Source organism: Aequorivita flava (assembly GCF_038742595.1).
Classification (GTDB): Bacteria; Bacteroidota; Bacteroidia; order Flavobacteriales; family Flavobacteriaceae; genus Aequorivita; species Aequorivita marisscotiae.
On record NZ_JBANCF010000007.1, the window covers coordinates 1 to 115,343 of the forward strand.

A 115,343-nucleotide genomic window follows, 5' to 3' on the forward strand; every position below is an offset into this window, starting at 1 on the left:
TCAATGGCAACCTTGGTCTTAAAAGCAATTGTGAATTTTCGTTTCGTTCGTTTCATATTCATAAGTTTAAAGTTAAAAATTTTCAACTTAACTTATGGTCCGAATTTAAGGGAGTATTACATATCAAAGGGGAATCGATGCGCAAAAAAATGAAAAATAAATATTAAATTTAACCACAAATGAATCGATTTTGAGCACTTACTTTGCTATGCTCACTTTCATCCGCCGCAAGTGGCTCACTTTGTCCGCCCTATCCAATAAAGCAACAAATACGGTATTCATAATTCATAATGAGAATTTTATTTTGTGACTACACTTATCATTTTCTCCAATAATTCTGTTGGTTTTGGCCTTCTATATTTGTCGTCAATTTTGTTATCGAGGTAATGGGCGAAAGAGGCATAGCTCTCACTGATAATATCGTCAACTTGTTGTTGGTTTTTGAAGCGGTGGTTTTTCAAATTTATATTCAAATACTTGGAATGGTATTCCAACAGACAATCTTCAAAAGAAAGTTTACGGGTTTCAAAAAAGTGACTGTTATAAATTAGAGTGTCCATATCTATAATGATAAGACTTCTTACATTTTCTACATTCAAACCCTCTTCATTAAAATTGTGAGTGCATTTTTAAACCATCCATCAATTAGCTTATTCATTCCTGGCGTATTGAACATTCTGTAATGGACAATTAATATTGGATATATATGTGCTTTTTCAGAGGGTGCGTTTTTATCAAATGAAAGTGATTGGGTCAATATCTCTCTTATGGTGTCTTTAAGTTGTAACACTGCTTTTGACTTGCCTTTTTCATTTTCTACAAAGGTAATTTTAAGCTTTTCCAATACTTCATTATAATTGGTAGATTGCTTTATTTCCTTTCCTAAAAGAACATCTTTTGATTCAAACACAAATATTCTTTTGCCATTGCGCACATAATAATCCGGTGCTCCTTCAAATTCTGCATCCAATTCCTTACCGGACTTTTGTATAAATCTATTACCAAATATCTTCTTCAGTGTTTGATTCAATAAATATTGTTCAGAAAATTCCAAATTTTTAATGCCATAAAGGTTTTTTAACTGTTGGTTTTCCGGAAGCGTGGCATTGATGTCCTTAAAACGAAAATACAAGCCTTTGTAAATCATTTCTACAACAAATAATGGATAGATAATTCTATATTTTCCTTCATCTATTTTATAGAGCGGATAACTTCGAGTTTTGGTAAAATCAAAATCGGTTAACCTTTCATCATCCAGTTTTATATGTTTCTCAATAAACAATGAGAGTTCTTCCTGCTTGTCAGCCTCCAGATGTATTTCAGTTTGAGCCTCTCTTTTTGCGGTTAGCACGGGAAAAACAATACCCAATAATTTATGAAGATACTTCTTGAAATTTGGGACATCATAATAATTATAAAATGCCTTGATTAGATGCTCGCTACCTTGAAATGATTCTAAAAACTCAAAGAAACTGTAGGCTTTCAAAAATTGACAGTAAAACACCTTATTTATTTGGTAGTCTGTAATATCGAAACTGTGCAGATTATTTCCTATGAAAAAATTCGTGAGATTGCCATTAATATCATATTCCTTAAAATTTTGTGCTAAATCCTTACCTCGTTCCGTAATTGTTTTTTGATTGAAAACAGTGTAGGCCTTGAAAAAATTGATTTCAATATCTAAAAATTCCTCTCTGCTATATTCCTTATTATCAAATTCGGCTGGATTATCGTAAACGTACTCAAAATAGGTAAGACTACTCATTGGATATAGGACTTCAAAACTTTCTATATCGAAATCATTTTCCCTTGCAAAAATTACCATCCGTTTATAAACACTATCTGCAAATTGAAAATTGGCTTCTGAAAAATATTCTGGCAAAAAGCCTGTAAGACCAGAAAATTTAGAACCGCTATTTTTAATTCCCAATAGAAAAGAACCCATTAACAATCGCATATCCTTGCCTAAATCCTTCAAATAATGGTCTATGGATTTTTGTTCTTCTTCAGGAAAGCAGACCTCGAAAGTTAATGGCATTTTAATTGTTACACCCATATTCTATAAAACATACCTTCATTTCTAACTTTTAATTTAACAATAGATTTTCTACCCACCTTTTCTACCCACTTAAGGAAGTATGTAATTAATTTTCCAATGGCCACCTTTTGCTCCACCCATTCTTTCAATAAGACCAATATCTTTTAGAGCATCAATATTATTATCAATGGCAGTAGGACTTAAGCCTATTATATCTTCAAGTTCTCTTTTAGAAACTTTATTATCTTTATGAATAGCTCTAATAATTCCAACTCTATTATCAGTAAGATTATCTACCCACTTATCTACCCACTTATCAAAATCAAAAGGTCTTCTAAATGTAACAGTAAATATACCTTCAGTATTAAATTCAGGTGGCGTTAAATCTTCTTCTACCATTAAATCCCTCATTCTACTGATACCAGAACCTACTTGTTCTACCATTCTAATTCTTTCAAATAGACCAAATATCAAAGGATTTCTACTTAAACTTCTTTTTCCAAATTCATTTTTAGGAATGCCACTAACAAGTCCGCCAGGATTTGAAACTTCAACTCTATCAGTAAAAACTTCAATGGAAATACGCGCACCTTTATCATAATAATCTCTATGTGCCAGCGCATTGATGATTGCTTCCTTAAACACTGTTTCGGGAATTTCCCAGAGTTCCTTACGTGGCTGTGAACCTACACCCTCAATATCATATCGAACATTAAGCTTTGTTTTAAGCCAAGCCATCGCTTGAAGGAATTGTTGATATAGCGTTCCTGCCATTGTCTTATCATCAACAATGTATCTTTTGTCAATACCATCCAAGGCAATACAACGAATTACTGCTTTTTCAAAAAACGTTTCGGGGTTTTTTGCGAAAAACAAAGCGGCACCATTTTTAAGATAACCTTCTTTTGTAATCAGTTTAAGATTTTGAAAAACCTGCTCATTGGAAATCGTGGAATTTAAACCTGCCAAATCCCTAAACTGAATAATATTGGCATCAGGAATATCTTGTACTATATCAATGGTTTTACAGGGTGCTTCATCGAAATATATTTTATCGGCCTGTTGAAAAAAATCCCTCATTTCCTCAACCGTTGTTAGTTTTTGGGAATTAGGGCCTTGGCGTACATAAATAGCACCCGAAAGTACATAAGGTTTGCTTTCGCCCGAAGGCACTTCAATTAGCACCAACTCTTTACCATCAACCTCTAACGGATAGATTTCACAATGTAATGCAGGTGTTATTTCGTTTATTGAATTTTGAAGTGCAGAGTGCTTTGCATTATTGAAAGTAATTCCTTGAATAACATTATTGTCATCCACACCTAATAAAATAGTGCCTCCTGCTGCATTGGCAAAGGCACAGATTTCTTCTGTGACCTCTTTGACCTTGTTTGGAATATTTCTCTTGAATTCCACATTATAGCCCTCTCCAGATGCAATCAAGGATTTTATTTCAGCGGTGCTTAACATAACTATTGTGATAACTATGGATGATTCACAAAGCTATTGAAATTGTTTTGGTTATTTATTTTTAATTTTCTTTAGTACAGTATTTCAAGGTTAATTTAAATTACCAGATACTCTAATTAAAAAATCAATAGTGTGGCAGCTCGCCGTTATCTTTTATATTAGTAACGTAATTAAATAGGTTTAAATCGATGGTAATCCAATACTCTTTTTCAGCTTCAACTTTTTGTTTAAGACCCTTGATTATTTTTAAGAATAAATTTCTAAAATCTTCTACTACTTGAGCTAAATCGTGTTCATAGAGTTCGTAATAGTCATCTTTAAAAACCTGTTTGCTTTTTAATTTCAACTCTCTTAAAGACAGAATTGGATGCTCAATTAATAAATAATCAGCAATAAAAAAGTAATTTCGATACATCGCTTCAAAAAAGATTAAATCCACAGATTCTATGGGCAAATGATAATCCCTGTAACTATGTTCATCTTGGAAATTGTGATAACGTTCCAAGGTTGATAAGAATGTTTTCATTTCATTTTCAAAGAGATTTCTTGAATCTTGAAAAGCATATCTCAATCTAAAAAGTGATGGTCCCGATTTTTTGTCAAAAAAGTCCATATCTTTTGATATGGAATAATTGAAGGTTTTTTGCTTTGCAAAAGTTAAAAAATTCTTTTTTATGAAATTTTTCACTGAAACGAAATACATTTCCTTTTTTTGGTTGTCCGTCACACATAGAAATACTGGTACTGGAAAGCGATACCAATAATTACTCGTTGATATTTTTATATTGGATATGGTTAGTGTATTATCTAAATTCCAATCTATAGTATCTTTAGATTTGAGTTGTATGGATGCTAAATCCCCTGTCAGTTGATTTTTTTCATTTACCAATTCCACATAACAATCAATCCCATAATCTCTTTCTGTGACGGACAATCCAATTATCTGGAATGTGATTTGCAAATATTTTAAATGACGCAGATTCAGAAATGTGCTGCGGTACTCGTTGTGCTAGTTGCATATTTTCCTATTTATTCTTATTCTTATTCCGTGAAAACTTCGGTTTCCATATTGAAGTGCAAAATCGTAATTATTTTGGAAGCAGTGTACAAAAATAAATCTAAATGCTTATTTATTTAGAATATGTCTTTTTAATATTATTTCTAAATCTTTCTCCGAAAACCAAATCTATGTTTTTATCCTGTGAGAAACCATTAACAAAGAACAGACATCCGCAAATAGCGGACACGATGAATTTATTCATTGTTTAAAATTTTAGGTTTAATCTTAATGTATAGTAGAATCCCTATCATAAAGACAGGTGCGCTTAAACGATTAACCTAAAGATGGTGGGCCTCGGGAGTCGAGGGATGAGAGGTAAGAATTGAATTAATTGTTGGGTGGACGATAAATTGGCGGTTTGCTGTTTTGCTTATCATCAATTACATAAAAGCCTTGAAAATCAGTAGTAGGTTTACGATGTTATAAGAGTGTAACTAGGTTGTTTCTTATTACGACATATAACATTGGTTGAAAGACCTACCATATTTCAACTAATTGGCTTTTGATTGAAGCATTTAACCAACATTTTATATAGGTCAGGATGCTTCTTTTTAAGCAAGTCCGGACGTTCAAAGAAATACTCTGATGCAACGGCAAAGAATTCAGCTTGATTGGTACCTCCATGTTTTCTGATATCGGAATGATTATCATTTATCGATTCCATTTCTCTATGGATTAAGTTAAGCCAAGGTATAGCATATTTATGTTCTAATAATCGCTCTGGCACGCCGTCTGTCTGGTCATCTATTTTATCAATAAGATGAACAAATTCGTGTATGCCAGTATTACTTTTATCGGTTGTGTTTTGAAAACCGTGGTACAATGCTTTTTTAGATAAAATCATTTGCTTCTCAAAACGTCCATTCCCAACTATTCCACCAATATTTCTTGAGTTATCTTTACTACTAAATTGCATATCCTCATTAAAATTATCTGGATACAAAAGGATACCGCTTAAATTGGTGTAATGCCATTCTTTAAAACCAAAAACAGGGATTACTGCGCTTGCCGCAATTAAAATCTTGTCCAATTCTTCCAATTCAAACTGCACACCATCTATATAAACCTCACTTAAAAATTGCATCATTTTTTGCTGAAAAATTAGCTGTGCGTCTTTTGATAGATTTCTATAAAACAGCACATTATCCGTCAATAATTTATGCCAATGTTCTGGAAATGGCTTTACACTATGGCGTTTCGCTTTTCTGTAAAAATGAACAGCAAAGAGAATAACCACAACTGAAATTAAAATATAAGCCATATTAAAAGGAAAGTATTAATCTACAGATTCAGCTTTAAAGCCAACTTTTTGCAAGGTAGCCTTTACATCTTCTTCGGTTACACCATCGCTTTCAATGGTTAGGATTTTATCAGGATTAGCGGTATCCACTTCCCAACTTTCTACACCTTCTTGTTTGTTTAAAAAAGGGGTGACTTTTGATACGCACCCACCACAATTGATATTTGTTTTAAATTTTAAAGTTTTCATAGTATTGAATTTATTTATTATTAAAGTTTTACTCGTTTAAGTCTTAAGCTATTTGCAACTACGGATACACTACTGAATGCCATTGCTGCACCTGCAATCATCGGATCCAACAAAAACCCATTTACAGGATAAAGAACTCCCGCTGCAATTGGAATGCCAATAATGTTGTAAATAAATGCCCAAAATAAATTCTGACGTATGCCCAACACCGTTCTTTTCGATAGTTCCAAAGCTTTGGGAATAGATTGCAAATCTGATGTTATCAAGGTCATTTTTGCTACATCCATTGCGATATCCGAACCTTTGCCCATAGCAATACTCACATTGGCTTGCGCCAGGGCGTGCGAATCGTTTATGCCATCACCAACCATCGCTACTATCTTTCCTTCTGCTTGTAATTTTTCAACAAAAGCAGCTTTGTCCGAAGGCATCACTTCTCCTTGGTAATTTGTTGTTATTCCTACTTGTTTTGCGACAGCAGATGCGGTTTTATTGTTATCTCCAGTAAGCATATAGACCTCAATGCCTCTTTCTTGAAGCGTTGCTATGGCTTTTTTTGAAGTTTCCTTAATCTTGTCAGCAATGGCGAGTATCGCCAGCACTTGCTTTTCATTGCCAAAGAAAATGACGGTTTTCGCTTGCTCTTCGAGACTTTCTGCTGTTTGCATCAAGGAAGCATCGATTTGAATATTCTTTTCAACCATTAGTTTATGGTTTCCAACATAGTATGGTGAACCATTTTCTGTTTGAGCTTTTACCCCCTTTCCTGTGATACTTTCGAAGGAAGCCATTTCAGTTTGTTCAACATTTTCATCTTTTAAGTGGTTGACTACAGCCCCTGCCAAGGGATGTTCTGATTGTGCTTCGATAGCCAAAAGAATTTTTTTGTATTCATTGCTATTTTCAAGTTTATCCTTCCAAAGCATATCAGTTACTAATGGTTTTCCTTCGGTAATAGTACCAGTTTTATCAAGGATAACAGCATTCACTTTATGACCGAGTTCTAAACTTTCGGCATCCTTTATAAGGATATTATTTTCTGCGCCTTTACCAATTCCCACCATAATGGCGGTAGGTGTTGCCAATCCCAAAGCACAAGGACAGGCGATTACCAATACTGCTACAGAGGTCAATAAGGCTTGTGAAAAGGCATTATCGCCTCCTAAAGACATCCAGACAATGAAGGTTACAATGGAAATACCCAATACCACAGGAACGAAAATACCGGCAATCTTATCGACCAGTTTTTGAACGGGTGCCTTACTCCCTTGCGCTTGCTGAACCATTTTAATGATTTGGGACAATAAGGTTTCTCCACCTACTTTTTCGGCAGTAAATTGAAAACTCCCTTTTTGATTTACCGTGCCTGCAAATACCTTTTCATCTTTTATTTTTTCAACAGGAACAGGTTCTCCCGTAATCATACTTTCATCTACATACGAGCTTCCTTTAGATACTTCTCCATCCACAGGAATCTTTTCTCCTGGACGCACTAAAATGGTCTGACCTACTTGAACAGACGAAATAGGAATTTCCTTTTCTTCACCATTCTCAATAATTTTCAACGTTTTAGGCTGTAGTCCCATTAATTTTTTAATGGCTGAAGATGTATTTGACTTTGCCTTTTCTTCCAATAGTTTCCCCAAGGAAATAAAGGTGATAATCACGGTAGCCGCTTCGTAATATACGTGAGGCTCGATGCCACGACTTAACCAAAATTCAGGAAAAAAGGTATTGAATACACTAAAGAGGAAGGCGATTCCGGTACTCAACGCCACCAAGGTATCCATATTTGCTTTACCGTGTTTGGCCTGCTTGAAGGCATTGATGAAAAAACTGCGCCCAAACCAAAAAAGAATTGGAAAGGCCAATACCAATGAAATCCATTTGCCTGGTTCCCATTGCATATAGAACATTCCCAACACAAAAATGGGTAGCGTAAGTATCGCCGACCAGATGGTTCGGTTTTTTATGTCTTGATAATGCTTTTGCTGAAGTTCTTGCTGTACTTCCGAAGGGTCTTCGGCATCAATTATAATATCGTAACCGACCTCACGAAGCGCGTTTTGAAGTTGATTAGGACTCAACTCTTTGTCGTACTCTACAAGAACAGAACTGCTCGCAAAGTTTACGCTAGCATCAAATACGCCATCTGTGTGTTTTAAAACGGATTCAACGCTTGCTGCGCAAGATGCGCAGGTCATACCTATAACTGGGAATGATTCTTTTATTCCCTGTTTAACATTCTTTTTTTCGGTTTCAAATATGTTGATTGTCTCCATAAACCCATTCTTATTTGTACACTGCAAATTTCAGGATTAAAGGACTTTAATGTGTTACATTATATGCTGAATGATTTGTAGAATTTGCTGATTAAAAGAATATCTGAATTTAATATGTTTATTTACTCAAATTTAATATTCTTAAAGCACCTTGAATTACTAAAACAAAGACAATCGTTCCTATAATCAAATCTGGTTTATTGGAATTCAACCAGTAAACTAAAAGTCCAGCAATAATTACACCTGTATTTATAATTACATCATTTGAAGTAAAAATCATACTTGCTTTCATATGTGCCTCATCTTTACTCTTTGACTTTTGCAAAATGTAAAGACAAATTCCGTTTGCTATAAGTGCAAATATCGAAACGATAATCATTGTGGAAAAGTCGGGAAGTTTTTCCGCTCCGAAAAAACGCCTTAAAACTTCCAAAAATCCTATTGTAGCAAGTAGTATTTGAAAATATCCTGCAATTTTAGCTATTCTTTTCTTTTTGATTAATGTGCCACCTATTGCAAATAAGCTAATTCCATAAACGAAACTGTCTGCTAGCATATCTAAACTATCGGCAACAAGTCCCATTGATTCAGAAATCAGTCCTGTTGCCATTTCAATAACAAAGAAAGCAAAGTTTATTCCGAGAACCGTCCAGAGTAATTTCTTTTGGTTTTTATGTTCTTTGAATTCGATTTGGTCTGTTTCTTCTGTTGTGAGTAATTTTCCGCCTAAATTAAGTTGTAAAATTGATTGTTCTATTTCATCAATTTGACCTTTGTGAAAAACGGTCAGTTTTCGGTTAGTAATATCAAAATCGAGATTCGCTATACTCGAAACCCCATCCAATTTCATTCGGATTAGATTTTCTTCCGAAGGGCAATCCATTTGGGTTATTTCAAATATTGATTTTAGCATTTATTTCTTTTATTAAATTTAAATCTCATCCAAGGATTTTCGGTTTTTGCCCATCGATTTCTTAAACTGTGATGGTGTCATCCCAGTAATTTTCTTGAACTGATTGCTTAAATATGCAACGCTACTATAATGTAGTTGAAAAGCTATTTCACTTAAGGTTAGTTCATCGTAAACTATGAGTTCTTTTATACGTTCAATTTTTTGGTTGATGATATATTGCTCAAACGTGATGCTTTCTACTGACGAGAATAGGGAACTTAAATATTTGTAATCCAAATTAAGTTCACCACTTATAATATCTGCCCATTTTAAATCGGTTTCGTCGTTGGAATGATGTATTTTCTCAACAACCAAAGTTTTCATTTGCTCAATAAGTTGACTTTTACGGTCGTCAATCAAACTGAAACCTGAATTTTGAAGGGCTTCGGAAAGCTCTTTTTTGGTGTTTGCATTTAATGTTGACACTAATTTAACTTCTCCCAATTTAATAGAAGCATAGGATATTTCAAGTTGTTTTAAAATATTGGATACTGCCGAGATACATCTTGGGCAGACCATATTTTTAATATAGATAATCTCTCTCATATAATACTTGTCTTTAAAACAAGGTTAACCCAGATTTGTGTAGAGAATAGTAAACAGCAGCTATCGCAGCAATTACAAAAATCAATACTATCACAACAAAAGCTATAATTTTATCTTTTTTTGTGATATTACTTTTAGGTTGATGCTTCTTCCTTTCATTTTTTCGTCTATTTCTTCTGCTTTCACTCATTATCGTTCGCCATTATAAAACCAAGATTATTTTTTGGCCTTATGTAGATTACTTGATTAATCCGTAATTCGTTTTATTTTAAAGTTGCTTTTACCTCTCCACAGGTTAACATAGCCTCTCCATAATATGGATTTCGCACTTCTTCTTCCAAACTTATCCAATAGGCACCTTTATTGTTATTGGCCATTGGGCAAAACTGGATATATACATTTTGGTTGACCCCAAAAAGCTGTACACCACTTATCATATGTGCCGAAAGATGCTTGAAATGCCCTCTTTGTGCTGCTATGTCTGAACTGTTCTCAATAGCATTTGCAGATGATTTTAGTTCCTTTTGAATGGTCATCCAATGGTTATGCGCCTTTTTATCAGATAATAACTTCATATCCACTTTTTTCAAGGACTGGTTGATTTGTTCTCCTGCTTGTTGAGCACCCTTGGTATCATCGTTTACCAATGCATCCTTTAAAAGAATATAATCATCAAAAACCTGTTCTAACTGATTCTGAAATTTGTTTGAAACCCTAATTCTTTCCTTCATTTGAGAATGATTGGTTACATCCATATTTTCTCCAGAACCATCTTCTTGCATTCCCAAATGTCCTTCGTGTCCTGTCATAGTTTTACCTCCTTCTTGATTCATCATTGATTTTTTACCCTGAAGCTGTGCCGCGGCATCTACTGTAAACGTGCCGTTAGTTACCACTTCATCTCCATTTTTTAAACCTTCAAGAACGGTATAACTATCGCCAGTGGCATTGCCCAATAAAACTTCTTTCATCTCAAAAACAGCTTTATTAGGGTCTGTTTTGACATAGACCACAGAACGTTCGCCCGTCCACATAACAGCCGTTGACGGTACAGAAACGGTGTTCTCTGTGCTCGTTCGAGCACCCTCGATTTTTCCTTCCACAAACATTCCCGGCTTAAAGAGGTCTTTTTTATTTTGTAAAACAGCTCTCACAACCACCGTTCTTGTAGCAGAGTTTAATAAGGGGGCAATAAACGAGACCTTGGCGTCAAACACTTCATTTCTATAGGCATTGGTGGTTACTTTAATGGTTTGTCCTTCTTTTAAGGACGCAATTTGGTTTTCGTAAGCATCAAATTCTGCCCATACTGTATTGAGATTGGCAATTTTGTATAAGGGTTGTCCTTGTTTTACATAGTCACCTTCTTCTACCATTTTCTGTGTTACCGTTCCTGATACGGTTGCGTACACAGGAAAGTTTTCTTGTACTTTCCCAGAGTTTTCTATGGCGTTGATTTGCTTTTCTGAAAGTTTCCAAAGTTTGAGCTTGTTTCTAACAGCTTTATATAATTCTGGTTGCGATTCTTTCAAGGATGAAGCGGTAAGCAGTTCTTGTTGTGCCGCAACTAATTCTGGCGAATAAATAGTTGCCAAGCGTTGTCCTGCGCCAACACGTTCTCCTGTTGAATTAACGTATAGTTTTTCAATTCTTCCTCCAAAATATGTGACCTGTACGGCATTTGACTCTTCATTTGCTTTTATCTTTCCAGATAATTTTAGGGAATTATTTCCTATTTGTCCTTGTCCCACAAGTGACGTTTGAATATTGGCTAGAGCCATTGCGTTATCGGTCATTTTGATTTCATTGGCATTGAGGCCATCGGCACCCGATTCAGCTGGAATTAAATCCATTCCACATATTGGGCAGTCGCCAGGTTCTGGTTGCATAATCTGTGGGTGCATAGAACAGGTCCACATTTGATTAGTAGCAATTTCTTCTGAATGTTCGTGATTGTCTTTAGCACTATTTGTTGCCTTATCAGTAGAATCTCCACCGAACAGTAGAAAGCCACCTAGAAGGCCAACAATCAAGGCAATACCTATATAAATGATGTTTTTTTTCATTGTCTTTGTTTTTATTTGTTATTTTCTAATCGTTTAATCATTGCTTTCATTTCTGCAATTTCCTTTTCTTGTGCTTTAATTATATCATCTGCTAATTTCTTCACTTCCGGGTCTTGTATATCCGCTCGCTTACTGGTTAAAATGGCGATAGAGTGATGCGGAATCATAGCTTTCATATAGAGCACATCGCCAATAATTGGGGCCTGTACCCTCACAAGGCCTAACGCGCCACCAAATAGAACAATACTTCCAAGAACAATTGCTATATTTTTCTTTTTGTTTTGGTACATATTACGCATTGTTACAAACATAATAATGGCCATAGCGGCAATACCCAAACAGCTCATATAAAATCGGGTAAGACTAAAATAGACGTGGTCAATTTCATAAGAGTTTAAGTACATTGTAACGTACATTGCTATGAAGGATGCCACGAGCATACCTACAAATTTTGTGTAGTTGTTTTTCTTTGAATTTTGATTTGAATTTTCCATTTTATGTTGGTTTTAGTGTTACTTATTTTCGTTTCTTTTTAACCAATTTTCTAATTGTGGGCGACGATATGTACCAAAGTAAGAACCCACTTAATACTGTAATTAACCCTAACAATGAAAACGCCCGCAGGATTATGGTATTAAAGTTGTCCCTGCCTTGATAGTCCATAGTGTGGTTCATCCACAAAAAATCGAACCAGCGCCAGTTTCTATGACGAACGGTCTGAAATGCACCATTTTCTATGGCGACATAAGCCTTCAAGTTTTGTGGGGTTTTATATGAAATCTCATAGGCTGGTAATGGACGACCACGGTATTCGTGATGTGCATCTACTTTCTCAATTCGTTTTATACCCCTTATTTCCAAATCGGGCAGCATATATCTATTGGCTACCTGTTTTGCTTCAGCTTTAGTAATACCATTTTTTTCATTTCCCGTTTTAGCACTAAATAAATTAGCTTCGTTAATCCAATAGTACGGCTCATTGGCTATTTCCAATAATTTTAGTGTTTGGATTGGTTCTTCACTCGCTAATTGCTCAGTCCCCAATAGGTTGGAAAAAGCAGTTTGCCGTGGCTTTTCTTTTTTGAACTGGTCGCCGTGTATTTCATCAATGTCCGTCCAGCTAAAATACATTCCGCTGATAGTCCACATCAAGAACTGAATGCCGAGGAATATACCCAAGTATCGGTGCGCTTTTCGAATCCATTTTGCTGTCTTTCTGTTGACCATACTTTCTATAATTTAATTCACAAAATATTTGACAATTATTCCACCTACCAACCAGACGTAACAGATATAGGCAACATACTTTAAAATCTTTTCAAGCAATGGGCTTTTAGGTGCCATCCCGCTCATCGTACTTTCAACACCCTTATTTTTAAAGAACCCTAAATAGTTGTTTGTAAAACCCTGTGTTTTCAGATTTTTTTCTTGTTGTCATTAACCATTTTAATTTAAGCTCTTAACTAAATAATTGAAGTGCCAATGCACCACCAACTATTAATATTAGGATTGTATATACTGTATAATTGAGCCATTTTTTAACCACAGATTTACCTATTATTTGTTGGCAACCGTTCTTGCAACATTCTTTCATTGTTATAAATTCTTTTCTTTATTGTTATTTGCAAAACCATATAAATAATACTTGAAGATGAGAGGTAAACTTTAATGAACCAACCAAATTTTTACCCCTCAAAATCAAGCATCTTCACTAAACTTCTTTTCTGCGAAATTTTAATTTGCCCGACCTAGGAAGAGAGACGCTATATTTAGGGATTTAATCTCTCTCCCAGTTCAGGCTGCTATTAACCAAATCAACTTCTCTTTTTCAAAAGTTCATTGTGCCTGACTTGGGAAGGAACTAACACTAATCATCAACATTGTTTTCCTTCCCACGACAGGACTTTACAACTATTCAGGTAACCCTGTCATCTCCTAAGCTACTGTTAACTAATAAACCAGTATATTTAAAAGAGTATTAAAGGCAGGGGATTATTTATTGAATAGTTTTTTGCACTTTTCCACATTTAAGCATTCTGCTACCGTAATATGGGTTTTTTACTTCTTTGCTGGTACTCAACCACGCACTACCTTTATCGTACATTGGGCAAAATTGTTGGTAAAGCGTGTTTTTTGTTCCCGTAATAGCTACCAAATCTGTTATGTCCTTACTTAAGGTCTTAAAATGTTCGCGCTGGTGGTCTATGGCACTTTCAGAAATATGCTCGGCGTGCTCTACGGCATCTTCTATAATATCTTCTAATTCTTCTTGATTTTCTTTTGAATAACTGTCCGTATCAAAAGCTTTAAGAGAAACTACCAATTTAGACCCAGCTTGGGCTGCTTTTTTGGTGTCATCTGCAACCAAAGCATTTTTTAAATTAAAGTAATCACTTAAAATTGTTTCTGTTTTTGCATCATTTTTCATAGTTGTCATTTTACTATGATCCATTTTCATATCTTCGTGATCGTGGTTCATTTTTTTCTTTTCCTGTGCGTTGGTAAAAGAAACTGCTAACAATAGCACTGCTGCTATACTCATTTTTAAATTTTTCATTTTTATTATATTTAATTATAGTTTATAAATTGTCTTTTAATTGTGTCATAAAATTAATTACCTCTTTCGCTTCCTCTTCTGAAAAGGCTGCCTCACTATGTATCAAAGTGTAAGAATCCAAAGGCATTTCGCCATTTTCAATCTGCTTGATAATAGACCTTAACTTACTTGCTTTTCTTCGGCTGGATAATGAATCCCATTCGTTGAAATTAAGTTCAGCTTTTCCTTCTTTAATATGGTCTTCCAAAAACCAAGCAACAGGTTGAATCTTATTATACCAAGGGTATTGCGTATTATTGCTGTGGCAATCATAGCAGGATACCTGTAACTTTTTTTGAATAGTTTCTGGTACATTATTGACCAGCATAAAATCAGTTGACGGTACAGTATCACTTTGATTGCGTGTAGTCGGAATAAATTGAATTCCCACGAACGCTACCAGTAGTACTATTGCTATAATCTTTACAATTTTCATTTAGTTAATTTCACGTTGTACTTTGCCGCATTTTAACATTTGACTACCATAGTATGGATTGCGCACTTCCTCTTTAGTACTTAGCCAAGCTGTACCGCCATCATACATAGGGCAAAACTGCTCGTAAAGCTTCATCTCTGCTCCTGTTATAGCAACCATATCTATAACATCTTTACTTAAAACTTTAAAATGTTCGCGCTGGTGTGCTATATCACTTTCTGAAATGTGTTCTGCGTGTTCAACTGCATCCTCTACAATATCCTTTAATTCCGATTGCTGGGTATCGTTATATTGTGAGGCGTCAAAATTTCCTAAGGATGTTGCTAGGGTTGCCCCAAGTTCTTTGGCTTTGCCATTATCATCTCCCACCAAGGCATTCTTTAAGTTGAAATAGTCATTTAATACCGCTTGTGTATTACTATCTCCACCCATTGCCATTTCCCTCTTTTCGCCGTCGTGATGACCATCACTGTTATCGTGGTTCATTTCTGAATGGTCTCCATCCGTGCTATTTTGTTCTTTGCTGTTGTCTTTACAAGACATTACTGTTAAGGTTATGAATGCTATCGCAACTATACCTAATGTTGATTTTAATTTGCTCATTTTGTTTTAATTTAAGTTTGTGTTTATTAATTATTATTACTGCCTTTTTATAGTGTCTTATAATTTTTCAATGACGTTTTCCAACATTGCAGTTATTTCGCTGGCTACCTCATTCAATTTTTCATTTTTTACAGCTTGCATTGAAGCCATTGGGTTTACGGCCGCAACTTCAATGATACCTGCTTCGATTTCCTGTACTATGACATTGCAGGGCAACATCGTTCCAATTTTATCTTCTGCTTGCAAAGCTTTATGTGCATAGGGCGGATTACAAGCTCCGAGTATCCTATACTTTTTAAAGTCTATATCCAGTTTTTTCTTTAGTGTTTCTGTTACATCAATTTCTGTAAGGATTCCAAAACCTTCTTCCTTTAATCCTTGTGTCACTTTCTCTATGACCTCTTCGAAGGTTCCATTGATTGTTTTATTAAAATAATAGTTCATCTTTTTTTAATTTTTAGTTGTTTAAAATCTTGCTAATAGTCCACCACCCAATCCATATCGGTTATTGTAGTTAGCTTGGATTGAAAAATTGCGCGAAAGAATGTATGCAACCCCTACCAACCATTGTGTTTCGCTTTCAAATGATTTATTATTCTCTAAATCATTGACCCATCCAAAATCTGCTCTGTATTCGTATTCGCCTTCCAAAAAAATTCTTGGAAAAATCAATAACTCTCTGTCCAGACGTATTCTTGGGCGTAATTGGTGGTCTATACTCACATCTACATTAAATCGGTAAGGTGTAAAGTATTTAACCCCAACCAGTCCAACGGTATTGAACTCATCGTACGAATTTGGAATTTCAGTTTCGGTATTTACTCCTACATAAACACGTACCCAATCATTTAGGTATCTATTGTAATTTACTTCTGCTTCAAGGTTTTTGTCGTAATCGAACTCTGCCCTTAATCCAAATTCGTTACGGATATTGCTCGATGTTAATAAGAGTTCATTAAAGTTTGAACCTATACGAGCCAATCCCCACGAATAATAATGGTCTGTCTCATCAATAAGTTTTTGAACTGGATATTCTTCCATCCTTTTGTCTCTTGGCGTATCATAACTGAAAACCCTTGCCATTCCACCCATCATATGATACAATATGTGGCAATGAAAAAACCAGTCGCCATATTCTTCGTTATAAAACTCAATAACAACTTTTTGCATCGGTGGCACGTTTACGGTATGTTTTAGCGGTGAACGTTCTCCATATTCGTTAATTACCCTAAAGTAATGCCCGTGTAAATGCATTGGATGGTGCATCATTGTCAAATTGTTTAAGGTAATTCTTGTAACCTCACCACCATTAATCTTGATTTTATCGGTTTCCGATAGTGGTGCGCCATTCATGCTCCAAACGTAGCGTTGCATATTACCAGTAAGGTTTAGTAAAATATCATTTACCGGTAAATCTGCTTTATATGTGGTGTTTTCTTTTGCCTTTAAAAAATCATAGTTGAAGTATGTCTTTCGCTCCTCATAATCAAAAGAAGTAGAATCCTTCTGCATCATTGGCATATTGTGCATATGACCTTCCATTTTATTTGATGCTCCATTATGGCTCATTGACATCGAGTCTTTTTTCATTCCCATTGTATCATCCATCTTCATATCCATTTGGTCATTCATTTTGCCATCTTTCATCGACATCTTATCGTTCCCCATTTTCATCTCGCCGTCCTTCATATTCATCTTCATTCCGTACTTCTGCATTAAAACTTCGGGTGTATTCTTCTTCTTGTTTCCAACCATTGCAGGTGCTCCCATTTTCATATCCATTTTAGCCATTTGCTTCATCATCGCTACCTTATCAGGTCTATCAATTCTTTTGGCTGGGTAAAGAGTGCCATTACCTAACTGTATAGAGGTATGACCTGAACCATCTTGAGCGGTTGCGGTAATTTCAATAGTTCCTTCTGGAATAGTTACAATTACATCATACGTTTCGGCTATGCCAAAGAGAAATCTGCTTTTGGAAACGGGTTGCACGTCAACACCATCACTGGAAACCAACATTGGGTTACCTCCGCCAAAGTCCATCCAATAATAGGTAGATGCCGATGCGTTAATGAAGCGAAGCCTTACTTTTTCGCCAGCCGTAAATTCTGGATACTCTGCCAGTTTTTTACCGTTGGACAAAAATGCGGGATAATAAATGTCTGCAATATCAGCCCCTTCCATACGGTCTCTCCAAAATTTAAGTTGAGCACCAAAGGCACCTTCTGAAATGACCCTACTTAATGGCACTGCTGTGCCTTTTTTAACTTGATACCACTCGTTACCTCTTTTAAGGTTTCGTAATACATTCATTGGTTTTTCATTGGTCCAATCTGATAATACCACGACTAAATCTTTATCATATTCCAAGGTTTTCTCTTTTGGATGAATGATAATAGACCCATAAACACCTTTTTGTTCTTGTAGCATTGTGTGGGAATGGTACCAATATGTTCCCGATTGGTTGATTGGAATCCTGTATTGGAAAGTTGTTCCTGGCTCAATCGGTGGGGTAGTTAAATATGGAACCCCGTCGTAAAAATTGGGAAGTATCAATCCGTGCCAATGCACTGAAGTTTCTTCATCCATTTTATTGGTTACGTTGATTATAGCAAGGTCTCCTTCATTAAATTCCAAAACAGGCCCAGGGATACCTCCATTGATAGTCATTGCATTAGCAGTAACACCACCAAGCGTCATTTTATTTTCTTCAATGGTAAGGTTATACTCTTTAATAGGTCGTCCTTCTTCTTTTCTATCTTGTCCGTTGGTTCCTACTTGTGCAACACTTTCAAATGAAACGAGAAGTACAAATAGTATTGTTATCTTTCTAATCATAATTCTTTATTTTAGTGTTCAAAAGCCAATTTGGCCTAGTTCAATTTTTTATCTTGTTAAATAATTTATTAAAGCATATTCTGTAAAATACTCTTTAATGGAATCGATTAAATTGATTTGAAACTTTAACTGCAATTCCTGTACATCTAACACATCATTAAAATCTATAGTTCCAGTTTCGTAGTTTTTCATAAGAATTTCCTCGGCATCAATGGCCTGTTTCAAATTATCGGTTTGTACATTGAACTTAATTCTTGTCGCATTTCTATTATAAAGCCCTTGCGCCAAAAGTGTTTCTAACTTATTCAACCTATCCTCTTTTTGAAATTTTATTTCTAGTTGTTTCAACTCATTTTGTCTTGTCACAGACTTATATTTATTATTAAAAATGGGAATAGAAATAGAAAGCATAGGCATAACCATATCTTTAAAAGAGCTAGTTATCATTGGACTATTTTCTTGGTTAATATACTGCACTCCAAACCCTACCATAGGACCACTTTCCTTTTGGTTTAACAGCTCTGACTGCTCAACAGATTCATATAACTTATCATATTTAATAAGTTCCGGGTTTATTTGAAGGTTCTCATTTAAAACCAGAGGGTCAACGTCCGGAATCATCATTTCTTCCACAACATCCACCGACATATTTTCTTCACGATTCAAAAGGTTATTGAACAGCGTCTGTTCTGCCTGAAAACCCTGTTCTAGCACTTCCTTTTGTTGAACTAATTCGTTTTGCCTTATTTGAAGGCGAAGTACATCAACAGCTGATGCTTTACCAACTTCCAATGAAGTTAATGCTAGGCGTTCATAGGTTTGTAAAAGTTCAATGTTCTCATCCAGAATAAGCTGTTTTGCACGTATGGCATAAAGTTTATAATATGACTGGGATACTGACAATGAAAGTTTTCTTTTCGCAATTGCTATATCAACATATTGCGCTTCTGCTATAGATGATGCATAATTTTCCCTTGCTGAAATGGTCCCGAACCACGGTAACATTTGCATTACAGAGGCACTAAATTGCTCCATAGGCATATCCATTTCAGGAGCTATAGCCATAACGCCAAAATTAAATTCAGTATTTGGTAAGCTGTTAACTTCATTTACTTTTTCTTCGGCGATATTGTACCGCAATTCAAAAGCTTGGATTTCTGGATTGTTCTTTTCAGCTTCCTGAATATAGGATGCTAAATCTTGTGCATTTACTTCCGCGAAAGCGAAAAAAACAAGTGCTATTAAAATTATATATCTCATTTTGTAGCTCGTTTTAATTGAAATTCTTCTTTCCAGCTAAATAAAACTGGCACAACAAATAGGGTTATAAGTGCAATTAACATCCCACCAAAAGAAGGAATAGCCATTGGAATCATTATATCACTCCCTCGACCTGTTGATGTTAATACAGGCAACAAAGCAAGAATAGTTGTCGCCGTTGTCATTAAACACGGACGGATACGTTTTTCTCCTGCCTCAACTACGGATGCCCTAATGCTTTTTCTATCTTTAGGTTTGTTTTTGTCAAAGGTTTGCGTAAGGTAGGTAGCCATTACTACGCCATCATCGGTAGCAATACCGAATAGAGCAATAAAACCAACCCATACAGCGACACTTAAATTAATGGTGTGCATTTGAAAGAGGTCTCGTAAATTTTCTCCGAAAAAGCTGAAGTTTAAGAACCAATCTTGGCCGTAGAACCATATCATTAAAAAACCACCCGCAAAGGCGACAGCAATTCCAGTAAAGACCATTAATGACGTTCCAACAGAACGGAACTGGAAATATAGGATTAGAAAAATAATAGCCAAAGCCAGAGGTACTACCACGCTCAATGTTTTTTCTGCTCGTAACTGATTTTCATACGTTCCCGTAAATTGATAATTGATACCCTTTGGAACGGTCAATTCGCCATTGTCAATTTTTTCTTGAATAAGGGCTTGGGCATTTTCCACCACATCTACTTCGGCGAAACCATCTAATTTATCAAAAAGTACATAGCCAACTAAAAAAGTATCCTCACTTTTAATGACCTGCGGCCCTTGTTCGTATCTTATAGTAGCCAACTCACTTAACGGAACCGGACTTCCTTTTTCTACAGGCACATAAATATCTTTTAAATCGTTTGGATTTGCGCGTAATTCCCTTGGGTAGCGTACACGAATACCATAGCGCTCCCTACCTTCTACTGTTTGTGAAAGCACCATACCACCAACAGAAACCTGTATAACTTGCTGTACTTGCTCTATGGTTATGCCATAGCGCGCAAGTCGTTCTCTGTCAATATCTATAAGTAGGTATGGCTTCCCCACAATACGGTCGGCAAAAACTGCTTCATCCTTTACACCCTCTGCTTGTTTTAAGATATCTTCCAATTGTACCCCAAACGCCTCAATTTCTTTTAAATCCTGTCCTTTCACCTTAATTCCCATAGGTGCTCGCATACCAGTCTGTAGCATCACCAAGCGTGTTTCTATGGGTTGTAGCTTTGGTGCTGAAGTAACACCTGGAAGCTTTGTAACCCTTACGATTTCTTTCCAAATATCGTCTGGCGATTCAATTTCAGGTCGCCAATTTCTAAAGTACTCTCCATCGTCATCTGGAATGAGCTGTGAACTTGTCACAGAGAATGGGTCTGTAATTTTTGAGGCTTTATAGTCATCATCTTCTACTTCAATTTCGCTATTAGGGTTGGTTACTAAACTGCCATCCTTTAAAACAAATAAGCCGTCTTCGTTTACCTTAAAGCGTTGTCTTTTGCGATTTTCATTTAAAATATATTCAGATTTATATTGAATAACATTCTCATACATCGATAACGGTGCAGGGTCTAATGCTGATTCTGTACGCCCAGATTTACCGACTACAGTTTCAATTTCTGGAATGCTCGCAACGGCCATATCGAGTTGCTGTAGGACGCGTTTATTTTCCTCCACACCTGCGTGTGGCATTGAAGTGGGCATTAACAGGAATGAACCCTCATTGAGTGAAGGCATAAACTCTTTACCAGTATTACGCATAATCATCACTCCAAAAATTACAATGGCAGTTGGTATCGAAAGAAATAACAGCTTATTGCGCAATGCCCAATTTAAAATTCGAACATAATAATTTCTAAAAAGTGTAAATACACCCAAAAGACCAAAACAGATAAGACCAACGAAGATTAAGTTTATAAGGATACTTCTATCTACTCCCAGTGGTCTCCAATATTCCGCCAATAGGAATATGATAGCAAAAGCCGAAACAAATATATTGATGATGTTGGCGCGTTTTGACGTAATCTTTTCCTTTAGTGAAAGGAAGCCAACAACGCCAAATGCAACTAATATTAATCCAAGCGGATAGCCTAAAATTAAAGATAAAACGCCAAAAACAATCAATGCTCCATTTAGCATATAACTAAAAGAAGTTTTTAAATTTCTCTTTTTAAATAAATAGGCCGCAAATGGTGGAATTAAAAATAGGGCAACAATAAGAGCTGCGGTGAGTGCTGCCGTTTTTGTAAATGCCAATGGCCTAAACAATTTCCCTTCTGCACCAATCATAGTAAATACAGGAATGAAACTAATAATAGTGGTCATTACTGCCGTTAAGATGGCGCCAGAAACTTCGGCAGTCGCATTATAAACTACCGTATTCATAGGTAGCTTTTCTTCATTTTCATCAATATGCCGCAAGACATTTTCCGAAAGGATAACGCCCACATCGACCATAGTTCCAATAGCAATTGCAATACCAGATAAGGCGACAATATTTGCATCTACATTGAACAGTTTCATAGAAATAAAGACCATCAAAACCGCAACAGGCAATAATCCGGAAATCAATACGGAAGCCCTTAAATTGAAGACCATTATGATAATCACAAAAATGGTTATCAATATCTCTAAAGTTAGCGCTTCATCAAGTGTGCCCAAGGTTTCTTGGATTAGTTCTGTTCTGTCATAAAAGGGTACGATGGTTAATTGCGAAGTCCTCCCATCGCTTAATGTTTTTGATGGAAGCCCAGAACTTAACTCGTTTATTTTTTCTTTAACATTGTTGATGACTTCCATAGGATTGGCCCCATAACGAGCCACTACAACACCACCAACAACCTCGGCTCCTTCCTTGTCCAATAAGCCTCTTCTTGTAGCAGGACCGTGTGTTACTTTCGCAATATCCTTTATACGGATGGATGTAAAATCTTTTGAAGTAACTACCGCGTTTTCTAAATCAGATAGTTTCTTAATATAACCCAATCCTCTTATAAGGTATTCAGCTTGGTTGATTTCAAGCGTTTGTGCACCAACATCTTTGTTGCTTTGTTTTACTGCTTTTACAACCTCACTCAAGCCTATGTTGTATTGCCGCATTAATTCGGGATTAACATCCACTTGATATTCCAAAACATATCCGCCGATGGAAGCCACTTCTGAAACGCCACTCGCAGATGACAACGCATATTTCACGTAGAAGTCTTGAATGCTTCTTAATTCTTGTAAATCCCATCCACCTGTAACATTACCATCTTTATCACGTCCCTCAAGGGTGTACCAATATATTTGCCCTAATCCTGTGGCATCGGGACCTAGAGCTGGATTAACGCCTTCTGGTAGAAGTCCGGCTGGTAATGAGTTTAATTTTTCAAGTATTCGGCTTCTGCTCCAATAAAATTCAATATCTTCTTCGAAAATGATATAAATGCTCGAAAACCCGAACATAGATGAACTACGTATTGTTTTAACCCCTGGAATACCAAGAAGCGATGTGGTTAGAGGATAAGTAATTTGATCCTCAATATCTTGAGGGGAACGACCATCCCATTTAGTAAATACAATTTGTTGGTTTTCGCCAATATCTGGTATGGCATCTACGGCAACAGGGTCTCGAGGAAGTGAGCCTGTATTCCATTCAAACGGGGCGTTTACGACTCCCCAAGCAATAAAAAGTGCAAGTAGTAGAACGGCTACTAGCTTGTTCTCGATTAAAAATTTGATGCTTTTATTCAGCATTACAATGATTATTAAACAGTTATACATCGAATAATATCTTGATAAAATCAAAACATTAAACACAAGAAATTGAGCCCAAAATAGTATTGACCATAGGGCTAATTATTCCGATATTTATCGGAAACTGTTTAAAATCAAATTAAATACGTCTCGTGCAGTTTTTGTATATCCCGTATGAGAAAGGGAACCGCATAATCTCTAAATGGTACAATGTGTGAATCAAGAGTCTCAAAGAGATTGATATAAGAATGTACAAAAGAGACAACAAAGACTTGTTGCTCAAAATTTAAGGTGTTAAAAGACATCTTCAGGTCGTCCTGACCTTCAACAACTAATTGCTTATCTGAACAGCAGGAATCATCCTGAACTTCACTTTGACAATCATTTTTGGATAGTTGTTTATCCATTCCGCAAGTTTCAACGTGCCCAAATAAAGAAGAATCCACTAAAGTATCGCCACAGTAATGACTATCAATAGTAAAAGAAACTGTTGACAATAGCACGATAAGTGCCAAACAAACGGATGATATTTTATGAAAAACTTTTTTCATTAATGTTGCAAATTTATAAAAAATTTATCTCAATTTGTTTATTTAACAATTTTTTTTGATTTATCAATGTTTATTTTGCACGAAACCGCTTAAATATTATTTGCAAATAAAATTCTTTTGCAGCTTCCTTTATATGATATAAATCATAGTTCTGTTGAACTTTTAGAATTATATTTGTACTGATTAATTTTGTTGTTTTTTTGTAAAAAACTGATAATAAAATAATTGAACAGTTGAATTTTATTTTCCAAAATCCTTTAATGTTAATCAAAATTTATTAATCTTATAGTGTGAAATCTTTTTTTACTAAAATACTGTCCTTCTTTTTAGCAGTTTTTATACTGTTTTCCACCACATCCTTTACGGTAAATATGCACTTTTGCTGTAATAAAATGGTGGATTTGGCTTTTTTTAGTAAAGCAGAATCTTGTATGGAGACTGCACAGAAAAAAGATAATAATTCCAAGCAATGTACTACAATACAAGAGAAAGACTGTTGCGATAATAAGACCATCTTGAAAGAAGGAGATGACACCTTCAAGAAGGCCAATACAATTTCAGAGATTGAAACTTTAGTTTTCTTAAACAACTTCGTCTATTCTTATATCAACCTTTTTGAAGGTTTAGAGAAAAACACAGTTTCTTTTAAGGCTTATAGGCCACCTTTGCTATCCACAGACCTTGTAATCCTCAACGAGTCCTTTTTAATTTGATTTTCTACTTCGCAGGTTAAAATGAATCTGCATTGCCTCTATAGCCAATATTTCACTTCTGGCTAACATTTGTTGTACCCTATTCTCAACAACGCTACACAATATTAATCCTGTTAGGCTAAACCTATCAGACCATTGAGCTAAACTCAATGACAATACATTATATACTATGAACAAACCAAAAGAATTTTGGATTAAGAATATGGTCTGTAACCGCTGCTTAAAAGTAATTAAACAAGAATTACAAGAACTTGAAGTTACAGTGCTTTCCTTGGAATTAGGAAGGTTGCTGGTAGAAGCACAAAAAAAAACGAACAATGAAATTATCGATACCGTTACAAGTGTACTTCACGCCAATAATTTTGAAATTGTTCAGAATGAAGAAGAAATGCTCACAGAAAGAATCAAGATTATTCTAATAGAACAATTGCAAGAGCTACCGTTACATATTAAGGTAAAAACATCTGAACTATTGGCTTCAAGACTTCATAAAGATTACAAGACATTGAGCAGATTGTTTTCAGCAAATCAACAGACAACCATTGAAAAGTACTTTATCAAATTAAAAATAGAAAAAGTCAAAGAGCTCATTCAGCTTAAACAACATTCCTTTTCAGATATAGGATATTTATTGGACTACAGTAGTGTCAACCACCTGTCTAGACAGTTTAAGGAAGTGGTGGGAATGAGTATGACCGATTACAAAAACACAGGAAATTGGAAACGGAATTTCTATGATGAAATTATATAGATATCAACGAAAGTTATGCAGACAAAAGCTTAAGGCAATGGTTAATTTCATCAAATTAAATTAAACAAAATGAAAAAACTACTTATCACATTAGTATTAATTCCCTTTATAGGAATTGCACAAACCTTTGAAAATTTAGACTACATCTCGCCTTTTAGCAATGGCGTCGCTGCCATTAAAAAAGGGAACGAATGGGGTTTTATTGACCCAGAAGGAAATTTAATCGTTGATTTTCGAAATGATTTGGTGGCAACCAAAACAGACAATGCAAGCTACCCTATATTCAGTAACGGAAAATGCCTGATTGCAAACCAAAAAGATGGCGTGCTCTATTATGGCTATATCGATAAAACTGGAAAAACTGTCATCACTCCACAATTCCTCAATGCCAACAACTTTCAATATGGCAAAGCCTTGGTGTTAAAAGTTGAAAAAGAAACCATTGGCTATAATGACATTTTCAAAAAAGACGTGGTAAACTACCATTATTTTGAGCTTGTTATAGATGAGAATGGTAATACCATTGACCATTTAACGCAATTGGCCATTCACGTCTCGCCAAAAGATAAGAATGATAAAAATCCACCTGCCATCACATCAAAATTGATTTCGGAAAATTTGGTGGCAGTTAAAGGTAATAATAAGAAGTGGCGTATAAAAAAAATCTAATAATATTGAAAATACACATAACATATAAGAAATTCAAAAAGATTATAACCTTTTTAAAATCTGCGAATTAATAGTTGATAATCCATTCCCTCAACTATAAACATTTAGATTGTTGGGAATGGGTTTATAAAAATTAAAATAAATGTTTAACTCAAAAAATAAATTATGAAAACACTACTAATTGTTTTATCGGCAGTTGGGCTTTTAAGCTTAAACAGTTGCAAACAAGAAACAAACACTCAGGCACTAATGGAAAACCCTGAAACTCGCACAGAAGTTTTTAATGCCATTTCCAAAAATCACGACTATATGACCGAATTTATGGAAAGTATGCACGACAACCATCACGCAATGCAAATGATGCAGGGCAACAAAAAAATGATGAGCTCAATGATGCAAGGAGAAGGAATGCAAATGATGATGAAAGACAGTACAATGATGCACTCAATGATGGACGGAATGATGAATGACGGCAAAATGATGGGCACTATGATGAAAATGATGCACGAAAAAGGGATGATGAGCGAAGACTGTATGGAATCCTGCTCAAAGATGATGGGCGAAAAAGGAATGGATATGCAGGGTATGGACAAGATGGACGATATGGATAGTCCAACCAAAGGTGAGCATACCGAGCATCATTAATTTTAACTTTTAAAATAAACAACAATGAAAAATAATCACTGGATATGGATGGTCATCGGTTGTGGATTACCATTACTGTTTATCTTTTTTGCACCATCATTAGGTATAGGAAGCAGTTCGTCTCTATTCATCTTCATCCTCTTTATGTTTGCTTGTCACTTATTTATGCCTCACGGTTCACATCGCCACGGTGGGCACAATCATTCACAGAATAGACAAAGAGAAAACGAACACGGTAAAGATGTTTCAAAAACAGAACCAAAAGATGAACACAAAGGGCATCATCACCATTAAATACTAAATGATGAAACAAAAATTTCAAATAAGCGGAATCAGCTGCGGTGGATGTGTATCAAGAGTAAAAAAGACTTTAGAAGAACATCCCAATATAGAAAAAGCAGAGATCTTTTTGGCACCAAAAGGTGCTGCACTTATCACGATGAATGAAGCACTTTCTGTTGCCGAATTACAAAAGCAACTTGATGGGCTCAATGGTTATACAATTACAGAATTAAATTAACAACAACTTAAAACCAAAAATTATGCATTTTTACGAAGGACATTTTGGAGGTATGCACCTAATATGGTGGATTATATGGATTATTTTATTGGCTTGGATATTCTTTATCCCAGCAGATATCCCTTATCAAAAAACAAAGAAGGACAGCCCACTGGATATTCTTAAAAACCGCTTTGCAAAAGGCGAAATATCCAAGGAAGAATTTGAGGAATCAAAAAAGATATTAAAATCAGACAACTAACTCAAAACTTTAAAATTATGTATCGATTAAACGTAAAAAAACTCGGATTTGCTTTCGGTCTTACGGGGGCACTAATTTACTTAGGCTGTATGATAGTTATGTCAACAGCAGGTCGAGAAGCCACTATCGATTTTTTCAACAGCCTATTGCACGGTTTAGATACCACAAGCATTATCAGGATGGATGTGCCACTATGGGAAGCTGGTTTGGGAATAGTACAGATATTCATTTTAGGATGGCTAATAGGTGCCTGTATTGCGGCTTTTTATAATGCGCAAATAAAAGTCAAAAAATAAGAGAGTAATATAAAATTTATGCAATATGTCTGGTTCATATGGTCTCTTATAATTCTTGCGCTTTGGGCAATAATCTATTTGTCAAAAAAGGGGTATAGAAAAGAAATGCTCAAAATGAGCCTTATCACTATGCCCTTTGGCCTAACAGAACCCTTGTTTGTTCCAGAATATTGGTTTCCACCTTCCCTCTTCCATTTAGCGGAAAGAACAGGCTTTGATATTGAAAGCCTTATCTTCTCTTTTGCCATTGGCGGAATAGGGACGGTATTGTATAATCTGATATTCAAAAAAGGCTATATAGATATGCCTCATACCGAACGGAGCCACCAAAGACATAAGCTACATATTTATATACTTTTTGTTCCAGCCATTGTATTTGTCATATTTAGTCTTTTCACCACGCTTAACCACATCTATTGTGGCATCATTGCAATGTTTTTAGGTGGTTTGGCAACATTGTACTGTCGCCCAGATTTAAAAGGAAAGATATGGGTTGGAGGAATCTTGTTTACCATACTGTACTTCATTTATTTCGGAAGCATCCTTCCGTTCTATCCCCAATATGTGGAGTTGTACTGGAATCTGGACAACCTGACCCATATTCTTGTTTTGGGAATCCCAATTGAAGAGTTACTGTTCGCTTTCACCTTTGGTATGTATTGGTCTGGATTATATGAACACTTGTATTGGAGAAAACTTATAAAATCGAAAGAAATGTCAACCAACTAAAACATTCAAATTATGAAAATATTATTGGCAGTAGACGGTTCAGGCTTTAGCAAAGCTGCCGTAGAAGAGCTCCATAAAATGACATTAACATCACATACTGAAATCTGCATCATAAATGTTTATGAATATCCAGCGACGCTTGGCCCTGAACTAATGGCTACAGGTGGAAACTTGAACAATTACTTTGAAGAATTCATAAGCGGTGCCAAAAAATTGGGCGACAAAATTGTTTCGGAAGCCAGCGATGTCCTAAAGAGTAAAAACGAAGCTCTTACTATAACTACTACCGTTGTGAGTGGATTACCCAAAAGTGCCATCCTGGAAAAAGCAGAGGATTGGAAGGCAGATTTAATCGTAGTTGGCTCTCAAGGTCAAGGTGCGCTTTCGCGCCTCCTTTTAGGTTCTGTTTCCCAATACTTAGCCACGCACGCCAAGTGCTCGGTATTGATTGCAAGAGATAAGAATGAAGGGTAAATTAAATTATAAACTAACAAATGAAGGATAGCCACGCACATAACAACACAATGGATTCTACTTGTATGGTAGCAGATGAAATCTGTCTTCCGGATTCCAAATTCCCACGTATTGTTATCATTGGTGGAGGGTTTGCAGGTTTGGCATTGGTAGAAAAATTGAAACACAAAGAAGTACAAGTTGTATTGTTCGATAAAAACAACTTTCATCAATTTCAACCTTTGCTGTACCAAGTGGCTACAAGTGCGTTGGAACCTGATAGCATAGTATTTCCATTTAGGAAACAATTCAATGGTTACAAAAATGTAGTATTTCGTTTGGTCGAAGTAGAAGAAATTCAGCCCTCATTAAACACATTAATAACCTCTAAAGGAAAAGTTCACTATGACTATCTGGTAATTGCTACAGGTACAACCACCAATTTTTTTGGGATGGATAAAGTAGCAGAAAACAGCTTGGGAATGAAGGATATCCGAGATTCCCTGAACATTCGCCATATGATGTTGCAAAATTTAGAACAGGCTGCCATTACCTGTGATGATGATGAACGGGATGCCCCAACAAATTTTGTAATTGTAGGTGGTGGTCCTGCCGGTGTAGAGATGGCAGGAGCATTGGCTGAATTCTGTAAATACATTCTACCCAAAGATTATCCAGAGTATCCTGCTTCCATTATGAACATTTATTTAATAGAAGCCATTGATGAGTTGTTAAGCACAATGTCTGATAAGGCATCATCGAAAACCCTCAAATATTTAGAGGATTTAAATGTAAAGGTATTATTAAATGAAGCTGTAAGCAATTATGATGGAAAGGAAGTCACTACCATAAGTGGTAAGACCATTTTGGCTAAAAACCTTATCTGGACGGCTGGCGTAAAAGGACAATTCCCAAATGGTATTGATGAAAAACACATAGTCAGGGGCAACCGGATTAAAACCGATGCTAATTTAAAAGTAGAAGGCTACGAAAACATTTTTGCCATAGGCGATATAGCGGCTATAATTACTAAAGATACACCAAAAGGGCATCCACAGGTGGCGCAGGCAGCAATTCAACAAGGAAAATATCTGGGTAATTCTATATTAAACCTCATAAATAATAAACCCACACAACCTTTCGAATATAAAGACAAAGGCTCCTTGGCCACTGTAGGAAAACGCAAGGCAGTTGCCGATTTGGGCAAATTTAAATTTGCAGGCTATTTCGCCTGGTTGCTGTGGTCCGTTGTTCACTTGATGTCCATAAGTGGATTTAGAAATAGATTGATGGTTGGTTTTAATTGGGCGGTTAGCTATTTCACTTATGAAAAGAGCAACCGCTTGATTATTAGAAATTTTAAGCCAAAATCATTAATCGATAATACAGAAGAATAACTAATTAAAACAAAATTTATATGAAAGAAATAGGAGTTATAGGATACGGAGTCATAGGAAAAAGAGTGGCAGATGCCATCAAATTACAAGATGATATGAAGCTTTCGGGCGTTTGCGATATAATCAGCGATTGGCGCATTCAAAATGCCGTAAGAAAGGAGTATGATATTTATGCAGCTACCGAAGAAGCAGCCAATGATATGGACTCAAAAGGAATTTCAGTAAAAGGAAGCTTACAGGAACTTTTAAAGAAATCAGATCTTGTTGTGGACTGTACACCCAAAAAAATTGCCGCTCAGAATGTCGTTATCTACAAGGAGCAAAACATCAAATTTATTCTACACGGTGGCGAAAAACACGAAACCACAGGGCATTCCTTTAGTGCAGAAAATAATTACAAATCGGCTCTAAACTTGAATGCGACAAGAGTAGTTTCTTGTAATACTACGTCTATTTTAAGAACCTTGACCGCTTTAAAAAGAGCCGATTTATTGGATTATGCCAGAGGTACACTTTTAAGAAGAGCTACAGACCCTTGGGAAAGTCATTTAGGTGGTATTATGAATACAATGGTTCCCGAAAAAGATATCCCAAGCCATCAAGGTCCAGATGCTAAAAGTGTTGACCCAGAACTGGATGTCATCACCGCAGCGGTAAAAGTACCCGAAACATTGAGCCATATGCACTACTGGAATGTGAAATTGAAAAAGCAGGCGACAAAGGAAGAAGTGCTAAATGCTTTCAAAACTTCAAGTCGTATTAAATTAATTCAATATGACCAAGGCTTGGTTTCTAACAACACCATTAAAGAAATGTTTCTGGATATGGGAAGACCTTGGGGCGATATGTATGAAGTAGCCCTATGGGAAGATATGCTGAAAGTAGATGGCGACGAACTTTTCTATGCTTATATAGTCGATAATCAAGCTATTGTAATCCCGGAAACAATTGATGCTATTAGGGCATTAACTGGAATTGAAACAGATGGCACAAAATCCATAGCCAAAACAAATGAAAGTTTAGGAATCCATTAAATACTATCAAGATGAAAACAGACAAGAATATAGTAGAACTTTTAGGAGAAAAAGCAGACTTCTATTTAGAACACGTTTGTGAAAAAATAACAAAAGATGAGTTACAAACACCAAGCACAAATAGTATAGACAAGGTGTTTGGCAATAGCAACAGAAATTCACAGGTACTTCGTAGCCTTTCCCAATTATACAATCACGGAAATCTGGCAGGAACTGGTTATTTAAGTATCCTTCCTGTTGACCAAGGTATTGAGCATAGCGCGGCCTTTTCATTCTATAAAAACCCAGATTATTTTGACCCAGAGAACATCATAAAACTTGCTATGGAAGCTGGTTGCAATGGTGTGGCATCCACGTTTGGTGTATTGGGATTGAACGCCCGAAAATATGCCCATAAAATCCCTTTTATCGTCAAGATTAACCATAACGAGCTACTTACCTATCCAAATAAATATGACCAAACATTATTTGGTAAGGTAAAAAATGCCTGGGATATGGGAGCAATTGCCGTAGGAGCTACGATTTATTTTGGTTCAGCAGAAAGCAACAGACAGCTAAAAGAAATAGCTGAAGCTTTTGAAGAAGCACACAATCTGGGAATGGCCACCATCTTATGGTGCTATACACGGAACGAGGCATTTAAAACCAACAGGGAAGATTATCACGCAGCTGCCGATGTAACTGGGCAGGCAAACCATTTGGGTGTTACTATTCAAGCAGACATCATCAAACAAAAATTACCTACCAATAATTTTGGTTTCAAAGAGATAGGATTTGGAAAATATGATGATGAAATGTATAAAACCCTTACCACAGACCACCCTATTGACCTTTGCAGGTTGCAAGTAGCCAATTGCTATATGGGTAAAATAGGGCTGATTAATTCAGGTGGTGGTTCCAAAGGCAAATCAGATTTGTCCGAAGCTGTAACAACTGCCGTTATCAATAAAAGGGCTGGTGGTTCTGGGCTGATAATGGGAAGAAAAGCATTTCAAAAACCCTTTAGCGAAGGCGTGAGAGTATTACAATCCGTTCAGGAAGTGTATCTGGATAATAAAATTAATATAGCATAATCAACAGAATGTTTGACACAGAGATAAAATCATTAAAATCACTTAACCACTACCTCCTTAAACTGGTAGAAAGCCGTCTATGGCTTAAAGTAATCATTGCCTTGTTTTTAGGTGTTGGATTTGGTCTGCTATTGAGCCCACAAAATGGATGGATTTCTAAAGAAACAGCAGATATCGCGGGGAATTGGCTGGCATTGCCTGGTGTCCTGTTTCTGAAACTGGTTCAAATGATTATGATTCCGTTGATTGTGGCTTCCATCATTACTGGAATAGCAAGTAATGATAAGGACAGTCTAAAAAAATTAGGTGGTGGGGTTTTGTTATATTTTCTAGGTACTACGATAGTTTCGGTAAGTTTGGGTGTCATACTATCTCAACTTTTTAGACCTGGTCGCTTTTTACATCAACAGGCTCTAGCTGAACATAATGAAATTACAGATGTTCCAACGGAAAATCCAGAGCTTTCCTTCGGAATTGAAACGATTCCTGATGCCATCTCAAACTTACTTCCCGAAAACCCGTTGGCATCTATGGTAAGTGGTGAAATGTTAAGCATTGTAATTTTCACAATCATTATTGGTGTAGCTGTGCTATCACTTGAAAATGCCTTACTGCGCCCAGTGAAGCTGCTTCTAAGTGCCATTCAGGAAGTCTGTATGACAGTAGTAAAATGGTCAATGCTTCTAGTGCCTATTGCTGTTTTCGGACTTATGGCGCAGCTTACCTCTAGTGTTGGTTTAAGTTCTCTTTCCGGTCTCACCTATTATGTTGGCGTCGTCCTGCTCGGTCTATTACTTTTGGTAATTTTCTATTTAGGGCTAATTGTGCTTCTTGGTAAAGCAAACCCTATGCATTTCCTAAAAAAAATAAGGGACGTTCAATTATTGGCCTTTTCAACCACAAGCTCTGCGGCCGTGATGCCACTTTCCCTTCAAACAGCCGAAGAAGAATTGAAGGTGGACAAGACCATTAGCAATTTTATTATTCCCATAGGTGCAACCGTCAATATGGATGGCACTGCACTCTATCAAACCATAACTACGCTATTCATAGCCCAAGCCTATGGCTTGGAAATGAGTTTGCTCAATATTATTGTGGTCATCGTAACCATCGTTGCTGCTTCAATCGGCACACCTGCCATTCCCGGAGGTGGTGTGGTGATACTCGCTTCTGTTTTGGGAAGTGTCGGTATTCCAGCCGAAGGCATCATCATTATCATTGGTGTAGAAAGATTGTTGGGAATGTTCAGGACTGCTGTAAACGTAACGGGTGACCTTACAGCTTGTATGGTTTTTAATAGGTTGTATGGTATAAAAAATACTGAAATTCTTAAAAAAGAAGCTTTATAACTATGGATAGTACTATAAAACATATAGGTGTATTTACCTCTGGAGGTGATAGTCCAGGGATGAATGCAGCCTTGTACGCCATTACAAAAACGGCTGAAGTAAATGGTATAAACGTAAGCGGCTTTCGAAAAGGATATGAAGGATTGATAGACGGTGACTTGGTTCAATTAAAATCACACGAATTACAAAAACTGACCCAAAAGGGTGGCACTATCCTTAAGACAGCCCGAAGCAAACGTTTTCTCGAACTGGAAGGTCGAAAAAAAGCCCTGCAAACCCTAAATGCAAACAAAATAGACGCTTTAATTGCCATAGGTGGTGATGGTACTTTTAAAGGTCTATTGGCTTTTTCAGAGATATGCGATATCCCATTCGTAGGGATTCCCGGGACTATTGACAACGATATTTCGGGTACGGATTACACCCTTGGTTTCGATTCCGCTGTTAACACAGCCATTGAAAACATTGATAAAATAAGGGATACTGCCGAATCTCACAATCGGGTATTTATCGTGGAAGTAATGGGTAGAGATTCTGGCTATATCGGCATTCATTCAGGATTGATGGTTGGCGCTGATGCCATACTCATCCCAGAGAGCGATACCGACTTTATTAACCTTTTAGATAAAGTGAAAAATTACGATAGCGAGGATGCTTTTCTAATCGTAGTTTCTGAAGGTGACGAAATTGGTGCCGAATTTGTTTCATCAAAAATAAAGGAAGTCAATCCCAATGTCGATTTACGCATAACAAAGCTTGGCCACATACAGCGAGGTGGAAATCCTTCTGCTTTAGATAGAATGTTGGGTATTAGGCTTGGGGTGGAAGCCGTAAAATCACTTTTACAAAGTAAAAAGAATGTAATGGTCGGGGTTTTAAACAATCAATTGCACTTAACCCCTTTTAATGAAGTGGTCAAACAACATCAGGTCAATAAAGAATTGCACGAACTCTTAGAACTATTTGGAACATAAATTATGAAAACAACAATATACAGCACACATAAATTCGATAAGCCTTCCATTGAAAACGCTAATAAAGGAAAACATCAATTGAATTTTCTGGAATTTAGGCTAACAAAGGAAACCGCCTTATTGGCAGAAGGTTCAAAGGCCATAGCACTTTTCTCAAGTGACGATGCCTCTTCGGAAGTTTTGGATATTTTACACAAACTAGGCATAAAATTTATCGCATTACGTTCGGCAGGTTTCAATCACGTCGATTTAGAAAAAGCAGCTGAATTGAATATAAAAGTGGCCCGTGTCCCAGCCTATTCACCTTATGCCATTGCAGAACATACAATGGCTTTGATACTTGCATTAAACCGAAGACTGATTAAAGCCCACAATAGAGTGCGCGAACAAAACTTTTCATTAAACGGTCTCACTGGTTTTGACCTAAATGGGAAAACCGTTGGCGTGATTGGAACAGGAAAAATAGGGTCTGTACTCGTAAAAATACTTCACGGATTCGGCTGCAATATTCTTGCCCAGGATATAGAAGAAAGCAAAGACCTAATTGATAAATATGGCGTAATCTATTCAGATTGTGCGACGCTCTGTAAGCACGCAGATATAATAAGCCTGCACGTGCCATTAAAAGCTTCAACAAAACATTTAATAAATAAAGAGCATATAGCACTAATGAAATCTGGAGTAATGCTCATCAATACAAGTCGTGGTGGGTTGGTGGACACCAAGGCAGTTATCGAAGGATTGAAAACTAAAAAAATAGGGTATTTAGGACTGGATGTTTATGAGGAAGAAGAAGGATTGTTCTTTGAAGACCATTCCGATGACATTTTGCAAGACGATGTGATTGCACGCTTAATGACTTTCAACAATGTACTAATTACAAGCCATCAAGCTTTTTTAACCAAAACCGCATTGACCAATATTGCAGAAACAACCATATATAATCTGGATTGTTTTGAAAAACAAAAACCTTCTGGAAATGAAATTAGCATTAATTAATAGTTAAAAACAAATATTATGAAAAACATACTCGTACCAACAGACTTTTCAAAAAATTGCAATAAAGCAGAAGAACTCGGAATTGAAATGGCAAAGCTTTACAATTCCGAAATCCATTTTTTCCATTTGATGAAAACCCCCGTAGAATGGGTAAAGTTGGATAAACAAAAAGAAAAACAGTACCCAGAAACAGTAAAGCAAATAGGCATCGCAAAAGCCTACCTGAGAGAACTGGAGAAAAAAGCAGAACGACAAGGCCTTGAGTGCAGGACTTTTCTTGAATTTGATGGTGGTCAGGCAAATATCCTTAAACATTCGGGGCATTTTCATCACGATTTTATAGTTACGGGAAGTAGTGGCACCCGAGGCGGTATACGTGAGTTAATGGGAAGCAACGTAGAAAAAATTGTTAGGAAAGCTGATGTACCAGTTGTTGTAGTCAAGGATGAAGAAGTATCCTTTCCTTTTAAGGATATCGTTTTTGTTTCAGATTTTCTTCAAGATGTAAGCGATGCATTTAAGCAGGTTATTTCGATTGCTGAAAAATGCGGCGCACATATCCATTTATTGAGGGTCAATACTCAGACCGATTTTAACAGTATAGAACAAGGGTTGGATCCCATCAAGGAGTTCCTGAAAAAATTCCCCGATTTGGATAACTTCTCAATGAATGTATATAACGAACCAGACGTAGAAACAGGGATAAACAATTATTTACGATATAAAAATGCCGATTTAATCGCAATGTGTACTCACGGACGTACAGGATTTTTAAGCTTATTCTCTAAAAGCATCGCAGAGGGTGTAACCAATCACTCCGAATTACCAGTAATGACTATTAAAATGTAACAATGAATAAATCAGTCTTAATAAAAAAATACTCTGGTGAGTACGAAGCCTTTGATGTAAACAAACTCATCAACTCCCTGCGGCGTTCACGGGCAGATGAGGATATTATTCAAGATATAGCCCGGAAAGTACAAGAGCAGATTGAAGAAGGAATGACAACCAAAAAAATCTATCAATTGGCATTCAAGATGCTAAAGGCCAAATCCAGGGTAAGTGCCTCAAAGTACAAGCTCAAAAAAGCTTTAATGGAACTAGGTCCAACCGGTTTTCCATTTGAAAAATTAGTAGGTAAACTATTGGCACACGAAGGTTTTGATACAGAAGTTGATGTTATTGTCCAAGGTAATTGTGTTCAACACGAAATAGATGTGATAGCGCAAAAAGACAATAATCATTATATGATTGAATGCAAATACCATAGCGATCAAGGACGAGTTTGCAACGTGAAGATTCCATTATACATCAATTCAAGATTTTTAGATGTAGAAAAAAAATGGGAACGCCAAAAAGGTCACGATACTAAACTTCACAAAGGAGGCCTCTATACAAATACACGATTTACAAGTGATGCGGTACAATATGGTAAATGCGTTGGGCTATTATTGACAAGTTGGGATTACCCAATGGATAACGGGTTAAAAGACAGAATAGATAAGTCGGGGCTACATCCGTTAACAGCAATAACAACGCTTACTAAGGCCGAAAAAACGAAATTATTGGATAAAGGTCTTGTGCTCTGCAAAGAGCTTCACGAAAACCCAAAAGTTTTAGAACAAGTAGGAGTGCCAAAGTCAAGGCACAAAAAGATTCTCGAAGATTCAAGAGAACTATGTAGAATTCAATAAAGCACTACATACATTTTTAATTTAAAAATAGATCAAATGAAAACAGATGAACTGAAAGAAAAGGACAGTATAGATTTAGAGCCATTTTACCAAGCATTGGAAGATGACTCTAAACTACTTGAAGAAGCCCTTGAGATATTATTTGAAATGGTTCACTTTGAACCTAAATCAGTAAAGAAATTGGCTCTTTTTATTAAAGAGGATTCTCGTAATCTATATAAAGAAATAGTGGAATTGAGCAAATCAAAACAAGATAAAGGAAATACACCTTCTTGCTGTGGTGGACTCTAAATAAATACTATAAAGATGGATAACAATAAAATAAATATTCACTTTTTAGGTGCAGCAGGTACGGTAACCGGCTCAAAATATTTAGTGGACACAGGAGATAAAAAGATACTCATAGACTGCGGACTTTTTCAAGGGTTAAAAGAATTGCGCCTTAAAAACTGGGAGTATCCACCCGCGGAAGTTTCAGAAATTGATACGGTTCTTCTTACCCACGGCCATTTAGACCACACAGGATATTTACCAAGATTGGTCAAGAAAGGGTTCAATGGACCAATATACGGCACCAATCCTACTTTGGACATTGCAAAAATCATTTTGAATGATAGTGCAAAAATTCAGGAACAAGAAGCAGAACGTGCCAATAAAGAAGGCTATTCCAAACATAATCCTGCTGAACCATTGTACGACCTAAAGGATGTAGAAAAAACTATCCCTCATTTTAAAGGAATTCCGCAATCACAATGGATTCCATTGTTTGATGGCATAAGGGCTCGATTTCAATATAATGGTCACATTCTGGGAGCAACTTACATTGAGTTGGATGTACACAGGAAACGTTTTGTGTTTTCTGGCGATATAGGCAGAACAAACGATTTATTACTGTTTCCGCCATTAAAGCCAAAAAAGGCAGATGTATTATTTATTGAATCCACCTACGGAGGAAGATTTCATCCTGATGAAGTAGAAGCACTTCCACAGATAGAAAAATTGGTCAATGACACCATCAACAGAGGTGGCAGCCTATTTGTTCCAAGTTTTTCAGTAGAACGTGCCCAATTGATGATGCTGATTTTTTGGAAATTATTGAAAGAGAAGAAAATCCCAAAAATACAAATGATAATGGACAGCCCAATGGGAGCAAGTGTATTAGAATTGTTTCATCGCACAAGAGATTGGCACAGGTTGGAAGATAACGAATGTGACGAAATGTGCTCGCACTTTACGGTCGTAAGCAGTTATCGGGAAACAATGGAATTACGAACAGATAATAAACCGAAAATCGTGATTGCAGGAAGCGGAATGCTCACAGGCGGAAGAATGCTAAACTATCTTGAAACCCAAGCACAAAACCCCAACAACACCTTGCTTTTTGTGGGTTATCAAGCTGAAGGTACGCGAGGCAGAAAATTATTGGAAGGCGATAAGGAACTTAAAGTGTATGGAAAATGGGTGCCCTTTGATATGGAAGTTGTAGAAATTGAAGGGCTCTCAGCACACGCTGACCATAGAGAACTTATAGATTGGATGGGCAAAATAAAAAATACGCCAGAGCGGATTTTCATTGTACACGGTGAAAAAGAAAGTGCAGAAGCATTGCAAAAAGGCATCAAGGAAACTTATGGGTGGGATGCAGAAATTCCGCAATTATACACCATCGAAGAAATAGAATAAATCACAACAATCAAAAAAAATATGGACACACACTCAAACATATTAAAATACAAACATCTCGGAATCTATACCCAAAACGAAAATGTCGTGTATATGCGGGAAGACTGTCACGTTTGTATTTCAGAAGGTTTTGAAGCTTTGACCCGCATTAGGATATCCAACGCAAATGCCTCAATCGTTGCAAGCCTCAACGTTATAAATTCAGATATGTTGTTACCCAATGAAATCGGACTTTCAGATGCTGCTGCGAAAAAACTCAATGTTTCCCCAAACGATACATTATATGTTTCCCATTTAGAGCCTATCGAATCGTTGAGCCACGTTAGGGCGAAAATCTATAATCAAAAACTGAATTATACAGCATTTAATGAAATCATAACCGATATCGTTGAAGGCGATTATTCCAACATCCACCTTTCGGCATTTATTACGGCCTGTGCAGGTGACCGGATGGATATTGATGAAATATCCGACCTCACCAAAGCGATGATTGCTTCGGGAAAGCAACTGAACTGGAACAAAGATATCGTGGTGGACAAACATTGTATTGGCGGATTGCCTGGCAATAGAACAACACCATTGGTAGTTGCCATTGTTGCTGCGTATGGGCTTACTATGCCAAAAACATCATCACGGGCAATCACTTCGCCAGCAGGCACAGCAGATACAATGGAAGTACTGACCAATGTTACGCTCTCTTCCGAGGAAATAAAGACCGTTGTAGAAAAGGAAGGCGGATGTTTTGTTTGGGGCGGTACAGCGCAGTTAAGTCCTGCCGATGATGTGCTCATTAAAATTGAAAAAGCCTTGGATATTGATAGCGAAGGTCAGCTCATTGCTTCAGTACTTTCTAAAAAAGCCGCGGCAGGTTCTACGCACGTGGTCATAGATATTCCCGTGGGAGAAACCGCCAAGGTTCGCAGTACCGAAATGGCAGAAAAACTAAAAAATCATATGGAAACCGTTGGAACTGCTGTTGGGTTGAATGTAAAAGTTGTAGTTACGGATGGCACGCAGCCTGTTGGAAGGGGTATCGGTCCAACTTTAGAAGCCATAGATATATTAAAAGTTTTGAAAAATGAGGAAGATGCACCTAAAGACTTAACAGAAAGAGCATTGCTTTTAGCTACTGAACTATTAGAACTTTCTGGAAAAGTAGAAAAAGGAAAGGGACTGGAAACCGCACGTGAAATTCTCAAATCTGGAAAAGCATATGAAAAATTCATAGCCATTTGTAAGGCGCAAGGTCAATTTTCAAAACCAGTTTTAGCACCTTATAAAATTGAAATTAAAGCTGAAAAGTCAGGCGTTTTGCAACGAATTGATAACCGAAAAATCGCAAAACTTGCCAAGCTTTCTGGAGCACCACAATCTAAATCGGCAGGGATTCTTTTGAATGTCCATTTTAATGAAAAAATCGAAATAGACCAATTGTTATATACCATATATGCTGAATCCAAAGGCGAACTTAACTATGCTTTGGAATATAAAAACAACCATAACGACATCATAACTATAATTTAAAAAACTATGAAAACAATATTATTCTGTCTTCCCGGAAATGAAGAACTCACAGAACTAATGGCTATAAAAATGGATGCTGAAGTGGGCAAAGCCATTTTGCGTAAATTCCCTGACGGGGAATCGTACACACGCATATTATCTGATGTTAAAGATAAATGTGTGGTACTGGTATGCACCTTGCACAAACCAGATTCAAAACTGTTGCCACTATATTTTTTAAGCCACACAGCCAAATCATTAGGAGCTATGTGTACCTGTTTGGTAGCACCCTATTTGGCCTATATGCGGCAGGACAAAGTTTTCAACGAAGGCGAAGGAGTGACTTCTGGTTTTTTCGGAAAATTGATTTCTGGTTTTGCCGATAGCATTACCACAGTTGACCCTCACTTGCACAGAATTAGTTCGTTGGGGGAAGTGTATCAAATTCCAAATAAAGTGATTCACGCTGCCGATGCCATTTCAGAATGGATAAAAGAAAACATCGAAAACCCAGTACTTATCGGTCCCGATTCTGAAAGTGAACAATGGGTTTCAGAAGTCGCCAAAAATGCAGGAGCACCATTTATAGTATTACAAAAGGTACGTCACGGTGACCGTGATGTAGAAGTCTCTGTTCCCGATGTGGATAAGTACAAGAATGCCACACCTATTTTAGTAGATGACATTATTTCCACAGCCCGAACAATGATTGAAACCGTACAACATCTTAAAAAGGCAGGAATGAAACCGCCTATTTGTGTAGGCATTCACGCCGTTTTTTCAGGAAATGCCTATCAAGATTTATTGGATTCCGGAGTAGAAAAAATAGTGACTTGTAATACCATCCCACACTCTTCAAATGGAATAGATTTAAGTGATATTATGGCAAAAGAGGTAAAAAAATTAATGCACCATATATGAGAAAGCAAAGTTTCATAGTACTATTTATTTTATTCAGCATCACAATGACTGGACAAACTGAAATGCTTATTGGGCAGATTTCAGGTAGAGTTGTTGTTCGAGAAAATTTTGATGAAGAAGGCTCTTTTCTAAACAAACAAACTTTTGAAGCTGGTGAAACAATAAAGAAAAATGGATACTATGAAATTGAGGTGGTTACGGAATTGTTCGATGAGGACAAAAAATCGACCGATAAATACACCATAACCTATCGCTGTAAGCCTGATGAGGCAAGTGTAATGGTAATGGCTTTTCCGTTTTCCAATCCAAAATCAAAGAAAACAGAAATCAACACCACTTCAAAGAAATTTAAAGAACTATACAATTTGGATAATCTGAAAAATATTGAATTGGAAATGAGTTTTGACTCGGGCTTGTTGAATTTTTTCGGTTCAAAAAGCATCATAAAAATTTACGATCGAAAATTAGAAGCTGGCAAAAACACTATTAAATCAAAAATAAATATTAAGGCCTATGCCTGGGGTATTCGCATCAAGCAATTCAATTATACTGTTATTGAAAAATTAAATGAAAAAGGATTATTGACTTTTCAGAAATTTTCAGAAGCAGATAACAGCTATTTTACAATAAACTATAAATAAAGACAGATGAAAAATTACGATACACTTTCTGAAGCCATAAACGATTTACAGGGAAAAGGCTATACATATGATTTTAACCTAAAACCAGAATGTTTGGAGTGTGCCTCACTAAAAATTGAAATACACCCAGAAGATTTTAATGTTGACGAGATGCATCGTTTTGAGGGTATGAGCAGTACCGACGATAATAGTGTGCTTTATGCTATTTCATCAAAAAATGGGATTAAAGGACTTTTGGTAGATGCCTATGGCGTCTATGCCGAAAACATTTCGGAAGCTATGAGAAAAAAATTACGATAACACTTAAACAAGACAATAATGGAAAATCACGAACACCACAATCACGATGAAATGGACCATTCTAAAATGGACCATTCGAAGATGAAACACAAAAAAGAAGACCATTCTAAAATGAACCACAAAGGTGGGGACCATTCGGGTCACAATCCGGGTCACGGTCAAATGGGCCACGACCATCATAAAATGATGATTGCCGATTTCAGGAAACGGTTTTGGGTAACCTTAATCTTGACCATTCCCATCCTCATCATCTCCCCGATGATCCAAGGGTTTATTGGGTATGAGTTCCTGCTTCCCGGAAACCAATATATATTATTTGGCCTTTCTTCTGTAGTGTATTTCTATGGCGGCTGGCCATTTATTACCGGATTTTGGTCCGAAGTTAAAAAAGGTGCACCAGGGATGATGACCCTTATTTCTATGGCCATTACCGTGGCTTACGTTTATAGTTCGGCAACCGTGTTCGGCTTAGAAGGAGTTGATTTTTTCTGGGAACTGGCTACCCTTATCGCTATTATGTTGGTAGGACATTGGATAGAGATGAAAAGCGTCTTGGGAGCATCAAAGGCCTTACAGCTTTTGGTAAGTATGATGCCCGCAGAAGCCCATAGGGTAAAGGGTGATACCATAGAAGATATTCCGTTGGAAGATTTGTTAAAAGATGATGTCATATTAGTAAAACCAGGTGAAAAGGTGCCTGCTGATGGTATTATAACAGAAGGCACCAGCTACCTGAATGAATCTATGCTTACTGGGGAGTCCAAACCAGTTAAGAAAGAAATAGATGATAAGGTTATTGGAGGTTCGGTAAACGGTAATGGCAGCATAAAGGTAAAGGTTGAGCATACAGGAAAGGACAGTTATCTCAACAAGGTGATCACAATGGTTGAAGAAGCACAAAAGTCCAAATCAAAAATGCAAAACCTCTCGGATAGAGCTGCAAAATGGCTTACCTATATCGCATTAGGTATTGGATTTGGCACATTGGCGGTTTGGCTAATTTTAGGCTTCCCTTTTGTGTATGCTTTGGAGCGTATGGTAACGGTAATGATTATTGCGTGTCCGCACGCTTTAGGTCTTGCCATTCCATTAGTGGTCGCTATTTCTACTGCGGTTTCTGCACAGAATGGATTATTGATTAGAAATAGAACAGCTTTTGAAGAATCCCGAAAAATAACGGCATTATTATTCGACAAGACTGGAACATTGACCAAAGGTGATTTTGGTGTAACAAGGGTTGAGTCGGTCAATCAGAAATATCCACCTAAAGAAATTTTGAGGCTTTCAAGTGCATTGGAACAGAGTTCTGAACACCCTATTGCGGTTGGAATAATTAAAAAAGTAAAAGAAGATGAAGTTATTATTCCGAACCCTGAAAACTTTAACGCAATTACCGGTAAAGGAGTCGAGGCGAACGTAGAAGGGAAAGAAATAAAAGTTGTAAGTCCCGGATATTTAAGGGATGAAAAAATAACTATTCCAGAGGATGCCTATAGCGATGCCGCAGAAACTGTTGTTTTTGTCTTGATTGATGGAAAACTGGCAGGATACATAGCATTGGCGGACGAAATTAGACCGGAATCTGCCGATGCCATCAAAATTTTCAAAAAGAATAATATAAAAGTTTTAATGGCTACCGGTGATAATGAAAGAACTGCCAAAGCTGTTAGCGATAAACTCGGCTTGGATGGATACTACGCCGAAGTTTTGCCACATCAAAAAGTGGAAATAGTAAAAGAATTGGAAAGTAAGGGAGAGTTTGTGGCAATGACAGGAGACGGAGTGAACGATGCACCGGCTCTGGCTCAAGCCAATGTAGGTATTGCAGTAGGTTCTGGCACAGACGTAGCCGCTGAAACCGCGGATATTATTTTGGTAAACAGCAACCCACAAGATATTGCTAACTTGATTTTGTTCGGTAAGGCTACATACAATAAAATGATCCAGAACCTTGTTTGGGCAACGGGATACAACGTTATAGCCATTCCGTTAGCTGCTGGAGTGCTTTATTCTACCGGTTTTGTTTTGGGCCCAGCCGTTGGAGCTGTACTTATGAGTTTAAGTACGATTATAGTGGCTATCAATGCGCAATTATTAAAGCGAAAAATCGGTAAAAAATAAATGGACAAAAAAGAAAAACTCAACAGGATATTTTTAATCCTGTTGAGTTTATTTGTAGTGATGTTGGGCTATGGTATTTTATTGCCAACCCTTCCCTACTATACCGAAAGATTAGCTTTAGGAGATAACCTAGATACTGATTCGATTAACTTTCATATTGGTTTTTTGACCAGTATTTATCCGCTCTTCCAGCTTCTTTTCGTTGTACTCTGGGGCAGGCTATCCGATAAATACGGCCGTAAACCCATTATCATTGTTGGGCTAATCGGCTTTGTAATTATGCAATTACTTACCGGTCTTGCTACATCATTGACGATGCTATATGTTGCTCGCATCTTTGGTGGTATTTTCACGTCATCAGTTATTCCAGTTAGCAACGCATATTTGAGCGACATTACTTCTGAAAAACGAAGAACAAAAATAATGGGTTGGTCGGGTGTTGCCATTAGCTCTGGTGTTATTTTTGGCCCTGTCATTGGTGGCTTTCTGTCTCAAACTGACCTTCATTTAAAATATACGATAGGTCTGCTGCATTTAGACCGATTTTCAGTACCCTTTTTGTTTGCCGCTCTTCTAGGACTTATAGTCTTATTTGTAGTAGCAAAATGGTTAAAAAACACCACTCGCGTACATACGTTCACAACACAAAAAGCGAGCTTGCGATTCACATTTACCAAATATTTTGTCGTATTACTGGGTCTGTCGTTTGTCATCCAATTTGTAGTAACGCTGTTTGAAACTGTCTTTTCAATATATGGGAAAGATGAATTAGGATTTAACAGTAACCAAATAGGTATTGGTTTTATGCTATGTGGTTCAATAATGGCTGTTTTACAACCTTTGTTCGCTACTTACGGAGAGAAGTTTTTATCCACAAAGAAACAAATTGCATTAGGGTTGTTTATATCTGGATTATCCTTAATTGTCTTTCCCTTTTTTAAGAATGAATACTTGGTATATGTGTTAATCGTTGTTTTCGCTGCTGGAGGTGCTATGGTAACGCCAAACTTGTTATCAGCAGTATCATTGACATCTAAAGAAAATACAGGTAGAAATATATCCATACAAAGCTCAACAGGTAGCGTAGGTCAGATTTTAGGTCCTGTTGTAGGTACTTGGCTGATTGCAGATAGTTTTTACTATCCGTTTATTATAGCCGGATTAATAGTTATAATTTCAATTGGATTAGTCCGATTAGTCACTTAAAACTTTTAAAATTGAAATTCCAAATAAAAAAACTCCTTACAGCTTTACTTAAATATAATGAATTATAAATCAGGTGCGTAATTCGGTGCGTAATTAGAAATATATTATTTTAATTGTTTGATTTTCAATAACTTAATTATTTAAAGATAGTTCCTCTTTCTCCGCTTATCAAAACCGTATTCCTTTGATTAATAAAGGTTTACGGTTTTTTCGTTTATAGATTTGTACGATTAATGTACGGTAGATTATTTTTAACCTCAACTTTCAATAAATTTCAATTTAAAGAATAGGGTATAAATTCCGTATCTTTGAAACTGTTTACACGTTGCCTGTGTAACCATTTGAACAAATAAAAGAGGGTTGCCGTACTGGTTGCCCTTTTTTTTGTTTTAATATTTTGAAAAAAGCCACATTTTAATGAAAATCTTTTTATTTACCTTAGTAATTCAAATACAACAGATTTCTATAGTTGTTAATCCTTAAGATTATGAAATATATTTCTTTATTGATGTTAGTTTTATTCTTATTCGCTTGTAATACCCGAGACGAAGGATTGAAAAGTGTGGGCTTTTGGTTGAGCGAAGATGTTAAAAATAAAGGAAATTACATACAAATAATAAAAGCTGGTGAGGGGATGTTTTTAGTTAAATATTATATTGATCAAAGATCTGGCTCTACTTATGGTTCAGATTTTTATACATTTAACAAAGGGTGTTTTTCCGAGGGATTTGATTTTTTTTGTGAAACTGAAGATAATAACCTAATAACTGAACACGGGGAAGTTTTTGTGAAATATGACAAAGAGTATTTTTTTTATGATAATAAAGGATATCCGTTAGAAAGCCTTGTGAAGAAATATGGTGATCTTACGAAAGATAAAATTGATGAATTGGGAATAAAAATTTATGGCAAATGAATTATTGATTTTAAATATTAGTGGCGAAAATACTCCATTGGCTTTTATGACTTCTAAATATTTTATACCCGATTATTAAAAAAAATAATTTATAAGTGTCTGTATGGGAGGGATATACAGATATTTTTAAGTCTTATAAACCTAGAAAACCGCAAATATTAAGGGTATAGGGGATGTTTTAATTGATTTTTTTAAAACTTTATGGTATTATAGGTGAAATAATTACAGGATTGGCGCCATCTACATACTATGAATATTACGTTACACCTTTGTGTGGTACTGGCACACCATTTCCAGCCGGCCCAAAAGGATTTAGCACACTTTGTGGGGGCGCAATAGATGCCTTCCCATTTTTTGAATCGTTTGAAAATACTTCGGGCACAAGAGATTGCTGGAGCAATGAGTATGTAGCTGGAGTTCCAACAGACTGGATGTATGTTGGTACAAATGGCAACAATTCTATAACGCCTAGAACTGGCGAGTTAATGGCTCAATTTAAGATCGAGTCTATGACCGAAAAAACCAAATTGGTTTCACCCGCTATGGATCTAACAGCGTTAACAAATCCTCAGCTTACTTTCTACTTTGCCAATGCAAATTGGATCGGAGATGTAGATGAGCTGCGTATATTTTACAAGACTAGTGCAGGAGGTTCATGGACACAAATTGGTGAAAGCTATACCACAGAACATACTGTTTGGACGCAAGTAATTTTAGACCTTCCAAACCCAAGTAATGATTATTATATTGCTTTTGAAGGTAAGTCTAATTTTGCAAGAGGAATAGATGTAGATGATGTAATGGTTGCAGAAGCTCCTACTTGTATGCAGCCTTTAAATCTTACTGCAACTCATATTACACAAGACTCCGTAGAATTATCTTGGGATGAAGTTGCTGGAGCTAGCAATGGATATGAGTGGTTTATTTTTGAATATAATGCAGATCCAACAACTGCTACAGCAGTGGCTACAGGTACCACACCACAAGGCACTACAACTGCAAACGTTAGCGGTTTAGAGGCTTATACTATCTACGATTTTTATGTAAAATCTGATTGTGATACAGACGGGATGAGCTTCTTAGCTGGACCAACTACATTTAAAACAGCGGTAATACCACCAGTTTGCGGTCAATTCTTTTACGATACGGGCGGAGAAAATGGCGATTATGGTAACAATGAAAATGTAACTACCATTATTTCGCCAAATAATCAAGGAGAAGCGGTTACGGTTACCTTTATATCTTTCGATACTGATTTTGGATGGGACGTGCTTTATGTTCACGACGGACCAGACGCTACTTACCCATTAATTGATAGTGGTAACGATGCAACACCTAATTTCCCTGCTAGAGGATATTATGGACAGACTATTCCTGGACCATTTACTTCTACTCATTCAAGTGGAGCATTAACATTTGTATTTAGAAGTGATTTTGGCGCAACTCGCGCAGGCTGGATGGCAGATATTTCTTGTACGCAACTCAATGTGGCAGATCAAGCTTTTGAAAACTTTATTTATTATCCAAATCCAGTGGAAAACAAATTGGTATTAAATGCTGCCAATCAAATTGAAACTGTAAAAGTTTACAATTTATTAGGTCAAGAAGTTTTAGCTGTATCACCAAATACAAATAATCCTACAATTGAAATGGATAATTTGCAAACTGGAACTTATATTATGAAAGTTACTATAGATGGTAATGAACAAACCTATAAGGTATTAAAGAAGTAAAATAACTTAATTTTTTTTATAGTTTTATTTTTCAAGAACCATTCTCTTAATGAGGGTGGTTCTTTTTTTGGTTTTCGGTTTTAAACACAACTCATAAAAACCTATTTAACCAATTGAAAAACTTGTTTTGCAATCTCCAATTCTTCATTGGTAGGAATCACTAAAATTTTTACTTTGGAGACAGGTGTGTTTATTTCGCGTAAGCTTTTTGATTTTGTTTCGTTTTTTTCATCGTCCAATTCTATACCCAAATAATCCATATTCCTGCATACAAGTTTTCGGATTAAGCTGGAGTTTTCGCCAATTCCCGCAGTAAAAATTATAGCGTCTAAACCGTTTAAAGTGGCTGCATATGCTCCTATATATTTTTGAATACGATACGCATTCATTTGTAATGCAAGTTGGCAGTCTCTATTTCCTTTTTCGGCTTCGGCTTCAATATCCCTTAAGTCGTTGTAGCCGGTAAGTCCCAGCATACCGCTTTTATAGGTGAGTATTTCTTTAACTTCATCTACTGTGTAGTTTAATGTGTTGACCAAATGATAAATGATACCGTGGTCAATATCGCCACTTCTGGTTCCCATAATTAAACCGTTGGAGGGGGTAAAACCCAAACTGTGATCAATGCTTTGCCCATTTAAAATGGCAGTCATACTGCATCCGTTACCCAGATGAATGGAAATAATTTTAGAATTTTCAAGACCTAAATGCGCAATGGCCTTTTCTGAAACATATTGATGGCTCGTGCCGTGAAAACCGTATAATTGAATACTTTGTTCGTCGTAAAGTTGATTGGGGATTGCATACCTTTTGGCCTTTTCGGGAATGGTTTGGTGAAATGCCGTATCAAAAACCGCAACTTGTTTCGCAGACGGAAAAACTTCTTCAGCAACGAGAATTCCTTCAAGATTTCCCGGATTATGAAGTGGTGCCAACGTAGCGTATTCTTTTATCTTCTGTTTAACTTGGGTTGTGATTGCCGTAGTATTTGAAAATGAATTTCCACCGTGAACAACACGATGGCCAACCACTTTAATGTCGTCAGTACTTTTAATCACTCCTTTTTCTGAATGAAGTAATAATTCAACTATTTTATGAAGTCCTTGTTTATGTGTTTTTATACTTTCGGTCTGTTGAAGCGAAGTTGCACTTGTTTTATAATTCAAAACGGCGTCCTGTTGCCCAATGCGCTCCACCAATCCGCTACACACCCATGTTTCCGAAGGCATTTCTATTATTTGAAATTTTATAGACGAGCTTCCAGAATTAATTATTAATACGTTCATAGGATTATATGTTTTTAAATAGCTTGTGCTTGTATTGCAGTAACCACAACGGTATTAAATATATCGTCTGTTGTGCAGCCTCGGCTTAAATCGTTTACAGGTTTGTTTAACCCTTGAATTATCGGACCAATAGCCAAAGCTTTTGTTTCTCTCTGAACCGCTTTGTAAGTATTGTTCCCCGTATTTAGATCGGGGAAGATAAACACATTGGCTTGTCCGGCAACTTCGGAGTTTGGCATTTTAGACCGGCCAACCGTTATATCTACGGCCGCATCGTATTGTATTGGTCCTTCTACTTTTAAATCAGGTCTTTTTTCCCGTACTATTTGCGTTGCCTCTCTCACCCGTTCTACATCGGCTCCTACACCGGAAGTTCCTGATGAATACGACAACATTGCTATTTTCGGTTCAATTCCAAATGCCGTGCTGGTTGCAGCCGACGAAATGGCAATTTCGGCCAATTGGATTGAAGTAGGGTTTGGGTTAATTGCGCAATCTCCATACACCGAAACACGATCTTCCAAAAGCATAAAAAATACAGACGAAACAATTGAAGCCTCTGGCTTGGTTTTTATAAATTGAAGCGCAGGAAGAATAGTGTGCTGCGTAGTGTGCTGAGCTCCGGAAACCATCCCGTCTGCATGACCCTTATATACCATCATGGTTCCAAAATACGACACATCTATCATGAGATCCTTCGCCATTGCAAGATTCACGTTTTTGTGTTTTCGAAGTTCGAACAATGTTTTTGCGTAGGCATCAAAATGAATAGATTCACTTGGATTTACAATGTTAATTTTGTGTAAGTCCAGCGCAAGATCCAAGGCTGTAATTCGCTCTTCAATTTCCTTTTTATCGCCTAGCAATGTAATGGTTACCACGTCCAAATCAATTAATCGTTTGGTGGCACGTAAAATACGTTCGTCTAGCCCTTCTGGTAATACAATGTGCTTTTTTTCGGCCTTTGCCTTTTTCAATAAATTATACTGAAACATTCTAGGTGTAATTCCGTTTGTTTTAAACGTAATTAAGCGTTCTACCAAAGCATCTACTTTTACGTGCTTTTCAAAATCTTTAATAGACGTATTAATTTTTTCGGTGTTTTCGGCATAAATCTGCGATTTTATTCTTCCCAAACTATTGGTAACGGAAAATGTACCTCCTGGAACCGAAATAATAGGAACAACTTCTGAAAGCCCTTCAATTAATTTAATAATTGAATCTTCAGGCACCAGACCCGCGGTAAGTACAATGCCCGAAATAGCAGGATAATTATCCGATATATTTGCTTGCAGAGCGCCCAAAATAATATCGGCACGGTCTCCCGGTGTAATAACAAGCGCATTTTCTTTTAAATGAAGTAAGTAGTTATGCAATTGCATAGCGCCCACGCTGTAATTACCAGCCTGATTATTAATAAAGGATTCTCCAAACAGAACCTTTGCACCCAAAGTATCTACAATTTCCTTCATCGAAGGATTTGCCAAAACTGGGTTTAACGGAATTGCACTTACAATTACTTGCGAAGGAAGATATTTTTCCAATTCGGTAATAACCAATTCTTGATTTTGAGGTTCTACTTTATTGGCGATTACGGCCAAAACCTCTACTCCTTTGTCTTTAAACGAATCGAACGCCATTTGTAGATTGCCGACAAATTCGTCTAAGGTTTTGCCAATACCGCTAGCTAGGATAATCGCGGGCACACCTAAATTTTTGGCTATTAATATATTAATATCGAATTCCTTTATAGTGCCTTCACCCGTAAATCCGGTACCTTCAATTAGTATAAAATCAAACCGTTCTTCGAGGGCTTTGTATTTTTCAATAATTCTACTAATTATTTCGCCGTCTTTATTTTCGTTTGTTTTCTTAATTACCTCGCTTCGTTTAAAGGCGTAGGCATCTTCAAATTTTATATCTAAGTTAAAATAGGTAGAAACTGTGTTTATATGATTGTCAATTTCACCAGATTTAAAGTCATCAATAATAGGTCTGAAATAGCCTACTTTGGCCGCCTTTCCCAATAACGACTGCATTAATCCCAGTGAAATAATAGACTTGCCACTGTCTGGTTCGGTTGTGGCAATATAAATGGCTTTATTCATTTTTTTAATATTTATTCAAAAGTAAGCAACATTATAAACACCGCTATAAAATTTTAGGTTAGATGTTCCAAACGTGCTAAAACTTTATGGCCTCTTCAAAATTTTATGCTTCATTTAATACAGTTAGTTTATCTGAATTGTAACCAAACTTCGTTTTTTTAATCCAATGGTTAATTTATCAATGTATTATTCACTTAAATAAATAACTATGAAAACAAAATTATTACTACTCGCATTAATAGGTGTATTTTCAGTAAATGCACAAAATACATATAACCTTGACTGGGTTATGGGGATTGGAAGTAGCGTAGATTTAACTATAGATCAAGGCGATACCGTAATTTGGACTTGGGGAGATAATGCACCCCATACAGTAGAAAATGAAGTAGGAAATTCTGTTGAAACTTTTAATAGTGGAGTTATTTCGGGAATGGGAGAAACCTATGCCTACACCTTTACCGAGGTAGGCGACAACAGATATTTTTGTGGCATTCACGGTGCAAATAACATGTCGGGAACCATTACAGTTAGAGAGGTTTTGGGAGTCGAAGATAACAATTTAAGCTCAATAAGTATCTACCCAAATCCATCATCTTCAGTAATAAATTTGGAGATTCCACACAACATTCAATCTGGTCAAATAACCGTGTACGATGTATTAGGAAAACAGATTTATTCAGATGAATTTATATCAAATCCTAGGATTTCAATAAACATTGCGTATTGGAGCCAAGGAAATTATTTTTTAAAAGTTGTTTCGGGTGAATACACAATAACCGAAAGGTTCATTAAAAACTAATTCAATAAAGATACGTATTACTGCTAATTTTTTGGATGCTACTTCGGTTGCAATTTTGAAAATGCTCTTTTCCGATTAAAACGAAATTGACCCTCGTTATTTGTCACAGTTATTCATCTTTAAAACAATTGAACATGATATAGCATCCATAGATTTGCAATTATTAAAATCAAAAACTATTATGAAAAAAATTATTTTACTCCTCTTTATTTTTAGTGGTTTAAACATGTCATTTTCGCAAGAACCTATAATTGAAGGAGACATAATGTTGTGCCCAAATTCAAGCGGTACAGCATCAGTGATCAATCAAAGTTATGATAGCTATCAATGGTATTTTAAATACTGGTTTACATCGGAAGAATTTGAGCCCATTCCTGGGGCAACGGATGCTTCATTTACATATGATTGGTTTACCTATGATCAGGCGTTATTAAAAGTTGTGGTTACTTTAGGAACCGAAACCTTAGAGTCTAATGCAATACAAATTGATAGTTACGCTTGGACCCCTTTGATAATAATTCACGAAATGAATGAGTTTGTAAGAATTGATCCAGTTTCCCACCATCTTGTTTTATGCGAAGGAGAAAGCTTTAACAATACAATTGGCAGTCCCTACAACACTAACATACAATGGTATAAAGATTACGCCCCAATTCCAGGTGCAAATGATACGTCTTATTCAATCACTGAGCCTGGAATATACTACGTGGAAGCTGCACCAGATTTCTGTCCTAATGTTATAGATAGCAGCATAGGCACTCCGTTTGTTGTTGAAATTGACACTAATTGTGCCCTTGGCATTACTAACCCCAATAGTTTACACGATGCAGTTCAAATATATCCTAATCCGGTGTCGCATTCCCTACAGTTAAACATTGGTGCTGATGTAGCAATAAACAAATACAGCATTATGGACATAACGGGAAAAGCTTTAATAACAAAGAAAACGAACTTTACAGATACTGCGACTATAGATGTTAGCAGTTTATCTAACGGACTGTATATTTTAGTGTTAGAAAGTGAAAGAGGAAATTCAATTCATAAATTCATTAAAGCGTAGTTTTTACTTGATGGCTAATAGCTTAATACAGAAATGGGAGCCAAGAGCTCCCGTTTTTAAATGAAAGCATTCACTTCTTCTTTTTAATACGTGGAATGTATTATAAACCATCACCTTCCAAATAGCTCGCTCTAATTTTAACAGAACGCTATAATTAGCGATAATAATTTGGTCATATTTAGTTTATTTCATCGGTAACCTCTCCGCAATTCAGCATTGAAGCCCCAAAATACGGGTTGAGGATTTCTTCGTTCGTACTCAGCCAAAACGCGCCTATATCGTTATTCGCCATCGGACAGTATTCCACATAGACTTTTTGGTTAATGCCAAAAGTTTTTACCGCATTTATTAAATGTGCCGATAGATGCACAAAATGTTCTCGTTGCACTTTAATGTCTAAAGTTTTTGAGATTGCGCTCGCAGAATTCTTAAGTTCCTTTTCCAAATGCATCCATTGGCTGTGGGCAGGCTCCTCTTTCAGCAGTTTCATATTAACATTATTGATGCTTTTAAGTAGCGCACCGGCAGCGATTTTGGGTGTTTCTGCGTTGTCATTAACCAAGGCTTTTTCTATAATCATATAATCGTCAAACACTGCTTTCAGTTGGGTTTGAAATTTTGCTGGCACTTCCAGCCTTTCAACCTGCGTCAGGTGATTTGTTGCATCCACCTCTACACTGTTATCAGTATTCATCATGCTTTTTTTACCTTGCAATTGGGCTGCTGCATCTACTGTAAAAGTGCCATTGGCAACCACTTCTTCGCCATTAGTAAGTCCATCAACAATGGTATAAGTTTCGCCGTTCTTTGCGCCCAAAGTTACCTCGCGCATTTCAAAAACAGGTTTGTTAGGATTGGTTTTTACATATACCAAGGATCGGCTTCCCGTCCAAAGTACAGCAGATGCTGGCACAATTATCTGCGACGCACTATCATTTTGTTTTGAAATATTCACTTTAGAAGTTACAAACATCCCAGGTTTTAAAATACCATCTTTATTGTTTAAAGTTGCCCGTACTGAAACCGTCCTGGATTGTGTATTTAAAGTTGGATCTATAAACGAAATGGTTGCTTCAAAATCTTTATTGGGATAGGCATTGGTGGTTACAGTTATTTTTTGGCCTTCCTTTAATTGTGAAATTTGATTTTCATAAGCATCGAACATAGCCCAAACTGTTCCCAAATTGCTAACTTTTACAATAGGTTGCCCTTGCTTAACGTAGTCGCCTTCTTCCGCCATTTTTTCAGAAACCGTTCCCGAAACAGTAGCGTAAATGGGGAAGTTTTCACGCACTTTACCTGAACTTTCAATTTGATTGATTTGATTTTCTGAAAGTTTCCACAATTTTAATTTATTACGAACTGCTTTATATAATCCGGGCTGAGATTCTTTCATAGAAGCAGCCGTTAAAAGTTCCTGTTGCGCTGCAACAAGTGCCGGTGCATAAATGATGGCCAACAATTGTCCTTTACGAACTTCTTCTCCAGTAAAATTGACATTTAGCTTTTCTATTCTTCCTTCAAAATAACTGGCTTGTACGGCATTTGCTTCTTCGTTCGGCATAATTTTACCCGAAAGCGACATTGTATTTCCCTCTGTTTCCGAAGTATTTCCTACAATAACAGTTTGAATATTTGCCAAAGCCATGGCATTTTCAGACATCTTAATTTCGTTTAATGCCAGGCCTTCCGCGCCGGACTCTGCGGGGATTAAGTCCATCCCGCAAATAGGACAATCTCCCGGTTCGGATTGCATAATTTGGGGATGCATTGAGCAAGTCCACATTTTATTAGCAGCAACCTCATCAGAATGCTCATGAATGTCTGTGGCATTATTAGCCGCTGTACCTGCTGGATCGCCACCGAAAAGAAGAAAACCAGCCAAGAGGCCAACTATAACGGCTATCCCAATGTATATGATATTTTTATTCATCTGTTTATATTTTACTTATTATTTTCTAATCGTTTAATCATTGCCTTCATTTCCGCAATTTCCTTTTCTTGTGCTTTTATAATATCATCTGCCAACTTTTGAACTTTGGGATCTTTTATCTCTGCTCTTTTACTGGTTAAAATAGCGATGGAATGATGCGGAATCATGGCCTTCATCCATAATACATCGCCAACAATAGGGCTTTGTGCTCTTACCAAGCCAAGGGCGCTGACGAATAGAATTAAACTCCCCAATAGAATTGCAATATTTTTTTTCTTGTTTTGATACATTTTTCGCATAAAGAACCACATTATCACTGCCATTGCCGCAATGCCCAAACACGACATATAAAACCTTGTAAGACTAAAGTAAACGTGGTCTATTTCGTACGTATTTAAATACATTGTGATGTACATTGCTATAAATGAAGCGGCAAGCATCAAAATAAACTTTGTGTAATTATTGTTTTTTGAGTTTTGGTTTGAATTTTTCATAGTATTAAAATTTATGGTTTAATTAATTCTTGTCTGTAAAATAATTTATTATGCTAGTTTGTTTAAAGTAAGCGGCAATAGCTTCAATCCGACTTATTTGAAATTTTAACTGCAATTCCTGCACGTCCAAAACTTCATTAAAATTGATTGTTCCTGTTTCATAATTCTTCAATAAAATTTCATTCGCGTGCTGCGCCTGTTTTATATTTTTATCCTGCGTCTCTAAACTTATACGCGCCGCATTTCTACTTTTAATTGCTGTTTGTAACTGCGTCATTAATAAATTTTCAGATGCTTGTTTTTGAATTTCAAGCTCTTCATATTTCAATTTGTTTTGCCGCGCAACGGATTTAAATTTTTTTTTGAAAATTGGGATTGAAATTGTTGCCATTGGCATTAGCATATTAGGCGCTTCATTTAAAAGCATATACTGCACCCCTATTCCAAAATCTGGCGCGCTTTCTTTTTTATTTAGAATATCGGCTTGTGAAACCACCTCATTCAATTCGTTATATTTTGTTATTTCGGGGTGTAGCTTAAGTTGGCTGAAATCTATTTCAGTTTCTTTCTCTGGAATTGTCAAGCTATCGCGGATTGCAATATCAGTGATTTCCTCGCGATTCATTATCTTATTAATAGCGGTGAGTGCTGCCGAATAGTCCTGCTGAAGCCTTAATTTTTGTTCAATTAAATCGTTCTGCCGCATCTGCAGTCTCAATACCGAAACTGCTGATGCCTGCCCAACTTCAACCGAGGTTAGTGCCAAGCGTTCATATACTTGCAAAAGCTGAATGTTGGAGTCTAAAACTTGCTGCTTTTTAGCTATTTCGTATAAACGGTAATAAGATTGCGACACAGCCATTGCGATTTTCCTTTTGGCTATTTCTATTTCCACAAAATCTGCATTGGCCATTGCTGTGGCATATTTACTGCGCGCAGAAATAGTTCCAAACCAAGGAAGCATTTGCATCATCGAAAATTCACCCTGTTGCATCATCGGCATTTCGGCTTTACTAAGCGTATATCCTCCTGAAAACTGGGTGTCTGGCAACGAGTTGGACTCTGACACCTTTTCCGTAGCAATAGCGTGTTGCTTTATCACAGCTTGAATGTTGGGATTGTTTTTTATAGCTTCGTCAATAAAGGTTTCCAACTGTTGGCCTTGTCCAGTCCAACTCAAAAATATTAATGAAAAAAGAAATATCCTTACCATCCAAAATTTCGGTTTTCTCGAAAGAAATGTTGTTTTAAAAGTTGAATTCATTTCTAGCTTGCTTTAAGGGTTTTTAATTTATTTTTCAATTTAGCCTCTTTTCTCCAACTAAATAAAATTGGCACTACAAAAAGAGTGATCAACGCAATTAACATCCCTCCAAAACTGGGAATGGCCATTGGTATCATAATATCGCTTCCTCTACCTGTGGATGTTAAAATTGGTAGCAAAGCCAAAATTGTGGTAGCGGTAGTCATCAAGGCGGGACGTATTCTTTTCTTTCCTGCTTCTACTACAGAAGTGCGAATTTCCTTCAAATTCTCTGGGTCGTTCTTGTCAAAGGTTTGAGTGAGATACGTGGCCATTACCACGCCATCGTCCGTGGCAATTCCGAAGAGCGCAATAAACCCTACCCAAACTGCAACACTTAGATTAATGGTGTGCATCTGAAACATTTCCCGTAAGTTTTCTCCAAAAAAGTTGAAGTTTAAAAACCAATCCTGTCCGTAAAACCAAATCATCAAAAAGCCTCCTGCAAAGGCTACCGTAATTCCTGAAAATACTATCAAGGAAGTTGCTACAGAACGAAATTGGAAATATAAAATCAAGAAGATTATCCCCAATGCCAAAGGCACAATTACAGAAAGTGTTTTCTCAGCCCGTAATTGGTTTTCATAAGTACCCGTAAAGTGATAATTTATTCCTTTAGGAACAGTGAGTTCTCCATTGGCAATCTTTTCTTTTATTAAGGCTTGGGCGTTTTCAACCACATTTACTTCTGCGTATCCGTCCAGTTTATCGAACAAAACGTGGCCCAATAAAAAAGTATCCTCGCTATTTATCATCAGCGGCCCCTGTTCATAGCGCACGTTTACAAGTTCGTCCAAGGGTACTGGATTACCTTTTTCTACTGGTACGTAAATATTCTTTAAATCATCGGGATCAGCGCGTAGATCGCGTGGGTATCGCACCCGAACTCCGTAGCGTTCCCGACCTTCTACGGTTTGGGTCAAAGGCATTCCTCCCACCGCTACTTGCAAGATTTGCTGTACATCTTCGATAGAAACGCCATAACGGGCAAGACGATCTCTTTTTATGTCAATTAAAAGATAAGGTTTCCCTACAATGCGGTCTGCAAAAACGGCTTCTACTTTCACCCCTTCAGCATGTTTTATAATCTCTTCCAACTCTAATCCAAAAGCTTCAATCTTCCGAAGATCTTGCCCTTTCACCTTTATTCCCATAGGCGCACGCATTCCTGTTTGCAGCATCACCAACCTTGTTTCAATGGGTTGTAACTTTGGTGCTGAGGTTACGCCGGGGATTCTGGTTACGCGTACTATTTCATTCCAGATATCATCGGGAGATTTTATTTCGGGCCTCCAGTTTCTATAAAATTCGCCATCGTCATCTTCTATCAAATCTCTTTCTGTGACATCGAGCGCAGTCGAGATGTCAATTCCTGCTTTTCGAGCGTTCTCGACTCCGCTCGTACTGACATTTTTATTTGGATTTTCAACAAGTGTCCCATCTTTAAGCTCGTAAAATCCATCTTCATTCACTTTAAACCTTTGTCGCTTTCCGTCTTCATTCAGAGCGTATTCTGGTTTATATTGAATGATGTTTTCAAACATGGACAATGGTGCTGGATCAAGAGCCGACTCTGTTCGGCCAGCTTTCCCCACAACAGTTTCAATTTCTGGAATGCCTGCCACAGCCATATCCATCTGCTGTAAAACGCGTTTATTTTCCTCTACGCCCGAGTGGGGCATAGAAGTAGGCATCAATAAAAAAGAACCTTCGTTTAAGGAAGGCATAAACTCCTTGCCTGTGTTTTGCCAAATCATTACCCCGAAGACGACAATTAACGTGGGGACGGAGAGAAATAGAATCTTGTTCCGAAGTGCCCAGCCAAGAATCCGAGTGTAATAATATTGGAACAACCAGAATATGGCTAACAATCCCGAACATATCAGTCCCACAAACATCAGGTTCCAAAATATACTTTTATCTACCCCAAGTGGACGCCAGAATTCTGCCAATAAAAAGACAACGGCTAAAGCTGAAATAAATATGTTTATAATATTAGCACGTTTATCTGATAGGGTAAGTTTATTCGATATCTTGGAAGCAAACTTTTCATCTTTTAATAGCCCGGTGATGCCAAAGGCAATCAGGATTAGCCCTAGCCAGTAACCAAAAACGATAGCAGTGATCCCCAAAATAACTAACAATCCACTAATTAGATTGGCAGTTGCTTTTCTTAAACTTCTTCTTCGGAACAAATAAGCAGCGAACGGCGGGATAAGAAAAAGTGCCACCATTAAGGAAGCGACGATCGCCATTGTTTTGGTAAATGCCAAGGGCCTAAATAATTTTCCCTCCGCGCCAATCATAGTAAAAACGGGGATAAAGCTTATTATAGTTGTTAATACAGCGGTAATAATGGCGCCGGAAACCTCAGCGCTTGCTTCATAAACAACTGTATTTATTGGCTGTTTTACACCGGTTTCGCCATAACGCACTTCTTCTTCATCTAAATGCCTTATTATATTTTCGGTAAGGATAATCCCGATATCCACCATGGTCCCAATTGCAATTGCTATTCCGGATAATGCCACAATGTTGGCGTCCACATTAAAGAACTTCATCGCAATAAAAACCATTAAAACTGCCACTGGCAAGAGACCCGAAATAAGTATTGAAGCTCTTAAATTAAAAACCATCACGATAATCACGAAAATCGTGATGAGTATTTCCAAGCTTAAAGCTTCATCAAGCGTGTCTAAGGTTTCCTGAATAAGTATCGATCGGTTGTAAAATGGAACTACAGTAAGTTGCGATATTGTACCATCCGAAAGTTCTTTGGAAGGCAGGCCGGCTTTAAGTTCTTCTATTTTTTCTTTTACATTGTTGATAACTTCCATTGGGTTGGCGCCGTATCTAGCCGTAACAACTCCACCTACAACCTCTGCGCCTTCTTTGTCCAAAATCCCTCTGCGGGGCGCAGGTCCCAAACTTACATTTGCAATATCTTTGATTCGTATTGAAGTATAATTTTCTGAGGTAACAACGGCGTCTTCAATATCGGCGATGGACTTTATATATCCCAGACCTCGCACCAAGTATTCCACTTGATTTATCTCCATTGTTTGGGCGCCAATGTCTTTATTGCTTTCTTTAACCGCCTTTACGATTTCCGCTAGGCTGATATTGTATTGGCGCATCAACTCTGGTTTCACATCAATTTGATATTCCTGTACATACCCTCCAATTGACGCTACTTCAGAAACCCCACTTGCCGAGGAAAGTGCATATTTTACGTAGTAATCCTGTATACTCCGCAATTCGTGCAAATCCCAACCTCCGGTTACATTGCCCTCTTTATCGCGGCCTTCCAACGTGTACCAGTAAACCTGTCCCAATCCTGTAGCATCAGGACCTAAAGATGGATTAACGCCATTGGGAAGCAAGCCGGCAGGTAGAGAATTTAGCTTTTCTAATATGCGGCTACGGCTCCAATAGAATTCTACTTCTTCTTCAAAAATGATATAGATGCTCGAAAAGCCGAACATTGAAGAGCTACGAATGGTTTTCACACCAGGGATACCCAATAATGATGTGGTAAGTGGATAACTTATTTGATCTTCTATATCCTGTGGGGAACGGCCTTCCCATTGGGTAAAAACAATTTGTTGGTTTTCCCCAATATCGGGGATAGCATCTACGGCGACAGGATTGGTGGGTAATAATCCGGTATCCCAGTTAAAAGGTGCATTAACCACACCCATACCGATGAAAAGTGCGAGCAACAAGACTGCTACCAGTTTGTTCTCTATGAGAAATTTTATGCCTTTATTTAGCATGTGAATTGATTGTTAAACAGTTAAACATTGAATAAAATCCTGATTGAATCAGAAATTTAGATACAATAAGTTGAGCCGAGAATGGGGGTGACCAAACGGCTAATCTTTTCCGATAGTTATCGGAAACTGTTTAAAATCAAATTAAATAAGTTTCGTGTAGCTTTTGTATATCCCGTATGAGAAAGGGAGGTGCGTAATCTCTAAAAGGAACGATGTTAGTATCAAGTTCTTCAAAAAGATTTACATAAGAGTAAAAGAAAGTAGCAACAAAATCTTGCTGCTCAAAAGATAAGGAGTTGAATGATAATTTTAGTTCGTCCTGCCCTTCAATAACAACTTGTTTATCTGAACAGCAAGAATAATCCGGCACTGTATTTTCGCAACTATTTTCAGATTGCGATTTTTCCATTCCGCAAGTTTTCACATTGTGAACAACTGAAAAATCAACTAAAGCTTCTCCACAAAAATGCATATCTACCGTAAACGACATAGTAGTAAATAGTACTAAAGTCGCCAAAGCAATAGAAATTGATTTATGGAAAAATGACTTCATATCTTTGCAAAGATAGTGAAAATCGGTTATTCTTTCCCTTTAGTCGTACCAATTATTTGTTAATATGTGAATTAGGAATATTTAAAAATCATTCATAAATACTTCAGTATCAAATTAACTTTTAAAAAACAGTAAAGCGTTTTAACAAGTTCGTTTTCTTGTAAATATATTGTATCGCCCTCTACAATATCCTTGGCGGTTTTTAAAAAATTTCATTATAAAATTTATAATTTCGTTTTAAGAGTCAGCATATTTAGATATATTTCTGAATCTATTCAAAAATTGTAACCCGTTTATTACAAACCCTACGACATTATGAGCAATTACCACATCAAGAATTTAGAAGAATACTTTCAAGTTTATCGAAAATCAGTGCGCGATCCTGAGAATTTCTGGGAAGAAATTGCCGAAGAAAACTTTTTGTGGCGCAAACGGTGGGATAAAGTGTTAGAATACGACCTTTCCAAACCTGAAGTTTCGTGGTATAAAGGAGCAAAGCTGAACATTACCGAAAACTGTATTGACAGGCATATTTATAGTCGCGGCGACAAAACTGCTATAATTTTTGAACCGAATGACCCTTCGGAAAAAGCTGAACATATAACGTATAAACAACTGCACGAGCGCGTTTGTAAATTCGCGAATGTTTTGTTGGATCAAGGGGTGCAAAAAGGCGATCGAGTTTGTATCTATCTGCCAATGATTCCTGAATTGGCCGTTTCATTATTGGCCTGCGCGCGTATTGGCGCCATACATTCGGTTGTATTTGCGGGATTTTCCTCAACAGCACTGCACACCCGTATTAACGATGCAGATTGCAAAATCGTAATAACCAGCGATGGCTCCTATCGCGGTAACAAAACCATAGATTTAAAAGGAATTGTAGATGAAGCATTAGAATCCTGCCCGAATGTAAAAACCGTTTTGGTGGCCAAGCGCATAAACTCTAAAATAACGATGAAACCGAATCGCGATAAATGGCTACAACCTTTATTAGACGATGCCTATCACGATTGTGTTCCCGTAATTATGGATGCCGAAGATCCGTTATTTATACTCTATACTTCTGGCTCTACTGGAAAACCCAAGGGAATGGTGCATACTATTGCAGGTTATATGGTTTTTACGGCTTATACCTTTAAAAACGTCTTTCAATATCGCGAAAACGATGTGTATTGGTGTACCGCAGATATAGGCTGGGTTACCGGCCATAGCTATATTGTTTACGGTCCGTTAGCAAATGGAGCAACAACTGTGCTATTTGAAGGGGTACCTTCGCACCCAGATTTCGGAAGATTTTGGGAGGTTATTCAAAAACACGAAGTAAACCAGTTTTATACGGCTCCCACCGCTATTCGGGCATTGGCAAAAGAGCGCTTAAATTTTTCAGAAAAATACAATCTCTCATCATTAAAAATTTTAGGCAGCGTGGGCGAACCTATTAACGAAGAGGCGTGGCATTGGTACAACGACAATATTGGCAAGAAAAATTGTCCTATAGTAGATACGTGGTGGCAAACAGAAACTGGCGGAATTATGATTTCCCCTATCCCCTACGCCACACCTACCATACCCACATATGCCACACTACCTTTACCCGGAGTTCAACCCGCGCTCATGGATGAAAACGGGGATGAATTAAAAGGAAACTTGGTTAGCGGCCGATTGTGTATTAAATTTCCGTGGCCGGGAATGGCGCGTACTATTTGGGGAAATCACGAACGTTATCGCGAAACCTATTTTTCTGCATATTCCAACAAATATTTTACCGGCGACGGCGCTTTGCGCGACAGCACCGGCTATTACCGCATTACCGGCCGCGTAGATGACGTTATTATAGTTTCCGGACACAATCTCGGTACAGCCCCAATTGAAGACGCTATCAACGAACACCCAGCAGTAGCAGAAAGTGCAATAGTTGGTTTTCCTCATGATGTAAAAGGAAATGCGCTTTACGGCTTTGTTATTTTAAAGGAATTTGGCGAAACCCGTGTGCACGACAACCTGCGCAACGAAATAAACCAGATAATTACGGAACATATTGGTCCAATTGCCAAATTAGACAAAATTCAGTTTACTACCGGTTTACCCAAAACGAGAAGCGGTAAGATAATGCGAAGAATTCTTAGAAAAATTGCCGAAAACGAAACCAGCAATTTAGGTGATATTTCAACACTTTTAAATCCAGAAATAGTTCAGGAAATAATGGATGGGGCTATTAAATAAGCAAAAGAAAAAATTTTAATTGTATTGGCAATTATTATGTTTTTGATGACAATAGTATTAGCTCGACAAGTAAAATTTCCCATCCATTAAAGAGTAGCAATCATTCAATGTGGTGTTTTAAATTAATTCAGAACTTCAATTTATTGTAAAAATTTAGAAAACTTCAGTTTTAGCAGCGATTTGGCACTATTAATTCAGTAGAAATTTTACTTATATTTTATCAATAGCACAGTAATTTGAAATGAGTTAAATTATTTTCTAAAAGTATTAGTTAAAATATTCACAATTTAGTATTTTTATAACCTGATGCTTAAATATTTACAAACTCTAAATCTCCTCACAATGATCTGGACTTATATCTTTCTATTTCTTGCTATCGTGGCAGCTGTTCTTGGTTTTCTCGGATTAGGGTTTGGCCCAATTCAATCTGCAAAAGTTGCATTTTACATTATAACCGTATTTTTGGTTATTTCCTTTGTAATGGAACGCAGAAAAAAAAGCAAAAAATATTACGAGTAAAAGCATACACTGTAACAGGAAGCTTACTAAAAAGCAAGGTTTTACGTAAGTTGGAACAAGGTTGTGTGCTCCAACTCACTATACACCAATTAAATACTTTTGTTACTTAAACGGGCAAATTATTTTATTCGGCTTTTATTATAATTCAAAATTTTCCAACAAATAATTCATAGAATGCTTAATTAACTCATTATGCATAAAAATTAATCGATAAACTATAATATAGCGTGCGTTATTATTGAAAATAGTAATTTGGCCTCCCAAAGCAACCACCAAATGAATTCGATTCAAGTAAACTCACTTCCGTTAAAGGATGTTATTAGAGACATCGCAACAATTTTAGATATTCCATATACCGAAAACTGCGACGAATACTTGCTGGAACTTCCTGCTTCGGTAGGCAAGGGCAGTATTCGCGGCATTAACTTTGAAGGCGGCCTGGGGCTCGTTCAGTACGATTGCTTATTTAAGGAGGATATGGAAATACATTTTATCGTTAACAATATTCACCCACTTAAATTTCTATATACCGTAAGCGGAACCTTAGAGCACCGCTTTGAAAACGAAGAAGATTTACACGAAATAAATCAGTACCAAAACGCCATTGTAGCTAGCAGCAAACACAACGGACACGTGTTATTCTTTAAAGCCAATCAAAGAGTGAAAGTAAACAGTTTAGAGATAGAGAGGGAAAAATTTCAGGCTAAAATGGAATGTGATATAAACAGCCTGGACGAAGATCTATTGCAGCTTTTTAAAGACATAAAGGCTAGCGGATCCTTTTATTATAACGGAAATTACAGTCTTAATATAGCCGGAATCTTAGATGAAATGAGCGAATTTACTTCAGAAAATTTTATGCGAAAACTTTTCTTGGAAGGCATGGCTTATCAAATTTTAACGCATCAGATACTACAGTACCAAGACGATAGAATGGACGAACTTAGCCGACTTTTATTGCGTTCTTCCGAAGTAAAACAAATACATCTGGTAGCAAATTTAATAGAAAACAATATCTCGCAAATACCCACTGTAGAAAATTTAGCCAGAGAGGCGGGGCTCAATATCAACAAATTGCAGGAAGGTTTTAAAAAACTATACGGCGATACGGTTAATAATTACGTACAAAAAAAACGACTTGATACCGCGTACAACCTTTTAACAAAAACAGATTTAACTATTTCAGAAATTGTGAATGCTATTGGTTTAAGCAGTAAGAGTTATTTTTCCAAAATCTTTAAGGAAAAATACGATATATCACCTTCAGAATTTCGAAAAAAATACAGTGGCAAATAAAAAAACCCCGCTGAAAAAATTTCAGTCGGGGTTTTCTTCTTCATAGCAGTTCTTTACATTGCTAAAATAAAATAAGTAACCCATAATCGGTAACGCAAAACCATTAATTATTAACCCAAAAGCCTACTTTTTAAAATTGTTCAAAAAAAATGGAACGAACACTTTTCGGCTTCATGGGGTCGAAAATCGTAAAAACAGCACTAACTATTTTGCCAGTTTCTAATCTCGTCCAAAATTTTTTCTCGAGATTTTCCGGTTTTATTTTCAAGATTCTTTAAAGTATCCGAAAAATTCTCTCCTTTATAATCCGTTTCACTAACTTCCAAATTATAGGTCTTTTCAAAATCTTTGGAAATCTTTTTCCACTTATTTTTTAAATAGTCATCGCCGTTTCCATCATCGTTCTTTTCCTCTTTGGGGTTTTCTACATAGCTATCTTCACTGCTGGTATTATGCTGCTCGGCTTGGGCACCTTTGCCCGTGCTGTGTTTCGGATTTACATTTTTATCACTCATAGTTCAGTTTTTTTAAAATTAAAATGAATTTTTAGTAACTGCTGAAAAAACATATACACTAAATTAGTAAGATAGCCATTATATTTTTTCAACCCGTATTTTTTCACGAAAAACCCCTTTTTCAAAACTCATTGAACAAGGGGTTTAACCGTATCCTCATTTGGACAAAATACTTGTGTTTACCTAACGTCTATTCTTCTTCCTCTTCAGGATTGCGTTGGTCTTGAGGTCTGTTTTGCGACCCTCGTGGTTGATTTTGAGGGTTTCTTTGTTGGTTTTCATTTTGTGTACTCATAGCAAATTTTGTTTAAATTAATAAAACTATTTTTCTTTTTCACTTTTAAAATTACGCTTCCATGAAATTGGTTTCGCTTAAGAAAATCATAAAATAGTTGCTTCAATTAAAATTTTAACTATCCATTATATTAAAACAAAATTTCGTTGGCAATTCGTTAATACACAAACTAAAAAATGGTTCCACTTATTAATGCACCCCAGCAAGTATAACTCAGCGGCGTTTTGTATCTTTGCGCTTTTAAAATTTTAAACCATGTACACCAACGCTTTACAAGCCATTTCGCCCATAGACGGCAGATACGCATCAAAAACTGCAAGTCTTATTCCTTATTTTTCTGAAGAAGCGCTTATTCGGTATCGGGTACAGGTAGAAATTGAATATTTTATTGCGTTGGTAGAGCTGGATTTACCGCAATTAGCCAACTTTGACCGAAGTCTCTTTTCTAAATTGCGCGATCTTTATCTTGAATTTTCGGTGAAAGATGCAATTAAAATAAAGGAAACTGAAAAGGTAACCAATCACGATGTAAAAGCGGTTGAATATTTTATAAAAGAAAAATTTGACGCTTTAAAACTTCAGCAATACAAAGAGTTTATCCATTTTGGACTTACCTCACAGGATATAAATAACACTGCGATTCCCCTGTCTTTAAAAGATGCAATAAACAATGTATATGTGCCGCTTTTAATAGAACTTAAGAATAAATTGAAATCTCTGTCCGAAGATTGGGCACAGGTTTCAATGTTGGCACGAACGCACGGTCAGCCTGCTTCGCCAACTCGTTTAGGAAAAGAAATTGAAGTTTTTGTTGTACGTATTGAAGAACAGTTCAATTTAATGAACGACGTAAAAAGTGCTGCCAAATTTGGTGGTGCCACCGGAAATTTCAATGCTCACAAAGTGGCTTATCCAAACATTGATTGGCGGGCTTTTGGCAATCATTTTGTGCAAAACACCTTAGGGTTGCATCACTCCTTTCCTACCACACAGATTGAACACTACGACCATATGGCTGCGTTATTTGATTGCTTAAAAAGAATAAATACAATTATCATCGATTTAGACCGAGATATATGGACCTATGTATCGATGGACTATTTTAAACAAAAAATTAAATCTGGCGAAGTTGGCTCCAGTGCCATGCCACATAAAGTAAACCCAATAGATTTTGAAAACAGCGAAGGAAACCTAGGAATTGCAAACGCAATTTTTGAGCATCTTTCTGCCAAACTTCCAATTAGCAGATTACAGCGCGACCTTACTGATAGTACGGTGCTCCGAAATATTGGGGTTCCTATAGGGCACACGTTAATTGCCTTTAATTCAACTTTAAAGGGACTGAATAAGCTACTACTGAACGAAACTAAATTTAAAGAAGACCTAGAAAATAATTGGGCGGTTGTAGCCGAAGCCATTCAAACAATTTTGCGCCGGGAGGGATATCCAAATCCTTACGAAGCCTTAAAAGGATTAACGCGCACCAACGAACGCATTAACCAAACTTCTATTGCAAACTTTATTGAAACTTTGGAAATTTCAGAAAATATAAAGCAGGAAATGCGGAATATTACACCCGATAATTATACAGGTATTTAATGTTAATTTTGTAAAACAAACAGTAGCAACATACCATTAAAACTAAGGATATTTAGTAAAAAAAAGACTTCTGCCCAAGATGGGAGAAGCCTTTTCCAACTATTAATCAACTAAATTTAATCCTTAAATATTTTGCCAAAACCTTCTAATTTTGACAAGTCTATATCGCCACGCTCGGCAGATTTCATAAGTTTTAGCATTTGGTCCGGCCGCATATTTTCACCCAAAAGTCTAAAAACCGCAAAACCTCGGCTGTTATCGCTTGCAAATACAATAACCTCATCTATAGCATCTTCGTCACCTGTGTATTTTAATGTAGCGTTCCATTCGCTACTTTTTATACGAGTTAATTCTTTATACTGCTCTTGATCTAAGATTGCTTTTAACTCTTGTTTTTCCATTTCATAATCTACAGTATCGCCTTCTGCAATAGGATATGCTACAACATTCACTTTTTTAATGGTGTTTAAAATATCCTTTTCCTCCTGTGTAAAGTTGCTGTTTTTGCCCTGCAACAAACTGGTGGCAATATCCATTTTAACGAATTTATCATCATCCTGTTTTTCTACCAAATACTTTTGAAGCGATTTATCGCTACAAGCGGTTAATGCAGCTAATCCAAGTGCCAGGGCCATAAAATATCGTGCAAGTACCATAATTATTGTTTTTTGCGTTTTTCTATATTCTTCAGTTCTTCGCTACCGGGAACTTTTAAGTCTTCGGTTAGTTTAGAAATTTGCTTTAAATCTATATTCCCCGTTATACTCATAATTACGGTTGTAGGTTTGCCGTCCACCATACCGTCCATATGCATTAGCAGTTCACTTACAAAGTTTTCGTTTTTACCTTCTTTACTGTAAAACCGTATGTTTCTGCCATCTTCTTTTATGCGCATTAATTCGCCTAAATTTTTAGAGATTGAAATATATTTAGACACAGCTGCATCCATTTTTTGTGAAGTGGCGGGATTGTCGGTAGTAAAAATTTTGATGTTATCAAGATCGTTAACCATTTTTAAGTAAGCCTGCGCTTCCGGATCGGCAGAGTTTAGGTCCATCTTACTCAAAAGTTTAAACATGTTTTTGGTAACCACAACTGAAGTTACATCTTTTTCGTCTTCAAAGGAATCGAAAGCGTTCTGCCCCCACGAAACCATCGGCGCTATTGCAAGTGCTATAAGTATTGTTAGTTTTTTCATCTTTAATTATTGTTTATTAATTATTGTTTTTATCTATTTTATTATTCAAAAATTTTGTCTTTTGAAGTTTCAAACTGTCCAACAAACGTAAGACGTTCGGTGCCTTTGTTTAAATTTTCTGAAAGCAACATCATGGCTTCTTTGCTTTTTTCGAAAGCGGCCAATGCTTCTCTTTCTTCTTGCGTATATTGCGGCTGGCTAAAGTAAAAAGCTCCTACACCAAAGGCCGTTACTACTACAGCGGCCACCGCATACCACCAACTTTGTATATTTTTTTTCTTCGCATTACCCAAACTTATAGCACGGCTGGAGCGTTCTTCCTTTGCCGCCTCAAAGCTCATAAATAGCGGTTGATATTGACGGTGCTCTTCGGCAACCGTTTGGTTGTTAAAGTAGTTTTTTAGAACTTTTTCTTCCGCGAGGCTGGTATTGCCCTCAAAATAAGCGGCCAATAATTTGTTTATTTTACCCAATTCCATAGTTGTAATTTTTAATCATTGCATCCCTAACTGTTTTTCGTGCGCGGGAAAGCGCCACGCGCACTGCGGTTTCGTTACTTTCTAGCATTTGTGCAATTTCAGAAAACTCAAATTGTTCCACATCGCGTAATTGAAGTACGATTCGCTGTTGTTCGGGTAGGGTTTCCATTATTTTAAAAACCATTTGTACCCCATCATTCACTTCAATAGTAGTTTCAACATCATCGGCAGTTTGATAATTGCTGTGCACAATTTTTAAATTTGATGCCTGTTTCGATTTTAATCTGTCCAAACAGTAATTTTTGGTCATTGTAATGGCAAAAGCTTCGGGATTTTTATAATTTTCAATATTTTGTTTGCTTTTCCATAATTTTAAAAACACTTCCTGCACGGCATCTTCCGCTTCATCTTTAGAAACCAAAATCCTTTTTGCTAAGCGGTAAAGCTTATCTTTAAAAGGCATTACTAAGGTTATAAATTCGGTCTTTTCCATTTTGGTCAGTTGTGGTTTGTGTGCCGTCTATTTAAATGACGAATGGGATACTTTTTTGTTACATTCTTTTTTTAAGTGTTTAAAATAAGGCTTAAACTTAAAATATTCTGGCAAGAATTTATTTCAGCTAAAAAATCATATTTTTACCGTTGCAATATAATTCCTAATTTCCCTGTTCTAAAAAGAATACTTTAATATACCTATTTATGAAAAGAAAAATTTTCATTCCTCTTTTAGCCCTTTCTACACTTTTAGTTTCGTGTTTTGAAGATGCAGACGACAATTTTCAACAAGCTTCCACTTTAGAAATTCAAAATTTTATCTATCGCGGTCTAAATTATTTTTACCTCTATAAAGCTGATACGCCCGAATTGGCAAATGATGCTTTTGCAAATGATGACGACCTAAATAGTTTTTTAAACAACTATGAAACCCCCGAGGCCTTGTTTGACTATTTACTGTCGCCCCAAGATAGGTTTAGCACTCTTTTTAGCGATTACACTTTAATTGAAAACGCCCTGAGCGGCATTACCCTTAGCAACGGAATGGAGTTTGGCTTGGTGTACTACCCCGATAACAGTGGAAACGTTTTTGGGTATGTGCGCTATGTGTTGCCAAATACCGATGCCCAGTCTGAAGGGATAAAACGCGGCGACCTTTTTACCACCATAGACGGCCAACAATTAAACGAAAATAATTATAACGATCTACTGGCGCCGGACAGTTATACTATTGGGCTCGCCACGTACGACGGATCAGATTTTACACCAACTGGCGAAACGGCACTTTTAAACAAAATGCAGTACAACGAAAACCCAGTTTACAAATCCCAAATCCTAACCGTAAACGGAACCAAAATTGGGTATTTAATGTATAACGGATTTATAAAAGATTACGATACCGAATTAAACAACGCCTTTGCCCAGTTTAAGGCCGAAGGTATAAACAACCTCGTTTTAGATTTGCGGTATAATGGCGGAGGTTCTGTAGAAACGGCAACTGATCTTGCGAGTATGATTACCGGACAATTTAACGGACAAGTTTTTTATAAAGAATTTTGGAATGAAGATAGGCAGGCAGAGAACGCTGTAGATGGTCTTTTTGACAATACCATTAGCAATGGCAGCGCTATAAACAATTTAAATCTTACGCAGGTATATATACTCACAACCCGAAGATCGGCCTCGGCGAGCGAACTGGTTATCAATGGCTTAAAACCCTATATTGATGCTGTGCAAGTGGGCGATACCACAACGGGCAAGTTTCAGGCCTCGTTTTTACTTTACGATGCCCCAGCCCCACAATTTAACAGAAATGAAGCTAATCTCGGACATACGTATGCTATGCTTCCCTTGGTTTTTAAAACTGCCAACGCGGCAGGAAATACCGACTTTATTAACGGGCTTTTTCCGAACATAACTTTAAAAGAAGATTACTTTAACCTCGGCGTGCTAGGCGATGAAAACGAACCGCTTTTGGCAGCAGCCCTTTCTGAAATTGCCGGAAGACCAATGCCTTTAAATAAAGATGCACAATATTTAAAAGAAATTTCTGACAGTCAAGAAAATTCACCAATTAATGGCAAAATGATAGGTACACAGCACCGCATTTACGGCGAATAAACCCTCGCGGTAATAAAAAGGGCTGTCTAAAAATTATTATTTAGACAGCCTTTTTTTTGCTAATTCGAATGAGTTTTACTCATTAAAATAAATTCCGCCTGGAATTATTCCTGTTTGGAAATCCTGAATTTCCGTGTTTGTTGCAAGATCAAATATTTTTAGCGATCCTTTGCTTACAAAATCTTTTGCATCGGTAGCGTACAGCTTTCCGTTTTTTGCTTCAAGTGCGTAAAAGAAACCATCTATTATATCGCTTCCCGGTAGCACAATAGAAGTACTATTCAGTTTAAATACTTTGCCATCCATCGTATAGTATAGATTGGTTCCATCCATAGTTAAATTTGTAGGATGCTCCGTTGTACTAAAATTGTATGTGTTTACAACTTGCTCCGTAGAAAGATCAATCTGCACTAAAGATCCAGCTGACTCATTTCCCGTGTAGTTAGGATTTCCACTACACAACACAAATAATGAATTTCCCGAAACTACCATTGCATTGGGAACATCGCCCACTGTAATGGTTCCTTCCAATCCATTTCCAGATACAATTGAAATTAAATTGTTTTGGCCGTACCCACCTTGATGCGCAACGTATATTTTATTGTTGCGTGAAACCATTCTTTCAGGTCCAAAAGCCACAGGAATAGTATTAGAAACGGTATTGTTTCTCAAATCTAAAACCGCTATAAAATCGTCTGTATTATCATTTGGATCACCCCAGTTTGATACGTAGCCCTTGGCGCCATCATCAGTCGTAAAATATCGTGGGTTATCAACACCAACGGTAATAGAATCTACACTTTCAAACGAATAGCGATTGGCTATCATTATTTTATTCGAATTATTCACCACAACATATGCGTTTTCATTGTGGAATCCCATAGACTGTACAATGTTCCCTAAGCTTGTGCCATTAACAGTTTTGTAAATATTTTGAGCAACAGTACTATAATCGTCAGAAATGTAAGTAATCGTGCCGCTCCCGCCAGCAAAGGGACCTTCATTTGTAATAAGAATACCGTTTTCATATGCTGCAGGTTCATAAACGGGTTGACTATTGTCATCGCTACTACACGCAATAAAAAACAAAGTTGATAAAGATAAAAGCAGTAATTTTTTCATAATTTTTATTTATATATTAATGGTTAAGAATATTTGAAAGTTACGTGAAGGCATGGGCCGGAAAGCAACATTTTCATAATACGTGTTAAAAATATTTTTTACCCGTGCTCCAATAGAAATAGTAGGATTTTCCTGTAATAAATACGTTATCCCAAGATTGTAAATATTAAAACTATCTAAGCCTTCACTATTGTCTGTAGTTGTAAAAACTTCGCCATTGAAGAGCCCTTGAATATATGCCGATAAATTTTTATAACTATACTCAGCGGTACCGGAAGCTTTGTGAAATGGTACGTAAATAAGCTGTTTTTCCTTTTCTAAATCTTCGGCTTTGGTGTACGAATATTGTGCATTTAAATCTAACGCGTGTAATTTTCCGAATTTTAAAAAATAACTCGCGGTAAACTCCAAACCGTAATTTCTGGTTTTACTAATATTTATGGGCTCCCAAACATTGCCGCTTGCCGGAACCCACTTAATTAAATCTGTAGAAGAAATATAAAAAGCCGCAAGATCCGTCTTCAATTTTCCAAAATTGAATTCTTGTCCCAGCTCGATTTGATATGAAGTTTCGGGTTGCAATTGATTGTTTCCGCCAGCATACCAAAACAAATCGTTAAACGTAGGCACTCTATAATTTTTTGAGCCGTTTACACGAAGCGCATACGTATTTGAAAGTTGCCAATTTGCATCTGCTGAAAATAGCAAAGGGTTTTCAAAATTGTTTAAGAATTCCTTTCTAAAATTTAAGCCATAGCTAAAGTCCCTGCCAATTTTATGATTTAAAAGTAGCACAGCCGCTAAGGTGTTCCGTGTGTTTTGTCCAACATTGTCGCCTTCGGCATCAATGACCGTATATTGAATCTTTGCAAGTAGTCTGAACTTTTTCCGAAGAAAAACTTCCGATTGTAACATACTTATTAGAGTGTTTGCACGCCCCTCGTCAAATAATGGTTTTTCGCTATTTGGGTAATAGCGGTAATGCTCAAAGAGATGCGCAACGCTGGCCTTTGTTGTAAACGCCCCCATATTTTGTTGTAATTGCCATAGATTTCGGGTTGCAACATCTTTGTAACCGTCTTTGCCAATTGTATTTAAACTACCCGAAAAATTTCGATCGTTATACGTGTATTCCGAGTTCCAAGTAGCAACACCATTTTTTAGCTCTTTGGCAGCAGTAACATTTGATGCGAGGCGCAAAAATTGTCCGTGTTGGTTTTTTTGATTCTTCCCTATAAAATCATAATTATTATCGGAGCTTACAAAATCCAGTTTCACATTTAAATAGTTAGTATCCCACGCTTGGGTAGTACCCAAGGTTCCGCCAAATGTTGTAAAGCTACCGTAATGCAATCCAATTTCAGTAGCATTCGTTTTATGGAAGGAATATGAATTATTTAAATGGATACTTCCGCCAACGGCACCACTGCCATATTGTACGCCACCACCGCCACTTCTAATTGATATTTCATTATAATTTGAAGGCGAAATAGTATTAAAATCCGTTTGCCCTGTAAACACCGAATTAATATTTATACCATTCCAGATAACGGCAGTTTGTTGCGCATTTGTACCCCGAAAAGACGGCGATGAAACCATGCCAAAGCCGTTTTCCTTAAAGTAAATTGAAGAATTATAGCGCAGGGTTTCTGTTAATGAAGTAGCATTTTTTTCAACAATGGAATCCGAGAGTTTTTCAAGTTTAAAACCTTTTGAAAAATGAACCAATTTTGCATCGGTTAGCATAACTTCCGGCAGTTGCTGAATGCTGTCCAGTTGTGCCTTGGCAGAAACCGTGCACAGCAAAAAACCTAAAATAATATGAATATAATGTAGTTTCATAACTCAACCTTTATCCCGAAAGTTTGATATCTTTAAATTATGAATCTGGCAGGTCTCCTGGCTCGTCTTTTGTGCTACCTTCCCATTGACCTAAGACCAACAGTGGTTTTTGAAGTTTTACACGCCCAAAATATTTCTTGGACCGACTTACAGTTGCGGGAACAGCTTCGGATTTTAACCGAATTCCCTTTTAAAAGCATTTTTCTTTGTGAAAAAAGTGCTTACCGAAATTCATTGCAAAAATAGACTTTAAATATTAGTACACCCAAACAAAACTACTATTTTTGAGGATGCAAAAAATTGTTCTTCTTTTCGCTACTATCGCACTACTTGCCGGTTGCAATACTAAAAACAACCGTAAAAACATGCAAGACGACCCTGTAAAAAATGTTAGTAAAACAACTGAAATCCAGTATGCCACAAGTTTTGACATCGATATATTTGAAGGGCACAAAATACTAACGCTCAAAAATCCGTGGCCGGGAACAGACAAAACATTTACCTATGCACTGGTTACCGAAAATGGCTCCCTCGCAAATCCAGAAAATTATGATGCGGTTGTAAACGTACCGGTAAAACAAATTGTTGTTACTTCTACCACCCACATTCCTTCTTTGGAAATGTTAAACGAACTTGAAAGCTTGGTAGGTTTTCCAAACCTAAGTTATATCTCCTCCGAAAAAACGCGAGCGCGAATTGCAAAAAAGGAAATAAAGGAACTGGGCAAAAATGAAGATATAAATACAGAAATTTTAATTGAATTAAATCCCGACGCGGTAATTGCTTTTGGCATAGACGGGAATAATTCAACCTTTAAAACTATTGAAAATAGTGGAATTCCGGTGCTTTACAACGCAGATTGGACAGAAACCTCTCCCTTGGGCAAAGCAGAGTGGATTAAATTTTTTGGTGTCCTTTTCAATAAAGAAAAAGAAGCAGATAGTATTTTTAAAAATATTGAAACAGAATATCTATCGGCTAAAAAAATTGCTTCGGAAGCCAAAGAAAAACCAACTGTATTAAGCGGAGCAATGTACAAAGATGTGTGGTATATGCCGCAAGGCGATAGTTGGGGGGCACAGTTTATAGCCGATGCCAATGGCGAATATCTCTGGAAAAATTCTGAAGGCACAGGCAGTCTTTCGTTAAATTTGGAATCTGTTTTGGAAAAGGGCCACGACGCCGATGTTTGGATTGGTCCCGGGCAATTTACAAGTTTGGACCAAATGCAGCATGCCAGCCAAGTTTACACACAGTTTAAAGCATTTAAAACCGCCGAAGTGTATTCCTACAGTATGCGAAAAGGTGAAACCGGCGGTGTTCTTTACTTTGAATTGGCGCCAAACAGACCCGATTTGGTTTTAAAGGATTTAATTAAAATACTGCATCCCACTCTGTTTACGGAGCATAACTTTTACTTTTTCAACAAGCTGAAATAATGCAAATTTCAAAAACATACCGTCTTCAATTTGTAGTGTTATGTGCAGCGCTTATTGCAGCTTTTTTGGTGAATTTAAGTATGGGTTCGGTTTCAATTCCTATGGATGAAATAATTTCAGTATTTATAGGAAACGGATCGTCCAAAGAAACTTGGCGCTATATAGTTTTAGATTATAGGCTGCCAAAAGCCATAACTGCAATGCTTGCAGGCGGAGGATTGGCTGTTTCCGGTTTGCTTATGCAAACATTGTTTCGCAATCCATTGGCCGGACCTTTTGTTCTGGGTCTTAGCAGTGGTGCGAGTTTGGGGGTGGCAATCTTAATTTTGGGAGCGAGTGCCTTCGGTGGTTTTTTAGGCACCTTATTAGTTAGCCAATGGAGTTTAGTTATTGCCTCAGGTTTAGGGAGTTTTTTAGTTCTTCTTGCGGTTTTGGCGGTTACTTTTAAAATAAAAGATACCATGGCTATCTTAATAATTGGTTTAATGTTTGGTAGCGTAACTACAGCGGTGGTTTCGGTATTGTCTTATTTCAGTAATGCAGACCAACTTCAGCAATATATTTTTTGGTCCTTCGGAAGTTTAGGAAATCAATCGTGGCAAGGAGTTGTAATTTTAGCAATCTGTTTCTTGGCTGGATTAACCTTAAGTTTAGTGAGCAGTAAATCTTTAAATGGCTTGCTTCTTGGTGAAAATTACGCAAAGAGCATGGGGCTACATATTAAAAGAACAACCTTTATAATAATTTTAGCGACCAGTATTTTTGCGGGAAGCATTACGGCTTTTGTCGGACCCATAGCATTTGTGGGATTGGCCGTACCGCATTTGGTACGTCAGTTTTACAAAACCTCCAATCATTTGGTATTATTGCCTGCGGTACTGCTCTGCGGAAGCTTGCTACTGTTAATTTGCGATACTGTGGCACAATTGCCCTTTAGTGAATTTACCTTACCCATAAACGCAATAACTTCGCTTATTGGAGCACCCGTAGTAATTTGGTTGTTGGTACGAAAACGAAAACTTTTCTTTTAATGAATTCAGAAGAAAAAAATATCATTTTACAAGTGCAGGATCTTGCAGTTGGGTATTCAAAAAAAGGAAATAATACCATTGTTGCCGAAGCCGTCAACTTTTCAATCGTAAAAGGTGAGTTAGTTGGGTTGGTTGGTGCAAACGGAATTGGCAAATCTACATTACTACGTACTTTAACAGGGATGCAAAACGCTTTAAATGGTTCTATTTTATTGAATGAAAAGCCTCTAGCCGCATATTCACCCTTTCAATTGGCAACGCAACTAAGTGTAGTTTTAACTGAAGCACCCGCCTCCAAAAATCTTTCGGTTTTAGAAATGATTTCGCTCGGAAGACAACCCTATACCAATTGGATCGGTACACTTTCCGAAGACGATAAAAAAGCAGTTAATTTTGCCCTGGACGCTACGGAAACCACTACCCTGGCCCATCGCAAATGTTATGAACTAAGCGACGGACAAATGCAGCGTGTAGCCATTGCAAGGGCACTGGCACAGGATACACCAATAATAATTTTAGACGAGCCAACAACCCATTTAGATATTTATCATCGTGCATACGTGCTTAAATTGTTAAAAAAACTGGCTTCAGAAACACAAAAAACAATTCTTTTTTCAACCCACGAGATAGATTTAGCAATTCAATTAACCAACAAGTTATTGGTAATGACCAGTAAAAATACCTATTTTGACGAACCCTGTAAATTAATTGAAGCGGGTAGATTTAACGCTCTTTTCCCAAAAGAAACCATTCACTTTGATGAAAATACGGGACGATTTGTGATAAAAAGTTAGTGAGTTATTTAAATTCTGAGTTACAGCATTAGGTATAACTTAGTATCTTTATCAAATTATAAAACTCTGGAAACATCCTTTCCAAATATCTTAACATTCTAAAAAATTTCAGTTTGAACGAAACATTTCTATTTCTATTATTGGCTGCCGTTTGTGTGGTAGTCGGCGCATTTTTGGGTAATTATTTTGCACGATTAAAAAGCAAATCAGAGACCAGCAAATTAGAAGAACGTTTAGAAAATGCGAGCCTTCAAGAGGAAAAATTAAATGAGCGTTTCGAGACAATTTTGCGCGAACGCGAAGAAGTGCGAAAAGAAAAAGAATTGCTTAATATGGAGCTAACGCGGCGCAATTCGGAATTTGAAAATTTAGAAACCCGCAACCGCGAACAAAAGGAAGAAGTTCAAAAACTTCAGGAGAAATTTACCAAGGAATTTGAAAATCTTGCCAATAAAATTTTGGATGAAAAATCCAGTAAATTTTCAAAACAGAATAAGGAAAGTTTAGAACTAATTTTAAATCCGCTTCAAGAAAAAATAAAAAGTTTTGAAAAACGGGTTGACGATACCCACAAAGAAAGCATAGACCGCCACGCAATGCTTCGCCAACAAATAATTGGTTTAAAGGAACTGAATGAACAGATGAGCAAAGAGGCCACAAATCTGACAAAAGCGCTAAAAGGCGATAGTAAAATACAAGGAAATTGGGGCGAATTGGTTTTGGAACGTGTATTGGAAAAAAGTGGCTTGGAAAAAGACCGCGAATATTTTGTACAAACAAGTTTTACAAATAGCGAAGGCCGCCGTGTACTGCCCGATGTAGTGCTACACTTACCCGACAATAAAAAAATGATTATAGATTCAAAGGTTTCGCTTGTAGCCTATGAACGTTTTGTAAACGAGGAAGACGAAACCCTACGTCCAGGGTTTTTGAAGGAGCATGTAGCTTCACTTAAAAGACACATTGAACAATTAAGTGCAAAGAACTACCATTCACTTTACGAAATAGAAAGTCCAGATTTTGTACTGCTATTTGTTCCCATAGAGCCAGCTTTTGCAATTGCAATAAACCACGATAACAATATCTACAACTGGGCATTCGAAAAAAATATTGTTATAGTAACCCCTTCTACATTATTGGCTACATTACGCACTGTGGACAGTATGTGGACCAGTGAAAAACAACAACAAAACGCAATTGAAATAGCAACCCAAGCTGGACGCCTGTACGATTCATTTGTAAATTTAACCAACGACCTTTTAAAAGTGGGTTCGCAATTAAACACTGTAAAAGGCAGTTACGACGGTGCAATGAAAAAACTCACTGGCCAAGGAAACTTAATTAAACGCGTGGAAAGACTTAAAAAGCTGGGCGCCAAGGCAAATAAAAATATAGACGATAAATTACTGAACAGAGCGCTAGATTCTAGTAATGACGAGTAATTAATTATATATTTACCGCTTCAAATAAAAAAGAAACCCCAATTACTATGAAGTTAAACCTATTCTTCGCAACGCTATTGCTAGCGACTGTTAGCGCATTTTCACAAACTAATTTTGAACCTGGATATATAATTCAAAGCAATGGGACGCAAGTGGATTGTCTTATTAAAAATGAAGACTGGAAAGGAAGTCCAACTACTTTTGTTTACAAACTATCCGAAAACGGAGAAACTAAAATTGGGAGTGTAGCCACTATAAATGAGTTTGGCTCTAAGCAGTCCTTTAAATATATTAAAGCCACTGTGCAAATAGACCAATCTTCCGATGTGGTAAACAACCTTACTTTCGAGCGAAATCCTGAATATAAAGAGGAAACTGTTTTTTTAAAGACATTGGTGTCAGGAAAAGCGTCGCTTTATTTTACCTTTCACGAAAATGCACCACGTTATTTTTATAGTGTAGGTGATGGAGAAATAGAACAACTTATCTACAAAAGATATTTAGTTACCCGAATTAAAATGGGTACAAATGAATTTTACAAACAACAGTTAGCCAACTCCCTAACCTGTAATTCCGTAACCGAGAATAATTTTGAGAATCTTCAATACAAAATGTCCAATTTGGTTAATATAATTACAAAATACAACGATTGTGAAAATTCAGAATCAATTGTTTACAACAAAAATAAGCAGAAAGCTAAATTTAATTTAAGCGTCCGTCCCGGCGTAGCTTTTTCTTCATTCTCTATGCAACGAAGAGGCGACGAACTATTACATTTTGACAGCGATACGGGTATAAGAGTAGGTTTAGAGGCTGAATATATTCTTCCTTTTAACAATGGTAAATGGTCTATATTTATTGAGCCCACCTACCGTAGCTACAAAACTGAAAAGCAGTATTTATATGTAGATATGATTACGTTTCAGAAATACACCACGATTTCGGTAAATTATACTTCGGTTGAACTCCCGTTAGGAGGGCGCCATTATATGTTTGTAAATAAAGATGCAGCATTTTTTATTGACGCTGCAGTTATTATGGATTTAACAACCTTGGATTCTGAAATTACCTCGACCGATGAAGACAGCTATGATCTTAATGTAAGTGCTGATGCCGCACTTGCCTTTGGACTCGGATTTAGGTATAAAAACAAATACAGCTTGCAAGCTAGATATCACAGCGGTAGGCAGCTGTTAAACTACGATAATATAAATTCTACCTATAAATCGTTTGCCATAGTTGCTGGGTACAATTTTCTATAAAAGCTGAAGATAAATTGATTATTTTTAGAGGATGAAAAAAATTCTCTTTATAATTCTCGGAAGCCTTTTGGCGCTGTATCTTCTTTATTTTGCTTTTGTGTATTATGTGCCCTATAGCGAAGGAACCCGAGCCGGAGAATTAATTAAATTCAGTAATCGCGGCGTAGTAATTAAAACTTGGGAAGGCGAGATAAGTCAAGGCATAAGTGGGGCGCAAATTTTCTCGTTCTCGGTACTCGACAAAAATAAGGAGGTAATTGAAAAACTAAAGGAATACCAAGGCAATTATGTTAAGGTAACCTATATTGAGCGCTTTGCAAGTTTTGCAATTTGGGGCGAGACCAATTATTTTATAACTGATGTTGAACTTGAAAGCTCCCCTCATTTTCGCAAGTAAAGTTTAGATATAAACGGTTATTTTTTTGCGATTTTAATGGTTGTTTGCATATTTTTCGAAATAACTTTCACAAAATACAAGCCGCTATTAAATCTGCTCATATCTACTTGCGTTGTGTTTCCCGATCCTCTTCCTTCAGAAATAAGCGTACCCAAAACATTGTAAACCTGGTAACTATCTATTTTAAAGATTGAAGAAATTGTAAGGTTATTTTTAACCGGATTTGGATAGAAATTTAAATTTTTTACAAATTTATCTTCGGTAGAAAGTTTATTAACAACGGTAACTTTTCCGTGCATTATTGGGTTGGAATCGTTTTGATATTCAGTAACGCCGGTTTTTAAAAAGGTGTAGGCGTAATCGTTGTTTGTATCTTTTAAGGTGCCGCTGTCAAAATCTTCACTTCCTCCGGGAAGGCTAGTTACAGTTTTAGATGAGGCATCTGCCCACGTCCATAAAACAGTGTCGCCCACTTCTATCGTAGGGCTTGCAACAGATTCGTGAATACCTTGGGCCCATGGAATTTCTACCACATTCTGCGCACTGAGAACGTACATTGGTAAAAAACACAAGAACAGGGTAGTTTTTTTCATAAACGAAAGGTATAGTAGGTTAGTAATCTAATTTACGAAAAATATTTAACAAAAAATATGATAATACCCAAATTTCCTGCTATTTGCTGAGATACATCTTTCTTCGGGCGTAAAGATCATAAAAAGCATCATCTTTTAAGCTATCGATAAAAAGAATACTCTCCCCCGTACTTTTCATTTCTGGTCCCAATTGTTTGTTTACATTCGGGAATTTATTGAAACTAAATACAGGCTGTTTAATAGCAAATCCTTCCAGTTTAGGATCAAAGTTGAAATCGGTTACTTTATTATGCCCCAACATTACTTTTGTAGCGTAATTTACATAAGGCTCACCATACGCTTTTGCAATAAATGGAACCGTTCGCGATGCTCGTGGGTTGGCCTCAATAATATAAACAATATCATCCTTTATAGCGAATTGCACGTTTATTAAACCAACTGTTTTTAACGATTTCGCAATTTTTGTGGTGTGATCTTTAATCTGTTGCATCACAAATTCGCCAATATTAAAAGGTGGCAAAGTAGCATTTGAATCGCCGGAGTGAATTCCGCAGGGCTCAATATGCTCCATTATTCCAATAATATATACATTTTCGCCATCACAAATTGCGTCGGCTTCAGCTTCAATGGCTCCATCTAAATAATGATCGAGCAACAATTTGTTATTCGGAATTTTTCTTAAAAGATCTACTACGTGTTCTTCCAATTCCTTTTTATTAATTACAATTTTCATTCCCTGGCCTCCTAAAACGTACGAAGGGCGAATTAAAAGTGGGAAATCTAACTGATCTGCAAGCGCTAGCGCCTGATCTGTAGTTTCAGCAACACCAAATTTTGGATAGGGTATATTATTTTCCTGTAACAAGGTAGAGAAACTGCCGCGATCTTCGGCCAAATCTAAAGATTCGTAGGTGGTACCAATGATATTAATACCGTACCTATCTAACTTTTCGGCAAGTTTTAGAGCTGTTTGCCCTCCCAACTGCACAATAACTCCTTCTGGTTTTTCATGACGAATTATATCGTAGATGTGTTCCCAAAATACAGGCTCGAAGTAAAGTTTATCGGCAACATCAAAATCTGTTGAAACGGTCTCCGGGTTACAGTTTATCATTATGGTTTCGTAACCACATTCGGCCGCGGCCAATACTCCGTGAACGCAGCAATAATCAAACTCTATGCCCTGTCCTATTCTGTTTGGACCCGAACCTAAAACTATTATTTTCTTCTTTTCGGTAACAATACTATCATTTTCGGCGTAAGCACCTTCGCCCTCCAGCTGCATTTCATTTTCAAAAGTGGAATAGTAATACGGGGTTTCCGCCTTAAATTCGGCCGCACAGGTATCTACCAATTTATAAACGCGCTGAATATTTAACTCTTCCCGTTTTTTGTAAACTTGGCTTTCCAAACATTTCAGCATATGTGCAATTTGCCGGTCGCCGTACCCTTTTTGTTTTGCTTCCAACAATAATTCTCTTGGAAGTGTGTCTAACGTATATTTTGAAATTTCCTTTTCCAGCAGATATAACTCTTCGTATTGGCGTAGAAACCACATATCTATTTTTGTGATTTCGTGTATTCTACTTAACGGAATTCCAATCTGAATGGCATCATAAATTACAAAAACCCGATCCCAACTTGCATTTTTTAATTTATCTAAAATTTGTTCGTAGTTAGAATAGCTTTTTCCGTCGGCACCAATTCCATTTCTTTTAATTTCGAGGGATTGCGTTGCTTTGTGAAGCGCTTCTTGAAACGAACGACCAATACCCATAACTTCACCAACAGATTTCATCTGCAAACCTAAAGTTCGGTCAGAACCTTCGAACTTATCAAAATTCCATCGTGGTATTTTTACAATAACATAATCTAAGGTAGGCTCAAATAAAGCAGAAGTTGATTTGGTAATTTGGTTATTCAATTCGTCTAATGTATAACCTATAGCCAGTTTAGTAGCAATTTTAGCAATTGGATAGCCCGTTGCTTTTGAGGCTAGCGCCGAAGAACGGGAAACACGTGGATTGATTTCAATGGCAATAATTTCTTCGTCTTCATCGGGACTTACGGCAAATTGAACGTTACATCCGCCTGCAAAGTCGCCTATACTGCGCATCATTAATATTGCCATATCGCGCATTTTTTGAAACGTGCGATCGTTAAGTGTCATGGCTGGAGCCACAGTAATTGAGTCTCCCGTGTGGATTCCCATCGGGTCCATATTTTCGATAGTACAAATAATAACCACATTGTCGTTATTATCGCGAAGCAGTTCCAGTTCGTACTCCTTCCACCCCATCATTGCTTTGTCTATCATCACTTCGTGAATGGGCGAAATTTCGAGACCGTAAGACAGGAGTTCATCAAAATCTTCTTCTTTATAAACAATAGATGCACCGGCTCCTCCGAGGGTATACGATGCTCTAATAACTAACGGAAAGCCAAACTCCTGCGCTATTTCCTTTCCTTGAAGATAGCTATTAGCAGTAGCTTGCGGTGCCATTTTCACCCCAATTTTCTCCATTAAGCTTCTAAACTTTTCACGGTCTTCGGTAATATTTATAGCGTCAATATCTACCCCAATAAGTTTTACGCCAAAATCTTTCCAGATACCCTTTTCATCGGCTTCTATACACAAGTTAAGCGCTGTTTGTCCACCCATAGTTGGCAGAACGGCGTCTATTTGTGGATGCTCCTTTAATATTTTAACGAGAGATTTAGTAGTTAGCGGCAAAAGATATATATGATCGGCCATGGAGGGGTCGGTCATAATAGTTGCTGGGTTGCTGTTTATTAAAATGGTTTCTATTCCGTCTTCACGCAAAGAGCGCAACGACTGCGAACCGGAATAGTCAAACTCACACGCTTGCCCGATTACAATGGGGCCAGAACCAATAATTAAAACGGATTTTATGGAAGGATTTTTAGGCATTTTTTTACTTTTTCGGTGCCGCAAAATTACGACGCTTTAGGGTATAAAAAAAAGGTGTTGCTTAGTTAAACAACACCTTTTATATATAATTTATCAACATTATTTTTTGTGACGGCCATCATGAGACACAGAAAGCTTTTTTCTGCCTTTTGCTCTACGGGCAGCTAATACTTTTCTACCGTTTACAGAAGCCATACGCTCTCTAAAACCGTGTTTGTTTCTTCTTTTTCTTTTTGATGGCTGAAATGTTCTTTTGCTCATTATAGTATTCTTTAACTTCCGTTATTCTTTGTTCAAAACCCCTCATTAAAAAGTTGGGTTTACAGGCCTAAGTATTTATTTGCGTAGGCGGGTGCAAAAATACAACAAGTTTTCACTTAGACAAACCTTTTTTGAAAAATATCTGCATTTTTTTTCACTTCAAAATAAAGTGGCCGGTGTTTCGTGACAAAGCGCAAATTATTTCGTGCCAAAGCTACAAAATATTCCTAAAAAGCCTTTAGTTTTTATACCTTTGCAGGCTCTTAAAAAGATGACAAATGTATAATAAAAATATAAAACTGGTTTTGGCTGCATTAGTAATAGGCGCAGCTGTTTGGCAATTTACTGAAACAAATATTGGCAACGGAATTATGCTAATACTACTTTCATTAATGTTCGTTTTTCTATATTTTAAAAATGAAATTATTCTTTTGGCATTTCTTCGTTTGCGGAAACAAGATTTTCCGGGTGCAAAAAAATGGTTGGATAAAATTAAAGATCCCAGCACCGCATTAGTGCCAAAACAAGAGGGGTATTATAATTATTTAAATGGCTTAATGATTTCGCAAACCAATATGGTTGAAGCTGAAAAATATTTTAAAAAAGCTGAAAAATTAGGTTTAAACATGGCTGCAGATATGGCGATGACCAAATTAAATCTTGCCGGAATAGCCATGACCAAAAATCGAAAACGAGAGGCAGAATTATTAATGACCGAAGCTAAAAAACTAGACAAACACAATATGCTGGACGATCAAATAAAAATGATGAAGCAGCAAATGAAGAAGATGGGGCAGCCCAGACAACAGTTTGGCAAATCTGGCCGCGGAGGAAGAAGATTTTAAAAAACAAACTACCTTTTAAAGCCACACAATTCGTAAACTTTTTATTAAAATTTCATTAAATATTTATCTATATTCCAAGCAATTAGCGTATCTTCACTGAAAGCTATTGTTTATGGGGAAAACACTACTTTATCTTTTCTTACTACTATTTTTCTCGGCACAATCTCAAATTGAGCAAGGCTCCTATTTTTCTGAAGCCATCGGAAAAAACATAAAAAAATATACGAAAAACTCACAAATAGCCTACGCCGAGCATAATTTTGAATATGCCGAATTTCTGTTTGACTCTCTAATAAATAACGTTATAAACGGCAGCTATCTGGATAATTTTAAGGTGCGAAAACTGTCTGGCAAAAAAATTAACCTTTACAAATTCGATAAGCCTATATTTTTAATGACCTACGCCTCTTGGTGTACTCCCGGCGCCGGTGAAATTCCCGCGCTAAACGAAATTGCTGAAAACCATTACAACCATATAGATTTTATAATCCTATTTTGGGATTCGAAAGAGAATGTCAGGAAAATTGCACGAGCGTATTCCGATAGGATTAATATTATTTACGTAGATGAAAAGGAAAACACCAACGACCACATTGTTGAAGTAATGAAGCACAGTTTAGGGTTTCCTACTTCTTTTTTTATAGATGAAAGCAAACGTATAATAGATGTTCGGCGCGGCGCCCTTCATCCGTATAACGAAAAATATGAAGTTTCATTCGAGTTAAATTACAATTCCTTTTTAAACGGAATTTCACTTCTAAAAAATTTATCCGAAGAAGAAAAAACTCATATTGCATCAAAAGAAAACCCGTAACAACGTAGCGCTTTTACGGGTTTTCTAAACGTTCTGCAATCTATTATTTATAATAGCCCTTTTCTGGTATTTCAATAAAATATTCCTTGCCCGAAGCATTTTTTAAATACGTATCGCGTAGCCAAGGGTTGTGAATTTTTAAAATTTTATAATTAATTCCGTACGGTTTAATCCATTCTGCCCAATCTGTAACCGCCGTATCTACTTTTACCTTAAACGTGGGGATGTTTTGGTAAAGGTCTTTTTCCCTAAAATTAAAACCGTATTTTTTCGGGTTTTCCATTATTTCCTTTAGCGCTAAAATTCTAAAAACATACCTACTGGTTTCAGAATTTAGCAATAAATCGTAATAACTGGTTTCCTTTTGCCGGTTTATCTGTTTGTTCATTCCACCAACACCTGCATTGTACGATGCGGCAGCCATTGTCCAGCTTCCAAATTTATCTTTAGATTTTTTTAAATATTCTGCCGCTACTCGGGTGGCCTTTTCGAGGTTGTATCGTTCATCTACATAATCGTTTATTTCCAGACCGTATTCAAGTCCGGTACCTTTCATAAAATGCCAAATACCCGAAGCACCCACAGGCGAACTGGTATATTCCAATCCACTCTCAGCCACTGCCAAATATTTAAAATCGTCTGGCAAACCATACTGTTTTAGCAAGGGTTCAATTTGTGGAAAGTATTTATTGGCGCGTTTAAAAAGCAGCAAGCCATTAGACTGCCAATAGGTGTTTACCAATAATTCTCTATCCATTCGTTCCCTAATGTCTGGATTATGGAGCGGAACGGGTTCTCCGGCAAAATCCATTTTCTCGGGCAAAGGCAGCGCATAAACATTGTAATCGTTTACTAATTTCTTTTCAAGATTTGCATCTGTGGGAGCATCTTGCACCGCGTGAATACTTAAAGCGCTTACAGTGAGGATTGCTACACCCACTCCTATTTTTGCTATCAATTTCATAAAATCAAAATTTTTAATAAAGATACTTAATATAGCTAATTCTACGGAACAAAGCCACTATTATTCTTCAAAAATCTGCAACAATGTTTTGGAAATTTTTCGTCCCTTATTCAATATCATAATATGTGTTCCGCCTTTTATAACACGGCAATCGCTAATATATTTTATAGGAAACACTACATCGTTTTCCCCGTGAAGGTGCACTATATTATCAATTTTCTCCGTCCTATTCCAAGTTATCATTTTTTCTAACGACCAGTCTAAATATTGTTTGTTGCGCACGTGAAGGTATTCTTGATAAAGCGATAGGCGCTTTTGGGTTTTGGGACCTATTGAAAATTTGGTTAAATCTTCAACACTTAAAACCAAACTGGTAGGAATAAGTTTGTACGCTCTGGTAAATCTGGCTAGTTTCATACGTCGAGGAAGCTCTTCTTTAGATTTTACACTGGAAATAATTATAAGTTTTTTCAACTTTAAAAAACGACTCATTTCCTGAACTACGACCCCACCAAACGACACTCCTATTAATATTGGATTTTCTTCCTTAACACGACGCGCCATTTTTTCGGCATATGCATCTAAGCTTTCTCCTTTTTCTGGAATTAACCACTCTAATATATGGGTTACATAATTTTCAGGAAACTTAATGTTCTTAAAAATTTCACCACCGGCCGCCAAACCTGGAACAAAATAGATATGCGTTTTTTGAGAGTTCATAAGTCTTTTGTGAAGAAAATGGTAAAGCCCAAAGATTATTCGTAAATTTACGGGTACAAAGATAGAATTATATAACCGTTTCTTAACAACTGAACAATTTCAGTGATAATTTACTTTGAAAAAAAGACGAACATCCAACTTTAGCATTTTTATAAAATTATTTTTATTCAGGCCAAGTTATGAAATTAGGTGGCCATACTTCAATGGCATTCCATCTCAAAATTACTTTTCCAATTTAAAATAACTCACAATGATTGAAGATGTAGAAATTACCGATAACGAATTTTTAAGACAATTTGAACTCGAAATTGGCGATAATATGGCGCGCATCGAGTATGCCTTACAAGACCGAAAAATATTCTTAACAAAGTATGATATGCCAGAAGACCTCGAAGAGCAGGGGTTTAGGGAGATTTTTATAAAAGCTGTTTTTGAAGAAGTAAAAAACCGTGGCATTAGTTTAGTTCCTACTAGTCCGGAAATTGCAGGGTTTATGCGAAAGAATCGCAGAAAGTATAAAGATTTGTTGCCAGTAGGTATAAATATTTAGTGAGGATTTTTAAATCCTAAACTTAAAGCATTCTGTGAAAAATATTTCCTTAACACTTTTTCTTGCGATTTTGTTTTCACAAAATATTTATGCGCAATTTTTTGAGAGCAATGATTTATACGGAAATATTGGGATAGCCGGAGGTAATTTTTTAGGATCTGAAGCAGGTGCCAATTTAATATTAAAAGAAGAATATTTTATTCACGTAGGCACTATTTATTTTCAATCTAAAGCTAGCGAAAAACCTCAAAATTATAACGCCGGAAGTGGAATCGTAGGTAGCGGTGATTCCGATATTAAAGATAGGTATAACACTTTAAATATTAGAGGGGGTTATGTTTTGAAAATGAGTTCAAAATTTAGAGCTGTTTTTAACGGAGGGCTAGGATTGCAATTCCGGGATTACGCCACAGATTTTACAGTACATAAGCCAATTGAAGGCAACGGTGGGTTTAACTTTGGTTCTAGCCCATCTCACGATTTTATTCGAAAAAATGATGTATCAGCGGCTCTAATAATCAGTCCCCGAATTGAATATCTTCCTTCACGAAATTATGGTGTATTTGTTTCACCATTATTTATCTTCAATAAAAACGACAATTTCTTCGGAGTTAGTGTAAATGCTATAATTGGAAAACTAAAAAATAAAGAAGATATCTGAAATTTTTAACCAACCATTGCGCTAGATAATTTTGGCGCTTTTTTAAACCGCACCAAACCATCCGTGTCAATTTCGGTTAAGGTAATTTCGGACAAAGTGTTTACCAATGCCGGATTCCACGGGGCTTTTACTTTTACGTAGTTTTCTGTAAAACCGTGAATATACCCCTCTTTATTTTCGCCTTCAAAGAGCACTGTATGCATTGCCCCTAACTGACTTTCATAAAAAGCCCTTCTCTTTTTTACTGAAAGTCCACGTAACATTTTGCTGCGCTTATTTCTAACTTTCATCGGAACCACTCCGTCCATTTCGGCGGCGGGAGTATTGTCTCTTTCAGAATAGGTGAAAACGTGTAAATACGAAATATCCAGTTCATTTAAAAAGTGATAGGTTTCCAAAAAGCGTTCGTCGGTTTCACCCGGAAAACCAACAATTACATCTACACCAATACAAGCATTTGGCATTACTTCGCGAATTTTTGCAACTCTTTCAATATACAGTTCACGCATATAACGACGGCGCATCAATTTTAAAATTTCGTTGCTGCCACTTTGTAGCGGAATGTGAAAATGAGGCACAAATGTTTTCGATTTAGAAACAAAATCGATGGTTTCATTTTTCAGAAGATTGGGCTCTATTGATGAAATTCTAAGCCGCTCAATCCCCTCCACTTTGTCCAAAGCCTTCACAAGTTCAAGAAAAGTGTGTTCGTGTTTTTTATTGCCGAACTCTCCCTTTCCGTAATCGCCAATATTAACCCCGGTTAAAACAATTTCCTTAATTCCCTGTGCCGAAATATCAGCAGCATTTTGCAGTACATTTTCCAAAGTATCGCTTCGAGAAATTCCGCGCGCCAGGGGGATTGTGCAATATGTACATTTATAATCACACCCATCCTGCACTTTTAAAAATGCACGGGTTCTATCGCCAATGGAATAGGAACCTACGTAGAAATCGGCGTCTTCAATTTCACACGAATGAACCTCCCCAAAATCGTTTTTCGAAAGATCATTTAAGTAATCGGTAATCTTGAATTTTTCGGTAGCGCCCAAAACCAAATCAACGCCATCTACATCAGCCAATTCCTGTGGCTTTAATTGTGCGTAACAGCCAACAGCGGCAACAAATGCTTTTGGATTGGCTTTCTGCGCTTGTTTTACGATAGTTTTAAACCGCTTATCGGCATTTTCGGTAACACTGCAAGTATTAATAACATAGATATCAGCCTCTTCAGAAAAATCTACACGTTGAAAGCCTTCACCTTCAAAATTTCTGGCAATAGTAGAGGTTTCACTAAAGTTAAGCTTACAACCGAGTGTATAAAATGCGACTTTTTTTGATGCAATCATTATTGTATTTTTGGCAAACGAGGGCACAAAAATACAAACTAAAATCGGTTCCCGAAAAAACATGCAGCAGGCTTTAAAAAATCTAATCTTTCACATTTCAATATGTTGTATCTCAATACTTTTGCTTTCCTGCAGAAATAACAAAGAAACCGACCGCGACCCCCTCGTTTTCCGCTATAATGAACACGGCAACATTCCTACCTTAGACCCTGCTTTTGCTCGAAATCCGCAAGCCATTTGGCCGGACAACCAACTTTATAACGGCTTGGTGCAATTAGATGATTCTTTAAACATTAAACCAGATATTGCCAAGAGTTGGGAGATAAACGATAGCACGAACACCTATATTTTTAAACTGAGAAACGATGTGTATTTTCATCAAAATATAGCTTTCGCACAGGATGGATTGCATAGTCCCAAACGCTTTACACGCAAAGTGGTGGCACAGGATTTTGTTTACAGTTTTAACCGTTTGACCGATGAAAAAGTTGCCTCTTCGGGAAGTTGGGTGATGAATTATGTTGAAAAATATTGGGCCGAAAACGACACTACTTTTGTAATAAAATTAAAACAACCCTTTCCGGCATTCTTAGGATTGCTCTCCATGCGGTACTGTTCCGTAGTTCCGAAAGAGGCGGTGGAATATTATGGAAATGAATTCCGAAGAAATCCAGTGGGCACAGGTCCGTTTCAATTTAAAATGTGGGAAGAAAACGTGAAGCTCGTTTTCAGAAAAAATCCGCTATATTTTGAGAGAGATGAAAATGGAGAAAAACTCCCCTATTTAGAAGCGGTTTCCATCACTTTTTTACCCGATAAGCAAAGTGAGTTTTTACAATTTGCACAAGGAAAACTCGATTTTATTTCGGGTTTGGACGGTAGTTATAAAGATGAGCTGTTAACCACCCGCGGAACGCTTCAACCAAAATACCACGATTTGGCATATATGATTACGGGACCGTATTTAAATACGGAATACCTCGGATTTTTTCTCGGTACCGAAACGCCAGAAATACAAAGCAAAACATTGCGGCAAGCAATAAATTATGGTTTCGACCGCCAAAAAATGGTAACGTATTTACGCAATGGAATGGGCATTCCTGCCATTCACGGATTTATTCCGAAAGGACTGCCCGGTTATGCTGAAATTGACGGATATACCTATCAGCCCGAAAAAGCTAAACAATTAATTGAAAAATACAAAGCAGAAACCGGAGATTCCAAACCCGAAATTACCATTGGCACCAATAGCCAATATTTAGATTTGTGCGAATATGTACAGCGCGAACTCGAAAAACTCGGGATTGCCGTAACCATAGACGTAATGCCGCCTTCCACGCTCCGGCAGATGAAAAGTAGCGGCGAACTAGATATTTTTCGCGCCAGCTGGATTGCAGATTATCCCGATGCCGAAAACTATCTTTCGTTATTTTACAGTCCTAATTTTGCGCCGAATGGCCCTAATTATATGCACTTTAAAAACCAAACTTTCGACAGTATTTATGAAAAGTCGCTGACGATTTCAAATATTGAAAAACGAAAATTGAACTACACCAAAATGGATTCAATTATTGTTGAAGAAGCGCCCGTTGTTCCGCTGTTTTATGATATGGCCGTACGGTTTGTGAATAAAAAAGTTTCGGGTCTCGGTATAAACCCGCAGAATTTTTTGGTTTTAAAAAAGGTTAGAAAGAAGAAATAAATTAAATAAATATGGGGTTTGGTGGTTCGGCTGCAGCAATGGTACAATCTATTCGCAATAATGCGAAACAACTTGCAAAACGCAATAATTATTTTGAAAAGGATGTAAATTCAAAATATGGAACCTCAACTAAGATTGTTGATTACAAAAAAATGTCGCCTGCCCAGTTTGAAGCTTTCAAGCAAAAATTGAAAGAAAATGAACTAAGGCGCCAAAAGAATTTAGCGATTGTTTTTGGGAGTGTAATGCTTATAATTGTAGGTGTGATAATTTACTTCCTATTTTACCATTAGCCTTTCCGCCATTCGGAAGTTTCCTCAAACACGTGTTCCAAAATTTGAGCGTCCATTTCTGAAAACTCAATATTTCTTCGGCCCATAACAACTTTTGCCACTTCAAAAGCTTTGTCGGTTTTATAGGTTGTAAATCCGCCACTTCCGCCCCAACTAAAGCTTGGGACAAAATTTCTGGGAAACCCGCTTCCGAATATATTGGCGCTCACGCCCACAACCGTTCCGGTATTGAACATGGTATTGATTCCGCATTTGCTGTGATCGCCCATCATCAGTCCACAAAATTGCAAACCAGTTCGAGCAAAACCTTCGGTTTCATAATTCCAAAGGCGTACTTCGGCATAGTTATTTTTTAAGTTGGAATTATTGGTATCTGCCCCCAAATTGCACCATTCGCCCAAAACTGAATTTCCTAAAAAACCATCGTGACCTTTATTTGAATAGCCAAAAATTACGCAATTATTTACTTCGCCCCCAACTTTACTGTGCGGGCCAATGGTGGTGTTGCTATAAATTTTAGCACCCATTTTTAAAGTTGCATGTTCACAAAGTGCAAATGGACCACGAACGGAACACGCTTCCATTATTTCGGAGTCTTTGCCAATATATATAGGGCCGTCCGAGGCATTTAAAGAACACAGCGGTAATTTTGCACCTTCTTCAATAAAAATATTTTCCGGATTGCTCGTCCAAACCGCGTCGGGAATGGGCTGTGATTTACGGCCCTTGGTAAGCATTTCGAAATCGCGTTTTATGGCGTCACCGTTTTTTGAAAAAATATCCCAAGTATTCTCAATTCTTAAAACATCGTTGTGGGCATATTGAATTATATCAAAAGTTTCAAAATCTACTTCCTGCCCTTCCGTGGTGAAAAAAGCGATGGGTTCGTCATCAAAAAATACGGCCTGATTTTCTTCCAATCCTTTGATAATATGAACTAAATTTTCCGAAGGAAGAAAAGACGCATTTATAAAAATGTTTTTCTCGAGTTCCACAAACGGATACTTTTCCGAAAGATAATCTTCGGTAACAGTTGTTGTAGTAAAACCTAAAAGATGTTCCCATTTTTCACGAATGGTTAAAATACCTACCCGAATATCCGCCACGGGACGGGTAAAGGTGAAAGGCAAAAGCTGGTTGCGGACGCTTCCGTCAAAGAGGATGTAATTCATTGGATTAACGATTGCTGATTTTTGATTGCTGATTTCGATTTCGATTTCGATTTCGATTTCGATTTCGATTTCATAATTCAATATTACTCAAAATTCAGCAATCAACAATCGTTAATCAACAATCTAAAATTAAAAAGCCCTCGATTTCTCGAAGGCTTTTAAATATTTTATAAAAGTGAAGACTACTCTTCAGTTTTAGTTTCTGCTTTTGCAGGTTTTTTAAACTTGTTGTATTTGTTTTTAAATTTATCAATACGTCCTGCAGTATCAATAAGTTTTGCTTTTCCGGTATAAAAAGGATGTGAAGTACGTGAAATCTCCATCTTTACCAAAGGATACTCAACACCATCTACCTCGATAGTTTCTTTAGTATCTGCAGTTGATTTTGTAAGGAATACATCTTCATTGCTCATATCCTTAAAAGCAACTAATCTATAATTTTCTGGGTGGATACCTTTTTTCATCTCTCTAATATTATAATTTAAAAATGCGCTCTTCCGACCTTTCGGAATTGAGTTTGCAAATTTAAGTATTAATTGGAAATTAGCAACAAAATAATACACTTTTTTTATTCACCTCAAAATCGCCCGCAAATGTAACGTTTTACTATATTTGTTTACTAACAATCTGAACCAAAAAATCTTTTAAAAAATGGATACCCAACCAATTTCAATTAAAAAATCAGCAGTCAATTACGGAGTAATTTTAGGTGCAATATTAGCGCTTATGACTACCTTAATGTACGTTTTAAACCCAGATCTTTTTACAAAGTGGTACATAGGAATAATTAATTTTATTATAATTATTGCTTTAGGCATTGTTTCTGTTGCAAAAGCCAAGGGGCTCTTACGCGGTATAATGAACTTTAAACAAGGTTTTACAGTTTATTTTATTACCGTGGCACTTGGGCTTTTAATAAGTACTTTGGTCGGAATATTAATTTTTAATGTTATAGATCCAGATATGGCAGCATTTCTTCAAGAAAAAACGCTGGCAATGACTGCCGAAATGTTACAAAAATTTGGAACTCCCCAAGCTGCAATAGACGAACAAATGTCGAAAATGGCAGAACAAAACAATTTTGCCATTGGCGCACAATTAAAAAGTTACATTTTTAGCCTCGCTTTTATGAGCGTTATTGGCCTGTTGGTCGCGCTAATTTTTAAAACAAAAAATCCAAATCCGTTAAACTAATTGATGAATATTTCCATCGTTATCCCGCTTCTCAACGAAGAAGAATCGTTAAATGAACTGCACCGTTGGATTGCATCTGTTATGCAATCCAATGGTTTTTTATACGAACTCATCTTTATAGACGATGGCAGTACAGACGATTCGTGGAAAATTATTGAAAAACTATCTAGCGAAAATCCCGAAGTAAAAGGAATTCGATTTCAGAAAAATTATGGTAAGTCGCAAGCGCTACACGCGGGTTTCGCGATGGCCAAAGGCGAAGTAATAATAACCATGGATGCCGATTTGCAGGACAATCCTGAAGAAATTCCCGAGCTTTATAAAATGGTTACCGAAGACGGTTTTGATCTTGTTTCGGGCTGGAAAAAGAAACGCTACGATTCTGTACTTAGCAAAAACTTACCTTCCAAATTATTTAATTATGCCGCGCGAAAAACTTCGGGTGTAAAACTGCACGACTTTAATTGCGGATTAAAAGCATATCAAAAAGACGTTATCAAAACCATTGAAGTTACCGGCGAAATGCACCGATACATTCCTGTTTTGGCAAAGAATGCAGGATTTAGCAATATTTCAGAAAAACCTGTTTTACACCAAGCGCGTAAATACGGAACCACAAAATTTGGTGCAGAACGCTTTATTCGAGGTTTTTTAGATTTAATTACTATATGGTTTTTGTCAAGATTCGGCAAGCGGCCTATGCATCTTTTTGGCGCCTGGGGCGCATTTATGCTTTTTGTAGGTTTTTGTTTTGCGCTGTTTTTGGGCATTGATAAATTATTTATTAACCCTTCGGCAAGATTAATTACAGACAGGCCCGAGTTTTTTATAGCTCTAGTAGCAATGGTCTTGGGATCGCAATTTTTTCTCGCCGGGTTTTTAGGCGAATTAATCCTGAGAAGCAAAAAAGAATCGCAAAACTATATAATTAAGGAAACGGTTAATTCTTAATTATTTTTCTCCCCTTTATTATTACTATTTTTACATTTTAAAACAAGCGAATGATTTACGTAGATCCGAAAACTTTAGCCCGTGTAAACCAATGGCTCACCCCTTTTTTTGACCAGCAAACACAACACACTATAAAGGAAATGATTGCCAACGACCCAGAGGAGTTGGAAGACAGCTTTTATAAAAACCTGGAATTCGGAACCGGTGGGATGCGAGGTATTATGGGCCTTGGCGACAACCGAATTAACAAATATACCTTGGGCAAAAACACGCAAGGGCTTTCAAATTACCTAAAAAAACAGTTTCCAAATCAAGCGATTAATGTGGCCATTGCATACGATTGTAGGCACAATAGCAAAGAATTTGCAAAAGTGGTGGCCGATGTATTTTCGGCAAACGGAATTACCGTTTTTCTATTTTCAGAATTACGGCCTACGCCAGAACTTTCCTTTGCAGTAAAACATTTAAATTGTAAAGCCGGAATTGTTTTAACAGCGTCGCACAACCCGCCCGAATACAACGGTTATAAAGTATATTGGGAAGATGGTGGCCAGCTTGTACCACCACAGGATGCCGAAATAATTGCCGAAATAAATTCGCTGAATTACGAAGGCATAAACTTTGAAGCAAACGAAAAATTAATTCAATATATAGCTGCTGAAGTTGATGAAGCATTCGCAAAAGCATCGGTTAAAAACGGAACTTTTAATACTTCTCCAGACGCAAAAGATAATTTAAAAATTGTTTTCACTTCCCTCCATGGCACTTCAATTACAATAATTCCAAAGGTTTTGGAACAAGCTGGCTATAAAAATGTTTCCATTGTTGAAGAACAAGCAGAGCCTAATGGAGATTTTCCAACGGTAAAATCGCCCAATCCCGAAGAACCCGCAGCTTTAAAAATGGCTTTGGAACTTGCCGAAAATGAAAATGCAGATATTGTAGTTGGCACCGATCCCGATTGCGATCGTTTAGGCGTGGCCGTGCGTAACGATAAAAATGAAATGGTGCTCCTAAATGGAAACCAAACCATGATTTTAATGACGCACTTTCTTTTAGAGCAATGGCAAAAAGCTGGAAAATTAAGTGGCAATCAATTTGTGGCATCCACCATAGTTTCAACGCCAATGGTTGCGAAAGTCGCCAATCATTTCAATGTAAAATATATTGAGGGACTTACAGGTTTTAAATGGATTGCCAAGATGATCAAAGATTTTCCCGAGCTTGAATTTATTGGTGGCGGCGAAGAAAGTTTCGGGTATTTAGTGGGAGATTTTGTCCGTGATAAAGATGCTGTTACCGCTACCCTACTGGCTTGTGAGATTGCAGCACAGAAAAAACACGCCGGTAGGAGTATGTACCAGTATTTAAATGAAATTTACAACAGGTACGGCAATTACCGCGAGCATTTAATTTCAATTACAAAAAAGGGAAAACAGGGCGCCGAAGAAATTTCAGCAATGATGAAAAGTCTTCGCGAGAATCCGTTTACCGAAATTGCCGGCAGCAAAGTGATACGAATGGACGATATTTTAAAAGGTGAAACCACAGATTTTTTACAACAAGAAACTTTGTCACTAAACCTGCCAAAAAGCAACGTGTTAATCTATTATACCGAAGATGGTAGCAAAATTGCAGCGAGACCCAGCGGTACCGAGCCAAAAATAAAGTTCTACATTAGCGTAAACACTTCCGAAAAGGATAATTTTGAAGCAATACTTCAGAAAAAAATAGACGCTATTGCCGCACAACTAAATGTGAATTAATGAATTATTTCAAAAAAATACTGCGCTACGTTCTTCCCTATAAAAGGTATGCGTATTTAAACATATTTTTTAATATTCTGTACGCCCTATTTAGCACGCTTTCCTTTTTAGCATTAATTCCTGTACTGCAAGTTATTTTTAGCGACCAGCGCGAAGTTGGCGCAAAGCCAGTATATGAAAGTATTACCGAATTAACCACATTTATTCAAGATTCGCTAAACTATCATTTAGTGAATTACATAAACAAATATGGCGACTTTAAGGTTCTTCTTTTTATGATTGGCCTAATTGTGGCAATATTTCTACTTAAAAATTTAAGCAATTATCTCGCAATGTACTATTCCACTTTTTTACGGAATGGTGTTTTAAGAGATTTGCGAAATGATTTGTACGGCAAAGTAATTATTTTTCCACTGGCGTTTTATTCTGAAAAAAGAAAAGGCGATACTATTTCGCGCTTAAGTGGCGATGTGGACGAAGTAAAAAACTCGGTACTTTCAGTTTTGGAAATGATTGTTCGCGAACCGTTAACAATTATTTTTTCACTGGCAACCATGCTTTTTATAAGTCCGAAATTAACACTCTTTGTGTTTTTATTTCTACCAATTTCGGGCTTTCTTATTTCTAAAGTGGGAAAATCGTTAAAGCGAGGATCTTTAAAAGTACAACAGGAACAAGGCGTTTTTCTCTCTATTTTGGAAGAAACTATGGGCGGACTTCGAATTATAAAAGCCTTTCACGCAGAAAATTTATTTCAGAAAAAGTTTGAAGATAGTAACCAACGGTTTTATAAATATTCCAACAAAGTTATGAATAGGCAGAACCTCGCTTCTCCCTTAAGCGAGTTGCTAGGCATTATAACTATTGGCATTCTTCTTATTTATGGTGGATATCTGGTTTTTGTAGATCGCACTTTAGACGCCAGTTTCTTTCTGGGTTACATTATGCTCGCGTACAACATACTAACTCCTGCGAAAGCGATTGCCAAAGCGAGCTATTCGGTGAAACGAGCCGATGGATCTGCCCAGCGTATTTTGGAATTATTGGAAGCCGAAAACACAATAACCGATATTAAAAACCCAATTGAAAAGGAAGGTTTTGAAGGAGTAATTTCTATTAAAAACGTTTCGTTTAAATACGAAGATCAGTACGTTTTAAAGGATTTTTCACTCGAAATTCCAAAGGGAAAAACCGTGGCACTTGTGGGGCAATCGGGCAGTGGAAAGAGTACAATTGCCAATTTACTCACCCGTTTTTACGACGTAAACCAAGGAAGCATTGAAATTGATGGGGTTGATATCAAAAATATTTCAAAGAAATCGCTTCGCGGATTAATGGGCATTGTATCGCAGGACTCTATTCTTTTTAACGATACTGTGGGCAATAATTTAAAATTGGGGAAACCATTAGCCACCAATCCCGAATTGATGGAAGCTGCCGAAATAAGCAACAGTTACGAGTTTATAAAAGAGCTGCCCGAAGGTTTTGAAACTAATATTGGTGACAGCGGCAATAAACTAAGTGGTGGCCAAAAACAACGGTTGAGCATTGCCAGAGCTGTTTTGAAAAATCCGCCAATTATGATTTTAGATGAAGCAACTTCAGCATTAGACACCGAAAGCGAACGTTTGGTACAGGATGCTTTAGAAAAAATGATGCAAAACCGAACTTCCATCGTAATTGCGCACCGACTCTCCACAATTCAAAACGCCGATAAAATTGTAGTACTCTCCAAAGGAAAAATTGTAGAACAGGGCAAACACCAAGAACTTTTGGAGCTTAAAGGCGTTTATTACAGTTTGGTTGAAATGCAATCATTAGCATAGCCCAACAATCAATTTATTACGCAACGCATCCAATTTTGGCAGTTTTACGCGTAAATAGTGCAGTGCCAATAAAAAAGCTGTACTAAATTAAACTTTTCCATTTATCTTTAGTCATAATAGCAATTACACACAAGTGGTTGAAGAGCAAGAACTGGTAACGGCACTACAGACCGAAGCGGAAAAAGAAACCGCTTTTCGGGAACTTGTGTCGCAGTATAAAGAACGGCTCTATTGGCAAATTAGGAATATTGTTTTGGACCATGACGATGCAGACGATGTGCTTCAAAATACGTTTATTAAAATATTTAGGAATATAAATTCCTTTAAGGGCGAAAGCAAATTACATACATGGATGTATAGAATTGCTGCCAATGAATCTATTTCGTTTATCAACAAAAAAGCAAAACGCAACAATGTTTCCATTGAAAAGGTGAAAAACGATGCGCTGCGAAATTTAGAAAGCGACGTACATTTTGAAGGTGATGAAATTCAATTGCAGTTTCAAAAAGCCATTGCAACGCTTCCGGAGCGACAACGATTAATATTTACAATGAAATATTTTGAAGATCACACTTTTGAAGAACTTTCAGAAATATTGGAAACTACTTCGGGAGGGCTAAAAAGCAGTTATCACATCGCAGTAAAAAAGATTACGGAATATATAAAAGGGAATGAAATTTAAAAAAGGGAAGGCGAAAATTTAAGGTGAAGAAAAAGAAAAACATATCGAATTTTAAAGTGCCCGAAGAATATTTTGAAACTTTCGAGGAGCGACTTTTTAGTAGAATTTCGAAAGAAAAATTTCCAAAGACTTCAGGATTTAAGGCTCCCAAAGAATATTTTGAAAATTTTGACGATCGCATTTTGGCAGCGGTAACCACTTCTGAAAGGCCCATAAAGCACATTCAACTTATTCCTAAAAAATACTTTGGCTATGCTGCGGCAATTGCGGCTTGCCTGCTCATTGCCTTTACAGTTTTTACAAACACAAACAGCCCGGCTAATCTGGATGCGCTACAATTGGCGGCCATTGACGCTTATATTGCCGAAGGAAATTTAAACCTTGACCTATATGACCTAACCACCTATATAGAAGACAATGATATTACCGATATAGATTTTGAAACGGAACAATTTTCAGAAGGCGCTTTGGAAGAATATCTATTGAATAATTTAGATGCAGCAACTATAATTAACGAACCATGAAAAATGTAATTATTTTATTTTTTATTTTGGCGAGCACCGTACAGGCACAAGACGGAAAACACGAAAAAATAAAAGCTTTAAAAACGGCTTATATTACCGAAGCTCTGGCCCTTACCCCTACCGAGGCCGAAAAATTTTGGCCAATTTATAATAGCTATCACGAAAAATTTCACGCGCTACGTGTAAAAGAACGCACTGAAATTTTCGGAAAATTGCGCAATGGTTTGGGTGCCTTAACAGATGCCGAAGCCAATGAACTAATAGACAAAAATCTGGCTATTGAAACTAGTGAATTAGAGTTGAGAAAACAAATGACGGCCGAATTGCGAAAGGTAATTTCACCTAAAAAAATAATTTCCCTCAAAAAAGCAGAAGACGATTTTAAACGTGAACTTTTTGAACGGTACAAACAAGGACACGGAAGACGAAAACAATAAAAAAAGCCCCAAAATTAATGGGGCTTTTAAATGTATATAATAAATTACCAAATTACATGGCTCCCCACTCTCTCAACGATTTTTCGTTTAAAGCAACATAATCTTTGTTTCCTTCAGCTTTTGCCAGATTTAGAGATTTTTTAGCCGCTTCAATAGCTCCTTTTTTATCACCAGCCTTTGCGTAAATTAAAGACTTTTGGCGCAGTTGCCAGAATTTTGGATCCTTGTTCATATCAATAGACTTATCAATCCAAGTTTTGGCTTGGTTAATGTCTTTTCCCGCTTCTAAATAATATACCGCTGCGGCGTAATAATCCATTGCCGAAGGGCCATTCATAACACGCTGAATATTTGTAGTTACAGTTTTATCTGTATTAAATTTAATAGGTACACCAACATAGGTTTTCTCCCAAAGAATTCCGAGAGTGGCTTCATCATTCTTTAAATTATCAAAAGACATTGTGAAGGTTTCAACATCTATTGGAAACGGATACGCTTGCGCAGTGGCTTTTGCCGCAACTTTATCTTCTTCCCACGTTCCTGGATTTCCCCAATTGTTGGTGTCGCTGTAAAAATATACTTCCCAATTAGCAGCACCCGGCTTGGTATAGATTGCATACGACCCTGCTTTTAAGGTTTTTCCACCAACTTCTACATCATCGCTAAAGGTAATTTTTGTATTTGCATTTGCACCGGTGCGCCAAATAGCATTGTAAGGCACCAACTCTCCAAAAATTGTCCTACCCTTCATAGACGGTCTGGAGTATTCTAAAGTAACGTCTGTTAAACCTACTTTTTGTTCAATTTTCTGAAATGGACTGGGTTGTGGCGTTTGTATTTGTGCTTGTATGCCAACCGAAAACATAAAAGCCGTAAGGAGAAAAATAATTTTTTTCATCGTAGTGATATTAAAGTGTTTATATTGTTCACGAAGTTACCATTTGCAAAATTTTTAAAGGTTAAGAAAACCTTAAAATACTATAAAGTTATAGTTTACTCCCCCTCCTAAAAGCTAGGCTGTAGAAACGATTACGCAGAATTGTTAATATTTTGTTTAATCTTTTATAAGTTTAATAAAACAAAGTACATTTAGAAAAAAATAAATTATGTTGAAGTACCTAAAAAAAATATTGAAACCAAACATCCGTCGTAGCACGATTAAAACTAATACCTATAGGTTATTGCGCATGAACGAGAAGTTAACATTCTATAGAGATAAATAAAGTTTATGAAAATTTATACGCTTCACGCGAAACAAAAATTACCCATAACTTTAAAAGAAGGTTGGAATTTTCTCTCAAACCCTAAAAACCTAAAAGTAATAACGCCAGAATATATGGGTTTTAACATCCAGTCTGGCGCTGATAGGGAGATGTATCCTGGCCAAATTATTGAATACATAGTTACGCCTATCTTAGGAATTAAAACACGCTGGGTTACCGAAATTACACATTCCGTTGAAAACGAGTGTTTTGTAGATGAACAGCGTTTTGGCCCCTATGCGCTTTGGCACCACAAACATTTTATAAAGGAAATTGAGGGCGGCATTGAGATGGAAGACCTGCTGCATTACAAATTACCGTTCGGATTTATCGGACAACTCGTGCATCCTTACCTGGTAAAACCAAAACTTGAAGAAATTTTTGAATTCCGAAAAAACAAATTGACAGCGCTTTTCGGGAACTTCTAATTTCACCTAAAAAAATATATGCAAAAAAACATACTCTTAATTGGCGGATCTTATGGAATTGGTGCTGCCCTAGCCCAATTATTAAAACGCGACCACAATGTGTTTGTCGCCTCCCGTACCAAGGGAGAAGTTTCGGAAGGCATTACGCATCTTACTTTTGATGCATTGCACGATAATATTTTGGACCTTAGTTTACCTGAAAAAATTCACGGATTTGCATATTTTCCCGGAAGCATCAATCTAAAACCTTTTAAAATGATGAAACCCGAAACCTTTGTAGCCGATATGGAACTAAATTTTCATGCGCTGGTACAGGTGGTTCACGGTATTTTACCAAAATTGAAACAAGCCGAGCAGGCAAATTTGGTGTTTTTTAGTACCGTTGCCGTAAAAGTAGGAATGCCTTTTCACACCAGTGTGGCTGCCGCGAAGGGAGCTATTGAAGGTTTTGCCAAGGCGCTTGCCGCAGAATACGCACCAAATTTTAGGGTGAATGTAATTGCTCCCTCGCTCACAGATACTTCGTTAGCTTCAAAATTATTAAACAACGATTCAAATAAAGAAAAAATGGCCGAACGCCATCCGTTAAAAAAAGTTGGCACGGCGGAGGATATTGCGGCAATGGCGTCCTTTCTATTAAGCGACCAATCACAATGGATTACAGGGCAAGTACTTGGTGTAGACGGCGGGCTTTCAACACTAAACAACAACTAACTATTGGCTGATAAAGTAAATATATTTTGGTTCCGAAGAGATCTGCGATTGGATGACAACGTAGGTTTTTACAAAGCGCTACACGGCAAATTTCCAGTACTTCCCATTTTTATTTTTGACACTGAAATTTTAAACGAGCTTCCAAAAGGCGACGCACGGGTTTCCTTTATATTTACAACGCTTCAAAATATGCGCGATAAACTGCAAACGCACGGAAGCAGTCTTGCAATGTATCACGGAAATCCGATGGCGATTTTTAAAAAAATTATTTCAGCATATAACGTACAAAATGTAATAACCAATCACGATTACGAGCCTTACGCCACTAAACGCGACACTTCAATAAAGCAATTTCTCAAAGAAAATGAAATAGGTTTTTACAGTTATAAAGACCAGGTAATTTTTGAAAAAGACGAAGTGGTGAAAGCCGATGGCACCCCCTATATAGTATATACTCCCTACATGAAAACATGGAAGGAAAAGTTTAAAAAAGACTATGACGAAAAAATATATTATACGAATGAATTTCTAACAAATCTGTACCAGCATTCCCGTTTGCCAAATCTGTCGTTAAGTGATATTAATTTTAAAAAGTCGAAAATAGAAATTCCCGAATACAATGTAACACCCACAACCATTCAGGAATATGAAAAATTAAGAAATTTTCCTGCAGAGGATGCTACGTCGCATCTCGGTCCACATCTTCGTTTTGGTACCGTAAGCATTCGAAAAATGATGAAGAAAGCAACTTCAGAAAAAAATGAAATATTTTGGCAGGAACTTATTTGGCGCGAATTTTTTATGCAAATTCTTTGGCATTTTCCTGAAACAGTTGAAAATGCTTTCAAAAAAAAGTACGACCGTATTGAATGGCGAAATAACGAAACCGAATTTAAAAAATGGAAGGATGGTAAAACAGGATATCCTTTAGTAGACGCCGGAATGCGCCAATTAAATACTACGGGTTATATGCACAATCGCGTGCGGATGCTGGTTGCCAGTTTTTTGTGTAAACACCTGTTAATAGATTGGCGATGGGGCGAAGCATATTTTGCCGAAAAGTTACTGGATTATGAAATGGCCAGTAATGTAGGAAATTGGCAGTGGGCTGCTGGAAGTGGCGTAGATGCAGCGCCATATTTTAGAATTTTTAACCCAACCACACAAATTGAAAAATTTGATAAAGACCACAAATACATAAAAAAATATGTGCCAGAATTTAAAGAGGGGTCGTATCTCGATGAAATCGTAGCACATAAAGAGGCTCGCGAACGTTGTTTGCAGGTTTATAAAGCCGCGCATTCGTAGCGGCGAATGGCACTTCTATTTTAAAATTGTTAAAAAAAAGGTAAAGAGATTGTATCTTTATGCCATTCAGCACAATTTTGCTACTCTTGCACAGTTAAGTAAAGCAATACACCAAACCCAAGAATAACATGAAGAAGATTTTATTAGTGTTCCTTCCACTCTTTCTATTTGCGTTAAATGGCGCTGCTCAGGATTCTATTCAAATTCGTAAAAATACATTGGAGGAACAAATGACCGATGCTTTCGATAAAAGCAACAGTTATCAAGAATATAAGGTTATTAAAAAAACGCAACTGGCGCGACTGAAAAAAAATATTTTAGATAGCGTTTCTGCTTTAGAACAAAATATAAAAAGTCAAGAAAGTGAATTAATGCAGCAGAATAGCGAGATAGACTCACTTCGCGCAGATTTAAAGAATACGCAACAAAATCTGAATATTTCAAAAGAAAAAGAAGACGGTATTGCTGTATTTGGTATTCACACTTCAAAAGCTACGTACAACTCGGTAATGTGGGGAATAATCTTAATACTGTTTTTAGTTAGTGCATTTTTGTTCTACAGATTTTTAAACAGTCACAAAATCACCAAGGAAGCGCAATTAAAGATGGCTGAAATGGAAATTGAACTCGAAGATTACCGTAGAAATAGTTTAGAGCGCGAGCAAAAACTGCGCAGAAAACTACAAGACGAGATAAATAAAAATCGTAAAATATAATCTATTTTAGGGCTCTGTTCGGGTTATTTTAGCTCCTATTGCACGGAGTCTGCCATCAATATTTTCGTATCCGCGATCAATCTGTTCAATGTTATGAATAGTACTAACACCCTCTGCGGAGAGTGCGGCAATTAAAAGTGAAATTCCAGCCCGAATATCTGGTGAAACCATTGTTGTAGCCTTTAAATTAGACTGGAAATTATGCCCAATAACCGTTGCACGATGCGGATCACAAAGAATAATTTTAGCGCCCATATCTATTAATTTATCTACAAAAAACAAACGGCTTTCAAACATTTTTTGATGTATAAGTACACTCCCTTTTGCCTGTGTACATATTACGAGTACTATACTCAATAAATCTGGCGTAAATCCGGGCCAAGGAGCATCGGCTACTGTAAGTATAGAGCCATCTATATAACCCTGTATTTCGTATTCATTTTGAGCAGGGATGTGAATATCGTCTCCCTTTTTTTCGAGTTTAATACCTAGTTTTCTAAATGTTTCGGGAATTAAGCCCAAGTTGTCCCAACTCACATTTTTAATGGTTATCTCGCTTTTAGTCATTGCGGCAAGCCCTATCCAACTGCCAATTTCAATCATATCTGGTAAAATACGGTGCGTGCATCCTCCGAGTTTTTCAACACCTTCAATAATTAAAAGGTTTGAGCTAACCCCTGAAATTTTAGCACCCATAGCGTTCAGCATTTTACAGAGTTGCTGAATGTACGGTTCGCAGGCTGCATTGTAAATTGTAGTGGTGCCTTTTGCTAAAACAGCCGCCATAACTATATTAGCAGTTCCCGTTACCGAGGCCTGATCCAGTAGCATATACGTTCCCGTTAATCCATTGGGAGCTTCTACGCCGTAAAATCGTTCTTCTCTGTTATAGCGGAATTTAGCACCCAGTTTTATAAATCCTTCAAAGTGGGTGTCTAGCCTTCTTCTTCCTATTTTATCGCCTCCCGGACGTGGAATATATCCCTTGTTAAATCTAGCTAATAGCGGGCCTACAATCATAATTGAACCCCGGAGCGAACTTCCCTCTTGTTTAAAAAGTTCGGATTCTAGATACTCCAAATTAATTTCATCGGCAATAAAAGCATATTTGCCTTTGGCTAATTTTTGGATTTTTACACCGAGATTCTCTAAGATTTTTATGAGTTTATTTACATCAAGAATATCAGGAATATTCTCAATTACTACTTTTTCTGGTGTTAATAATACTGCACATAAAATTTGTAAGGCTTCATTTTTGGCACCCTGGGGCGTGATTTCGCCCTTTAGTTTATGCCCGCCTTCTATTTGGAAAGTTCCCATAAATAACGGTTAATATTTTAATGACGCTTACGGTTGCGATTGGAAGATTTATAACTTTTTTTAGAAGAATTGTTCGTATTAAAACGTTTCTTATTTTTCAGTAAATTTGAAGCGTCGCTCAAGTCTTCATCACTATTCTTTAAATTTATTTTTCCGTTTGAAAGCTCAAAAAGATGTGCAAAAATTACATCGTCTTCAACGGTATCTTTGTTCCAGTTTAAGAAACACTTTTTCATATGGTTGGCGATGGTAAGAATAAGACCTTCTTTTTTATCGCCTTCTTCCCAGCTGCTGGCCACATCTATCATTCGTTTTATATTGTTTCCGTAAAAACGATATTTAGGATGGTTTTGAGGATATTCCATAGGCTCCGGACGTTCCATTAATTCTTCGCGTGAAGGAACGGGGTACGGCGAATCTACATCTAATTTAAAATCTGAAATTATAAAAAGTTGATCCCAAAGCATTGGTTGAAAATCGGGAACGTCTCGAAGATGGGGGTTTAGGTTTCCCATCACCGCAATTATGCCTTTGGCAATTTTATTTCGCTCTTCTTTATTTTCTATGGCTATGGCGTGATCTACCATTTTTTGGATATGCCGTCCGTATTCTGGTATAATTAACTTTGGGCGTTCTGTATTATACTCTATTTGGGCTACTTCTTGTATCAAAATGTTTTTATTAAGGAAAGAATATTAAGGTATTGGGAAAGATTGAAAAATCATTTCACTCGCAAAATACTAAAAATTATAGTGAAATAACGCCTTCAACCGCGGAAACTTCAAGATATTTCTTTATAACTTCATCTGGAGATTGCATTGTTACTTTTATCGAAACACTGGTATAGGTTCCTTTTGAAGAATCGCGTGTACTGATAGCAGCATTGGTTCCATCAAAAATTTTTTCAATTTCTGCTATTTTTCCCAGCTCAGCAGGAACTATAAATTTGAAGAGATAAGGGGCGGGCCAAGTGGTGTCTTCTTCCAATTGTTTTTTTAGCCGCTCGTAAAATTCGGTAGTGTTTTTGTTTTGCTCCATTCAATAATTATACTCGGTTTGCTACAAAGATACAGTTTCGCCTCAAATATTTATTTACTTACTTTGCATAAAATTTAAACTTTTGAAAACAAAGAAAATCGTATTAACCGGCGGACCAGGTTCGGGAAAAACAACCCTAATAAAATTTTTGGAAAAGGAAGGTTACAAGGTTATGCACGAAATTTCGAGAGACGTAACGCTAGAAGCCCAAAGACAAGGAATTGCTCAATTATTTTTGGAAAACCCAATTCTCTTTAGTGAAATGTTGCTGGAAGGTAGATTGAAACAATTTCAGGAAGGATGTTCAATTAATTCGCCCATAGTTTTTTACGATCGTGGCATGCCAGACGTTACGGCCTATATGGATTTTGTAAAAGTGCATTATCCCATCAATTTTTCTGAAATATGCAATAAAAATAGGTACGATCACGTATTTGTTCTTCCTCCTTGGAAAGACATTTACGAACAAGATAACGAGCGCTACGAATCTTTTGAGCAGGCCGAAAAATTATTTCACTTCTTAAAAGAAGGATACCTGAAATATGGGTATACACCTCATGAAGTACCGGTAGGTTCACTAGAAGAACGAGCAGAGTTTATTTTATCGCAGTTTTAATATTTACATTGGTTGTAAATAAACTGCTTTAAAACAGTTTACATTATTTATAGCAACCTGCTATCTTTACATATATAAGGCATAAACCCAATAATTTAAGACGCATTTGACAGACGTCCACGACATATTAACCAAATATTGGGGGTACACTTCCTTTAAAGCGATGCAGGAAGAAATAATTGCGTCCGTACTAAATGGTAAAGATACTGTGGCACTTTTACCAACTGGAGGAGGAAAATCGCTTTGTTTTCAAGTGCCCGCCCTGGCAATGGAAGGCATTTGTATTGTAGTTTCTCCATTGGTAGCGCTCATGGGCGACCAAGTAAATGCGTTAAAAGAACGCGGCGTAAAGGCATTAAAACTTACTGGCGGTATTAGTTTTAACGAGTTAAATACCTTGCTGGACAATGCGCTTTACGGTAACTACAAATTTTTATACCTCTCGCCCGAACGGTTACAGCAGGAAATAGTTCAAAATTACATCAAGCAAATGCGGGTTAACTCTATCGCTGTAGATGAAGCCCATTGTATTTCGCAGTGGGGAAACGATTTTAGACCGTCTTATAAAAACATTACGATTCTTCGCGAAATACATCCGCTGGCTCCTATTATTGCGCTAACGGCCACTGCAACCCCCGAAGTACTGGAAGACACCATTTCTGAATTAAAAATGGAACTTCCTGCAATTTTTAAAAATTCCTTTGTTCGTGAAAATCTGTCGTATCAAGTTTTTAAAGAAGAAGATAAGCTCTATAAAACCGAGCTACTGTTAAAAACAAATACTGGCGCCGCAATTGTGTATGTAAGAAGCAGAAAAAGCACCGTAGAAATTAGCGCACAACTCAATAGTTTAGGCATTTCAGCAACTTTTTATCACGGTGGGATTTCTGCCAAGGAAAAAGCACAAAAATTACAAGATTGGAGCCAAGGCATATATAGTACAATGGTTGCCACTAATGCCTTTGGCATGGGCATAGACCATCCCAATGTTCGGTTTGTAATACATCTGCAAATTCCAGATAGCTTAGAGAGTTATTTTCAAGAAGCTGGACGAGCAGGACGCGATGGGCAGTACGCTTCAGCAGTGCTTTTGTATAATGAATACGATAAACAACAGGTAAAAAATCAGTTTGTAGAATCGTTGCCAACTACTTCAGATTTAAAAAAAATTTATCGCAAACTTCACAATTATTTTCAAATTTCTTATGGCGAAGGTGAGTTCACAAAGCACAATTTCAGTTTTTCTGAATTTTGTAAAACTTATGGCCTAAACACCTTGCTCACATACAACGCATTAAACAGTTTAGACAGGCTGGCTATTATTCAACTTTCTCAGGAATTTGGGCGAAAATCTACGTTACAATTCGTCATTTCTTCAGAAAAAGTATTAGATTATTTTGAAAAAGACACTACTGCTTCTGTTATCGGAAAAACGATTCTAAGAATTTACGGCGGAATTTTTGAAATGCCAACCACCATAAATTTAGATTTAATAGTTGCCAAAACCGGACAAACCATTAACACTGTAATTGCGGTTCTCAAAAAAATGGAACGCGACCAGGTGGTTATAATGACTCTCCAAATAACCGATGCTACCCTAACATTTCTGGTTCCGCGCGAGGACGATAAAACCATTAATGTAATTTCGCGAGATGTGGCTACAATAAACCGTAAAAAAACTGCGCAAGTAAATTCGGTTTTGCACTATATTGAAAATACCAAAACGTGCCGAAGCGTACAATTGGTTTCTTATTTTGGCGAAACTACCGCCTCTAAATGTGGTATTTGTTCGGTTTGTCGCGGGCAGAATACGAACCTAATAAAAAGCGACATACATAAACTCGCCGCGCAAATACTTGCTCTTCTTGAAGAAGATGAATTAACTTCGCGTGAGCTCACAGAAAAACTTACTTTCGCCGAAGCCGATGTACTTAAAGTTATCCGCCTTTTACTGAAAGCCGAAAAAATTAAAATCAATCCACGAAATCAATATTATCTAAACTGAAGTAATGCATAACGAATTAAAAATAGTTTTTATGGGAACCCCCGATTTTGCCGTTGGGGTTTTAAGAAAAATGGTTGAAACGGGCCAGTATATTGTCGGTGTAATTACAGCCCCAGACAGACCGGCCGGTCGTGGCAGAAAACTAATGGCCTCGGCTGTAAAGGAATATGCACTTTCGGAAAATTTACCAATTTTACAGCCCACGAATTTAAAAGACGAGTTGTTTTTAAAAGAACTAAAAGCGTTAAACGCCAACCTTCAAGTTGTGGTCGCTTTTAGAATGCTTCCCAAAGTAGTCTGGCAAATGCCGGCATTGGGCACCTTTAACCTTCACGCTTCATTATTACCGCATTACCGGGGGGCCGCTCCAATAAATTGGGTCATAATTAATAAGGAAGAAAAAACGGGCGTTACAACCTTTTTTATTGATGAGAAAATTGATACCGGATCTATCATTGCAAATAAAGAAGTTTTAATTGAAGAAAAGGAAACTGCACAGACGCTTCACGATAAACTAATGAATTTAGGTGGCGACTTGGTTTTAGAGACAATACATTTAATAGAAAAAGGCGAAGCAAATCCTAAACCACAACCCCAAAGCAACAATTTAAAAGAAGCACCAAAACTCACACCTGAAAACACACGAATTGATTGGTCAGAACCAGGAATAAATATAGATGCCTTTATTAGAGGCCTCTCTCCCTATCCTGTGGCTTGGACTATACTCCTTAATAATAAGGAAGAGTTAAAAACCAAAATTTATGCAGCGCATTTTGAAAAAGCAAATCATAATTTTAAGATAGGCAGCGTACAGACCACTAAAAAAGAACTAAAAGTAGCGTGTTTAGACGGTTACATTTTAATTGAAGAAATACAACTTCCCGGAAAACGCAAAATGGAAGTATCTGCACTTTTAAATGGGTATTCTATAGACGAGCATTGCAAACTATTGTAAACCCTTACCACTACTGATTTGATTAAAATTGCAAAAAAACCACGCATCTTTATTAACAAACGGTCTAAGTTATTAACAAAAATAATGATTTCCTGCGTGGTTACTTGCCTGAACGGATATTCCTTTTAAATTTGTAGAGCAATTAATCGAAGTTTAACCAACAATTTAATTTAAAAAAATTATGAACAAATCAGATTTAATCGATGCAATGGCAGCTGATGCCGGAATTACAAAAGCTGCCGCTAAGAAATCCTTAGAGTCTTTCTTAGGCAACGTTCAAAAATCTCTTAAAAAAGGAGACAGAGTATCATTAGTAGGTTTCGGATCATGGTCAGTATCAAAAAGAGCTGCCAGAGAAGGAAGAAACCCTCAAACTGGTAAAACCATTAAGATTGCTGCTAAAAAAGTAGTTAAATTTAAAGCTGGATCAGATTTACAAAATAGCGTAAACTAATTGTAAGATATTTTACAAAATTTTAAGTCCTTCTTTTCATTTATTTGAAAAGAAGGATTTTTTTATACAACTGATATTGAGCAAATTGCAAATTCGCATTATTTTATCACTTTTATTCAATAAAATATAATTTAAACAACTAATTAACATTTTTTTGGTATTTTTAATTTTATTCGTTAGTTTTATTATACTGAAAAAACTTTATGACGACTTTAAAACCAGCCAAAGGCCTCCTATTAGTTGCAGAACCTTCAATAATTGGAGATGTTTCCTTTAATCGTTCGGTGGTTCTTTTAGCAGAATACACAGAAAGCGGATCTGTTGGGTTTATTCTCAATAAACCATTGCAATATAAACTACGCGACTTTGTACCGGAAATAAATTCAAAGTTACCCGTATTTAATGGTGGCCCCGTTGAGCAGGACAATCTTTATTTTATTCATTGTATTCCTGAAATTATTCCCGATAGTATTGAAATCTCTAATGGCATTTACTGGGGTGGCGATTTTAGCGCAATCGTAGATTTACTTAAAGAAGACAAGTTGAAAAAAGAGCAAATACGCTTTTTTTTAGGTTATTCCGGATGGGAAAGCGAACAACTGGAGCAGGAATTAGAAGTAAACAGTTGGGTGGTGGTACCGAATAATTACAACAATGAAATTATTGGCAAAACCAATATAAATTTTTGGAAAGAAAAAATGATTGAGTTCGGTGGCGACTATTTACTTTGGTCTAACGCACCCGAAAACCCTAGCTTTAATTAACCCATTCTTGCCGTTAAGCTCACCCTTGGCAATAACGCTTTTGCAGTAGTATTTACAAATTCCTTTTTTCTATATTTGGTTACGGGCACGATTCCTTGAATAGCGTTTGTAATAAATATTTCATCTGCCTTTTGTAATTCAAAGGGCGAAATAGATGTTTCTTCAATAGAAAATTGTGGCAACTTCTTTAAAATTGCGATAAGTTGCTTTCTTAAAATACCGTTTAAACATCCGTCCGATAGCGGCGGCGTTTTAATATATTGGCCGGATACCAAAAATAAATTTCCGTTTAAGGCTTCAACAACCTGCTTGTTTTCATTGAGCAACAAACAGTTTTCAAAATCATTTTCTGCTGCATAAATACTTCCCAAAATATTTATGAGCCTATTGTTTGTTTTTAATGTTGAAAGCAATCCTGTAGCGATAAAATGATCTTTAAAAAGTTCTATTTCGTAATTTGCTTCGTTTAAAACATAGCACGGTGCATCCAGTTTTTCGCACGAAATTGAATATGACACATCGTTCGTTTTTGGCGTGTATTTTCCACCGGTGTTTCGCCAGACAAGCAGCTTAATCCGAAAACTAGTATTCTCAGATTGTGTATTTATAGTTTTTAATATTTCATCTTCTAGAAATTCCATGGTAAAACTCATAGGAATCTCCATCCGTAACATACGCATGGAGGCCATTAGCCTAAAGTAATGATCTTCCCAAAAATAAATTTTACCACCAGAAAACCGCAAGGTTTCAAAAACTGCATCGCCGTAATTTAAACCACGATTATCTACCGGTACGGTTGCTTGGTTATCTGCTACTAGCGTGCCATTTAAATTTACCATAAAAAAACCGTCCATTTTTATTTGGACGGTGCAAAGGTATTATAATTTAAAGGGAATTTAAACCGACCCCAATATAGATTTTAGATTGGAAACCATATTTTCCCACAGCATTTTCCCTTCCTCTATTTCGTCCTCTTCGGCATAATCTGTAATCATTAACGAAACGTCTTTGGTAATTTCATCTACTTGTATACGAAGTTCAAAATAAAAATCATCGCCTTCGTCTTCAACCCACCTAAACTTAATGCGTTCCGGACTCTTTTTACTGAGTAATTTTGCGCGTTCCTCGCTTCCAGACCAGATAAAGGTATAGAACTCGCCGCGAGAATTTACGTTATCTGCATACCATTCAGAAAGGCCCGAGGGCGTTGAAATATATTGGTATAAAAGAGAAGGGGAAACCTGAATAGGAAATTCCATTTCGTATTTAATTTTATCTTCCATAGCATTTTGTTAGTTGATGCCCAATATATAGATATTAATCCTAACCTCAAATTAAAGATTGAAATTTTTCGTTGAAATACATCTTTAAGAAAATTAAATAATAATGATAAAAATAGAAACTTAAATTTGCCACACATAATTTTGTTTTTATCTTTGCACCCGCTTAGGCAAAGCCGAGGCATAAAATGGCGAGGTAGCTCAGCTGGTTAGAGCGTCGGATTCATAACCCGGAGGCCTCGGGTTCAAGTCCCGATCTCGCTACAGTAAAATCCCCAAAGATAAATTCTTCGGGGATTTTTTTATGAAAGAATCTTCTTTTCCCGCCTTGGGTTTCTTAACTCCACAATTTTTTTAGACACTTTAAGACAAGCAATAAAGTGTCGTTTGTCGAATATTTATTGTCTTTGTCGTGATTTTCCCTACATTTGTTAAGAATGCGTTAATAAGTTGTTGAGTTTTAAGTTGGTATCGCCTCGTGAAAAGGGTAAATTTACCTCTAATCCTTAAAACTCAATATCATGAAAAAGTATGTTTTTGCATTTGTAATGCTAGCCGGTCTAGCTTTTAGCTGTACCCCAGAAAATCAAATAAGTGATGAACAACAAATCGACAAAGTCAAACTCTGCCCCCCAGCAGACAGAAACTGTAACGGGATTCCTGACAATAAGGAGTAGTAGTAAAATTAGTTTGTACCTAACCTTTTTGACAGTTATTGCAATCCTGTCACCATTTTTGCATATATTCTATGTTTTTGATGATAGAGAGGGCATATTTGGTTTTGCATATATGTCCTCTTTCATGTATTCTCTAAGCCTTCCTTTAATGGCAATTTGTTCTGGATTATTATTAAAATTTATGAGTAAACGAATACCTGAG

At 36.8% G+C, this 115,343-nt stretch carries 112 protein-coding genes, 1 tRNA gene and 1 riboswitch (1 of these 114 running past the window's edge); of the genes, 65 read left to right on the forward strand and 48 right to left on the reverse strand.

What is annotated here, in order from left to right; genetic code table 11:
* Positions 1–299: 299 nt before the first annotated feature.
* From VZD24_RS09485 to VZD24_RS09580, 20 genes are all read right to left on the reverse strand, one after another.
* Complete coding sequence (locus tag VZD24_RS09485; protein WP_279448341.1) at positions 300–560, reverse strand: hypothetical protein; 261 nt, start codon at positions 558–560, stop codon at positions 300–302.
* A gap of 35 nt (positions 561–595) precedes the next feature.
* On the reverse strand, positions 596–2,038 hold the full coding sequence (locus VZD24_RS09490; protein ID WP_342687613.1) for a hypothetical protein: 1,443 nt from the start codon (positions 2,036–2,038) through the stop codon (positions 596–598).
* A gap of 90 nt (positions 2,039–2,128) precedes the next feature.
* Positions 2,129–3,508, reverse strand: coding sequence for an RNA-binding domain-containing protein (locus VZD24_RS09495; protein WP_279448343.1), 1,380 nt, complete (start codon positions 3,506–3,508; stop codon positions 2,129–2,131).
* A gap of 124 nt (positions 3,509–3,632) precedes the next feature.
* On the reverse strand, positions 3,633–4,469 hold the full coding sequence (locus VZD24_RS09500; protein ID WP_342688799.1) for a DUF4365 domain-containing protein: 837 nt from the start codon (positions 4,467–4,469) through the stop codon (positions 3,633–3,635).
* A 586-nt stretch (positions 4,470–5,055) separates the two neighbouring features.
* Positions 5,056–5,829, reverse strand: a complete 774-nt coding sequence (locus VZD24_RS09505; protein ID WP_342687611.1) for a M90 family metallopeptidase — start codon at positions 5,827–5,829, stop codon at positions 5,056–5,058.
* Between the two features lie 15 nt (positions 5,830–5,844).
* Entirely contained in the window at positions 5,845–6,057 is a 213-nt protein-coding gene (locus VZD24_RS09510) for a heavy-metal-associated domain-containing protein (RefSeq protein ID WP_279448346.1), read from the reverse strand.
* A 20-nt stretch (positions 6,058–6,077) separates the two neighbouring features.
* Positions 6,078–8,339 (reverse strand): heavy metal translocating P-type ATPase, encoded by a 2,262-nt coding sequence (locus VZD24_RS09515; RefSeq protein WP_342687610.1) that lies wholly within the window; start codon positions 8,337–8,339, stop codon positions 6,078–6,080.
* 118 nt (positions 8,340–8,457) lie between these two features.
* Complete coding sequence (locus VZD24_RS09520; RefSeq protein WP_008616466.1) at positions 8,458–9,252, reverse strand: cation efflux transmembrane domain-containing protein; 795 nt, start codon at positions 9,250–9,252, stop codon at positions 8,458–8,460.
* A gap of 18 nt (positions 9,253–9,270) precedes the next feature.
* On the reverse strand, positions 9,271–9,837 hold the full coding sequence (locus VZD24_RS09525; RefSeq protein WP_008616465.1) for a helix-turn-helix domain-containing protein: 567 nt from the start codon (positions 9,835–9,837) through the stop codon (positions 9,271–9,273).
* Positions 9,838–10,100: 263 nt separating this feature from the next.
* A complete protein-coding gene (locus tag VZD24_RS09530) occupies positions 10,101–11,903 on the reverse strand; it encodes an efflux RND transporter periplasmic adaptor subunit (protein WP_008616461.1) in 1,803 nt (600 codons plus the stop codon).
* Positions 11,904–11,914: 11 nt separating this feature from the next.
* Positions 11,915–12,397 (reverse strand): DUF305 domain-containing protein, encoded by a 483-nt coding sequence (locus VZD24_RS09535; RefSeq protein WP_008616455.1) that lies wholly within the window; start codon positions 12,395–12,397, stop codon positions 11,915–11,917.
* A gap of 22 nt (positions 12,398–12,419) precedes the next feature.
* The gene (locus VZD24_RS09540; RefSeq protein ID WP_008616453.1) at positions 12,420–13,130 is read right to left on the reverse strand and encodes a PepSY domain-containing protein; all 711 of its coding nucleotides are present in this window, start codon (positions 13,128–13,130) and stop codon (positions 12,420–12,422) included.
* A gap of 769 nt (positions 13,131–13,899) precedes the next feature.
* On the reverse strand, positions 13,900–14,460 hold the full coding sequence (locus VZD24_RS09545; protein WP_027884427.1) for a DUF3347 domain-containing protein: 561 nt from the start codon (positions 14,458–14,460) through the stop codon (positions 13,900–13,902).
* A gap of 22 nt (positions 14,461–14,482) precedes the next feature.
* Positions 14,483–14,935, reverse strand: a complete 453-nt coding sequence (locus VZD24_RS09550) for a heme-binding domain-containing protein (protein ID WP_342687609.1) — start codon at positions 14,933–14,935, stop codon at positions 14,483–14,485.
* The gene (locus VZD24_RS09555; RefSeq protein WP_072316388.1) at positions 14,936–15,538 is read right to left on the reverse strand and encodes a DUF3347 domain-containing protein; all 603 of its coding nucleotides are present in this window, start codon (positions 15,536–15,538) and stop codon (positions 14,936–14,938) included.
* 57 nt (positions 15,539–15,595) lie between these two features.
* On the reverse strand, positions 15,596–15,982 hold the full coding sequence (locus tag VZD24_RS09560; RefSeq protein WP_008991354.1) for a DUF302 domain-containing protein: 387 nt from the start codon (positions 15,980–15,982) through the stop codon (positions 15,596–15,598).
* A gap of 21 nt (positions 15,983–16,003) precedes the next feature.
* Entirely contained in the window at positions 16,004–18,376 is a 2,373-nt protein-coding gene (locus VZD24_RS09565; protein ID WP_342687608.1) for a multicopper oxidase domain-containing protein, read from the reverse strand.
* 48 nt (positions 18,377–18,424) lie between these two features.
* The gene (locus VZD24_RS09570) at positions 18,425–19,636 is read right to left on the reverse strand and encodes a TolC family protein (RefSeq protein WP_072316391.1); all 1,212 of its coding nucleotides are present in this window, start codon (positions 19,634–19,636) and stop codon (positions 18,425–18,427) included.
* Positions 19,633–23,373: an efflux RND transporter permease subunit gene (locus tag VZD24_RS09575; RefSeq protein ID WP_342687606.1), complete on the reverse strand. Its 3,741-nt coding sequence runs from the start codon at positions 23,371–23,373 to the stop codon at positions 19,633–19,635. The genes VZD24_RS09570 and VZD24_RS09575 overlap by 4 nt, the downstream gene beginning before the upstream one ends.
* A 134-nt stretch (positions 23,374–23,507) precedes the next feature.
* Positions 23,508–23,924, reverse strand: a complete 417-nt coding sequence (locus VZD24_RS09580; RefSeq protein WP_008616438.1) for an HYC_CC_PP family protein — start codon at positions 23,922–23,924, stop codon at positions 23,508–23,510.
* Positions 23,925–24,214: 290 nt separating this feature from the next.
* Here VZD24_RS09580 and VZD24_RS15285 point away from each other — a divergent pair, with 290 nt between their 5' ends.
* The 28 genes from VZD24_RS15285 (at position 24,215) to VZD24_RS09715 (ending at position 48,485) form a co-directional block, all read left to right on the forward strand.
* Positions 24,215–24,637 carry an HYC_CC_PP family protein gene (locus VZD24_RS15285; RefSeq protein WP_040459986.1) on the forward strand — a complete coding sequence of 141 codons (423 nt, stop codon included), beginning with the start codon at positions 24,215–24,217 and terminating at the stop codon, positions 24,635–24,637.
* A 169-nt stretch (positions 24,638–24,806) separates the two neighbouring features.
* Entirely contained in the window at positions 24,807–25,388 is a 582-nt protein-coding gene (locus VZD24_RS09585; RefSeq protein WP_070237422.1) for a helix-turn-helix domain-containing protein, read from the forward strand.
* A 69-nt stretch (positions 25,389–25,457) separates the two neighbouring features.
* The gene (locus VZD24_RS09590; protein ID WP_008991348.1) at positions 25,458–26,057 is read left to right on the forward strand and encodes a WG repeat-containing protein; all 600 of its coding nucleotides are present in this window, start codon (positions 25,458–25,460) and stop codon (positions 26,055–26,057) included.
* Between the two features lie 165 nt (positions 26,058–26,222).
* Complete coding sequence (locus VZD24_RS09595; protein WP_342687605.1) at positions 26,223–26,702, forward strand: hypothetical protein; 480 nt, start codon at positions 26,223–26,225, stop codon at positions 26,700–26,702.
* 24 nt (positions 26,703–26,726) lie between these two features.
* On the forward strand, positions 26,727–26,996 hold the full coding sequence (locus VZD24_RS09600) for a hypothetical protein (RefSeq protein WP_008616429.1): 270 nt from the start codon (positions 26,727–26,729) through the stop codon (positions 26,994–26,996).
* A gap of 7 nt (positions 26,997–27,003) precedes the next feature.
* Positions 27,004–27,222, forward strand: a complete 219-nt coding sequence (locus VZD24_RS09605) for a heavy-metal-associated domain-containing protein (RefSeq protein ID WP_008616428.1) — start codon at positions 27,004–27,006, stop codon at positions 27,220–27,222.
* 22 nt (positions 27,223–27,244) lie between these two features.
* Positions 27,245–27,463, forward strand: a complete 219-nt coding sequence (locus VZD24_RS09610) for an SHOCT domain-containing protein (RefSeq protein ID WP_008616427.1) — start codon at positions 27,245–27,247, stop codon at positions 27,461–27,463.
* Positions 27,464–27,480: 17 nt separating this feature from the next.
* The gene (locus tag VZD24_RS09615) at positions 27,481–27,759 is read left to right on the forward strand and encodes a DUF5676 family membrane protein (RefSeq protein ID WP_008616426.1); all 279 of its coding nucleotides are present in this window, start codon (positions 27,481–27,483) and stop codon (positions 27,757–27,759) included.
* Between the two features lie 114 nt (positions 27,760–27,873).
* Positions 27,874–28,488 carry a lycopene cyclase domain-containing protein gene (locus VZD24_RS09620; protein ID WP_279448362.1) on the forward strand — a complete coding sequence of 205 codons (615 nt, stop codon included), beginning with the start codon at positions 27,874–27,876 and terminating at the stop codon, positions 28,486–28,488.
* Between the two features lie 12 nt (positions 28,489–28,500).
* A complete protein-coding gene (locus tag VZD24_RS09625; protein WP_279448363.1) occupies positions 28,501–28,962 on the forward strand; it encodes a universal stress protein in 462 nt (153 codons plus the stop codon).
* 20 nt (positions 28,963–28,982) lie between these two features.
* Positions 28,983–30,338: an NAD(P)/FAD-dependent oxidoreductase gene (locus VZD24_RS09630; RefSeq protein WP_279448364.1), complete on the forward strand. Its 1,356-nt coding sequence runs from the start codon at positions 28,983–28,985 to the stop codon at positions 30,336–30,338.
* Between the two features lie 20 nt (positions 30,339–30,358).
* The gene (locus tag VZD24_RS09635; RefSeq protein ID WP_279448365.1) at positions 30,359–31,372 is read left to right on the forward strand and encodes a type II glyceraldehyde-3-phosphate dehydrogenase; all 1,014 of its coding nucleotides are present in this window, start codon (positions 30,359–30,361) and stop codon (positions 31,370–31,372) included.
* Between the two features lie 11 nt (positions 31,373–31,383).
* Positions 31,384–32,445: a class I fructose-bisphosphate aldolase gene (locus VZD24_RS09640; protein ID WP_279448366.1), complete on the forward strand. Its 1,062-nt coding sequence runs from the start codon at positions 31,384–31,386 to the stop codon at positions 32,443–32,445.
* 8 nt (positions 32,446–32,453) lie between these two features.
* Complete coding sequence (locus VZD24_RS09645; RefSeq protein WP_279448367.1) at positions 32,454–33,794, forward strand: dicarboxylate/amino acid:cation symporter; 1,341 nt, start codon at positions 32,454–32,456, stop codon at positions 33,792–33,794.
* A gap of 2 nt (positions 33,795–33,796) precedes the next feature.
* Positions 33,797–34,768, forward strand: a complete 972-nt coding sequence (locus VZD24_RS09650; RefSeq protein ID WP_279448368.1) for an ATP-dependent 6-phosphofructokinase — start codon at positions 33,797–33,799, stop codon at positions 34,766–34,768.
* A 3-nt stretch (positions 34,769–34,771) separates the two neighbouring features.
* Positions 34,772–35,767: a 2-hydroxyacid dehydrogenase gene (locus tag VZD24_RS09655; RefSeq protein ID WP_008616405.1), complete on the forward strand. Its 996-nt coding sequence runs from the start codon at positions 34,772–34,774 to the stop codon at positions 35,765–35,767.
* 18 nt (positions 35,768–35,785) lie between these two features.
* Positions 35,786–36,616, forward strand: a complete 831-nt coding sequence (locus tag VZD24_RS09660) for a universal stress protein (RefSeq protein WP_034892072.1) — start codon at positions 35,786–35,788, stop codon at positions 36,614–36,616.
* Between the two features lie 2 nt (positions 36,617–36,618).
* A complete protein-coding gene (locus VZD24_RS09665) occupies positions 36,619–37,461 on the forward strand; it encodes a restriction endonuclease (RefSeq protein ID WP_342687602.1) in 843 nt (280 codons plus the stop codon).
* A 36-nt stretch (positions 37,462–37,497) separates the two neighbouring features.
* Positions 37,498–37,752, forward strand: a complete 255-nt coding sequence (locus tag VZD24_RS09670) for a hypothetical protein (RefSeq protein WP_342687601.1) — start codon at positions 37,498–37,500, stop codon at positions 37,750–37,752.
* Between the two features lie 15 nt (positions 37,753–37,767).
* Complete coding sequence (locus VZD24_RS09675) at positions 37,768–39,144, forward strand: MBL fold metallo-hydrolase RNA specificity domain-containing protein (RefSeq protein ID WP_342687600.1); 1,377 nt, start codon at positions 37,768–37,770, stop codon at positions 39,142–39,144.
* A 21-nt stretch (positions 39,145–39,165) separates the two neighbouring features.
* Positions 39,166–40,668: a thymidine phosphorylase family protein gene (locus tag VZD24_RS09680; RefSeq protein ID WP_342687599.1), complete on the forward strand. Its 1,503-nt coding sequence runs from the start codon at positions 39,166–39,168 to the stop codon at positions 40,666–40,668.
* 6 nt (positions 40,669–40,674) lie between these two features.
* The gene (locus tag VZD24_RS09685; RefSeq protein ID WP_342687597.1) at positions 40,675–41,568 is read left to right on the forward strand and encodes a ribose-phosphate pyrophosphokinase; all 894 of its coding nucleotides are present in this window, start codon (positions 40,675–40,677) and stop codon (positions 41,566–41,568) included.
* Complete coding sequence (locus tag VZD24_RS09690; protein ID WP_342687596.1) at positions 41,565–42,209, forward strand: hypothetical protein; 645 nt, start codon at positions 41,565–41,567, stop codon at positions 42,207–42,209. The genes VZD24_RS09685 and VZD24_RS09690 overlap by 4 nt, the downstream gene beginning before the upstream one ends.
* 6 nt (positions 42,210–42,215) lie before the next feature.
* Positions 42,216–42,509, forward strand: a complete 294-nt coding sequence (locus tag VZD24_RS09695; protein ID WP_342687595.1) for a phosphoribosylpyrophosphate synthetase — start codon at positions 42,216–42,218, stop codon at positions 42,507–42,509.
* A gap of 18 nt (positions 42,510–42,527) precedes the next feature.
* Entirely contained in the window at positions 42,528–44,630 is a 2,103-nt protein-coding gene (locus VZD24_RS09700) for a copper-translocating P-type ATPase (protein ID WP_008991330.1), read from the forward strand.
* Positions 44,631–45,836, forward strand: coding sequence for an MFS transporter (locus VZD24_RS09705; protein ID WP_342687594.1), 1,206 nt, complete (start codon positions 44,631–44,633; stop codon positions 45,834–45,836).
* 487 nt (positions 45,837–46,323) lie between these two features.
* Complete coding sequence (locus VZD24_RS09710; RefSeq protein WP_342687593.1) at positions 46,324–46,752, forward strand: hypothetical protein; 429 nt, start codon at positions 46,324–46,326, stop codon at positions 46,750–46,752.
* A gap of 182 nt (positions 46,753–46,934) precedes the next feature.
* Entirely contained in the window at positions 46,935–48,485 is a 1,551-nt protein-coding gene (locus tag VZD24_RS09715; protein WP_342687592.1) for a T9SS type A sorting domain-containing protein, read from the forward strand.
* Between the two features lie 101 nt (positions 48,486–48,586).
* Here VZD24_RS09715 and VZD24_RS09720 read toward each other — a convergent pair whose 3' ends face one another.
* Together VZD24_RS09720 and pta are read right to left on the reverse strand one after the other, a co-directional pair.
* Complete coding sequence (locus VZD24_RS09720; RefSeq protein ID WP_342687591.1) at positions 48,587–49,771, reverse strand: acetate/propionate family kinase; 1,185 nt, start codon at positions 49,769–49,771, stop codon at positions 48,587–48,589.
* Positions 49,772–49,785: 14 nt separating this feature from the next.
* Entirely contained in the window at positions 49,786–51,879 is a 2,094-nt protein-coding gene (gene pta / locus VZD24_RS09725; RefSeq protein ID WP_279448381.1) for a phosphate acetyltransferase, read from the reverse strand.
* Positions 51,880–52,087: 208 nt separating this feature from the next.
* Here pta and VZD24_RS09730 point away from each other — a divergent pair, with 208 nt between their 5' ends.
* A complete protein-coding gene (locus VZD24_RS09730; protein ID WP_342687590.1) occupies positions 52,088–52,678 on the forward strand; it encodes a T9SS type A sorting domain-containing protein in 591 nt (196 codons plus the stop codon).
* A 181-nt stretch (positions 52,679–52,859) separates the two neighbouring features.
* A complete protein-coding gene (locus VZD24_RS09735; protein WP_342687589.1) occupies positions 52,860–53,738 on the forward strand; it encodes a T9SS type A sorting domain-containing protein in 879 nt (292 codons plus the stop codon).
* A gap of 178 nt (positions 53,739–53,916) precedes the next feature.
* On the opposite strand, the gene VZD24_RS09740 is transcribed toward VZD24_RS09735, so the two are convergent.
* The 5 genes from VZD24_RS09740 to VZD24_RS09760 form a co-directional block, all read right to left on the reverse strand.
* Positions 53,917–55,671, reverse strand: coding sequence for an efflux RND transporter periplasmic adaptor subunit (locus VZD24_RS09740; protein ID WP_342687588.1), 1,755 nt, complete (start codon positions 55,669–55,671; stop codon positions 53,917–53,919).
* Between the two features lie 11 nt (positions 55,672–55,682).
* Positions 55,683–56,165 carry a DUF305 domain-containing protein gene (locus VZD24_RS09745; RefSeq protein WP_342687587.1) on the reverse strand — a complete coding sequence of 161 codons (483 nt, stop codon included), beginning with the start codon at positions 56,163–56,165 and terminating at the stop codon, positions 55,683–55,685.
* 22 nt (positions 56,166–56,187) lie between these two features.
* The gene (locus VZD24_RS09750; RefSeq protein ID WP_342688801.1) at positions 56,188–57,345 is read right to left on the reverse strand and encodes a TolC family protein; all 1,158 of its coding nucleotides are present in this window, start codon (positions 57,343–57,345) and stop codon (positions 56,188–56,190) included.
* A gap of 86 nt (positions 57,346–57,431) precedes the next feature.
* A complete protein-coding gene (locus VZD24_RS09755) occupies positions 57,432–61,244 on the reverse strand; it encodes an efflux RND transporter permease subunit (RefSeq protein ID WP_342687585.1) in 3,813 nt (1,270 codons plus the stop codon).
* 136 nt (positions 61,245–61,380) lie between these two features.
* Positions 61,381–61,797 carry an HYC_CC_PP family protein gene (locus VZD24_RS09760; RefSeq protein ID WP_342687584.1) on the reverse strand — a complete coding sequence of 139 codons (417 nt, stop codon included), beginning with the start codon at positions 61,795–61,797 and terminating at the stop codon, positions 61,381–61,383.
* A 315-nt stretch (positions 61,798–62,112) separates the two neighbouring features.
* On the opposite strand from VZD24_RS09760, the gene acs reads away from it, so the two are divergent.
* From acs to VZD24_RS09775, 3 genes are all read left to right on the forward strand, one after another.
* Positions 62,113–64,023: an acetate--CoA ligase gene (gene acs, locus VZD24_RS09765; RefSeq protein ID WP_342687583.1), complete on the forward strand. Its 1,911-nt coding sequence runs from the start codon at positions 62,113–62,115 to the stop codon at positions 64,021–64,023.
* 342 nt (positions 64,024–64,365) lie between these two features.
* A complete protein-coding gene (locus VZD24_RS09770) occupies positions 64,366–64,542 on the forward strand; it encodes a DUF1328 domain-containing protein (protein ID WP_279448390.1) in 177 nt (58 codons plus the stop codon).
* Positions 64,543–64,818: 276 nt separating this feature from the next.
* Positions 64,819–65,838, forward strand: a complete 1,020-nt coding sequence (locus tag VZD24_RS09775; RefSeq protein ID WP_342687582.1) for a helix-turn-helix domain-containing protein — start codon at positions 64,819–64,821, stop codon at positions 65,836–65,838.
* A 200-nt stretch (positions 65,839–66,038) separates the two neighbouring features.
* Here the strand turns inward: VZD24_RS09775 and VZD24_RS09780 are convergent, their stop codons facing one another.
* On the reverse strand, positions 66,039–66,353 hold the full coding sequence (locus VZD24_RS09780) for a hypothetical protein (RefSeq protein ID WP_279448392.1): 315 nt from the start codon (positions 66,351–66,353) through the stop codon (positions 66,039–66,041).
* 550 nt (positions 66,354–66,903) lie between these two features.
* On the opposite strand from VZD24_RS09780, the gene purB reads away from it, so the two are divergent.
* Positions 66,904–68,247 (forward strand): adenylosuccinate lyase, encoded by a 1,344-nt coding sequence (purB, locus tag VZD24_RS09785; RefSeq protein WP_342687581.1) that lies wholly within the window; start codon positions 66,904–66,906, stop codon positions 68,245–68,247.
* A 116-nt stretch (positions 68,248–68,363) separates the two neighbouring features.
* Here the strand turns inward: purB and VZD24_RS09790 are convergent, their stop codons facing one another.
* The 4 genes from VZD24_RS09790 to VZD24_RS09805 are packed head-to-tail and all read right to left on the reverse strand — an operon-like array spanning position 68,364 to position 70,417.
* Positions 68,364–68,903 (reverse strand): GFO_1091 family lipoprotein, encoded by a 540-nt coding sequence (locus VZD24_RS09790; RefSeq protein ID WP_342687580.1) that lies wholly within the window; start codon positions 68,901–68,903, stop codon positions 68,364–68,366.
* Positions 68,904–68,905: 2 nt separating this feature from the next.
* Complete coding sequence (locus tag VZD24_RS09795) at positions 68,906–69,445, reverse strand: GFO_1090 family protein (RefSeq protein ID WP_279448395.1); 540 nt, start codon at positions 69,443–69,445, stop codon at positions 68,906–68,908.
* A gap of 41 nt (positions 69,446–69,486) precedes the next feature.
* The gene (locus VZD24_RS09800) at positions 69,487–69,924 is read right to left on the reverse strand and encodes a PG0215 family putative anti-sigma factor (RefSeq protein WP_279448396.1); all 438 of its coding nucleotides are present in this window, start codon (positions 69,922–69,924) and stop codon (positions 69,487–69,489) included.
* Positions 69,911–70,417 (reverse strand): GFO_1088 family ECF-type sigma factor, encoded by a 507-nt coding sequence (locus VZD24_RS09805; protein WP_342687579.1) that lies wholly within the window; start codon positions 70,415–70,417, stop codon positions 69,911–69,913. The genes VZD24_RS09800 and VZD24_RS09805 overlap by 14 nt, the downstream gene beginning before the upstream one ends.
* Positions 70,418–70,623: 206 nt before the next feature.
* Between VZD24_RS09805 and VZD24_RS09810 the strand changes: the two genes are divergently transcribed.
* Entirely contained in the window at positions 70,624–72,039 is a 1,416-nt protein-coding gene (locus VZD24_RS09810) for a GFO_1087 family putative carboxy terminal peptidase (protein ID WP_279448398.1), read from the forward strand.
* A 75-nt stretch (positions 72,040–72,114) separates the two neighbouring features.
* Here VZD24_RS09810 and VZD24_RS09815 read toward each other — a convergent pair whose 3' ends face one another.
* Together VZD24_RS09815 and VZD24_RS09820 are read right to left on the reverse strand one after the other, a co-directional pair.
* Positions 72,115–73,161, reverse strand: a complete 1,047-nt coding sequence (locus VZD24_RS09815) for a YncE family protein (protein WP_279448399.1) — start codon at positions 73,159–73,161, stop codon at positions 72,115–72,117.
* A gap of 9 nt (positions 73,162–73,170) precedes the next feature.
* On the reverse strand, positions 73,171–75,003 hold the full coding sequence (locus VZD24_RS09820; protein WP_342687578.1) for a TonB-dependent receptor: 1,833 nt from the start codon (positions 75,001–75,003) through the stop codon (positions 73,171–73,173).
* A 30-nt stretch (positions 75,004–75,033) separates the two neighbouring features.
* A riboswitch (cobalamin riboswitch) is annotated at positions 75,034–75,248 on the reverse strand.
* Positions 75,249–75,293: 45 nt separating this feature from the next.
* Between VZD24_RS09820 and VZD24_RS09825 the strand changes: the two genes are divergently transcribed.
* The 6 genes from VZD24_RS09825 to VZD24_RS09850 all read left to right on the forward strand — a co-directional run bounded on the left by VZD24_RS09825 (position 75,294) and on the right by VZD24_RS09850 (position 81,368).
* Positions 75,294–76,442: an ABC transporter substrate-binding protein gene (locus tag VZD24_RS09825; protein WP_342687577.1), complete on the forward strand. Its 1,149-nt coding sequence runs from the start codon at positions 75,294–75,296 to the stop codon at positions 76,440–76,442.
* Entirely contained in the window at positions 76,442–77,473 is a 1,032-nt protein-coding gene (locus tag VZD24_RS09830) for an iron chelate uptake ABC transporter family permease subunit (RefSeq protein ID WP_342687576.1), read from the forward strand. The genes VZD24_RS09825 and VZD24_RS09830 overlap by 1 nt, the downstream gene beginning before the upstream one ends.
* Complete coding sequence (locus tag VZD24_RS09835) at positions 77,473–78,267, forward strand: ABC transporter ATP-binding protein (RefSeq protein ID WP_342687575.1); 795 nt, start codon at positions 77,473–77,475, stop codon at positions 78,265–78,267. Before VZD24_RS09830 ends, VZD24_RS09835 begins: the two co-directional genes overlap by 1 nt.
* A 113-nt stretch (positions 78,268–78,380) precedes the next feature.
* Positions 78,381–79,709, forward strand: coding sequence for a DNA recombination protein RmuC (locus VZD24_RS09840; protein WP_279448404.1), 1,329 nt, complete (start codon positions 78,381–78,383; stop codon positions 79,707–79,709).
* A gap of 47 nt (positions 79,710–79,756) precedes the next feature.
* The gene (locus VZD24_RS09845) at positions 79,757–80,971 is read left to right on the forward strand and encodes a porin family protein (RefSeq protein WP_342687574.1); all 1,215 of its coding nucleotides are present in this window, start codon (positions 79,757–79,759) and stop codon (positions 80,969–80,971) included.
* Positions 80,972–81,002: 31 nt separating this feature from the next.
* Positions 81,003–81,368 (forward strand): DUF8785 domain-containing protein, encoded by a 366-nt coding sequence (locus tag VZD24_RS09850; protein ID WP_279448407.1) that lies wholly within the window; start codon positions 81,003–81,005, stop codon positions 81,366–81,368.
* Between the two features lie 17 nt (positions 81,369–81,385).
* On the opposite strand, the gene VZD24_RS09855 is transcribed toward VZD24_RS09850, so the two are convergent.
* The 3 genes from VZD24_RS09855 to rpmH form a co-directional block, all read right to left on the reverse strand.
* On the reverse strand, positions 81,386–81,961 hold the full coding sequence (locus VZD24_RS09855) for a T9SS type A sorting domain-containing protein (protein ID WP_342687573.1): 576 nt from the start codon (positions 81,959–81,961) through the stop codon (positions 81,386–81,388).
* Positions 81,962–82,040: 79 nt separating this feature from the next.
* A complete protein-coding gene (gene carB / locus VZD24_RS09860) occupies positions 82,041–84,893 on the reverse strand; it encodes a carbamoyl-phosphate synthase large subunit (RefSeq protein WP_279448411.1) in 2,853 nt (950 codons plus the stop codon).
* A gap of 99 nt (positions 84,894–84,992) precedes the next feature.
* Positions 84,993–85,154, reverse strand: a complete 162-nt coding sequence (rpmH, locus tag VZD24_RS09865; RefSeq protein WP_279448413.1) for a 50S ribosomal protein L34 — start codon at positions 85,152–85,154, stop codon at positions 84,993–84,995.
* A 278-nt stretch (positions 85,155–85,432) separates the two neighbouring features.
* Between rpmH and VZD24_RS09870 the strand changes: the two genes are divergently transcribed.
* Together VZD24_RS09870 and VZD24_RS09875 are read left to right on the forward strand one after the other, a co-directional pair.
* Positions 85,433–85,999 (forward strand): DUF2892 domain-containing protein, encoded by a 567-nt coding sequence (locus VZD24_RS09870; RefSeq protein WP_279448415.1) that lies wholly within the window; start codon positions 85,433–85,435, stop codon positions 85,997–85,999.
* 112 nt (positions 86,000–86,111) lie between these two features.
* A complete protein-coding gene (locus tag VZD24_RS09875) occupies positions 86,112–86,813 on the forward strand; it encodes a TlpA family protein disulfide reductase (protein ID WP_279448416.1) in 702 nt (233 codons plus the stop codon).
* A 43-nt stretch (positions 86,814–86,856) separates the two neighbouring features.
* Here the strand turns inward: VZD24_RS09875 and VZD24_RS09880 are convergent, their stop codons facing one another.
* Entirely contained in the window at positions 86,857–87,777 is a 921-nt protein-coding gene (locus VZD24_RS09880) for a lytic transglycosylase domain-containing protein (protein WP_279448418.1), read from the reverse strand.
* A gap of 60 nt (positions 87,778–87,837) precedes the next feature.
* Positions 87,838–88,497 carry an alpha/beta fold hydrolase gene (locus VZD24_RS09885; RefSeq protein WP_342687572.1) on the reverse strand — a complete coding sequence of 220 codons (660 nt, stop codon included), beginning with the start codon at positions 88,495–88,497 and terminating at the stop codon, positions 87,838–87,840.
* 250 nt (positions 88,498–88,747) lie between these two features.
* Here VZD24_RS09885 and VZD24_RS09890 point away from each other — a divergent pair, with 250 nt between their 5' ends.
* Positions 88,748–89,047: a GNAT family N-acetyltransferase gene (locus VZD24_RS09890; protein ID WP_279448422.1), complete on the forward strand. Its 300-nt coding sequence runs from the start codon at positions 88,748–88,750 to the stop codon at positions 89,045–89,047.
* Positions 89,048–89,081: 34 nt separating this feature from the next.
* The gene (locus tag VZD24_RS09895; protein ID WP_342687571.1) at positions 89,082–89,708 is read left to right on the forward strand and encodes a hypothetical protein; all 627 of its coding nucleotides are present in this window, start codon (positions 89,082–89,084) and stop codon (positions 89,706–89,708) included.
* A 5-nt stretch (positions 89,709–89,713) separates the two neighbouring features.
* Here VZD24_RS09895 and mtaB read toward each other — a convergent pair whose 3' ends face one another.
* Positions 89,714–91,057, reverse strand: a complete 1,344-nt coding sequence (gene mtaB, locus VZD24_RS09900) for a tRNA (N(6)-L-threonylcarbamoyladenosine(37)-C(2))-methylthiotransferase MtaB (protein WP_342687569.1) — start codon at positions 91,055–91,057, stop codon at positions 89,714–89,716.
* Positions 91,058–91,118: 61 nt separating this feature from the next.
* Between mtaB and VZD24_RS09905 the strand changes: the two genes are divergently transcribed.
* The gene (locus tag VZD24_RS09905; protein ID WP_342687568.1) at positions 91,119–92,759 is read left to right on the forward strand and encodes an ABC transporter substrate-binding protein; all 1,641 of its coding nucleotides are present in this window, start codon (positions 91,119–91,121) and stop codon (positions 92,757–92,759) included.
* Between the two features lie 11 nt (positions 92,760–92,770).
* Positions 92,771–93,052, forward strand: coding sequence for a hypothetical protein (locus VZD24_RS09910; protein WP_279448429.1), 282 nt, complete (start codon positions 92,771–92,773; stop codon positions 93,050–93,052).
* Here the strand turns inward: VZD24_RS09910 and VZD24_RS09915 are convergent.
* Together VZD24_RS09915 and VZD24_RS09920 are read right to left on the reverse strand one after the other, a co-directional pair.
* Entirely contained in the window at positions 93,049–94,224 is a 1,176-nt protein-coding gene (locus tag VZD24_RS09915; protein ID WP_342687567.1) for a GlmU family protein, read from the reverse strand. The genes VZD24_RS09910 and VZD24_RS09915 overlap by 4 nt on opposite strands.
* 182 nt (positions 94,225–94,406) lie before the next feature.
* Positions 94,407–94,688 (reverse strand): type B 50S ribosomal protein L31, encoded by a 282-nt coding sequence (locus VZD24_RS09920; protein ID WP_279448433.1) that lies wholly within the window; start codon positions 94,686–94,688, stop codon positions 94,407–94,409.
* A gap of 187 nt (positions 94,689–94,875) precedes the next feature.
* Here VZD24_RS09920 and VZD24_RS09925 point away from each other — a divergent pair, with 187 nt between their 5' ends.
* The 7 genes from VZD24_RS09925 (at position 94,876) to VZD24_RS09955 (ending at position 101,604) form a co-directional block, all read left to right on the forward strand.
* On the forward strand, positions 94,876–95,418 hold the full coding sequence (locus VZD24_RS09925; RefSeq protein WP_342687566.1) for a DUF4199 domain-containing protein: 543 nt from the start codon (positions 94,876–94,878) through the stop codon (positions 95,416–95,418).
* Positions 95,419–95,421: 3 nt separating this feature from the next.
* On the forward strand, positions 95,422–96,369 hold the full coding sequence (locus VZD24_RS09930; RefSeq protein WP_342687565.1) for a glycosyltransferase family 2 protein: 948 nt from the start codon (positions 95,422–95,424) through the stop codon (positions 96,367–96,369).
* 50 nt (positions 96,370–96,419) lie between these two features.
* On the forward strand, positions 96,420–98,135 hold the full coding sequence (locus VZD24_RS09935; protein WP_342687564.1) for a phospho-sugar mutase: 1,716 nt from the start codon (positions 96,420–96,422) through the stop codon (positions 98,133–98,135).
* A complete protein-coding gene (locus VZD24_RS09940) occupies positions 98,135–99,961 on the forward strand; it encodes an ABC transporter ATP-binding protein (protein WP_279448440.1) in 1,827 nt (608 codons plus the stop codon). The genes VZD24_RS09935 and VZD24_RS09940 overlap by 1 nt, the downstream gene beginning before the upstream one ends.
* Positions 99,962–100,094: 133 nt before the next feature.
* Positions 100,095–100,643 (forward strand): RNA polymerase sigma factor, encoded by a 549-nt coding sequence (locus VZD24_RS09945; protein WP_279448442.1) that lies wholly within the window; start codon positions 100,095–100,097, stop codon positions 100,641–100,643.
* Positions 100,644–100,666: 23 nt separating this feature from the next.
* Positions 100,667–101,167 carry a hypothetical protein gene (locus VZD24_RS09950; protein WP_279448444.1) on the forward strand — a complete coding sequence of 167 codons (501 nt, stop codon included), beginning with the start codon at positions 100,667–100,669 and terminating at the stop codon, positions 101,165–101,167.
* Positions 101,164–101,604, forward strand: a complete 441-nt coding sequence (locus VZD24_RS09955; protein WP_342687563.1) for a hypothetical protein — start codon at positions 101,164–101,166, stop codon at positions 101,602–101,604. The genes VZD24_RS09950 and VZD24_RS09955 overlap by 4 nt, the downstream gene beginning before the upstream one ends.
* Positions 101,605–101,656: 52 nt before the next feature.
* On the opposite strand, the gene VZD24_RS09960 is transcribed toward VZD24_RS09955, so the two are convergent.
* Positions 101,657–102,502, reverse strand: a complete 846-nt coding sequence (locus tag VZD24_RS09960; protein ID WP_279448448.1) for a DUF2911 domain-containing protein — start codon at positions 102,500–102,502, stop codon at positions 101,657–101,659.
* 330 nt (positions 102,503–102,832) lie between these two features.
* Between VZD24_RS09960 and VZD24_RS09965 the strand changes: the two genes are divergently transcribed.
* The 4 genes from VZD24_RS09965 (at position 102,833) to VZD24_RS09980 (ending at position 106,032) form a co-directional block, all read left to right on the forward strand.
* Positions 102,833–103,294, forward strand: a complete 462-nt coding sequence (locus tag VZD24_RS09965; RefSeq protein ID WP_342687562.1) for an SRPBCC family protein — start codon at positions 102,833–102,835, stop codon at positions 103,292–103,294.
* A gap of 18 nt (positions 103,295–103,312) precedes the next feature.
* On the forward strand, positions 103,313–104,008 hold the full coding sequence (locus VZD24_RS09970) for an SDR family NAD(P)-dependent oxidoreductase (RefSeq protein ID WP_342687561.1): 696 nt from the start codon (positions 103,313–103,315) through the stop codon (positions 104,006–104,008).
* 3 nt (positions 104,009–104,011) lie between these two features.
* Complete coding sequence (locus tag VZD24_RS09975; RefSeq protein WP_342687560.1) at positions 104,012–105,316, forward strand: cryptochrome/photolyase family protein; 1,305 nt, start codon at positions 104,012–104,014, stop codon at positions 105,314–105,316.
* A 128-nt stretch (positions 105,317–105,444) separates the two neighbouring features.
* Complete coding sequence (locus VZD24_RS09980; protein WP_279448454.1) at positions 105,445–106,032, forward strand: hypothetical protein; 588 nt, start codon at positions 105,445–105,447, stop codon at positions 106,030–106,032.
* 6 nt (positions 106,033–106,038) lie between these two features.
* On the opposite strand, the gene murA is transcribed toward VZD24_RS09980, so the two are convergent.
* The 3 genes from murA to VZD24_RS09995 form a co-directional block, all read right to left on the reverse strand.
* Positions 106,039–107,352, reverse strand: a complete 1,314-nt coding sequence (gene murA, locus VZD24_RS09985) for a UDP-N-acetylglucosamine 1-carboxyvinyltransferase (protein WP_279448456.1) — start codon at positions 107,350–107,352, stop codon at positions 106,039–106,041.
* 17 nt (positions 107,353–107,369) lie between these two features.
* The gene (locus VZD24_RS09990) at positions 107,370–108,023 is read right to left on the reverse strand and encodes a DUF4290 domain-containing protein (protein WP_342687559.1); all 654 of its coding nucleotides are present in this window, start codon (positions 108,021–108,023) and stop codon (positions 107,370–107,372) included.
* A 76-nt stretch (positions 108,024–108,099) separates the two neighbouring features.
* Entirely contained in the window at positions 108,100–108,390 is a 291-nt protein-coding gene (locus VZD24_RS09995; RefSeq protein ID WP_279448461.1) for a DUF493 family protein, read from the reverse strand.
* Positions 108,391–108,472: 82 nt separating this feature from the next.
* Between VZD24_RS09995 and VZD24_RS10000 the strand changes: the two genes are divergently transcribed.
* The 5 genes from VZD24_RS10000 (at position 108,473) to VZD24_RS10020 (ending at position 113,184) form a co-directional block, all read left to right on the forward strand.
* Positions 108,473–109,006 (forward strand): AAA family ATPase, encoded by a 534-nt coding sequence (locus VZD24_RS10000; protein WP_342687557.1) that lies wholly within the window; start codon positions 108,473–108,475, stop codon positions 109,004–109,006.
* A gap of 106 nt (positions 109,007–109,112) precedes the next feature.
* The gene (locus tag VZD24_RS10005; protein ID WP_342687556.1) at positions 109,113–111,011 is read left to right on the forward strand and encodes a RecQ family ATP-dependent DNA helicase; all 1,899 of its coding nucleotides are present in this window, start codon (positions 109,113–109,115) and stop codon (positions 111,009–111,011) included.
* A gap of 4 nt (positions 111,012–111,015) precedes the next feature.
* Positions 111,016–111,966: a methionyl-tRNA formyltransferase gene (gene fmt / locus VZD24_RS10010; RefSeq protein ID WP_342687555.1), complete on the forward strand. Its 951-nt coding sequence runs from the start codon at positions 111,016–111,018 to the stop codon at positions 111,964–111,966.
* Between the two features lie 181 nt (positions 111,967–112,147).
* Positions 112,148–112,420 carry an HU family DNA-binding protein gene (locus VZD24_RS10015; RefSeq protein ID WP_279448466.1) on the forward strand — a complete coding sequence of 91 codons (273 nt, stop codon included), beginning with the start codon at positions 112,148–112,150 and terminating at the stop codon, positions 112,418–112,420.
* 203 nt (positions 112,421–112,623) lie between these two features.
* A complete protein-coding gene (locus tag VZD24_RS10020; protein WP_342687554.1) occupies positions 112,624–113,184 on the forward strand; it encodes a YqgE/AlgH family protein in 561 nt (186 codons plus the stop codon).
* On the opposite strand, the gene VZD24_RS10025 is transcribed toward VZD24_RS10020, so the two are convergent.
* Positions 113,181–114,023 (reverse strand): aminotransferase class IV, encoded by an 843-nt coding sequence (locus tag VZD24_RS10025; RefSeq protein ID WP_342687553.1) that lies wholly within the window; start codon positions 114,021–114,023, stop codon positions 113,181–113,183. The genes VZD24_RS10020 and VZD24_RS10025 overlap by 4 nt on opposite strands.
* A 57-nt stretch (positions 114,024–114,080) precedes the next feature.
* A complete protein-coding gene (locus tag VZD24_RS10030; RefSeq protein ID WP_279448471.1) occupies positions 114,081–114,467 on the reverse strand; it encodes an START-like domain-containing protein in 387 nt (128 codons plus the stop codon).
* Positions 114,468–114,654: 187 nt separating this feature from the next.
* On the opposite strand from VZD24_RS10030, the gene VZD24_RS10035 reads away from it, so the two are divergent.
* Positions 114,655–114,728: transfer RNA gene (locus VZD24_RS10035), tRNA-Met, on the forward strand.
* Positions 114,729–115,058: 330 nt separating this feature from the next.
* Positions 115,059–115,343 carry the start of a hypothetical protein gene (locus VZD24_RS10040; RefSeq protein WP_342687552.1) on the forward strand. 321 nt of this gene lie beyond the right edge of the window, so the window shows 285 of its 606 coding nt (coding positions 1–285); its start codon is at positions 115,059–115,061; its stop codon lies beyond the right edge, outside the window.

Excerpts from the sequence above, each read along its gene's own strand:
- VZD24_RS09485 (WP_279448341.1), bottom strand. The coding sequence starts at position 560 with ATGGACACTCTAATTTATAACAGTCACTTTTTTGAAACCCGTAAACTT.
- VZD24_RS09490 (WP_342687613.1), bottom strand. The coding sequence starts at position 2,038 with ATGCCATTAACTTTCGAGGTCTGCTTTCCTGAAGAAGAACAAAAATCC.
- VZD24_RS09495 (WP_279448343.1), bottom strand. The coding sequence starts at position 3,508 with ATGTTAAGCACCGCTGAAATAAAATCCTTGATTGCATCTGGAGAGGGC.
- VZD24_RS09505 (WP_342687611.1), bottom strand. The coding sequence starts at position 5,829 with ATGGCTTATATTTTAATTTCAGTTGTGGTTATTCTCTTTGCTGTTCAT.
- VZD24_RS09510 (WP_279448346.1), bottom strand. The coding sequence starts at position 6,057 with ATGAAAACTTTAAAATTTAAAACAAATATCAATTGTGGTGGGTGCGTA.
- VZD24_RS09515 (WP_342687610.1), bottom strand. The coding sequence starts at position 8,339 with ATGGAGACAATCAACATATTTGAAACCGAAAAAAAGAATGTTAAACAG.
- VZD24_RS09520 (WP_008616466.1), bottom strand. The coding sequence starts at position 9,252 with ATGCTAAAATCAATATTTGAAATAACCCAAATGGATTGCCCTTCGGAA.
- VZD24_RS09525 (WP_008616465.1), bottom strand. The coding sequence starts at position 9,837 with ATGAGAGAGATTATCTATATTAAAAATATGGTCTGCCCAAGATGTATC.
- VZD24_RS09530 (WP_008616461.1), bottom strand. The coding sequence starts at position 11,903 with ATGAAAAAAAACATCATTTATATAGGTATTGCCTTGATTGTTGGCCTT.
- VZD24_RS09535 (WP_008616455.1), bottom strand. The coding sequence starts at position 12,397 with ATGGAAAATTCAAATCAAAATTCAAAGAAAAACAACTACACAAAATTT.
- VZD24_RS09540 (WP_008616453.1), bottom strand. The coding sequence starts at position 13,130 with ATGGTCAACAGAAAGACAGCAAAATGGATTCGAAAAGCGCACCGATAC.
- VZD24_RS09545 (WP_027884427.1), bottom strand. The coding sequence starts at position 14,460 with ATGAAAAATTTAAAAATGAGTATAGCAGCAGTGCTATTGTTAGCAGTT.
- VZD24_RS09550 (WP_342687609.1), bottom strand. The coding sequence starts at position 14,935 with ATGAAAATTGTAAAGATTATAGCAATAGTACTACTGGTAGCGTTCGTG.
- VZD24_RS09555 (WP_072316388.1), bottom strand. The coding sequence starts at position 15,538 with ATGAGCAAATTAAAATCAACATTAGGTATAGTTGCGATAGCATTCATA.
- VZD24_RS09560 (WP_008991354.1), bottom strand. The coding sequence starts at position 15,982 with ATGAACTATTATTTTAATAAAACAATCAATGGAACCTTCGAAGAGGTC.
- VZD24_RS09565 (WP_342687608.1), bottom strand. The coding sequence starts at position 18,376 with ATGATTAGAAAGATAACAATACTATTTGTACTTCTCGTTTCATTTGAA.
- VZD24_RS09570 (WP_072316391.1), bottom strand. The coding sequence starts at position 19,636 with ATGAGATATATAATTTTAATAGCACTTGTTTTTTTCGCTTTCGCGGAA.
- VZD24_RS09575 (WP_342687606.1), bottom strand. The coding sequence starts at position 23,373 with ATGCTGAATAAAAGCATCAAATTTTTAATCGAGAACAAGCTAGTAGCC.
- VZD24_RS09580 (WP_008616438.1), bottom strand. The coding sequence starts at position 23,924 with ATGAAAAAAGTTTTTCATAAAATATCATCCGTTTGTTTGGCACTTATC.
- VZD24_RS09585 (WP_070237422.1), top strand. The coding sequence starts at position 24,807 with ATGAACAAACCAAAAGAATTTTGGATTAAGAATATGGTCTGTAACCGC.
- VZD24_RS09590 (WP_008991348.1), top strand. The coding sequence starts at position 25,458 with ATGAAAAAACTACTTATCACATTAGTATTAATTCCCTTTATAGGAATT.
- VZD24_RS09595 (WP_342687605.1), top strand. The coding sequence starts at position 26,223 with ATGAAAACACTACTAATTGTTTTATCGGCAGTTGGGCTTTTAAGCTTA.
- VZD24_RS09600 (WP_008616429.1), top strand. The coding sequence starts at position 26,727 with ATGAAAAATAATCACTGGATATGGATGGTCATCGGTTGTGGATTACCA.
- VZD24_RS09605 (WP_008616428.1), top strand. The coding sequence starts at position 27,004 with ATGATGAAACAAAAATTTCAAATAAGCGGAATCAGCTGCGGTGGATGT.
- VZD24_RS09610 (WP_008616427.1), top strand. The coding sequence starts at position 27,245 with ATGCATTTTTACGAAGGACATTTTGGAGGTATGCACCTAATATGGTGG.
- VZD24_RS09615 (WP_008616426.1), top strand. The coding sequence starts at position 27,481 with ATGTATCGATTAAACGTAAAAAAACTCGGATTTGCTTTCGGTCTTACG.
- VZD24_RS09620 (WP_279448362.1), top strand. The coding sequence starts at position 27,874 with ATGAGCCTTATCACTATGCCCTTTGGCCTAACAGAACCCTTGTTTGTT.
- VZD24_RS09625 (WP_279448363.1), top strand. The coding sequence starts at position 28,501 with ATGAAAATATTATTGGCAGTAGACGGTTCAGGCTTTAGCAAAGCTGCC.
- VZD24_RS09630 (WP_279448364.1), top strand. The coding sequence starts at position 28,983 with ATGAAGGATAGCCACGCACATAACAACACAATGGATTCTACTTGTATG.
- VZD24_RS09635 (WP_279448365.1), top strand. The coding sequence starts at position 30,359 with ATGAAAGAAATAGGAGTTATAGGATACGGAGTCATAGGAAAAAGAGTG.
- VZD24_RS09640 (WP_279448366.1), top strand. The coding sequence starts at position 31,384 with ATGAAAACAGACAAGAATATAGTAGAACTTTTAGGAGAAAAAGCAGAC.
- VZD24_RS09645 (WP_279448367.1), top strand. The coding sequence starts at position 32,454 with ATGTTTGACACAGAGATAAAATCATTAAAATCACTTAACCACTACCTC.
- VZD24_RS09650 (WP_279448368.1), top strand. The coding sequence starts at position 33,797 with ATGGATAGTACTATAAAACATATAGGTGTATTTACCTCTGGAGGTGAT.
- VZD24_RS09655 (WP_008616405.1), top strand. The coding sequence starts at position 34,772 with ATGAAAACAACAATATACAGCACACATAAATTCGATAAGCCTTCCATT.
- VZD24_RS09660 (WP_034892072.1), top strand. The coding sequence starts at position 35,786 with ATGAAAAACATACTCGTACCAACAGACTTTTCAAAAAATTGCAATAAA.
- VZD24_RS09665 (WP_342687602.1), top strand. The coding sequence starts at position 36,619 with ATGAATAAATCAGTCTTAATAAAAAAATACTCTGGTGAGTACGAAGCC.
- VZD24_RS09670 (WP_342687601.1), top strand. The coding sequence starts at position 37,498 with ATGAAAACAGATGAACTGAAAGAAAAGGACAGTATAGATTTAGAGCCA.
- VZD24_RS09675 (WP_342687600.1), top strand. The coding sequence starts at position 37,768 with ATGGATAACAATAAAATAAATATTCACTTTTTAGGTGCAGCAGGTACG.
- VZD24_RS09680 (WP_342687599.1), top strand. The coding sequence starts at position 39,166 with ATGGACACACACTCAAACATATTAAAATACAAACATCTCGGAATCTAT.
- VZD24_RS09685 (WP_342687597.1), top strand. The coding sequence starts at position 40,675 with ATGAAAACAATATTATTCTGTCTTCCCGGAAATGAAGAACTCACAGAA.
- VZD24_RS09690 (WP_342687596.1), top strand. The coding sequence starts at position 41,565 with ATGAGAAAGCAAAGTTTCATAGTACTATTTATTTTATTCAGCATCACA.
- VZD24_RS09695 (WP_342687595.1), top strand. The coding sequence starts at position 42,216 with ATGAAAAATTACGATACACTTTCTGAAGCCATAAACGATTTACAGGGA.
- VZD24_RS09700 (WP_008991330.1), top strand. The coding sequence starts at position 42,528 with ATGGAAAATCACGAACACCACAATCACGATGAAATGGACCATTCTAAA.
- VZD24_RS09705 (WP_342687594.1), top strand. The coding sequence starts at position 44,631 with ATGGACAAAAAAGAAAAACTCAACAGGATATTTTTAATCCTGTTGAGT.
- VZD24_RS09710 (WP_342687593.1), top strand. The coding sequence starts at position 46,324 with ATGAAATATATTTCTTTATTGATGTTAGTTTTATTCTTATTCGCTTGT.
- VZD24_RS09720 (WP_342687591.1), bottom strand. The coding sequence starts at position 49,771 with ATGAACGTATTAATAATTAATTCTGGAAGCTCGTCTATAAAATTTCAA.
- pta (WP_279448381.1), bottom strand. The coding sequence starts at position 51,879 with ATGAATAAAGCCATTTATATTGCCACAACCGAACCAGACAGTGGCAAG.
- VZD24_RS09730 (WP_342687590.1), top strand. The coding sequence starts at position 52,088 with ATGAAAACAAAATTATTACTACTCGCATTAATAGGTGTATTTTCAGTA.
- VZD24_RS09735 (WP_342687589.1), top strand. The coding sequence starts at position 52,860 with ATGAAAAAAATTATTTTACTCCTCTTTATTTTTAGTGGTTTAAACATG.
- VZD24_RS09740 (WP_342687588.1), bottom strand. The coding sequence starts at position 55,671 with ATGAATAAAAATATCATATACATTGGGATAGCCGTTATAGTTGGCCTC.
- VZD24_RS09745 (WP_342687587.1), bottom strand. The coding sequence starts at position 56,165 with ATGAAAAATTCAAACCAAAACTCAAAAAACAATAATTACACAAAGTTT.
- VZD24_RS09755 (WP_342687585.1), bottom strand. The coding sequence starts at position 61,244 with ATGCTAAATAAAGGCATAAAATTTCTCATAGAGAACAAACTGGTAGCA.
- VZD24_RS09760 (WP_342687584.1), bottom strand. The coding sequence starts at position 61,797 with ATGAAGTCATTTTTCCATAAATCAATTTCTATTGCTTTGGCGACTTTA.
- acs (WP_342687583.1), top strand. The coding sequence starts at position 62,113 with ATGAGCAATTACCACATCAAGAATTTAGAAGAATACTTTCAAGTTTAT.
- VZD24_RS09770 (WP_279448390.1), top strand. The coding sequence starts at position 64,366 with ATGATCTGGACTTATATCTTTCTATTTCTTGCTATCGTGGCAGCTGTT.
- VZD24_RS09775 (WP_342687582.1), top strand. The coding sequence starts at position 64,819 with ATGAATTCGATTCAAGTAAACTCACTTCCGTTAAAGGATGTTATTAGA.
- VZD24_RS09780 (WP_279448392.1), bottom strand. The coding sequence starts at position 66,353 with ATGAGTGATAAAAATGTAAATCCGAAACACAGCACGGGCAAAGGTGCC.
- purB (WP_342687581.1), top strand. The coding sequence starts at position 66,904 with ATGTACACCAACGCTTTACAAGCCATTTCGCCCATAGACGGCAGATAC.
- VZD24_RS09790 (WP_342687580.1), bottom strand. The coding sequence starts at position 68,903 with ATGGTACTTGCACGATATTTTATGGCCCTGGCACTTGGATTAGCTGCA.
- VZD24_RS09795 (WP_279448395.1), bottom strand. The coding sequence starts at position 69,445 with ATGAAAAAACTAACAATACTTATAGCACTTGCAATAGCGCCGATGGTT.
- VZD24_RS09800 (WP_279448396.1), bottom strand. The coding sequence starts at position 69,924 with ATGGAATTGGGTAAAATAAACAAATTATTGGCCGCTTATTTTGAGGGC.
- VZD24_RS09805 (WP_342687579.1), bottom strand. The coding sequence starts at position 70,417 with ATGGAAAAGACCGAATTTATAACCTTAGTAATGCCTTTTAAAGATAAG.
- VZD24_RS09810 (WP_279448398.1), top strand. The coding sequence starts at position 70,624 with ATGAAAAGAAAAATTTTCATTCCTCTTTTAGCCCTTTCTACACTTTTA.
- VZD24_RS09815 (WP_279448399.1), bottom strand. The coding sequence starts at position 73,161 with ATGAAAAAATTACTGCTTTTATCTTTATCAACTTTGTTTTTTATTGCG.
- VZD24_RS09820 (WP_342687578.1), bottom strand. The coding sequence starts at position 75,003 with ATGAAACTACATTATATTCATATTATTTTAGGTTTTTTGCTGTGCACG.
- VZD24_RS09825 (WP_342687577.1), top strand. The coding sequence starts at position 75,294 with ATGCAAAAAATTGTTCTTCTTTTCGCTACTATCGCACTACTTGCCGGT.
- VZD24_RS09830 (WP_342687576.1), top strand. The coding sequence starts at position 76,442 with ATGCAAATTTCAAAAACATACCGTCTTCAATTTGTAGTGTTATGTGCA.
- VZD24_RS09835 (WP_342687575.1), top strand. The coding sequence starts at position 77,473 with ATGAATTCAGAAGAAAAAAATATCATTTTACAAGTGCAGGATCTTGCA.
- VZD24_RS09845 (WP_342687574.1), top strand. The coding sequence starts at position 79,757 with ATGAAGTTAAACCTATTCTTCGCAACGCTATTGCTAGCGACTGTTAGC.
- VZD24_RS09850 (WP_279448407.1), top strand. The coding sequence starts at position 81,003 with ATGAAAAAAATTCTCTTTATAATTCTCGGAAGCCTTTTGGCGCTGTAT.
- VZD24_RS09855 (WP_342687573.1), bottom strand. The coding sequence starts at position 81,961 with ATGAAAAAAACTACCCTGTTCTTGTGTTTTTTACCAATGTACGTTCTC.
- carB (WP_279448411.1), bottom strand. The coding sequence starts at position 84,893 with ATGCCTAAAAATCCTTCCATAAAATCCGTTTTAATTATTGGTTCTGGC.
- rpmH (WP_279448413.1), bottom strand. The coding sequence starts at position 85,154 with ATGAGCAAAAGAACATTTCAGCCATCAAAAAGAAAAAGAAGAAACAAA.
- VZD24_RS09870 (WP_279448415.1), top strand. The coding sequence starts at position 85,433 with ATGTATAATAAAAATATAAAACTGGTTTTGGCTGCATTAGTAATAGGC.
- VZD24_RS09875 (WP_279448416.1), top strand. The coding sequence starts at position 86,112 with ATGGGGAAAACACTACTTTATCTTTTCTTACTACTATTTTTCTCGGCA.
- VZD24_RS09880 (WP_279448418.1), bottom strand. The coding sequence starts at position 87,777 with ATGAAATTGATAGCAAAAATAGGAGTGGGTGTAGCAATCCTCACTGTA.
- VZD24_RS09885 (WP_342687572.1), bottom strand. The coding sequence starts at position 88,497 with ATGAACTCTCAAAAAACGCATATCTATTTTGTTCCAGGTTTGGCGGCC.
- VZD24_RS09890 (WP_279448422.1), top strand. The coding sequence starts at position 88,748 with ATGATTGAAGATGTAGAAATTACCGATAACGAATTTTTAAGACAATTT.
- mtaB (WP_342687569.1), bottom strand. The coding sequence starts at position 91,057 with ATGATTGCATCAAAAAAAGTCGCATTTTATACACTCGGTTGTAAGCTT.
- VZD24_RS09905 (WP_342687568.1), top strand. The coding sequence starts at position 91,119 with ATGCAGCAGGCTTTAAAAAATCTAATCTTTCACATTTCAATATGTTGT.
- VZD24_RS09910 (WP_279448429.1), top strand. The coding sequence starts at position 92,771 with ATGGGGTTTGGTGGTTCGGCTGCAGCAATGGTACAATCTATTCGCAAT.
- VZD24_RS09915 (WP_342687567.1), bottom strand. The coding sequence starts at position 94,224 with ATGAATTACATCCTCTTTGACGGAAGCGTCCGCAACCAGCTTTTGCCT.
- VZD24_RS09920 (WP_279448433.1), bottom strand. The coding sequence starts at position 94,688 with ATGAAAAAAGGTATCCACCCAGAAAATTATAGATTAGTTGCTTTTAAG.
- VZD24_RS09925 (WP_342687566.1), top strand. The coding sequence starts at position 94,876 with ATGGATACCCAACCAATTTCAATTAAAAAATCAGCAGTCAATTACGGA.
- VZD24_RS09930 (WP_342687565.1), top strand. The coding sequence starts at position 95,422 with ATGAATATTTCCATCGTTATCCCGCTTCTCAACGAAGAAGAATCGTTA.
- VZD24_RS09935 (WP_342687564.1), top strand. The coding sequence starts at position 96,420 with ATGATTTACGTAGATCCGAAAACTTTAGCCCGTGTAAACCAATGGCTC.
- VZD24_RS09940 (WP_279448440.1), top strand. The coding sequence starts at position 98,135 with ATGAATTATTTCAAAAAAATACTGCGCTACGTTCTTCCCTATAAAAGG.
- VZD24_RS09955 (WP_342687563.1), top strand. The coding sequence starts at position 101,164 with ATGAAAAATGTAATTATTTTATTTTTTATTTTGGCGAGCACCGTACAG.
- VZD24_RS09960 (WP_279448448.1), bottom strand. The coding sequence starts at position 102,502 with ATGAAAAAAATTATTTTTCTCCTTACGGCTTTTATGTTTTCGGTTGGC.
- VZD24_RS09965 (WP_342687562.1), top strand. The coding sequence starts at position 102,833 with ATGAAAATTTATACGCTTCACGCGAAACAAAAATTACCCATAACTTTA.
- VZD24_RS09970 (WP_342687561.1), top strand. The coding sequence starts at position 103,313 with ATGCAAAAAAACATACTCTTAATTGGCGGATCTTATGGAATTGGTGCT.
- VZD24_RS09980 (WP_279448454.1), top strand. The coding sequence starts at position 105,445 with ATGAAGAAGATTTTATTAGTGTTCCTTCCACTCTTTCTATTTGCGTTA.
- murA (WP_279448456.1), bottom strand. The coding sequence starts at position 107,352 with ATGGGAACTTTCCAAATAGAAGGCGGGCATAAACTAAAGGGCGAAATC.
- VZD24_RS09995 (WP_279448461.1), bottom strand. The coding sequence starts at position 108,390 with ATGGAGCAAAACAAAAACACTACCGAATTTTACGAGCGGCTAAAAAAA.
- fmt (WP_342687555.1), top strand. The coding sequence starts at position 111,016 with ATGCATAACGAATTAAAAATAGTTTTTATGGGAACCCCCGATTTTGCC.
- VZD24_RS10015 (WP_279448466.1), top strand. The coding sequence starts at position 112,148 with ATGAACAAATCAGATTTAATCGATGCAATGGCAGCTGATGCCGGAATT.
- VZD24_RS10020 (WP_342687554.1), top strand. The coding sequence starts at position 112,624 with ATGACGACTTTAAAACCAGCCAAAGGCCTCCTATTAGTTGCAGAACCT.
- VZD24_RS10025 (WP_342687553.1), bottom strand. The coding sequence starts at position 114,023 with ATGGTAAATTTAAATGGCACGCTAGTAGCAGATAACCAAGCAACCGTA.
- VZD24_RS10030 (WP_279448471.1), bottom strand. The coding sequence starts at position 114,467 with ATGGAAGATAAAATTAAATACGAAATGGAATTTCCTATTCAGGTTTCC.